Annotated in this window: 106 protein-coding genes and 6 pseudogenes (1 of these 112 running past the window's edge); 54 read left to right on the forward strand and 58 right to left on the reverse strand. The window is 72.9% G+C overall.

Features of this window, described 5'->3' with window-relative positions:
- The first annotated feature begins 24 nt into the window (after window positions 1-24).
- Both FB470_RS24850 and FB470_RS24855 read left to right on the forward strand, forming a co-directional pair.
- Window positions 25-393: a winged helix-turn-helix transcriptional regulator gene (locus FB470_RS24850; RefSeq protein ID WP_306995313.1), complete on the forward strand. Its 369-nt coding sequence runs from the start codon at window positions 25-27 to the stop codon at window positions 391-393.
- A gap of 216 nt (window positions 394-609) precedes the next feature.
- A complete protein-coding gene (locus FB470_RS24855) occupies window positions 610-2,319 on the forward strand; it encodes a BCCT family transporter (protein WP_306995315.1) in 1,710 nt (569 codons plus the stop codon).
- 51 nt (window positions 2,320-2,370) lie between these two features.
- Here the strand turns inward: FB470_RS24855 and FB470_RS24860 are convergent, their stop codons facing one another.
- The gene (locus tag FB470_RS24860; RefSeq protein ID WP_306995317.1) at window positions 2,371-3,222 is read right to left on the reverse strand and encodes an SGNH/GDSL hydrolase family protein; all 852 of its coding nucleotides are present in this window, start codon (window positions 3,220-3,222) and stop codon (window positions 2,371-2,373) included.
- A gap of 221 nt (window positions 3,223-3,443) precedes the next feature.
- Between FB470_RS24860 and FB470_RS24865 the strand changes: the two genes are divergently transcribed.
- The 5 genes from FB470_RS24865 (at window position 3,444) to FB470_RS24885 (ending at window position 6,844) form a co-directional block, all read left to right on the forward strand.
- Complete coding sequence (locus FB470_RS24865) at window positions 3,444-3,779, forward strand: VOC family protein (protein WP_306995319.1); 336 nt, start codon at window positions 3,444-3,446, stop codon at window positions 3,777-3,779.
- Window positions 3,780-4,074: 295 nt separating this feature from the next.
- Window positions 4,075-5,034: a hypothetical protein gene (locus FB470_RS24870; protein WP_306995321.1), complete on the forward strand. Its 960-nt coding sequence runs from the start codon at window positions 4,075-4,077 to the stop codon at window positions 5,032-5,034.
- Window positions 5,031-5,477, forward strand: coding sequence for an ABA4-like family protein (locus FB470_RS24875; protein ID WP_306995323.1), 447 nt, complete (start codon window positions 5,031-5,033; stop codon window positions 5,475-5,477). Before FB470_RS24870 ends, FB470_RS24875 begins: the two co-directional genes overlap by 4 nt.
- Before the next feature lie 12 nt (window positions 5,478-5,489).
- Window positions 5,490-6,245, forward strand: a complete 756-nt coding sequence (locus FB470_RS24880; protein WP_306995324.1) for a hypothetical protein — start codon at window positions 5,490-5,492, stop codon at window positions 6,243-6,245.
- Between the two features lie 11 nt (window positions 6,246-6,256).
- A complete protein-coding gene (locus FB470_RS24885; RefSeq protein ID WP_306995326.1) occupies window positions 6,257-6,844 on the forward strand; it encodes a GrpB family protein in 588 nt (195 codons plus the stop codon).
- On the opposite strand, the gene FB470_RS24890 is transcribed toward FB470_RS24885, so the two are convergent.
- The 3 genes from FB470_RS24890 to FB470_RS24900 all read right to left on the reverse strand — a co-directional run bounded on the left by FB470_RS24890 (window position 6,841) and on the right by FB470_RS24900 (window position 9,273).
- Window positions 6,841-7,761, reverse strand: coding sequence for a TIGR03620 family F420-dependent LLM class oxidoreductase (locus FB470_RS24890; protein ID WP_306995327.1), 921 nt, complete (start codon window positions 7,759-7,761; stop codon window positions 6,841-6,843). The two genes, FB470_RS24885 and FB470_RS24890, sit on opposite strands and share 4 nt — an antisense overlap.
- Before the next feature lie 168 nt (window positions 7,762-7,929).
- Complete coding sequence (locus FB470_RS24895) at window positions 7,930-8,262, reverse strand: ArsR/SmtB family transcription factor (RefSeq protein WP_306995328.1); 333 nt, start codon at window positions 8,260-8,262, stop codon at window positions 7,930-7,932.
- A gap of 36 nt (window positions 8,263-8,298) precedes the next feature.
- Window positions 8,299-9,273: a pirin family protein gene (locus FB470_RS24900; protein WP_306995329.1), complete on the reverse strand. Its 975-nt coding sequence runs from the start codon at window positions 9,271-9,273 to the stop codon at window positions 8,299-8,301.
- Between the two features lie 53 nt (window positions 9,274-9,326).
- On the opposite strand from FB470_RS24900, the gene FB470_RS24905 reads away from it, so the two are divergent.
- On the forward strand, window positions 9,327-9,644 hold the full coding sequence (locus tag FB470_RS24905) for a hypothetical protein (RefSeq protein WP_306995331.1): 318 nt from the start codon (window positions 9,327-9,329) through the stop codon (window positions 9,642-9,644).
- On the opposite strand, the gene FB470_RS24910 is transcribed toward FB470_RS24905, so the two are convergent.
- From FB470_RS24910 to FB470_RS24925, 4 genes are all read right to left on the reverse strand, one after another.
- Window positions 9,631-10,470: a carboxymuconolactone decarboxylase family protein gene (locus FB470_RS24910; RefSeq protein WP_306995332.1), complete on the reverse strand. Its 840-nt coding sequence runs from the start codon at window positions 10,468-10,470 to the stop codon at window positions 9,631-9,633. The two genes, FB470_RS24905 and FB470_RS24910, sit on opposite strands and share 14 nt — an antisense overlap.
- Window positions 10,467-11,690, reverse strand: coding sequence for an RNA polymerase sigma factor (locus tag FB470_RS24915; protein ID WP_306995333.1), 1,224 nt, complete (start codon window positions 11,688-11,690; stop codon window positions 10,467-10,469). The genes FB470_RS24910 and FB470_RS24915 overlap by 4 nt, the downstream gene beginning before the upstream one ends.
- Window positions 11,671-12,057 carry a YciI family protein gene (locus FB470_RS24920; RefSeq protein ID WP_306995335.1) on the reverse strand — a complete coding sequence of 129 codons (387 nt, stop codon included), beginning with the start codon at window positions 12,055-12,057 and terminating at the stop codon, window positions 11,671-11,673. Before FB470_RS24920 ends, FB470_RS24915 begins: the two co-directional genes overlap by 20 nt.
- A 240-nt stretch (window positions 12,058-12,297) precedes the next feature.
- Window positions 12,298-13,158 carry an SDR family NAD(P)-dependent oxidoreductase gene (locus FB470_RS24925; protein WP_306995337.1) on the reverse strand — a complete coding sequence of 287 codons (861 nt, stop codon included), beginning with the start codon at window positions 13,156-13,158 and terminating at the stop codon, window positions 12,298-12,300.
- A gap of 70 nt (window positions 13,159-13,228) precedes the next feature.
- Here FB470_RS24925 and FB470_RS24930 point away from each other — a divergent pair, with 70 nt between their 5' ends.
- Window positions 13,229-14,161 (forward strand): LysR family transcriptional regulator, encoded by a 933-nt coding sequence (locus FB470_RS24930; RefSeq protein WP_306995339.1) that lies wholly within the window; start codon window positions 13,229-13,231, stop codon window positions 14,159-14,161.
- Window positions 14,158-14,757: a class I SAM-dependent methyltransferase gene (locus tag FB470_RS24935; RefSeq protein WP_306995342.1), complete on the forward strand. Its 600-nt coding sequence runs from the start codon at window positions 14,158-14,160 to the stop codon at window positions 14,755-14,757. The genes FB470_RS24930 and FB470_RS24935 overlap by 4 nt, the downstream gene beginning before the upstream one ends.
- Window positions 14,758-15,473: 716 nt before the next feature.
- On the opposite strand, the gene FB470_RS24940 is transcribed toward FB470_RS24935, so the two are convergent.
- Window positions 15,474-16,403, reverse strand: coding sequence for an AraC family transcriptional regulator (locus tag FB470_RS24940; protein ID WP_306995344.1), 930 nt, complete (start codon window positions 16,401-16,403; stop codon window positions 15,474-15,476).
- Between the two features lie 137 nt (window positions 16,404-16,540).
- On the opposite strand from FB470_RS24940, the gene FB470_RS24945 reads away from it, so the two are divergent.
- Entirely contained in the window at window positions 16,541-17,755 is a 1,215-nt protein-coding gene (locus FB470_RS24945; RefSeq protein WP_306995346.1) for a cytochrome P450, read from the forward strand.
- Between the two features lies 1 nt (window position 17,756).
- Window positions 17,757-18,764, forward strand: coding sequence for a 2Fe-2S iron-sulfur cluster-binding protein (locus FB470_RS24950; protein ID WP_306995349.1), 1,008 nt, complete (start codon window positions 17,757-17,759; stop codon window positions 18,762-18,764).
- A gap of 4 nt (window positions 18,765-18,768) precedes the next feature.
- Here the strand turns inward: FB470_RS24950 and FB470_RS24955 are convergent, their stop codons facing one another.
- The 3 genes from FB470_RS24955 to FB470_RS24965 are packed head-to-tail and all read right to left on the reverse strand — an operon-like array spanning window position 18,769 to window position 20,860.
- Window positions 18,769-19,068 carry a DUF1905 domain-containing protein gene (locus tag FB470_RS24955; protein ID WP_306995350.1) on the reverse strand — a complete coding sequence of 100 codons (300 nt, stop codon included), beginning with the start codon at window positions 19,066-19,068 and terminating at the stop codon, window positions 18,769-18,771.
- A gap of 49 nt (window positions 19,069-19,117) precedes the next feature.
- Entirely contained in the window at window positions 19,118-19,453 is a 336-nt protein-coding gene (locus FB470_RS24960; RefSeq protein WP_306995352.1) for a TfoX/Sxy family protein, read from the reverse strand.
- 15 nt (window positions 19,454-19,468) lie between these two features.
- On the reverse strand, window positions 19,469-20,860 hold the full coding sequence (locus tag FB470_RS24965; protein ID WP_306995354.1) for an amino acid permease: 1,392 nt from the start codon (window positions 20,858-20,860) through the stop codon (window positions 19,469-19,471).
- A 144-nt stretch (window positions 20,861-21,004) separates the two neighbouring features.
- On the opposite strand from FB470_RS24965, the pseudogene FB470_RS36000 reads away from it, so the two are divergent.
- Window positions 21,005-21,172, forward strand: a pseudogene (locus FB470_RS36000) (IS481 family transposase); the annotation flags it as partial.
- A 226-nt stretch (window positions 21,173-21,398) separates the two neighbouring features.
- Here the strand turns inward: FB470_RS36000 and FB470_RS24970 are convergent.
- Window positions 21,399-22,136 (reverse strand): LysR substrate-binding domain-containing protein, encoded by a 738-nt coding sequence (locus FB470_RS24970; RefSeq protein WP_306995355.1) that lies wholly within the window; start codon window positions 22,134-22,136, stop codon window positions 21,399-21,401.
- 56 nt (window positions 22,137-22,192) lie between these two features.
- On the opposite strand from FB470_RS24970, the gene FB470_RS24975 reads away from it, so the two are divergent.
- Together FB470_RS24975 and FB470_RS24980 are read left to right on the forward strand one after the other, a co-directional pair.
- A complete protein-coding gene (locus FB470_RS24975) occupies window positions 22,193-22,564 on the forward strand; it encodes a DUF5997 family protein (protein ID WP_306995356.1) in 372 nt (123 codons plus the stop codon).
- A 93-nt stretch (window positions 22,565-22,657) separates the two neighbouring features.
- Window positions 22,658-23,533 (forward strand): LLM class flavin-dependent oxidoreductase, encoded by an 876-nt coding sequence (locus FB470_RS24980; RefSeq protein ID WP_306995358.1) that lies wholly within the window; start codon window positions 22,658-22,660, stop codon window positions 23,531-23,533.
- A 623-nt stretch (window positions 23,534-24,156) separates the two neighbouring features.
- Here the strand turns inward: FB470_RS24980 and FB470_RS24985 are convergent.
- Both FB470_RS24985 and FB470_RS24990 read right to left on the reverse strand, forming a co-directional pair.
- Window positions 24,157-25,377 (reverse strand): RNA polymerase sigma factor, encoded by a 1,221-nt coding sequence (locus FB470_RS24985; protein ID WP_306995359.1) that lies wholly within the window; start codon window positions 25,375-25,377, stop codon window positions 24,157-24,159.
- Window positions 25,374-25,790, reverse strand: a complete 417-nt coding sequence (locus FB470_RS24990; RefSeq protein ID WP_306999476.1) for a YciI family protein — start codon at window positions 25,788-25,790, stop codon at window positions 25,374-25,376. The genes FB470_RS24985 and FB470_RS24990 overlap by 4 nt, the downstream gene beginning before the upstream one ends.
- Window positions 25,791-26,099: 309 nt before the next feature.
- On the opposite strand from FB470_RS24990, the pseudogene FB470_RS24995 reads away from it, so the two are divergent.
- Window positions 26,100-26,234, forward strand: a pseudogene (locus tag FB470_RS24995) (DUF899 family protein); the annotation flags it as partial.
- 83 nt (window positions 26,235-26,317) lie between these two features.
- Here FB470_RS24995 and FB470_RS25000 read toward each other — a convergent pair.
- From FB470_RS25000 to FB470_RS25010, 3 genes are all read right to left on the reverse strand, one after another.
- A complete protein-coding gene (locus FB470_RS25000; protein WP_306995361.1) occupies window positions 26,318-27,679 on the reverse strand; it encodes an MFS transporter in 1,362 nt (453 codons plus the stop codon).
- On the reverse strand, window positions 27,676-28,227 hold the full coding sequence (locus tag FB470_RS25005) for an isochorismatase family protein (RefSeq protein ID WP_306995363.1): 552 nt from the start codon (window positions 28,225-28,227) through the stop codon (window positions 27,676-27,678). The genes FB470_RS25000 and FB470_RS25005 overlap by 4 nt, the downstream gene beginning before the upstream one ends.
- A gap of 68 nt (window positions 28,228-28,295) precedes the next feature.
- Complete coding sequence (locus tag FB470_RS25010; protein WP_306995365.1) at window positions 28,296-28,733, reverse strand: MarR family winged helix-turn-helix transcriptional regulator; 438 nt, start codon at window positions 28,731-28,733, stop codon at window positions 28,296-28,298.
- 193 nt (window positions 28,734-28,926) lie between these two features.
- On the opposite strand from FB470_RS25010, the gene FB470_RS25015 reads away from it, so the two are divergent.
- Both FB470_RS25015 and FB470_RS25020 read left to right on the forward strand, forming a co-directional pair.
- Entirely contained in the window at window positions 28,927-31,167 is a 2,241-nt protein-coding gene (locus FB470_RS25015; RefSeq protein WP_306995366.1) for a serine/threonine-protein kinase, read from the forward strand.
- Between the two features lie 104 nt (window positions 31,168-31,271).
- Window positions 31,272-31,538 (forward strand): hypothetical protein, encoded by a 267-nt coding sequence (locus tag FB470_RS25020; RefSeq protein WP_306995369.1) that lies wholly within the window; start codon window positions 31,272-31,274, stop codon window positions 31,536-31,538.
- A gap of 8 nt (window positions 31,539-31,546) precedes the next feature.
- On the opposite strand, the gene FB470_RS25025 is transcribed toward FB470_RS25020, so the two are convergent.
- Complete coding sequence (locus tag FB470_RS25025; protein WP_306995371.1) at window positions 31,547-33,046, reverse strand: NF041680 family putative transposase; 1,500 nt, start codon at window positions 33,044-33,046, stop codon at window positions 31,547-31,549.
- A gap of 199 nt (window positions 33,047-33,245) precedes the next feature.
- Between FB470_RS25025 and FB470_RS25030 the strand changes: the two are divergent.
- From FB470_RS25030 to FB470_RS25040, 3 genes and pseudogenes are all read left to right on the forward strand, one after another.
- Window positions 33,246-34,025 (forward strand): annotated as a pseudogene (locus FB470_RS25030) (IS481 family transposase); the annotation flags it as partial.
- A 246-nt stretch (window positions 34,026-34,271) separates the two neighbouring features.
- Window positions 34,272-35,390, forward strand: a complete 1,119-nt coding sequence (locus tag FB470_RS25035; RefSeq protein WP_306988316.1) for an IS110 family RNA-guided transposase — start codon at window positions 34,272-34,274, stop codon at window positions 35,388-35,390.
- Window positions 35,391-35,403: 13 nt separating this feature from the next.
- A pseudogene (locus tag FB470_RS25040) lies at window positions 35,404-35,589 on the forward strand (integrase core domain-containing protein); the annotation flags it as partial.
- Here the strand turns inward: FB470_RS25040 and FB470_RS25045 are convergent.
- A complete protein-coding gene (locus tag FB470_RS25045; RefSeq protein ID WP_306995373.1) occupies window positions 35,586-36,278 on the reverse strand; it encodes an IclR family transcriptional regulator in 693 nt (230 codons plus the stop codon). The pseudogene FB470_RS25040 and the gene FB470_RS25045 sit on opposite strands and share 4 nt — an antisense overlap.
- A gap of 151 nt (window positions 36,279-36,429) precedes the next feature.
- Between FB470_RS25045 and FB470_RS25050 the strand changes: the two genes are divergently transcribed.
- The gene (locus FB470_RS25050; RefSeq protein ID WP_370876559.1) at window positions 36,430-37,569 is read left to right on the forward strand and encodes a CaiB/BaiF CoA transferase family protein; all 1,140 of its coding nucleotides are present in this window, start codon (window positions 36,430-36,432) and stop codon (window positions 37,567-37,569) included.
- The gene (locus FB470_RS25055; RefSeq protein WP_306995375.1) at window positions 37,566-38,756 is read left to right on the forward strand and encodes an acyl-CoA dehydrogenase family protein; all 1,191 of its coding nucleotides are present in this window, start codon (window positions 37,566-37,568) and stop codon (window positions 38,754-38,756) included. Before FB470_RS25050 ends, FB470_RS25055 begins: the two co-directional genes overlap by 4 nt.
- Window positions 38,757-38,960: 204 nt before the next feature.
- On the opposite strand, the gene FB470_RS25060 is transcribed toward FB470_RS25055, so the two are convergent.
- Genes FB470_RS25060 through FB470_RS25070 form a run of 3 tightly spaced genes read right to left on the reverse strand, consistent with a single transcriptional unit; the run spans window position 38,961 to window position 41,405 of the window.
- Window positions 38,961-40,103, reverse strand: a complete 1,143-nt coding sequence (locus tag FB470_RS25060; RefSeq protein ID WP_306995377.1) for a thiolase C-terminal domain-containing protein — start codon at window positions 40,101-40,103, stop codon at window positions 38,961-38,963.
- Window positions 40,100-40,507 (reverse strand): Zn-ribbon domain-containing OB-fold protein, encoded by a 408-nt coding sequence (locus FB470_RS25065; protein ID WP_306995380.1) that lies wholly within the window; start codon window positions 40,505-40,507, stop codon window positions 40,100-40,102. Before FB470_RS25065 ends, FB470_RS25060 begins: the two co-directional genes overlap by 4 nt.
- Window positions 40,508-40,526: 19 nt before the next feature.
- Window positions 40,527-41,405 carry an SDR family NAD(P)-dependent oxidoreductase gene (locus FB470_RS25070; protein ID WP_306995382.1) on the reverse strand — a complete coding sequence of 293 codons (879 nt, stop codon included), beginning with the start codon at window positions 41,403-41,405 and terminating at the stop codon, window positions 40,527-40,529.
- Between the two features lie 194 nt (window positions 41,406-41,599).
- Here FB470_RS25070 and FB470_RS25075 point away from each other — a divergent pair, with 194 nt between their 5' ends.
- Both FB470_RS25075 and FB470_RS25080 read left to right on the forward strand, forming a co-directional pair.
- Window positions 41,600-42,451: a MaoC/PaaZ C-terminal domain-containing protein gene (locus FB470_RS25075; protein ID WP_306995384.1), complete on the forward strand. Its 852-nt coding sequence runs from the start codon at window positions 41,600-41,602 to the stop codon at window positions 42,449-42,451.
- 81 nt (window positions 42,452-42,532) lie between these two features.
- Window positions 42,533-43,852 carry an MFS transporter gene (locus FB470_RS25080; protein WP_306995385.1) on the forward strand — a complete coding sequence of 440 codons (1,320 nt, stop codon included), beginning with the start codon at window positions 42,533-42,535 and terminating at the stop codon, window positions 43,850-43,852.
- On the opposite strand, the gene FB470_RS25085 is transcribed toward FB470_RS25080, so the two are convergent.
- From FB470_RS25085 to FB470_RS25095, 3 genes are all read right to left on the reverse strand, one after another.
- Window positions 43,849-44,091 carry a hypothetical protein gene (locus FB470_RS25085; protein WP_306995386.1) on the reverse strand — a complete coding sequence of 81 codons (243 nt, stop codon included), beginning with the start codon at window positions 44,089-44,091 and terminating at the stop codon, window positions 43,849-43,851. The genes FB470_RS25080 and FB470_RS25085 overlap by 4 nt on opposite strands.
- Window positions 44,092-44,681: 590 nt before the next feature.
- A complete protein-coding gene (locus tag FB470_RS25090; protein ID WP_306995388.1) occupies window positions 44,682-46,163 on the reverse strand; it encodes an MFS transporter in 1,482 nt (493 codons plus the stop codon).
- Between the two features lie 130 nt (window positions 46,164-46,293).
- Window positions 46,294-46,902 (reverse strand): TetR/AcrR family transcriptional regulator, encoded by a 609-nt coding sequence (locus tag FB470_RS25095; protein WP_306995390.1) that lies wholly within the window; start codon window positions 46,900-46,902, stop codon window positions 46,294-46,296.
- Between the two features lie 143 nt (window positions 46,903-47,045).
- On the opposite strand from FB470_RS25095, the gene FB470_RS25100 reads away from it, so the two are divergent.
- Both FB470_RS25100 and FB470_RS25105 read left to right on the forward strand, forming a co-directional pair.
- Window positions 47,046-48,218, forward strand: coding sequence for an acyl-CoA dehydrogenase family protein (locus FB470_RS25100; RefSeq protein ID WP_306995392.1), 1,173 nt, complete (start codon window positions 47,046-47,048; stop codon window positions 48,216-48,218).
- Between the two features lie 4 nt (window positions 48,219-48,222).
- Window positions 48,223-50,319: an acetate--CoA ligase family protein gene (locus tag FB470_RS25105; protein WP_306995394.1), complete on the forward strand. Its 2,097-nt coding sequence runs from the start codon at window positions 48,223-48,225 to the stop codon at window positions 50,317-50,319.
- Between the two features lie 1,036 nt (window positions 50,320-51,355).
- Here FB470_RS25105 and FB470_RS25110 read toward each other — a convergent pair.
- Genes FB470_RS25110 through FB470_RS25120 form a run of 3 tightly spaced genes read right to left on the reverse strand, consistent with a single transcriptional unit; the run spans window position 51,356 to window position 54,156 of the window.
- Window positions 51,356-52,156, reverse strand: a complete 801-nt coding sequence (locus tag FB470_RS25110) for an HpcH/HpaI aldolase/citrate lyase family protein (RefSeq protein ID WP_306995396.1) — start codon at window positions 52,154-52,156, stop codon at window positions 51,356-51,358.
- Complete coding sequence (locus FB470_RS25115; RefSeq protein WP_306995398.1) at window positions 52,153-52,992, reverse strand: HTD2 family dehydratase; 840 nt, start codon at window positions 52,990-52,992, stop codon at window positions 52,153-52,155. Before FB470_RS25115 ends, FB470_RS25110 begins: the two co-directional genes overlap by 4 nt.
- Before the next feature lie 12 nt (window positions 52,993-53,004).
- Window positions 53,005-54,156 carry an acyl-CoA dehydrogenase family protein gene (locus tag FB470_RS25120; RefSeq protein WP_306995400.1) on the reverse strand — a complete coding sequence of 384 codons (1,152 nt, stop codon included), beginning with the start codon at window positions 54,154-54,156 and terminating at the stop codon, window positions 53,005-53,007.
- 61 nt (window positions 54,157-54,217) lie between these two features.
- Between FB470_RS25120 and FB470_RS25125 the strand changes: the two genes are divergently transcribed.
- Window positions 54,218-54,916 carry a GntR family transcriptional regulator gene (locus FB470_RS25125; protein WP_306995402.1) on the forward strand — a complete coding sequence of 233 codons (699 nt, stop codon included), beginning with the start codon at window positions 54,218-54,220 and terminating at the stop codon, window positions 54,914-54,916.
- A gap of 242 nt (window positions 54,917-55,158) precedes the next feature.
- Window positions 55,159-56,370, forward strand: a complete 1,212-nt coding sequence (locus FB470_RS25130; RefSeq protein WP_306995403.1) for a cytochrome P450 family protein — start codon at window positions 55,159-55,161, stop codon at window positions 56,368-56,370.
- Window positions 56,371-56,438: 68 nt separating this feature from the next.
- Here the strand turns inward: FB470_RS25130 and argG are convergent, their stop codons facing one another.
- Together argG and FB470_RS25140 are read right to left on the reverse strand one after the other, a co-directional pair.
- The gene (gene argG / locus FB470_RS25135) at window positions 56,439-57,893 is read right to left on the reverse strand and encodes an argininosuccinate synthase (RefSeq protein ID WP_306995404.1); all 1,455 of its coding nucleotides are present in this window, start codon (window positions 57,891-57,893) and stop codon (window positions 56,439-56,441) included.
- A gap of 86 nt (window positions 57,894-57,979) precedes the next feature.
- Window positions 57,980-59,434 (reverse strand): DHA2 family efflux MFS transporter permease subunit, encoded by a 1,455-nt coding sequence (locus FB470_RS25140; protein WP_306995405.1) that lies wholly within the window; start codon window positions 59,432-59,434, stop codon window positions 57,980-57,982.
- Between the two features lie 68 nt (window positions 59,435-59,502).
- Here FB470_RS25140 and FB470_RS25145 point away from each other — a divergent pair, with 68 nt between their 5' ends.
- Together FB470_RS25145 and FB470_RS25150 are read left to right on the forward strand one after the other, a co-directional pair.
- On the forward strand, window positions 59,503-60,213 hold the full coding sequence (locus FB470_RS25145; protein ID WP_306995407.1) for a lactate racemase domain-containing protein: 711 nt from the start codon (window positions 59,503-59,505) through the stop codon (window positions 60,211-60,213).
- Window positions 60,201-60,668 carry a hypothetical protein gene (locus tag FB470_RS25150; protein ID WP_306995409.1) on the forward strand — a complete coding sequence of 156 codons (468 nt, stop codon included), beginning with the start codon at window positions 60,201-60,203 and terminating at the stop codon, window positions 60,666-60,668. Before FB470_RS25145 ends, FB470_RS25150 begins: the two co-directional genes overlap by 13 nt.
- 311 nt (window positions 60,669-60,979) lie before the next feature.
- On the opposite strand, the pseudogene larC reads toward FB470_RS25150, so the two are convergent.
- From larC to FB470_RS25190, 7 genes and pseudogenes are all read right to left on the reverse strand, one after another.
- Window positions 60,980-62,113: pseudogene (gene larC, locus FB470_RS25160) on the reverse strand (nickel pincer cofactor biosynthesis protein LarC).
- A 72-nt stretch (window positions 62,114-62,185) separates the two neighbouring features.
- Entirely contained in the window at window positions 62,186-63,340 is a 1,155-nt protein-coding gene (locus FB470_RS25165) for a VWA domain-containing protein (protein WP_306995411.1), read from the reverse strand.
- On the reverse strand, window positions 63,337-65,532 hold the full coding sequence (locus tag FB470_RS25170) for a DUF5682 family protein (protein ID WP_306995414.1): 2,196 nt from the start codon (window positions 65,530-65,532) through the stop codon (window positions 63,337-63,339). The genes FB470_RS25165 and FB470_RS25170 overlap by 4 nt, the downstream gene beginning before the upstream one ends.
- The gene (locus FB470_RS25175) at window positions 65,529-66,608 is read right to left on the reverse strand and encodes an ATP-binding protein (RefSeq protein ID WP_306995415.1); all 1,080 of its coding nucleotides are present in this window, start codon (window positions 66,606-66,608) and stop codon (window positions 65,529-65,531) included. Before FB470_RS25175 ends, FB470_RS25170 begins: the two co-directional genes overlap by 4 nt.
- Window positions 66,605-68,014, reverse strand: coding sequence for a DUF5691 domain-containing protein (locus tag FB470_RS25180; RefSeq protein WP_306995417.1), 1,410 nt, complete (start codon window positions 68,012-68,014; stop codon window positions 66,605-66,607). The genes FB470_RS25175 and FB470_RS25180 overlap by 4 nt, the downstream gene beginning before the upstream one ends.
- A complete protein-coding gene (locus tag FB470_RS25185) occupies window positions 68,011-69,270 on the reverse strand; it encodes an SWIM zinc finger family protein (protein WP_306995419.1) in 1,260 nt (419 codons plus the stop codon). The genes FB470_RS25180 and FB470_RS25185 overlap by 4 nt, the downstream gene beginning before the upstream one ends.
- A 138-nt stretch (window positions 69,271-69,408) precedes the next feature.
- Window positions 69,409-70,026, reverse strand: a complete 618-nt coding sequence (locus FB470_RS25190; RefSeq protein WP_306995421.1) for an antibiotic biosynthesis monooxygenase — start codon at window positions 70,024-70,026, stop codon at window positions 69,409-69,411.
- Between the two features lie 134 nt (window positions 70,027-70,160).
- On the opposite strand from FB470_RS25190, the gene FB470_RS25195 reads away from it, so the two are divergent.
- From FB470_RS25195 to FB470_RS25215, 5 genes are all read left to right on the forward strand, one after another.
- The gene (locus tag FB470_RS25195) at window positions 70,161-71,468 is read left to right on the forward strand and encodes a sensor histidine kinase (protein WP_306995423.1); all 1,308 of its coding nucleotides are present in this window, start codon (window positions 70,161-70,163) and stop codon (window positions 71,466-71,468) included.
- Window positions 71,465-72,130, forward strand: a complete 666-nt coding sequence (locus tag FB470_RS25200; protein WP_306995424.1) for a response regulator — start codon at window positions 71,465-71,467, stop codon at window positions 72,128-72,130. The genes FB470_RS25195 and FB470_RS25200 overlap by 4 nt, the downstream gene beginning before the upstream one ends.
- A gap of 82 nt (window positions 72,131-72,212) precedes the next feature.
- The gene (locus FB470_RS25205) at window positions 72,213-73,097 is read left to right on the forward strand and encodes an ABC transporter ATP-binding protein (protein ID WP_306995426.1); all 885 of its coding nucleotides are present in this window, start codon (window positions 72,213-72,215) and stop codon (window positions 73,095-73,097) included.
- A complete protein-coding gene (locus FB470_RS25210) occupies window positions 73,097-74,209 on the forward strand; it encodes an ABC transporter permease (protein ID WP_306995428.1) in 1,113 nt (370 codons plus the stop codon). Before FB470_RS25205 ends, FB470_RS25210 begins: the two co-directional genes overlap by 1 nt.
- 53 nt (window positions 74,210-74,262) lie before the next feature.
- A complete protein-coding gene (locus tag FB470_RS25215; RefSeq protein ID WP_306995430.1) occupies window positions 74,263-74,877 on the forward strand; it encodes a TetR/AcrR family transcriptional regulator in 615 nt (204 codons plus the stop codon).
- Between the two features lie 4 nt (window positions 74,878-74,881).
- Here the strand turns inward: FB470_RS25215 and FB470_RS25220 are convergent, their stop codons facing one another.
- From FB470_RS25220 to FB470_RS25230, 3 genes are all read right to left on the reverse strand, one after another.
- Window positions 74,882-76,102 carry an FAD-dependent oxidoreductase gene (locus FB470_RS25220; protein ID WP_306995431.1) on the reverse strand — a complete coding sequence of 407 codons (1,221 nt, stop codon included), beginning with the start codon at window positions 76,100-76,102 and terminating at the stop codon, window positions 74,882-74,884.
- Window positions 76,103-76,196: 94 nt separating this feature from the next.
- Window positions 76,197-76,775 (reverse strand): hypothetical protein, encoded by a 579-nt coding sequence (locus FB470_RS25225; protein WP_306995433.1) that lies wholly within the window; start codon window positions 76,773-76,775, stop codon window positions 76,197-76,199.
- 49 nt (window positions 76,776-76,824) lie between these two features.
- Entirely contained in the window at window positions 76,825-77,415 is a 591-nt protein-coding gene (locus FB470_RS25230) for a class F sortase (protein WP_306995435.1), read from the reverse strand.
- Between the two features lie 134 nt (window positions 77,416-77,549).
- Between FB470_RS25230 and FB470_RS25235 the strand changes: the two genes are divergently transcribed.
- The 4 genes and pseudogenes from FB470_RS25235 (at window position 77,550) to FB470_RS25250 (ending at window position 80,137) form a co-directional block, all read left to right on the forward strand.
- Window positions 77,550-78,143 carry a TetR/AcrR family transcriptional regulator gene (locus FB470_RS25235; protein WP_306995436.1) on the forward strand — a complete coding sequence of 198 codons (594 nt, stop codon included), beginning with the start codon at window positions 77,550-77,552 and terminating at the stop codon, window positions 78,141-78,143.
- Window positions 78,140-79,304: pseudogene (locus tag FB470_RS25240) on the forward strand (GDSL-type esterase/lipase family protein). The gene FB470_RS25235 and the pseudogene FB470_RS25240 overlap by 4 nt, the downstream one beginning before the upstream one ends.
- A gap of 37 nt (window positions 79,305-79,341) precedes the next feature.
- Window positions 79,342-79,689, forward strand: a complete 348-nt coding sequence (locus FB470_RS25245; protein ID WP_306995437.1) for an MmcQ/YjbR family DNA-binding protein — start codon at window positions 79,342-79,344, stop codon at window positions 79,687-79,689.
- A 91-nt stretch (window positions 79,690-79,780) separates the two neighbouring features.
- Window positions 79,781-80,137 (forward strand): hypothetical protein, encoded by a 357-nt coding sequence (locus FB470_RS25250; protein WP_306995439.1) that lies wholly within the window; start codon window positions 79,781-79,783, stop codon window positions 80,135-80,137.
- A 60-nt stretch (window positions 80,138-80,197) separates the two neighbouring features.
- Here FB470_RS25250 and FB470_RS25255 read toward each other — a convergent pair whose 3' ends face one another.
- Entirely contained in the window at window positions 80,198-81,121 is a 924-nt protein-coding gene (locus tag FB470_RS25255) for a DUF5829 family protein (RefSeq protein WP_306995441.1), read from the reverse strand.
- Between the two features lie 105 nt (window positions 81,122-81,226).
- On the opposite strand from FB470_RS25255, the gene FB470_RS25260 reads away from it, so the two are divergent.
- Window positions 81,227-81,727, forward strand: a complete 501-nt coding sequence (locus FB470_RS25260) for an NUDIX hydrolase (protein WP_306995443.1) — start codon at window positions 81,227-81,229, stop codon at window positions 81,725-81,727.
- Window positions 81,728-81,830: 103 nt separating this feature from the next.
- Entirely contained in the window at window positions 81,831-83,057 is a 1,227-nt protein-coding gene (locus tag FB470_RS25265) for an acetyl-CoA C-acetyltransferase (protein ID WP_306995445.1), read from the forward strand.
- A gap of 4 nt (window positions 83,058-83,061) precedes the next feature.
- Here FB470_RS25265 and FB470_RS25270 read toward each other — a convergent pair whose 3' ends face one another.
- A complete protein-coding gene (locus FB470_RS25270; protein ID WP_306995447.1) occupies window positions 83,062-84,057 on the reverse strand; it encodes a pyridoxamine 5'-phosphate oxidase family protein in 996 nt (331 codons plus the stop codon).
- A 755-nt stretch (window positions 84,058-84,812) separates the two neighbouring features.
- Window positions 84,813-85,268, reverse strand: a complete 456-nt coding sequence (locus FB470_RS25275; protein ID WP_306995449.1) for a nitroreductase family deazaflavin-dependent oxidoreductase — start codon at window positions 85,266-85,268, stop codon at window positions 84,813-84,815.
- Between the two features lie 161 nt (window positions 85,269-85,429).
- On the opposite strand from FB470_RS25275, the gene FB470_RS25280 reads away from it, so the two are divergent.
- The 3 genes from FB470_RS25280 (at window position 85,430) to FB470_RS25290 (ending at window position 87,732) form a co-directional block, all read left to right on the forward strand.
- Complete coding sequence (locus FB470_RS25280) at window positions 85,430-86,302, forward strand: universal stress protein (RefSeq protein ID WP_306995450.1); 873 nt, start codon at window positions 85,430-85,432, stop codon at window positions 86,300-86,302.
- A complete protein-coding gene (locus FB470_RS25285) occupies window positions 86,299-87,255 on the forward strand; it encodes an Acg family FMN-binding oxidoreductase (RefSeq protein ID WP_306995452.1) in 957 nt (318 codons plus the stop codon). Before FB470_RS25280 ends, FB470_RS25285 begins: the two co-directional genes overlap by 4 nt.
- Window positions 87,256-87,333: 78 nt before the next feature.
- Window positions 87,334-87,732, forward strand: a complete 399-nt coding sequence (locus tag FB470_RS25290; RefSeq protein WP_306995455.1) for a spore germination protein GerW family protein — start codon at window positions 87,334-87,336, stop codon at window positions 87,730-87,732.
- Window positions 87,733-87,795: 63 nt separating this feature from the next.
- Here FB470_RS25290 and FB470_RS25295 read toward each other — a convergent pair whose 3' ends face one another.
- The 3 genes from FB470_RS25295 to FB470_RS25305 are packed head-to-tail and all read right to left on the reverse strand — an operon-like array spanning window position 87,796 to window position 91,824.
- A complete protein-coding gene (locus FB470_RS25295) occupies window positions 87,796-89,190 on the reverse strand; it encodes an MFS transporter (protein ID WP_306995456.1) in 1,395 nt (464 codons plus the stop codon).
- A gap of 37 nt (window positions 89,191-89,227) precedes the next feature.
- Complete coding sequence (gene tcuA / locus FB470_RS25300; protein ID WP_306995458.1) at window positions 89,228-90,682, reverse strand: FAD-dependent tricarballylate dehydrogenase TcuA; 1,455 nt, start codon at window positions 90,680-90,682, stop codon at window positions 89,228-89,230.
- A gap of 23 nt (window positions 90,683-90,705) precedes the next feature.
- Complete coding sequence (locus FB470_RS25305; RefSeq protein ID WP_306995460.1) at window positions 90,706-91,824, reverse strand: PrpF domain-containing protein; 1,119 nt, start codon at window positions 91,822-91,824, stop codon at window positions 90,706-90,708.
- Between the two features lie 82 nt (window positions 91,825-91,906).
- On the opposite strand from FB470_RS25305, the gene FB470_RS25310 reads away from it, so the two are divergent.
- Window positions 91,907-92,857: a LysR family transcriptional regulator gene (locus FB470_RS25310; protein ID WP_306995462.1), complete on the forward strand. Its 951-nt coding sequence runs from the start codon at window positions 91,907-91,909 to the stop codon at window positions 92,855-92,857.
- Between the two features lie 180 nt (window positions 92,858-93,037).
- On the forward strand, window positions 93,038-93,985 hold the full coding sequence (locus FB470_RS25315; protein WP_306995464.1) for an LLM class flavin-dependent oxidoreductase: 948 nt from the start codon (window positions 93,038-93,040) through the stop codon (window positions 93,983-93,985).
- A gap of 45 nt (window positions 93,986-94,030) precedes the next feature.
- On the opposite strand, the gene FB470_RS25320 is transcribed toward FB470_RS25315, so the two are convergent.
- From FB470_RS25320 to FB470_RS25355, 8 genes are all read right to left on the reverse strand, one after another.
- Complete coding sequence (locus FB470_RS25320) at window positions 94,031-94,711, reverse strand: hypothetical protein (RefSeq protein WP_306995466.1); 681 nt, start codon at window positions 94,709-94,711, stop codon at window positions 94,031-94,033.
- 183 nt (window positions 94,712-94,894) lie between these two features.
- Window positions 94,895-96,238, reverse strand: coding sequence for an amidase family protein (locus FB470_RS25325; protein ID WP_306995468.1), 1,344 nt, complete (start codon window positions 96,236-96,238; stop codon window positions 94,895-94,897).
- The gene (locus FB470_RS25330; protein ID WP_306995469.1) at window positions 96,238-97,722 is read right to left on the reverse strand and encodes an ABC transporter substrate-binding protein; all 1,485 of its coding nucleotides are present in this window, start codon (window positions 97,720-97,722) and stop codon (window positions 96,238-96,240) included. The genes FB470_RS25325 and FB470_RS25330 overlap by 1 nt, the downstream gene beginning before the upstream one ends.
- A gap of 3 nt (window positions 97,723-97,725) precedes the next feature.
- The gene (locus FB470_RS25335) at window positions 97,726-98,844 is read right to left on the reverse strand and encodes a branched-chain amino acid ABC transporter permease (protein WP_306995470.1); all 1,119 of its coding nucleotides are present in this window, start codon (window positions 98,842-98,844) and stop codon (window positions 97,726-97,728) included.
- Complete coding sequence (locus tag FB470_RS25340; protein ID WP_306995472.1) at window positions 98,844-99,878, reverse strand: branched-chain amino acid ABC transporter permease; 1,035 nt, start codon at window positions 99,876-99,878, stop codon at window positions 98,844-98,846. The genes FB470_RS25335 and FB470_RS25340 overlap by 1 nt, the downstream gene beginning before the upstream one ends.
- 28 nt (window positions 99,879-99,906) lie before the next feature.
- Window positions 99,907-100,665 carry an ABC transporter ATP-binding protein gene (locus tag FB470_RS25345; RefSeq protein ID WP_306995474.1) on the reverse strand — a complete coding sequence of 253 codons (759 nt, stop codon included), beginning with the start codon at window positions 100,663-100,665 and terminating at the stop codon, window positions 99,907-99,909.
- Entirely contained in the window at window positions 100,662-101,426 is a 765-nt protein-coding gene (locus FB470_RS25350) for an ABC transporter ATP-binding protein (RefSeq protein ID WP_306995476.1), read from the reverse strand. Before FB470_RS25350 ends, FB470_RS25345 begins: the two co-directional genes overlap by 4 nt.
- On the reverse strand, window positions 101,423-102,610 hold the full coding sequence (locus tag FB470_RS25355) for a CaiB/BaiF CoA transferase family protein (RefSeq protein ID WP_306995477.1): 1,188 nt from the start codon (window positions 102,608-102,610) through the stop codon (window positions 101,423-101,425). The genes FB470_RS25350 and FB470_RS25355 overlap by 4 nt, the downstream gene beginning before the upstream one ends.
- A 175-nt stretch (window positions 102,611-102,785) precedes the next feature.
- Between FB470_RS25355 and FB470_RS25360 the strand changes: the two genes are divergently transcribed.
- Complete coding sequence (locus FB470_RS25360; RefSeq protein ID WP_306995478.1) at window positions 102,786-103,520, forward strand: GntR family transcriptional regulator; 735 nt, start codon at window positions 102,786-102,788, stop codon at window positions 103,518-103,520.
- 58 nt (window positions 103,521-103,578) lie between these two features.
- The gene (locus FB470_RS25365; protein ID WP_306995480.1) at window positions 103,579-104,352 is read left to right on the forward strand and encodes an enoyl-CoA hydratase/isomerase family protein; all 774 of its coding nucleotides are present in this window, start codon (window positions 103,579-103,581) and stop codon (window positions 104,350-104,352) included.
- Between the two features lie 359 nt (window positions 104,353-104,711).
- Here FB470_RS25365 and FB470_RS25370 read toward each other — a convergent pair whose 3' ends face one another.
- The 3 genes from FB470_RS25370 to FB470_RS25380 are packed head-to-tail and all read right to left on the reverse strand — an operon-like array spanning window position 104,712 to window position 107,003.
- On the reverse strand, window positions 104,712-104,957 hold the full coding sequence (locus tag FB470_RS25370) for a lipoyl domain-containing protein (RefSeq protein WP_306995482.1): 246 nt from the start codon (window positions 104,955-104,957) through the stop codon (window positions 104,712-104,714).
- 16 nt (window positions 104,958-104,973) lie between these two features.
- Window positions 104,974-105,975: an alpha-ketoacid dehydrogenase subunit beta gene (locus FB470_RS25375; RefSeq protein WP_306995485.1), complete on the reverse strand. Its 1,002-nt coding sequence runs from the start codon at window positions 105,973-105,975 to the stop codon at window positions 104,974-104,976.
- Window positions 105,972-107,003, reverse strand: a complete 1,032-nt coding sequence (locus FB470_RS25380; protein WP_306995487.1) for a thiamine pyrophosphate-dependent dehydrogenase E1 component subunit alpha — start codon at window positions 107,001-107,003, stop codon at window positions 105,972-105,974. The genes FB470_RS25375 and FB470_RS25380 overlap by 4 nt, the downstream gene beginning before the upstream one ends.
- Window positions 107,004-107,161: 158 nt before the next feature.
- Between FB470_RS25380 and ribB the strand changes: the two genes are divergently transcribed.
- The 5 genes in view from ribB to FB470_RS25405 are tightly spaced (at most 19 nt apart) and all read left to right on the forward strand, a layout consistent with a single transcriptional unit that may run on beyond the window.
- Entirely contained in the window at window positions 107,162-108,394 is a 1,233-nt protein-coding gene (gene ribB / locus FB470_RS25385) for a 3,4-dihydroxy-2-butanone-4-phosphate synthase (protein WP_306995488.1), read from the forward strand.
- Window positions 108,391-108,897: a flavin reductase family protein gene (locus FB470_RS25390; protein ID WP_306995490.1), complete on the forward strand. Its 507-nt coding sequence runs from the start codon at window positions 108,391-108,393 to the stop codon at window positions 108,895-108,897. The genes ribB and FB470_RS25390 overlap by 4 nt, the downstream gene beginning before the upstream one ends.
- A gap of 19 nt (window positions 108,898-108,916) precedes the next feature.
- Window positions 108,917-110,017 carry an LLM class flavin-dependent oxidoreductase gene (locus FB470_RS25395; protein ID WP_306995492.1) on the forward strand — a complete coding sequence of 367 codons (1,101 nt, stop codon included), beginning with the start codon at window positions 108,917-108,919 and terminating at the stop codon, window positions 110,015-110,017.
- Window positions 110,014-110,901 carry an SMP-30/gluconolactonase/LRE family protein gene (locus FB470_RS25400; RefSeq protein ID WP_306995494.1) on the forward strand — a complete coding sequence of 296 codons (888 nt, stop codon included), beginning with the start codon at window positions 110,014-110,016 and terminating at the stop codon, window positions 110,899-110,901. The genes FB470_RS25395 and FB470_RS25400 overlap by 4 nt, the downstream gene beginning before the upstream one ends.
- On the forward strand, window positions 110,898-111,536 hold the 5' portion of the coding sequence (locus FB470_RS25405) for an LLM class flavin-dependent oxidoreductase (protein ID WP_306995496.1). It continues 447 nt past the right edge of the window; only the first 639 of its 1,086 coding nucleotides appear in the window; its start codon is at window positions 110,898-110,900; its stop codon lies off the right edge, out of view. Before FB470_RS25400 ends, FB470_RS25405 begins: the two co-directional genes overlap by 4 nt.

The following is a 111,536-nucleotide window of genomic DNA, read 5'->3' on the forward strand; positions in this document are numbered from 1 at the left end:
TTGGGGACAGGTGGTGAGCTCGAGGTGACCCCGTCGCCCCGCGGTGATCTGTTCGACCCGGACTGCCCGACGCGGCGGCTGCTGGACCGCATCGGCACGAAGTGGACGTCGATGGCGGTCAAGGTCCTCGCGGAGGCCGCGCCGGGCGAGGTGCGCTTCGCCGAGTTGCGGCGGCGGATGCCCGGCGTCTCGCCGAAGATGCTGTCCACGACCCTGCAGAACCTGCTCCGGGACGGCCTCGCCGAGCGCCGGGTCGAGCCGACGGTGCCGCCGCGAGTGCACTACCGGCTCACCGGGCTGGGCCTGTCGCTGGAGGCGGCGCTCGCCGTCGTCCGGGACTGGGCCGAGACGCACATGGCCGAAATCGACCGGGCCGCGGGGGAGAGGTCTTGAACGGCGTTCGGAGGGCGAATCGGGGCGGTTCGGGCGCCCACTGTGTCGAACTTGCCATTCCGCAGGTCGTCCGGCCAATGAGCACCCGGAAACGCGGCGTTGAGGTTGCCCATTTCCGCCCCATCCGTAACGGTAGGTCGACCAATGATTTAGGTTTGACCCGTTCGGGTTAACGCATCGGAAGGGAGGCCGCGCCCCTCGCGAAGGCGCGTGCGTATGTCTGCTGACTCTGAAGCCGAGGTCCGCGCAAGAGTTCCCGAGGAGACCGGTATCGCCGGGCACCTCCCGGACGAGCACGTGCCTCCGGTCGGTGACGCCGGCAAGCCGCCGCAGACCGATCGCACGGTCTTCGGGGTGGCCGCCGGGCTCGCGCTGGCCATCATCGTCTGGGGTATCGCCTCGCCGGGCAGCCTGGCGAACGTGGCCGACACCGTCCTCAACGACGCCGTGATCCCCTACGGCGGCTGGGCGTTCGTGCTCGCCGCGAGCGGGTTCGTGGTCTTCGTCGTCGGGCTGGCGGTCAGCCGCTACGGGCGCATCAAGCTGGGCCAGGACGGGGAGAAGCCGGAGTTCCGGACGTCGTCGTGGATCGCCATGATGTTCAGCGCCGGCATGGGCATCGGCCTGATGTTCTTCGGCGTGTACGAGCCGGTGTCGCACCTGGCCAGCCCGCCGCCGGGCACCGCCGCGCCCAACTCGGACGAGGCCGTGCACACCGCGATGGCCACGACGCTGTTCCACTGGACCGTGCACCCGTGGGCGATCTACGCCGTCGTCGGTCTCGCCATCGCCTACAGCACGTTCCGCCGTGGCCGCAGCCAGCTGATCAGCGCGGTGTTCGCCCCGCTGCTCGGCAGGCGCCGCAGCGAAGGCCCGCTGGGCAAGGCCATCGACGTGATGGCGATCTTCGCGACCCTGTTCGGGTCCGCCGCGTCGCTGGGCCTGGGCGCCCTGCAGGTCGGCGGCGGCATGGCCTCCGTCGGCTGGATCGACAACCCCGGCACCGGCCTCCTGGTCGGCATTATCGCGATCCTCACCGTCGCCTTCATCGCCTCGGCGGTGTCCGGCATCGCCAAGGGCATCCAGTGGCTGTCCAACATCAACATGGTGCTGGCCGCGCTGCTGGCGGTGTTCGTGCTGGTGGTCGGCCCGACCGTGCTGATCCTCAACCTCGTGCCGAGCGCGATCGGCGACTACTTCCGCGAGCTGGCCGAGATGTCCGGGCGCTCCGGCGTCACCGGCGGCCAGGAGATGCAGACGTGGCTGTCCGGGTGGACGGTCTTCTACTGGGCGTGGTGGATCTCCTGGACCCCGTTCGTCGGCATGTTCATCGCGCGCATCTCGCGCGGCCGCACGATCCGGCAGTTCGTCCTCGGCGTCATCGCGGTGCCGAGCGTGGTCAGCCTGGTGTGGTTCGCGATCTTCGGCGGCGCGGCGATCGAGAAGCAACGGTCCGGTGTGGACATCGCGGGTGCGGGCAGTTCGGAGTCCGCCACGTTCACGCTGCTGGAGCACATGCCGTGGTTCGTGCCGATGGCGATCCTGGTGATGATCCTGGTGTCGATCTTCTTCGTCTCCGGCGCGGACGCCGCGTCGGTGGTGATGGGCACGTTGTCGCAGAAGGGATCGGTCAACCCGCACCGCAACCCGGTGATCTTCTGGGGCGTGCTGACCGGTGCCGTGGCGGCGGTGATGCTGCTCGTCGGCGGCGAGGACGCGCTCACCGGGCTGCAGAACCTGACGATCCTGGTGGCGGTGCCGTTCGTCCTGATCATGATCGCCTTGTGCGTGGCGCTCTACCGCGACCTGCGCACCGATCCGCAGGTGATCCGGGAGCGCGAGATGCTGCGGTCGCTGTCGGAGATCCACGACGAGCGCACCGGTGAGGAGCGCAAGCACCGCCGCCTGCGCGCCCGCCGGACCTGATCGCGGAGCCGGCCACCCGGCCGTGGGGTCGCCCGGGTGGCCGGCTCTCGCTCAGCCGAGGTTCAGCGCGTCCATCGCCGCCGCGGCCATCGCGGCCTCGCCCCGGGCGTTGGGGTGCACCACGACGGGGTTGCCGCCCTGCAGGACGGGCTCGATCCACCGCACGTCCGGAGCCTGGCAGGCGTCGTGCCCCTCGGACGCCTCCGACAGGTCGACGTAGGTGACCCCGGTCGCCTCGGCCGCGCGCTCGACGGCGTCGTTCAGGGTGGTCTGCAGGCTGCGCAGGTAGGGGACGTCACCGGCGGCGACCGGCATCTTGTCGAAGCAGCCGCCCGTCGCGGGGAGGATCCACGGGTAGCCCAGGATCGCGACGTCGGCGTCCGGGGCCCTGTCCCGCACCGCGCGCAGCGCGCCGACCAGTGCCGGGTAGGTCTTGGTGCGGACGGTGTCCTCGAAGCTCGAGCCGTAGATGTCGCGGCACGGGCTGCCCTGGCCGAGGGTGAGGACGCCGGCGCTGCCGCAGGCGAGGATGGCGCTGATGAACACGCCGCTGTCGTTGCCGCCGATCGTCATCGTGACGACATCGGTGCCGGCGTCGAGCGCGTCCACCTGCGGCGGCACGCCGGGGTACTGGGCGGTGGTGAAGTGCCTGGTCTCGGCCGCGCCGCAGGTGACGTCCGTCAGGTGAGCGCCGGTCTCGGCGGCGATCAGGTGCGGGTAGTTGCGCGACGAGCGCAGGCACAGCGGTGAGGCGGCCGGATCCGCGGGCAGGACACCGGAGGCCGCGCTGTAGGAATCGCCCAGCGCCACGTAGTCCAGCGTCGCGGCGTTGGCGGCGGGAGCGGTCGCGAGGGCGGCGGTCGCGGTGGCGGCGGCGAAGGTGGCGGCGAGGCGGCGAGACATGCGGGCTCCCGGGCGTCGTTGGCGGGCTACCTACTGGCGAGTAGCCAGGGCTTGATGATGTTCGGGCATCCGCGAAACGCTTGTCAAGCCACCGGACGGGGCGCTCGTCGCCACGACCCTGCCCGCTCGCGCCGGACGCCGGACGGGTGCACGTCGCGATGGTGCTGTCCGGGGCCGTGGTGAACCGGCCGGTCGTGCCCTGACGCCCTACGCTCACGGGCATGGACCTCTTCGCCGGGATCGCGGTCAGCGACTACGCGGCCGCCCGCGAGTGGTACGAGCGCCTGCTCGGACCGATCGCGTTCCGGCCGAACGACGTCGAGGCGGTGTGGGAGCTGGCGCACCACCGCTACCTCTACATCGAGCGCCGGCCGGAGCACGCGGGCCACGCGCGGCACACGATCTTCGTCGACGACCTGGACGCGGTCGTCGGCGAGATCGCCGGGCGCGGCCTGGAGCCCGCGGCGCGGGAGACCTACGGCAACGGCGTCCGCAAGATCACCTACCGCGACGCCGACGGCAACGAGATCGGCTTCGGCGGGGCCCCCGTGGGGTGAGCCCCGCCGGAGGTCGCTTCAGGCCCGCGCGCACGAAGGCGGTCACGATGTGCCGCTGCGGCACCAGGTAGATCCCGGACGCCGGCAGGTGCGGCGGCCCGGCGGGAGCAGCCTCCACGGCGCGGCCGTCAGGCAACCCGGTCGTGGGGATGAACTTCTCGTCCACCTCCCTGATCACCTCCCTGATCACCGGCGAGAAAAACCGCTTCGCCGCCTGTGCTGTGGACGTTCTCAGGATGGATAGTGTAACTTCCCGTAGTGGATAGCAGAACTATCCGACTTGGGAGGAGTTCGCATGACTGCCCTGCTCGGCCGCGCCCCGGCCTGGCACCGTCCGATGATGTGGACCGCCGGGCTCATGGCCGCGATGGCCGTGGTCTCGCTCGGCGGGCTCGTGTTCGACGACCGTGTCCTGCTCGGCGCGCCCATCTGGCTCAAACCGTTCAAGTTCGCCGTCTCGATCGCCGCCTACTGCGTGACCTGGGCGTGGATGCTCAGCCAGCTCGACCGCGGCCGGCGGCTCGCCGACCGTGTGTCCACGGCGATCGTGGTGATCCTGCTCGTGGAGTACGCGATCATCGTGACCCAGGTGGTCCGCGGGCGGGCCAGCCACTTCAACGCCGCGACCCCGTTCGACGCGACGCTGTTCTCGATCATGGGCGCCTCGATCGCGGGGCTGTGGACCGCGACGCTGGTGCTCACGATCCTGGTGCTGCGCACGAGGATCGCCGATCCGGCGGCGCGGTGGGCGATCCGGCTGGGTGCGCTCGTCTCGCTGGCCGGGCTCGCGCTCGGCGGCCTCATGCTCGGCCCGACCGAGACCCAGGCCCGCTCCATGCGGGAGGGCACGTTCGAGGGGTTCGTCGGCGCGCACAGCGTCGGGGTGGCCGACGGCGGGCCGAGCATGCCGGTCACCGGCTGGAGCACCACCGGCGGCGACCTGCGCATCCCGCATTTCGTCGGCATGCACGCCCTGCAGGCGCTGCCGCTGTTCGCGCTGCTGCTCGGGGTGCTGGCCAGGAGGTTCAGCCGGGTGCGGTCCGAGCTGGTGCGCGCGCGGCTGGTGCTGGTCGCGGCGGCCGGGTACGCGGGTCTGGTGGCGCTGGTGACGTGGCAGGCCCTGCGCGGCCAGCCGCTGATCCACCCCGACGCCTCGACGGTGCTCGCGCTCGCCGGTCTCGTCGTCGCCGTGGCGGCGGGCACCTCCTGGTCCCTGGCCACCGAACCCCGCCGTCCGGAAGTGAGCGTGTCGTGAGCACGACGACCCTGTTCGACACCACCTTCGCCCTCGCGGCACCGTTCTGGGCGCTGATGATCTTCGCGCCCGGCTGGTCGGGCACGTGCCGGATCATCGGCTCGCCGTGGATCGTGGTCCCGCCGATGGCGATCTACACCGTGTTCGCGGCCGGTGAGTTCGGGACCCTGTGGTCGGTGGTGAGCAGCCCGGACCTCGAGGCCCTGCGGGCGTTCCTCGGCACGCCGGAGGGCGCGGCGGCGATCTGGGCGCACCTGATCGCGTTCGACCTGTTCGTGGGCCGGTGGATGTACCGGGACGCGCGGGAACGGGGCGTGCACCACGCGTTCCTGGCGCCGATCCTGGTGCTCACCATCCTGCTGTCGCCGTTCGGGGTGCTGGCCTACCTGGTGGTGCGCTCGGTCGCCCCGGCCAGGGCGGCGAGTCCGGCGTCCGCCGGGTGAGACCATCGGCGGGTGACCCGCGTGATCGCCGTCGACTGGTCCGGGCGGAACGGCCCGGACCAGCGGCGGGCGATCTGGGTGGCCGAGGTGGTCGCCGGGCGGTTGGTGCGCCTGGAGAACGGGCGTAGCCGCGACGAGGTCGTCGAGTGGCTGATCGGCCGCGCCGGGCCGGATCTGGTGGTGGGGATGGACTTCGCGTTCTCGCTGCCGGCCTGGTACCTGCGTGAGCGCGGGCTCACCGCGCGCGGGCTGTGGGCGGCGCTCGCCGACGAGGCGCTGACCGCGGCGATGCGGGCGCACGGCCTGTCACGGTGGTTGTCGGCGCCGGAGCCGCCGTTCTGGAGCACGCGCAAGGCGGTGCCGGCCGGTCGGGAGTTCCGGCGCACCGAGGAGGTCGTGCGGGCGGCCGGGTATCCCGCCAAGTCGGTCTTCCAGCTCGTCGGCGCGGGCCAGGTGGGGCGCGGTTCGCTGTACGGGATGCGCGCGTTGCACCGGCTCGCGGGCGCCGGGTTCCGGATCTGGCCGTTCGACCCGCCGCGGCCGCCGTTCGTCGCCGAGGTCTACCCGCGGATGTTCACCGGCCGGGTGGTCAAGAGCGACCCGGCCGTCCGCGCCGGCGCGGTGGCACGGATTCCCCGGCCGTGGCGGGACATCGCGGCGTCCACAGAGGACGCTTTCGATGCGGCGATGACCGCGCTGGGCATGGCGGGCGGGTCCGTCGAGGACTCACCCGGTGGCGAACTGGAGGGCTGGATCTGGGGCGCGTGAGAGGATGGCACGTGCCCACCAACGAGGAGATCACCCGGCACCACGAGCCCGACCCCGGCGAGAACCCGTGGGTGCACGGCCCGCCGCCCGCGGCGCCGGTGGTGATCGTGCCCTCCACGCCGGAGTGGCCGCGCCGCTACCGGTGCCTGGCCGCCGGGATCCGCGCCGCGCTCGGTGCGGCGGTGCTGGACCTCGAGCACGTCGGGTCCACCTCGGTCGAGGGGCTGGCCGCGAAGGACGTCATCGACATCGACCTCACCGTGGCCGATCCGCGCGACGAGGACGCCTACGTGCCGCCCCTCGAGGGGCTCGGGTACGTCCTGACGATCCGGGAGCCGTCCTTCCACCAGCACCGGTGCCTGACGCTCGCCGAGCCGCGGGTCAATCTGCACGTGTTCGGGCCGGGCTGCCCGGAAACCGTCCGGCACCGCCTGTTCCGCGACTGGCTGCGCACCCACCCCGAGGATCGCGACCGCTACGAGCGGGCCAAGCGCAGCGCGATCCCCGGCGGCGGGACCGTGATGGACTACAACGCCCGCAAGCAGGACGTGATCCGCGAGATCTACGACCGGCTCTTCCGCGCGGCCGGGATGCTCTAGCCGAGTGGTCCGCGCCTCCTCCGGTACTCCATCGCGGTTCCCTGATTCCCGACTTCGAGCGCCTCGCCGAGTTCGCGCCACTGCGGCATCGCCGAAGTGCCCGGCTCCACGCCGATGACCTGGATTGTCACGTGGTTCGCGCCCGCCACGAGGTGCTCGCGCAGCCGCTCGGTGATCCGCTCCGTCGTGCCCCAGAAGACGAGGTCGTCGACGATGCGGTCGCTGCCGCCGTGCGCGAGGTCGTCGTCGGTGTAGCCGAGCTTGTGGAACTTCGCGATGTTGTACGGCGAGGACAGGTAGGGCCGCAGGTGCTCGCGCGCGATCGCCCGGGCTGTGGCCGCGTCGGGCTCGAGCAGCACGGCGTGCTCGACGGCGAGGAACGCGTCCGGCCCGAGGATCTCCCGCGCCCGCGCGGTGTGCGCGACGTTGACCTTGTAGGTCTGCGCGCCCGCGGCGCGGTCGCGCGCCAGTTCGAGCATCTTCGGCCCGTACGCGGCCAGGATGCGCCGGATCGGGGTCGTGGGCGCGGGGTTGGGCGAACTCACCCGATCCAGCTCGTCCAGGTACCCGCGCATGGCCGCGAGCGGTGTGACGCCGGGGCGCGGGGTGCCGCCGAACCCGAGGCCGAGGACGTGCCGGCCGGGGTAGGCGTCGGCCAGCAGGGTCGCCGCGCCGTGCGTGGACGCGGCGGGGTGCGACCAGATCTGCGCGATCCCGTTGACGACGCGCATCCGCCGGGTGGCGGCGAGCAGGAGCCCGGCGTGCGTGAAGGCCTCGCGTCCGAGGAGTTCGGGGAACCAGACCGCGCGCCAGCCCCGGTCCTCGAGCTCCTGGACGGACTCGCGCATCCGCGCGGCCGGCTGGTGCTCGAAGTCGAAGGTGTAGATCCCGAAGGTGCCGAGGTCCTCGAAGCGCATACATCGAAGTATCGCAGAACCTCGATATGGCAGCCAAGGGTGGTACCGCCGGCCCGGCCCGTACCAGCTGCAGGCGCGCGCGAGGCGTTCCTCGCTGGCGCAGAGGGAGACCCCGCAGCCGCTACCTGCACCACCGCGCGGCGGAGCAGGACTGACGGCGGCGGGGCGTCAGAGCGTGCGCCCGAGCACCTCGACGAGGTCGGCGATCCGCTGCTCGTCCCGCCTGTAGTGCGTCCACTTGCCGACCCGGGTCGCCCGGACCAGGCCGGCCCGCTGCAGCTCGGCGAGGTAGGCCGACACCGTCGACTGCGCCAGCCCGGCCTTGGCCTGGATGTGGCTGACGCACACGCCGACCTCGGCCGGGTCCGCGATCGCCCGGTCCATCGGGAAGTGCCGCTCGGGTTCGCGCAACCACGCCAGCAGCTGCAGGCGCACCGGGTTCGACAGCGCCCGCAGCGCGCGGACGACGTCGGGATCCGGTGAGACCGCGGCTTCCGTCATGTCCCCAGGTTACCGACGTATCGAGGGACGTCGATGTCAGTGTGACGGGTTGCGGCGCGGCTTGATGCGGGTGTGCGGCAGCTCGGGTGCCGGCAGCCGGGACACGCGCCCGGTGTAGCCCTCGACCTGCCCGAACTGGTCGGACTGCGCCTGCCACGCCTCGCGGTAGGCGGCGATCTCGTCGTGGCTGCGGCCCACGAAGTTCCACCACATCAGGATCTCCTCGGCGAACGGCGTGCCGCCGAGCAGCAGCACCCGCGCCGGCCCGTCGCCGTCGTTGGCCAGCTCCAGGTGGTCGGCGCCGGGCGCGAGGTAGGCCAGCTCGCCGTTGCCGAGCGCGGTGCCTTCGACCGTCACGCTGCCGGTGTCCTGCAGCACCCCGTGTTCGAACGCCGGGTCGGCGTCGAGCGACACGCGCGCGCCGGGGTCGAGCGTGAGTTCGGCGCCGAGGAGCGGGGTGAACGCCGGCACCGGTGACGTGCTGCCGGCGAGGCTGCCGAGGAAGACGCGGACCGCCGCGCCGGGCAGCGTGACCAGCGGCGGCGCGTAGTGCCGGAAGTCGCGCCCCGTGTGGCGGTGCTCGTCGGGCAGCGCGATCCACAGCTGCACGCCGTGCAGGATCGTGGTGTCCGGCGTGGAGACCTCCGAGTGCGCGATACCGTGCCCGCCGGTCATGAGGTTGAGCTCACCGGGCCGGACGAGGCCGTGCGTGCCGAGGCTGTCCCGGTGCTCGATCACGCCGCTGAACAGCCAGCTCGCCGTCTGCAGTCCGGTGTGCGGGTGCGGCGCGACGTCCATCCCGCCGCTCACCGCGACGTCCTCGGGACCGTAGTGGTCGGCGAAGCACCACGCCCCGATCAGCGACCGCTGCCGCTGCGGCAGCGTGCGGCGGACACGCAGGGCGCGGGGACCGCCGAGGGGAACGTCCCGCGGGGTCAGCACGGTCACCCCGCGGGAGGAGGGCCGGTCCGCGCAGACCAGCTCGGCCGGGTTCGCCTCGACGTTGCTCATGCCGTCCATCCTGCCAGCGCGTAGCCGCGGGTGGCGGCGGGTAGGCCTGTGCGGTGAACGTTTCCGAAGCGAGCCGCGGCATCGACGCGATGCCGGACATCGTGCTCAACGCCGCCACCGATCCAGGGCAGGTCAAGGCGTGGCTGACCGACGTGGCCGGCGTGCGCCCGGAGGACGTGCGCTGCCGCGCCGACGGGTCACGCGTCGAGCTGGAGTGGTCCTCCAGCCGGGCCGAGCTGCGGGCCGAGGCCGCCGGTGCCGGCGCGAGCGCGGTGCACCTGCGCCTGACCGGCGACGCCGGGGCGGGCCCGGCCGGCGCGGCGCTGGACGCGCTGGCCACCCAGGTCGACCAGAACTTCAACCCCGGCTGACGGCCAGTGCCCGCAGGCCGGTGTCGAAGGTGTGCAGCGCGGCGCCCACGGCGGCCGCGGCGGTCATCTCGAAGATCTCGTCCTCGGTCGCCGGCAGACGGGTGATGTCGGCGTCGGTGATGCGGTACGAGGCGTCCCGGACCAGGGCCGTGTAGGTGCGCCACGGCTCGTCCAGGCCGGTGCCGGTGCCCGCCGCCCGGCGCAGCTCCGGCGACGTCACGGCCGCCGCCTCGAACACCGCGTGCCGCAGGTTCGTCACCGGATCGCCGTGGTCGGTCCGGTCGCCGCCGGCGAGGAGGAAGCCGGGGAAGGCGTAGCCGAACCGGTGCAGCGCGCGGGTGCCGGTGTGCACCTGGTCGCCGCGCAGTGTGAACCCGAACGCGTTGGCCAGCCGGTTCACGACGTTCCACACGAGGTCGACGTGCAGTGCCTCCCGCACGGCCGCCTCCGGCAGCTCCACCTCGGCCGTCTCGCCGGTCCGGGTCGCGTCGAGGAACGCCCGGATCGCGGCCACCTCGGGACGGCCGCGCCCGCCGGTATCGATCTCCCCGTGCCCGGCGATGCGGACCAGCTCGGTGTGGGAATCGGCGCAGAACGGGCACCGGTGGAACCGCGCGGTGGTCATCGCCAGGTACTCGCGCTCGGCCGGCGTCCAGAAGGACGGCCCGCGCATCGCCGGGACCGTGATCGCCAGCAGGGGCCGGGCGAAGAAGTCCGGCCGGTACAGCAGCGTCCGCACGATGTCCGGCGCGTCGCCCCGCCCGGTCACGGCGAGGAACAGCCGGGCGCGCGCACGGTGGCCGTTGTCGAGAATGGACAGTCTCATGAGGACTCCACATCGGTGAGCCGCCCGGACAGGTAGCGGCGGTCGGCGGGATGGGCGGCCAGGTCGAGCGCCCTGCGGTAGGACGCGGCGGCCTCGGCCCGGCGGCCGAGCCGGCGCAGCAGGTCCGCCCGCGTGGCGTGGAACAGGTGGTACCGGTCGAGCCCGTCGATGCGGTCGGCCAGGGCCAGGCCGGCCGACGGTCCCTCGGCCATGGAGACGGCGACCGCGTGGTTGAGCGCGACCACCGGCGACGGTGCGGTCCGCAGCAGTTCGGTGTACAGGGCGGCGATCCGCGGCCAGTCGGTCTCCGCGGCCGATGGTGCCTGGGCGTGCAGGGCCGCGATCGCCGCCTGCACCTGGTACGGCCCGGGGGCGCCGTGCCGCAGCGCGCGGTCCAGCACGCCCATCGCCTCGGCGATCTCGGCGCGGTCCCACCGGCCGCGGTCCTGGTCGGAAAGCAGGACCAGCTCGCCGTCGGGGGAGTGGCGCGTGCTGCTGCGCGAGTCGTGCAGCAGGAGCAGCGCGACCAGGCCCAGTGCCTCGGGTTCGTCGGGCATCAGGGCCGCGACCAGTTTCGCCAGCCGGATCGCCTCCTGCCGGAGCGGTGCGGAGTCTTCGGAGGTCGTGTACCCCTGGGTGAAGATCAGGTACACGACCGCCAGCACGCCGGTCAGCCGTTCCGGGAGCAGGTGGTCGGCGGGCACGGCGAGGCTGATCCCGGCGTCGCGGATCTTGCGCTTGGCCCGCACCAGTCGCTGCGCCATCGTCGGCTCCGGGACGAGGAACATCCGCGCGATCTGCGCGGCCGTCAACCCGGCCACGGCCTGCAGGGTGAGCGCGACGCGCGCCTCGGGGGCCAGCGCGGGGTGGCAGCAGGTGAAGACCAGGCTGAGCCGCTCGTCGCCCACGTCGAGCAGGCGGTTGTCGTCGAAGCCGGTCATCGCGGCCGCCCCGGGGTCCGCCTGGGCCTCCTTCGCCCGGCCCACCCGGTCCCGGCGCAGCCGGTCGACCACCCGGTTGCGGGCGGCGGTGAGCAGCCACGCGACAGGGTCGCCGGGCACCGTGCCGCGCCAGTGCCGCAACGCCAGGGCGCACGCGTCCTGCAGCGCGTCCTCGGCCAGCTCGAAGTCGCCGAGCACGCGCACGAGCGCCGCGAGCATCCGCGCCCGGTGCTCGCGGTAGACCTGCTCGACGGCCTGGTCAGCCGCCTGCTGCCGCATGCCCGGCCGGGGAGTTGTCGACGCCCGGTGCCCGCACCAGCGGCCGGACCTCGATGGTGCCGGTCTCGGCCATCGGGCACAGCGCAGCCAGCTCCAGCGCCTCGTCGAGGTCCCGGCAGTCCAGGACGTAGTAGCCGCCGAGGTGCTCGTGCGTCTCCACGAACGGGCCGTCCGTGATCAGGGTCCGGCCGTCCCGCACGCACACGGTGGTGGCGGTGTCCTCGCGGTGCAACGGGTCGCCGGCGACCAGCGCGCCGCGGCGGCGGCACTCGTCGGCGAACGCGTTCACCCTGGCCAGGGCCTCGGGAAAACCCGGATCGTCCGGCTCCGGCCGCTCGCAGTTGTAGATCATCAGCAGGTAGCGCATGTGTCCTCCCGGTCGCTCACCCCAGGATGACGAACGGGACACCCGGAACTCGACACCTTGCGGGGAATTTCCCCGCACCGCGTGCTCAGCGGGGGGTGTAGCTCAGGCAGTTCGCGGCGTGCGAGCCGGGTTGCGCGCCCCACCCGCACAGCCGGCCCTGGTCACAGCGGGCGCGAGAACCGTGGACCGGTGGCCCCGGAAATGATTCCCACCCTTCGGGCGATTGTCCTGAGACGGCGGTCAGGCCGACCGGGCCGGGTAGGGCGACCAGGGCAGCACTTCGCCGAACCGGACGAGTTCGCCGTAGTGTTCGGGTTTCACCGGCTCGGTGGCGAGGTCCAGCAGCGGGACGGCGGCGGTGGCCGGGGCGGCCGCGTCCCGGACGTCCCACCACAGCGCGGACGTCGGGGTGTTCATCATGCCCGGGCACACCGCGGCCAGCAGGATCCCGCGCGCCAGGTCGGCCTCGCGCCGCTGCCCGGCCAGTGCCCGGACGGCAGCCACCTGGCCGATCTTCGACGGGATGTTCACGAACCCCGGCCACGCGCCGGAACGGGCGCTGCCGTCGGCGACCGCGTCCCGCCAGGCGGTGACCTGCTCGTCCACCTCCTCGAGCGAGGTCAGGCCGTCGAAGTGGCGGTGCAGGACCGGCGCGAGGTGGTGCAGCCTGCCCAGCGAGCTGGCCACCACGAGGAGCCGGCCGTCGTCGCGCAGCAGGGGCGCGAACGCCCGCAGCAGGCGGGTGGTGCCGAAGTTGTTGACCTGCGTGTAGGCGCCGACGACGGCGCGCGGGTCGTCGTCGGGCCCGACGCGCATCACCGCGTTGCCGAACACGATGTCGACCCCGCCGTGCCGATCCCGCAGCCGGCCGGCGAACCGGCCGGCGGCAGCGGGATCGGCGACGTCGAACACCTCGCCGACGACCCGCGCCCCACCCGCCGGCACGGCTTCGGCGGCCCGGCGGACCCGCTCGGCGTCCCGGCCGGTCAGGTAGACGGTGTCCGCAGTGGACAGACGCTGCGCCAGTCCCTCGACCAGCGCCAGGCCCAGGCCCTGGGTGGCGCCGGTGACGACCGCGACTTTCGCTCCGCTGTTGCTCATGACTCCACGCTAGGAACGCCGGAGCCATCCGGGTAGCGAAAGTTCCGCAACGCGGGTATTCCTGTTCCTCATGGCCTTCACCGATGCCTCGCTCACCGCGTTGCGCGTCTTCCGCGAGGTCGCGGAGCGGGGCACGCTCACCGCCGCGGCCGCCGCGCTCGGCTACACGCAGTCGGCGGTGTCCCGGCAGATCGCGTCGCTGGAACGGGCCGCGGGCGCGCCCCTGCTGGAACGGCGCCACGACGGCGTGCGGCTCACCCCGGCCGGCCGGGTCGTGGTGCGCCGGGCGGCCGGTGTGATCGACCAGATCGACGCGACCGCGCGTGAGCTGGCCGGGCTGCCCGGCGAGGAGGGCACGGTCCGGCTCGGCTGGTTCGCCAGCGCCGGCGCCGCACTCGTGCCGCGGGCGCTCACGGCGTTGCGGCGCGCCCATCCGGCGATCACGGTGATCACGCGCGAGGGCAGCACCCCGGCGCTGGTGCGCGCGCTGCGGGCCGGCACGATCGACCTCGCACTCCTCGCGGCCGCGCCGCCGTTCCGCCCGCCGGACACCGAAACCCCCGCGCTGGTGCTGCGGACGCTGACCGAACGCAGCCTGCGTGTCGCCGTGCCCGCCGCGCACCCGCTGGCCCGCGGTGACTACGTCGACATCGCCGATCTGCACGGGCAGCGGTGGATCGCCGGCACCGGTGACGACCGGGTGATGGGGGTCTGGCCCGGGCTCGACGAACGCCCCGAGATCGCGCACACCGCGCGCGACTGGCTGGCGAAGCTGCACCTGGTGGCGGCCGGGTTCGGGATCACCACGGTGACGGAGTCACTGACCGGCGTGGTGCCGGCGGGGGTGCGGGTGCTGCCGGTGCGGGGCGGGCCGTCCGAACGGCGGCGGTTGTGGGTGGCGCGGATGCCGGGGCCGGCCGCGGACGCGGCCGAACGGGTGGCGCAGGCCCTGCGCGCGGCGGCGATCGACGGGCCGGGCGACCGGCCTACGCTGGGGGAATGAGCATGGCGCGTGATCTCGCCGCAACGCGGGCGTTCTTCGGCCCGCGGGCGGCGACGTGGGAGATCAAGTTCCCCGACGACGGGCCGCGCTACCGGCGTGCGGTGGCGGACTTGGCGCCGCCCGCCGGTGGTGCGGTCGCCGACATCGCGTGCGGAACCGGGCGTGCGCTGCCCGAGCTGCGGGCGGCGGTGGGTCCACAGGGGACGGTCATCGGGCTCGACGTGACACCCGAGATGCTCGGCGAGGCGCTGGCGCGCGGCCGGGGCGAGGCCGCGGCCCTGCTGCTGGGGGACGCGCTGCACCTGCCGTTCGCCGACGCGGTACTGGACGCGGTCTTCGCGGCCGGCCTGGTGGCGCACCTGCCCGACCCGGTCGCGGGGCTGCGGGAACTGGCCCGGGTGTGCCGCCCCGGCGGCCGGCTGGCGCTGTTCCACCCGATCGGCCGCGCGGCCCTCGCGCGCCGCCAGGGCCGCGCCCTGACGGACGACGACCTCCGCCGCGAGCCGAACATCCGCGCGGCGCTGGGAGCCGCGGGATGGCACCCCGAGCTGGTCGACGACGGTGCGGAGCGTTACCTGGTGCTCGCGAGCCGCTGACCCGGGCCGAGGCGGCGTGACCGGCGGCGGCCGCACCGGGCAGAGGTGCTCCGGCGGGTGGCCGCCCCCGGGGCACCGGAAGCGCTGGAGCCCGCCGCCACCGAGCCGCAGCCCGGCGCGGGCCTGACCCCTCGCGGGCCTGAGCCCTCGCGGGCAGGGCGCTACTGACCCCTCGCGGCCCAGTCCGGCGCACCGGCAGCTGGGCGTGTTGCCTGGTGGGCACGGCTCGGGCGTGCCGCTAGCCGGGCTCGGGCGCTGCGTCGGCCAATCCGGCGGGGCCGGCGTGCCTCCAGTTCCGGCGGCGCGCCCACCAGCCCGGCGGGGCCAGCGCGCTCCGGCCCGGCGGGGCCGGTGTGCCTCCAGCTCCGGCAGTGCGCCCCACCAGCCCGGCAGGGCCAGCGCGCCCCAGCCCGGCGGGGCCAGCGGTGCCCCGGCCCGGCGTGCGGCCGGTGTGCCTCCAGCTCCGGCAGTGCGCCCACCGGCCCAGCGGGGCCGGCGTGTCCCGGCGCGGAAGGGCCAGCACCCCGGCCCGGCGTGCGGCCAGCGCGCCCCGGACCGGCGGGGCCGGTGTGCCTCCAGCTCCGGCAGCGCGCCCACCAGCCCGGTTGGGCCGGTACGCCCCAGCCTGGCGGGGCCAGCACGCCCCGGCCCGGTTGGGCCGGTACGCCCCAGCCCGGCAGGGCCAGCCCCCGGCCCGGCGTGCGGCCGGCGGGGCTTCAGCGGCGGGCTTGCGCCGGCGTCACGCCGTACCGCCGCCGGTAGGCCGCCGCGAAGCGGCTGGCGCTCGAGAAACCCCAGCGGGCCGCCACGGCGCTGATCGTGTCGCCGGAGGCGGCCAGGTCCGCGTCCGCCCGCTGGAGGCGTACGCCGAGCAGGTATTCGGTCGGGCTGCAGCCCACCCACTGCCGGAACCCCTCCTGCAGGCGGCGCACGCTGGTGCCCGCCACCTCGGCCATGTCGGCCGCCGTCCAGGCCCGGGCCGGGTCGTCGTGCAACCGGTCCACCACGCGGGCGATCGCGCGCGGGCGCGGCACCGGCCCGGCCCCGGCCTCCGGGCACCCGGCCAGCAGGAAACTCGCCGCCAGCGCACCGGCCAGCTGCTCCCGCACCAGGTCACCGAGCAGATCCGGCTCGTGCAGGTTCGCCGCCAGCCCGCCGACCAGCTGCCGCCACGCCCGCCCCCGCCCGGCGGCCAGCTGCAGCTGGTCGGGCAGCTCACCGCGCAGCGTCACGCGGTCACCGCCCAGCACGCGCTCCGCCTCGCGGTCCAGCCACCCGCTGTCGAACTTCACCCCGAGCACGGTGCAGGTCGCGTCCCAGTGGCTGATCAGCGACGGCGTGTCGGAGCGGAACACCGTCGCCTGCCCGGACACCGACACCACCGTCCCGTGCCGGCCGCGGCTCTCCAGGTGCCCGGTGAGCGGCATGTTGATCTCGTACGCGCCCGGGTAGTCGCACGCGACCCGCACGTCGGCGCCCCACCCCACGTGCCCGACGAGCACCGGCCCGAGGTCGAGCGTGCGCAGCGTCAGGCGCGGCTCGCGGCCCCCGCCGAGCGGGTGCAGCTCGTGCGGGAAATACGCCTCCGCCACCCTCCGGGACGCCTGGTGCCAGTCCCGGGGCGGCGCACTACGCCGTGCGGGCATGGCCGGGAGGATACCAGAGACGCCGGTCGCCAACCGGCCGCGCGATCCGTGCCGACTCCGCGCGAAACGTGTCGCCGCGCAGGTCAGGGGCTCCTTAACCTCCCGGAACATCCGCACGACGACGTGGGAGGAACGCGATGACGACCACCGAGAAGACGTGGCTCGACGAGGTCACCATGACCCAGCTCGAACGGAACCCGTACGAGGTGTACGAGCGGCTGCGGGCCGAGGCGCCGCTGGCGTTCGTGCCGGTGCTGGGGTCCTACGTCGCCTCGACGGCCGAGGTCTGCCGCGAGGTGGCGACCAGCCCGGACTTCGAGGGCGTGATCACCCCGGCCGGCGGCCGGACCTTCGGGCACCCGGCGATCATCGGCGTCAACGGCGACGTGCACGCCGACCTGCGGTCGATGGTCGAGCCCGCACTGCAGCCCGCCGAGGTCGACCGCTGGATCGACGACCTGGTGCGCCCCATCGCCCGCCGCTACCTGGAGCGGTTCGAGAACGACGGCCACGCCGAGCTGGTCGCCCAGTACTGCGAGCCGGTCAGCGTCCGCGCGCTCGGCGACCTGCTGGGCCTGCACGACGTCGACTCCGACAAGCTGCGCGAGTGGTTCGCGAAGCTGAACCGCTCGTTCACCAACGCCGCGATGACCGAGGACGGCGAGTTCGCCAACCCCGAGGGCTTCGCCGAAGGGGACCAGGCCAAGGCCGAGATCCGCGCCATCGTCGACCCGCTCATCGACAAGTGGATCGAGCACCCCGACGACAGCGCCATCTCGCACTGGCTGCACGACGGCATGCCGCCCGGCCAGACCCGCGACCGCGAGTACATCTACCCCACGATCTACGTCTACCTGCTGGGCGCGATGCAGGAGCCCGGCCACGGCATGGCGTCCACGCTGGTCGGCCTGTTCAGCAGGCCCGAGCAGCTGGAGGAGGTCGTCGACGACCCGGCCCTGATCCCGCGGGCGATCTCGGAGGGGCTCCGGTGGACCTCGCCGATCTGGTCGGCCACCGCGCGGATCTCCACCAAGCCGGTCACGATCGCCGGTGTCGACCTTCCGGCCGGGACGCCGGTGATGCTGTCCTACGGCTCGGCCAACCACGACACCGGGACCTACGAGGCGCCCTCGACCTACGACCTGCACCGGCCGCCGCTGCCGCACCTGGCCTTCGGCGCCGGCAACCACGCGTGCGCGGGCATCTACTTCGCCAACCACGTCATGCGGATCGCGCTGGAGGAGCTGTTCGAGGCGATCCCGAACCTGGAGCGCGACACCCGCGAGGGTGTGGAGTTCTGGGGCTGGGGCTTCCGCGGGCCGACGACGCTGCACGTGACCTGGGAGGTCTGACATGGTCGCGGTGAGCACCGGTGGCCGGCGCGTCGAGTGCGAGCCCGGCCAGACCCTGCTCGAGGCGTTCCTGCGCGGCGGGGTGTGGATGCCCAACTCCTGCAACCAGGGCACCTGCGGCACCTGCAAGCTGCGGGTGCTCTCCGGCGAGGTCGACCACGGGGCCTCGCCGCTGGACACCCTCAGCGAACCGGAGCGCGCGGCGGGCCTGGCGCTGGCGTGCCAGGCCCGGCCCCTGGCCGACACCGAGGTGAGCAGCCCGGGTGACGCCGGGCGCAGCACCCACCCGTTGCGGGACTTCACGGCGACGGTGCTGGAGATCGCCGACATCGCGCGGGACACCCGGCGGGTGCTGCTCGGCCTGTCCGAGCCGCTGGCCTTCGACGCCGGGCAGTACGTCGAGCTCGTCGTGCCCGGCTCGGGTGCGCGGCGGCAGTATTCGCTGGCCAACACCGCCGACGAGGACAAGGTCCTGGAACTGCACGTGCGCCGTGTGCCGGGCGGTGTCGCGACCGACGGGTGGCTGTTCGACCGGCTCGCGGTCGGCGACCAGGTGTCGGCGTCCGGCCCGCTGGGCGATTTCCGCCTGCCGCCGGAGTCCGAGGACGACGGTGGCCCGATGGTCCTCATCGGTGGTGGTACGGGCCTGGCGCCGCTGGTCGGGCTCGCCCGGACCGCGCTGGCCCGGCACCCGTCCCGGGAAGTGCTGCTGTACCACGGCGTGCGCGGCGCGGCGGACCTGTACGACCTCGGCCGGTTCGCCGAGATCGCGGGGGAGCACCCGGGTTTCCGGTTCGTGCCGGTGCTCTCGCACGAGCCGGATCCGTTGTACCGCAGCGGTTTCCCGACCGACGCGTTCGTCGAGGACGTCGCCAGCGGGCGTGGCTGGTCGGGGTGGCTGTGCGGCCCGCCCGCGATGGTGGAGGCCGGGGTGAAGGCGTTCAAACGGCGGCGGATGGCGCCGCGGCAGATCCACCGGGAGAAGTTCACGCCCGCCGAGCCGGGGTGAGGCGTCACCGGAGCAGCTCGAGCCGGACGGTCGCGGTGTCGCCCTCGTCGAGGCCCTCGGCCGTCCGGACGGCGCGCTTGACCGGCAGCACGTAGCGGCCGCGGGCGCTGTCCGGGAAGATCGACGTGGTCCAGGTGCTCCCGGCGATGCCGGCGCGCACCCGGACCGAGCCGAACCCCCGGCGCGCGGGGCCGGTCCGGTCGCGGATCTCGTCGGACGCCTCGGCGGGCAGGGTGACGAAGGTCCAGGTGTCGGCGCGGCGGGCGTCCCACACCCACAGCTCGGCGTCGAAAACGTAGTCCACGGGCTCAGGATCGCACGGGCCACCGACAGTTCCGGGCCGCCGCCCTCGGTCACCGGGCCTTGGCCGGCAGGGACCGCGCGTACGACACGCCCCGCGCGACCCACTGTTCGAGCTGCCGCCGGGTACGGACCGCCGGGGCGTCGACCAGGAGCCACCCCGTCATCTCGCGCCCGCGCATCACCATCGGGTGCACGTGGTCACCGATCAGGGCGTCCCCGTCCGCCGGCTCGACCCGCACCAGCAACCCGCCCTGCGAGCTGGCCGCGACGGACATGTTGCCGTGCACCAGGAACGCCAGCCCGCCGAACATGGGCTTCTCGGTCATGCCGTCCTCACCGGCCAGCAGCTCCCGGACCCGCTCGGCCAGTTCGCGGTCGTAGGCCATGCCCGAGTATCACCCTCACCGGGTGCTTCGTTCCACCCGGTGCGGATCGGCGCCGCGCCGGACCAGCGGGTACAGCAGCAGGATCACCGCGAGGCTGACCACGCTGAGGTAGAGCTGCGAGCGCGCGTCCGCGACGAACAGCATGGAGACCACCACGGCGACCGTGCCGGCCAGGGTGAGCCAGCTCAGCCACGGGTAACCCCACATGCGCAGAGTCAGCCGCTCCGGGGCGGTCCGTTCGAGGGCGCGGCGCATCCGCAGCTGCGAGCCGGCGACGATCGCGTAGACGAACAGCGCCACCGCACCTGCCGAATTGATGATGAACGAGAAGATCGTGTCCGGCGCGACGTAGCTCATCACCACCGCCACGTAACCGACCACTGTGGACAGCAGGATCGCCTTCCACGGGACGCCGCGCCGGTTGACGTCGGCGATCCAGCGCGGCGCCCAGTGGTGGCGGCGCAGGGCGAAGAGCATGCGCGAGGCGGTGTAGAGGCCCGAGTTGAGCACCGACAGGGCCGCGGTGAGGACGACGACGCTGACGATCGTCTGCGCCGCCGGGATGCCGAAGCGGCCGAACGCCGCCGCGAACGGGCTGGTGTCGCTGGGCACCTCGCGCCACGGCGTGATCATCACGATCAGCGCGACCGAGCCGACGTAGAAGAGGATCACGCGCCACACCGTCGCGGCGGTCGCCTTGGCCACGGCCTTCGCGGGCTCGGCCGACTCGGCGGCGGCGATCGTCACGATCTCGGTACCGAAGTAGGAGAAGATCACGATGACCACGCCGTGCAGGACGGAAAACCCGCCGGTGGCGAAGAACCCGTCGCGCGCGATGTTGCCGACCGAGAACGACGCGCCCGGCCACAGCCCCAGCACGAACAGCACGCCGATCGCGAGGAAGACGACGATGGTGGCGACCTTGACGGAGGCCAGCCAGAACTCGGTCTCGCCGAACGAGCGGGCGGACGCGAGGTTGGTCGCGGTCAGCAGCAGCATCAGGACCAGCGAGAACACCCACTGCGGCACCTGCGGGACCCAGCCGACGAGGATCTTCGCGCCGGCGACCGCCTCGAACGCCACCACGCCGACCCAGAAGTACCAGTACAGCCACCCGATCGTGAACCCGGCCCACCCGCCGAGCGACTCCCGGGCGTACTCCATGAACGAGCCGAGCGCGGGTGAGGCGGTCGCCATCTCGCCGAGCATGCGCATGACCAGCACGACGAGCAGGCCGCCGAGTGCGTAGGACAGGACCGCCGCCGGTCCGACCGTGTGCACCACGGCGCCGCTGCCGATGAACAGGCTCGCGCCGATGATCCCGCCGAGGGCGATCATGCGCACGTGCCGCTGCCGGAGGGTGGGGCGCAGGTTCGCACCGCGCCCGTGTTCGGTGGTCTGGCCCATTCTCACGATCTTGACAGGGAAACGGTGAATGAGGAACCGGATTGGGCCGGGTGGGGCAGTGCGCTGCGCCGGGTGGCGGTCCCGCGGTCGGGCGGTTCGGGGCGGCGCCCGGCGTGAGCGCGACCGCGCCGGGGGATGTGCACGATGCCTGCCTCCACGGTGCACCGCGTGCTGGTGCGCCACGGGATGCCCAAGCCGGCCTGGCCGGGTCGTCCCGCCGGCGAGCCGATCTGCCGCTCCGAGCGGGACCGGCCCGGCGAGTTGGTGCACGTCGATGTGGAGAAACTTGGACGGCTGCGCGAGGGCGGCGGGTGGTGGGCCTGGCCTGCCGCCGCTCTCGCGCCTTCCGCGCCGCGGCCACCGAGATTCGGTGCCGCTCAACGCTTCACCCCGCGCCTACCGACCCCGAACCAACGGCAAAGCCGAACGCTTCAACCGCACCCCGGCCGAAGAATGGGCGCACGCCCAACCTTTCCACCACGACAACCACCACCGTGCCCACACCAGCCGCGTCGACGACCTCGCTGGGCGCTACACCCTAGCGGCGGCGTGGCTTGCCCCGCTTGCCGCCCCGCTGGCCCGAGCCGCGCTGGCCCGAGCCCCGCTGGCGCGACGGTTCGCGTTCCTCGGCCGGGCGCTTGGCCTTCGACTGCTTCGGCGCCGGCGGGCGGCCGCGCGTGCTGTTCACGGTGCGGCCGCGCACGATGCCGATGAAGTGCTCCATCAGGTCGGTCGTCTCGTCCTCGGGCCAGGACAGCGCCACCCGCGACTGCGGGGCGTCCACCAGTGGCCGGTAGGTCAGGTCGCGCCGGTGGTGCAGCCGCGCCAGCGACTGCGGAACGACCAGCACACCCACACCCGCCGCGACCAGTTCGATCGCCTCGCCCGTCGTGGCGGGGCGGTGGAGCGCCGGCCGGCCCGGGGGCTGTGCCCAGTCCAGGGTGTCGTCGAGCGGGTGCAGCACGACCTCGTCCGCCAGGTCCCCGGCCGTCACCTCGTCGGCGGCGGCCACCAGGTGGTCCTTGGGAACCACGACGACGGTCGTCTCCGTGTACAGCGGGATGGCGTGCAGGCCCTCGCGGTCCGTCGGCAGGCGCAGCAGGACCGCGTCGGCGTGCCGGTCGCGCGCCAGGCCGGCCGCCGCCGCGGCGGAGACCTGCACCAGGCGCAGCGGAACCCCGGGTGTGCGCTCCTCCCAGATGCGCACCCACTTGCCCGGCGTCACCCCCGGGACGTAGCCGAGCGTGAACGAGGGCGCTGCGTCCGGCTCTGTCACCAGCCCAGGTTACCGGCCGTGACCGGCGCGCCCGCACGCTCGATACCCTGGACGCCATGACGTCGCGAAAGACCCCCCAGACGATGAAGCCGGCGACGGCGGCGAAGAAGCTGGGCGTGTACCTCGGAGCCACCCCCGCGGAGTTCCAGGAGGGTGTCGTCTCCCGCGACGAGCTCAACGCCCTGCAGGCCGACCCGCCCGAGTGGCTGCGCGAGCTGCGCCGCAACGGCCCGCACCCCCGCCCGGTCGTCGCCGCGAAGCTGGGCGTGTCCATCGGCGGGCTCGCCCGTGGCGGCATCACCGACCCGCTCACCACCGAGCAGATCAACGCGATCAAGGCCGACAACCCGGAGTGGCTCCAGCGTGAACGCGCCACGCACGCCGAGGTGCGCAAGGAAGCGGCGCGGCAGAAGAACCAGCAGGGGTGACCCGGGCGGCGTGAGCCCGCTTGCCAAGCGGAACACTGCTCCGTATCGTTAACGGAGCAATGTTCCGCTTGTTTCGCGCGCCAAGGAGCACCCATGTCGCAGACACCCCGGTTCGGGATCATGACCGCACCCATGCAGGTCGGCTACCAGGACATCCTGCGGGTCTGGCGGGAGGCGGACACGGTCCCGGAGATCGAGCACGCGTGGCTGTTCGACCACCTCCTGCCCATCGCCGGGCCGGTGGACGGGCCGATCCACGAGGGCTGGACCCTGCTGTCGGCCCTGGCGGCGAGCACGAGGCGGCTGCGGCTCGGTCTGCTCGTCACCAGCAACCGGTTCCGCCCGCCCGCGATGCTCGCCAAGATCGCGACGACCGTCGACGTCGTGTCCGGCGGGCGGCTCGACTTCGGCATCGGCGTCGGCTCGCGGCCGAGCCACCCGCTGGCCCGGCGCGAGTACGAGGCGCACGGCCTGGCGTACGAGGACGCCGGCGACGCCGTGGCGCGGTTCGCCGAGGCGTGTGTGGTGATCCGTCGCTTGTGGACGGAGGACGAGCCGTTCGACTTCCACGGCGAGCACGTCCGGCTCACCGGGGCGTTCGGCAACCCGAAGCCGGTGCAGCGCCCCCACCCGCCGATCGTGATCGGCGGCCGCTCGTCCGCGACGCTGCGGGTGGTCGCCGAGCACGCCGACGTGTGGAACATCCCGGGCGGCGGCGACATCGAGGACGTCGTCAGCCGCAGCGCGCTGCTGGACCGCTACTGCGGTGAGATCGGGCGCGACCCCGGCGAGATCACCCGGTCGATCTTCCTGCCCGTGTCCTACGAGCAGCCCGGCGAGACCCGCGGCGCGATCAAGGAAGCGCTGGACGCCGGCTTCACGCACCTCGTGCTGGGGCTGACGCCGCCCTACCCCGAGCGGGTCGCGCAGTGGGTGGCGGACGAGCTGATCACGCGCACGCGAGCCTGACCGGCGGCGGTGGTGTTGCTCGGCTCGATTCGCGCGGCGACGGCGGGTGGATCAGGCGGGAGCCGCGGCGCGCGGCGGCCGCGGGTGGATCGCGCGGCGCGCTGCGGGCACGGAACGCACGGCCCGCGGCGGCGCGGCACGCGGGAGCGGGGGGCGGCGCGGGCTCGGCGGCGACGTGCGGCAGCGGGCGCACGGCACGTCGGTCCCGAACCGCCGCGGATGGTCTCGGGTGTGCCGACCGTGGGCCTGGTCGGCTGGCGGTGGCGCTCGGCTCGATGCGCACGGCGACGGCAGGTGGATCGCGCGGTGCGCTCCGGGCACGGAACGCACGGCCTGCTTCGGCGGGGCGCGCGGCGGCCGCGGGAGCGGCGGCGGGGGAGCTGCGGCGCGGGCTCGGCCGCGACGTGCGGCAACGGGCGCACGGCACGTCGGTTCTGCGCCGCTGTGGATGGTCTTGGATGTGCTGACCGCGGGCCTGACCGGCGGGCGGTGGCGCTGCTCGGCACGATGCCCACGGCGACCGCGGAGGGTGGATCGCGCGGGCGTGTGTGGGAGCTGCTGCGTCCGCGGAAGCTGCGTGCGCAGCCGCGAGTCGCGACGTGCGGCAGCGGGCGCATGGCACGTCAGTCCTGCTCCGCCGCGCGGCGGTGCAGGTAGCGCTGCTGCGCGAGGTTCGACGTGCGCTCGGCGGCGGCGAGGAACGCCTCGCGCGCCGCGACGGGGTCTCCGGTCTGCTCCAGCAGGTGCCCGCGCACCGAATGCCACCGGTGATCGCCGGCCAGGGCGTCGGCCAGCGGGTCGAGGCAGCGCAGCCCCGCGGACGGCCCGTGCACCATCGCGACCGCGACCGCGTGGTTCAGCCGTACCACCGGGTTGTCCTGGATCCGCAGCAGAACCCCGTACAGGGCGAGGATCTGCGGCCAGTCCGTGCTCGCCGCGTCGGGCGCCTCGTCGTGGACCGCGGCGATCGCCGCCTGCAGCTGGTACGGGCCGGGCCGGCGGCCCGGCAGGACTTCGCTCAGCAGAGCCACCCCTTCCGCGATCTGCGAGCGCAGCCACCGTCCGCGGTCCTGCTCGGCCATCGGGATCAGCTCACCGCCCGGCCCGGTGCGGGCGGGCCGCCGGGCATCGGTCAGCAGCATCAGCGCCAGCAGTCCCGCGACCTCACCGTCGCCGGGCAGCAGCCGCCGCAGCAGGCGCGTCAGGCGGATCGCCTCGGCAGCGAGTTCGACCCGCTGCAGGCTGGACCCGGTGGTGCCGGCGTAGCCTTCGTTGAAGATCAGGTACAGCACGTGCAGAACCGCGGCGAGACGCCCGGCGCGTTCCGCCTCCGCCGGCAGCCGGAACCGGATCCCGCTCTCGCCGATCCGGCGCTTGGCGCGGGTGATCCGCCGCGTCATCGTCGCCTCCGGGACGAGGAACGCGCGCGCGATCTCGGCGGTGGTCAACCCGGCCACGGCCCGCAGCGTGAGCGCGATCTGCGACGCGGGGGACAGGGCGGGGTGGCAGCACAGGAAGAGCAGCACCAGGGTGTCGTCCCCGTCGGGCGGCCGGTCCGCCGCGGGCGCGAGCCAGTCACCCGGCAGGATCCGCTGAGCGACGGTGTCCTCGCGGCGCCGCCTGGCCTGTTCGGCGCGCAGCAGATCGGTGAGCTTGTTCGCCGCGACGCGCACCAGCCAGCCGCGCGGGTGCTCAGGCACCTCCCGCCACTGCGTCGCCGCCGCGAGCAGCGCCTCCTGCACGGCGTCCTCGGCGAGGTCGAAGTGCCCGTACCGGCGCACCACCGCGCCCAGGACCTGCGGCGCGAGCGTGCGCAGCAGGTCCTCGACGCCGGTGGCGGTCACAGGTCCGCGTCCGCCTCGGGCGGCCCCGCGATGGGCCGGATGTCGACGTACCAGTCGTGGTCCAGCACCGCACCCTCCGGGTGCGGCGTGTCGGCGAGCCGGGCGGCGATCTCGGTGGCCCGGTCGAAGTCCGCGCAGTCGACGATCGTGTACCCGGCGAGCACCTCCTGCGTCTCCGGGTAGGGGCCGTCGGTGACCACGGGCGCGCCGTCGCGCAGCTGGACCCGGCGCGTGTGGGCCGGCGCGTCCAGCCCTCTGGCCTCGACGAACTCGCCCGAGGCGACCAGCTCCTCGTTCCATTTCGTCATGAACTCGTGCAGCGCGGCCAGGTCCTCCGGCGACCAGGCCGGGGTGCCGGTGTCCCGGCCGACCAGCATGTCGTACTCCCGCTGCGACCCGTACATCATGATCATGTACTTCACGGTGTCTCCTCTCCGCCCGGCGCCGTGGTGGCGCCCCCGCAGAGGGACATCGGCACCGTCACGGGATTCCGGACATCACCGGCGAACCCAGTATCCTCGCTCGCCCTTGACGCAACCCATCGGTTGCACGCCCGCGAAGGTGTGGGTTTCCGGCAGGACCTGCGGATCGAACGCGCGGAGGAGCCGCGCGTGTTCGCCTTCACCTGACGCCGCGGCGGTCGCCGAACAGGTCGTCGTCGCGCTGGGGTCCTGGCCGCGCTCGCCCGCGCCCGGGACGCGATGGCCACCCGGCGGCGGCGCATGCCGTGGGTCGCCGTGGAGCCCGCCCACGCCTGCGTCGGCTGTTCACTGGTCGCCGACCAGGTCGCGCACGTCGCCCAGCTCAACGCCCGCGACACCACCCTGGTGTTCGCCTCGCGCGCGCCACAACCCGGCACCAACGCGTTCATCCGGGACGGCGACCGCGAGCTACCTCGACATCACTGTGAATGGTGGCACTGGCACGACGATCACCCCGCTCAGCCGCGGGCTCGAGCCGGGATTCCCTTGTCCAGCGCCGTCATCAGCAGCACGACCACGCCGATCCCGACGGTCACCGCGGCCACCTCGTGCAGTCCGGCGTCGGTGGCCGCGGTGCCGAACGCCAGTCCGATCAGGCTGGACGAGAAGATCGCGCCGAAGTAGGCGAACGTCCGGAACAGTCCCGCGGCGACCGCCACGTCCGCCGCCGGTGCCTGGACGTAGAGGGCCGCCTGGTTGGCGAACCCGCCGAACCCGTTCGCCAGCCCGAACAGCACCGTCATCCCGATCAGCAGCACCACCGGCGAGGTGTGGGTGATGGTGAACATCAGCGCGCCGGTCAGCAGCATCGCCACACCGGCCAGCAGCAGCGGCCACCGCACCCAGCCGCGCAGCGACACCACCCGCGCAACGACGATGCTCGCTCCGGACAGCGGCAGCATGATCAGCCCGACCTGGGACGCGGTGTGGTGCGCGGCCTGTTCCATCCACTGGCTCGTCCCGTACAGGGCGGTGTAGTTGCCGAGCCAGACGATCGCCGACCGCAGGTAGGTCCGCGCCAGCGGGCCGTTGCGCCCGAGCATCCGCACGTCGATCAACGGCTGCGGGGCGCGCCGTTCCCAGGCCACCAGTGCCAGCCCGAGCACGACGGCCACCGGCGGGAGCCACCACGCCGGTGACCGCAGGCCCGACAGGAACACGAGCACGGCGACGATCGTGCCGGCGAACAGGACGATGCCGGGAACGTCCAGCGTGGTCAGCAGCGATCCCTGCCGCAGCCGAGGTTCGTCGCGGTCGACCCCGAGGAAGGTGCACACCAGTGCGATCACGGCGAGCGGCACGTTGACGAAGAAGATGGCGCGCCAGCCGAAGGTGCCGGTGAGCAGTCCGCCCAGGGGCAGGCCGACCACGGCGGTGACCTGGCCGGCGATGGACAGGCTGCCGAGCACCCGGCTCGGCACCCCGGTCCGCAACCGGTCGGCGCGAGCGCGGATGAGCGCCATCGCCGTCGGGTAGGCGGCGGAGGTACCGATCCCGATGAGCGCCCGCGACAGCAGGAGCACCCCGAACACCGGCGCGGTCGCGCCGATCACCCCGGCGGCCACCAGCACGACCAGCCCGGCGGCGAACACGCGCCGCGCACCGAAAACGGTGGCCAGCTTGCCCATCGTGGGCTGGGCGACCGCGCTGCACAGGTACAGCACGGAGATCAGCGACGCGGTCGTGGCCGGTCCCTTGTGGAAATCCGCGCCGATGCCGACCAGGCCGGTCGCGATCGTCGAGGTGTTGATGGGGTTGAGCGACGACCCCAGCAGCAGGGGACTGGTGAACCGCCACCCGAACCCCTCGCGCCCGCTCATGCCCGCAACACGGCGAGGACATCCTCGGTGGTCCCGGTCTCGGCGATGCGCGGGAAGACCCGGGTGACGCTGTACTCGTGCCGGTCCGGGTCGGAGTCGGTCATCGCGTCGACCGGCAGGGTGACGTGGAAGCCGAGGTCGTAGGCGTCCCGCGCGGTGGACTCGACGCCCGCGCCGGTCGCGACACCCGTGACGACCACCTGGGTGACGCCGCGCTCGCGCAGCGACTCGGCGAGGCCGGTGCCGTGGAAGGCGCTGACGCAATGCTTGGTGACGAGCAGGTCGCCCGGCCGCGGGTCGAGTTCGGGGATCAGGTCGGTCCAGCCGTCCGGGAAGGTGCGGGCGGCCGGCCCGGCGTCGGTGCGGCCGGACGGCGTCCCGGCGACGTTGACGAGCACGACAGGCAGGTCGCGCTCGCGGAATCCGGCCAGCAGGGCGGTCGTGCGCTCGACGACGTCGTCCACGTGCGCCACGGGACGCGACACGATGCCCTGCTGCAGGTCGATGACGACGAGGGCGGTGCGCGGGTCGAGGGCGGTGACGGGCATGGGGTGTCCTTCGGGGGAGAACGGCGCGTGGCGTCGGCGCCGCGGCCGCAGGGCGGGTGCGGTGGCAGTCAGGCCCGCTGGACCAGACGCTTGATCAATTCGACGCTCCGGGCGAGCGTGACGATCTCCTCGTCGGTGAGGTGGTCGTCGATGGCCCGGGACAGCCAGTCCTCCCGGGCGCGGCGCCCGGTGCGGAAGTCCTCGAGTGCGGTGTCGGAGATGCTGAGCAGGGTCTTGCGGCCGTCGGAGGGGTCCGCGGCGGCGGTGACGAGACCGGCCGCCTGGAGCACGTGGACGATCTTGGCCATGGACTGCGGGCGCATCCCTTCGGCGCGGGCGAGGGCGGTCGCCGTCGCCGGGCCCTCCCGCTCAAGCCGGAGCAGGACCGACGTCTGCGACTTGGTGAGGTCGTTGCCCGGCGCGTGCTCCCGCAGCCGGCGGATCAGGTTGCCCAGGGCCACCCGGAGTTCGCCGGCCAGGAGTGCGATGTCGGGCTTCTCGCTCACGCCTCGACGGTACCGAATGGACAGCTAACTGCACAACTGGCTGTCTATTGTGGCGGAGCCGGCGAGCAGGTGGTCGCCCCGGGCCCCCACGGCGAGGGTGTCGCCACCATGGTCACGAAAACGCGGATTCGGTGGCGCCGCCGCGCGCTTCGTGCTCTGATACGCCGAGCCGTGACCGGGGAGGGGTGGCGTCGTGAACCAGTGGCGGGTGCCGGGCTACAGCGAGGTCGAGGTGCTCGGGACCGGGGGCTTCGGCCGGGTGGTGCTGGCCAAGCACGAGGCCACCGGGCAGCTGGTCGCCATCAAGTACCTGCTGGCCGAGTTCCTCGGCGATCCGGGGATCGTCGCGAACTTCCGCCGGGAGGCGCTGTTGCTGCACGGGGTCCGCAGCCCGCACGTGGCCCAGGTGCACGACTTCGTCGAGCGGCCCGAGGGTGCCGCGCTGGTCATGGAGGCCGTGCCCGGGGTGTCGCTGCGCGTGCTGCTGGCCGCGGAGAAGAAGCTGGCGCCCGAGTCGGCGCTGGCGATCCTCAAGGGCTCGCTGCTCGGGCTCGCGGCGGCGCACGCGGTCGGGGTCGTCCACCGCGACTACAAGCCCGGCAACGTGCTGGTGTCGCAGGCCGGCGAGTCCAAGCTCGTCGACTTCGGGCTGGCCACACTGGACGGACAGGCCGGGCTCGCCGCCGGGTCACCGTCCTACATGGCCCCCGAGCAGTGGTCCGGACTGCCCGGCCTGCCCGCCACCGACGTCTACGCCGCCACCTGCGTGTTCTTCCAGTGCATCACCGGGCACAAGCCGTTCGACGCCGGGACCACGGAGGAGCTGCGCGCCCTGCACCAGGCGGCACCGGTCCCGCTCGGCGCGGTGCCCGAGCCGGTGCGCCCCCTCGTCGCGCGCGGCATGGCGAAGGACCCCGCCCAGCGCCCGCCCACCGCGGACGCCTTCGTCGCCGAACTGGAAGCCACCGCCCGCGCCGTCTACGGCCCGGACTGGGAGAGCCGCGGCTGGAAGCGCCTCGCGGCACCGGTCGCGGCCCTGACGGCCCTGACCCCGCTCGCGCTGCTGGCCACGGCCGGGACCGCGGCCGCCCCGGTGGCGGCGGTCGCCTCCGCGCCGGCCGGGGCGGGCATCGCCGCCGCCACCATCGGCAAGGTCGTGGTCGGGGTGCTGGTGACCGCGCTGGTCGCCGTCGGCGGGTTCCTCGTCTACCAGCAGTTCGACGACGACCCGCCCCGTCAGGCCGCGCTGAGCGTCGACCTGACCAGCACCACGGGCCGTGACCCCGCCCTGCCCATCACCTACGACCTGCAGTACCCGCGGGTGTCCGGGCACGCGGACCCGGCGGCGGAGCAGCGCATCAACGCCGCGCTGCGGGCGCCGGTGGACGAGCGGCTGGATTCGGTGCGCCGGGCACTGGCCGATCCCGAGGCCGTGGCCAGGGTGCGCAGCCAGGGGGAGACCATCGGCGTCCGGACCACCGCGACCATCATGCTGCGGACGGAGACGTTGCTTTCGGTGCGCTACGACCACGCGCTGGACTCGGACTACCTGTCCCATTCGAGCTGGCGGTTCCCGGAGGGCCTGAACGTGGACCTGGGCAGCGGCCGGGTCCTGGGTCCGGCGGACATCTTCCGGGGCGATGTCCTCACGGCGAGCGGGATGGCTGCGCTCACCGAACGGTTGGTGACGCATTCGGCGCGCGGGTTCTGCCACCTCGCGGAAGTCGGTGGCCCCGGTCCGCTGGCGTCGATCGACAGCGCGGAGACCGCGGCCGGCGGCGATCACGTGCCCGTCGCGGACGTGGTGTTCACGCCGGCGGGGATGGATTTCCTGGTCCGGTACGCCGACCTGGGCTGTACGGAGGCGGACGGCCAGGAGACGATCACCCTGCCCTACCAGGAGATCGAGGATCTGCTGAGTCCCTCGATGCTGACCATGCTGGGCCGGCCGGCTTCCTCGTCGTCGGCGGCCCCGTCGTCGGCGGCGTCCTCCTCGGCCGCGCTGGACGGGAAGGTCTACACCAACGCGCGGTTCGGCTTCAGCCTGCAGGTCCCGGAGGACTACCAGCGGCGCCCCTACGCACCGTCCGGCGGCGACGGCATGGAGTTCACCGACTCCCCGCTCGGCGCGACGATGACGGTGTGGGGCGAGAACAACACGGCGGGACTGTCCACAGCGGACGCCCTGGCCGCGGCTATCCGGGCGGTGCAGGCGCAGGGCGGGCAGGTGACGGCGCAGCGCGTGGAAGGCGAGCAGTACACCATCAGCGGCTACACCGGCGACCGCATCTTCTACGAGCGGGGTTTCGTCGGCCGGGGTTCACGAGCCACCCTGCATTGGGACTACCCGAGGGTGAACAAGGAAGAACTGGACGCGGCCGTGAGCCGGACGGTGAAGACGCTCGAGCCCGGCGACCTGAGCCGGCCGCACTAGGGAGTGCCCGCAATGGGATTCGCGTAGGCGGAACCGGGCGACGGAAACATCTTGGCCAAGTACGGCTAGGGCGTGTCTGACAAAAGATTCGGCTGGTTGTTCGGATGCGGCTGGTCGTGTCGCGGTTTCCATTGCTTTCGGATGCGCGGGATGTGCCGGCGGTGTTCGGTCCGTGGCAGATGATCCGGACCTCGCCCGACCGGGTCCGCGGCGACACGGCCTACTCATCACCAGCGATCCGGGGACATCTGCGCGCGCGGCATCACCGCGGTGATCCCCCGAGCCAGCTGACCAGGCCAGGCACCGCAAACGCCGCGGTCGTCCTGCATGCCGTGATCAGCTGGATCAAGGCATTGTCAGACACGCCCTAGCTTGAGTTTTAACCGGGTCGGCGGGGTCGTGGGTTGCTCGATTTGGTGTTCTTGCGGTGTTTCGGCTTTGGTTTGTTCGTGCTGGTGAAGGTGTGGACGTCGTGGCGTGAGGCGGGTCGTTGGTTGGGTGTTCCGGCTGGACGTCCAGGGCCTGGCCGCGAGGGTTTCGGGACGCCGGCGGGGCAGGCGAGTTGTGGACGTAGGTTCCGAAACCCCCGGCGGACCCTGGCCGGGGTGAGCCGCCTGGCTTGTCGGGGTTTCTCCCAAGGACGGCGCAGGTCCGCTGTGAGGTCACGGGCGAGGCGCAGCTGGGTGTAGGCGGTCAGCTGCAGCCAGGTCCAGCGGTCGGCCGCCTCGGGTGAGCGAAGTTTTGGGGTGGTCCAGCCGAGGGTTTGCTTGAGCATGCGGAAGGTGTGCTCGATGTCGAACCGGCGCAGGAACGCCTGCCAGGCCAGATCAACCTCGGTGGCGTCCAGGCCGATGCGGGAGTGCCAAAGCCACACCGGTTTCGGGATCGCCCCGGAGGGCAGCCGGTGGACTTCGAGCCGGATCACGGTGCCCTCGATGATCGGCAGAGTGCCGTCGTGGCCGGCCCAGGCGATGCGGTGGGTCAGCCGTGGGTGCAGCCGATCCCACGCCCGGACCAGCGCGGGACCATAGAGCCGGGTCGTGGTTTCGGTGACGACGTCGGGATGCCCCCAGGTGGCCGGGTCGCCGAAAGCGAACTCGTCCCCGTGGCGACGGGGTCTGCCCAGCGTGCCGGGCGGCTGCGGCGGGACCGGGCGATGCAGGACCCGATCAGTGCGCATCCGCACCAGCACGGTGATCGGAAGATCGGCCAGCACGTGAGCCAGCCGGGGGCCGTCGTAGCCGGCATCGGCGACCAGCAGGATGTCCGGGTCTCCCGGCCGCCAGTGCCCGGCCGCGACCAGACGGTCCACCACGCCGCGGATCTGCCGGGCGGTCACGCTCGCGGCGTTGTCGCCCGGCGCGAGCCGGACCGCGTCCAGCGGCGCGGTCCACGAACCGCGCCCTGATTCCAGCGCGACGACGACGGAGTAGGGCCAGCCCGGCACCATCATGTGCTGGTCTTTGCCGCGGCCGTAGGTGTGACACAGGATCCGTTGCGGGCAGGTGTGCGCTTCCGGACGCAACCAGCAGGTCACATCTACCGCCAGCACCAGCCGCCCGTCCGCGGCCCGCGGGATCGGCGCCGCGCTCAGCGCGGTCTGCAACCGCGGCACGTCCATACTGCCGCGCGCGAGTGCGGCATACCCACTGCCATACCCTCGGCGATGCTCGCCCGCCAGGGACAACTCCGCGACCGACCGTACCGGCCCATCAGCACACAACACCGCGTCGGCCAGCTCGAACAACGCGTCCGCCCGCCGGTTCAAAGACTCATACACCCGCCGCCGGAACCTCGACAGCTCCCCATTGGCACGCCTGTTACTGGCATCAGGCAAACTGATCACCGCAGCCCTTGATCGATCTTCCAACTGTCGCAAGAAGGAATGATCGACCAAGGGCTGCGTTCATGATCAACAGGGGTAGGCAAGACCACCCGAAGGTTAAAACTCAAGCTAGCTGTGCTGTTCGGGGACGTTGGTGATGGGCTGACACGCTGAGGATGATCTTGATGTGGGTGAGGACCTCCGGGTTCGGTGTGGATTGCGACATCTGCACCCGAACACCAGGAGGTCCTCGATGGTCCACCGTAACGCGCTCTTGACTCCGACGGGTCGGCTGCGGCTGGCCCGGTGTGTCGTGGAGCAGGGGTGGTCGCTGCGGCGGGCAGCGGAGCGGTTCCAGGTCTCCCACACCACCGTGGCCCGCTGGGTGGGGCGTTATCGCGAGCACGGGGCGGCGGGCATGGTCGATCGGTCCAGCCGCCCGCACCACAGCCCGGGCCGTACCTCGCCGGAGGTGGAAGCGCAGGTGGTGGCGCTGCGCACCGAGCACCGGATCGGGCCGCTGCGGATCGCCACCCGCGTCCCGGTGGCCGCTTCCACGGTGTACCAGATCCTGCGCCGGCACGGCCTGCCGCCGCTGGCCGCGTGTGATCGGGCCACCGGCGAGTCGATCCGTCGTTACGAACGCGACCGTCCGGGCGAGTTGGTCCACGTCGATGTCAAGAAGCTGGGCCGCATCCCCGACGGCGGCGGTCACAAGATGCTGGGCCGTCCCGCCAGTCGCGCGAATCAGGTACGCGCCCGCGGCGGCACCTACCTGTTCCTGCACACCGCGCTCGACGACCACTCCCGCCTGGCCTACACCGAAACCCTGCCCGACGAGAAAGCCGTCACCTGCGCGGCGTTCCTGCGCCGTGCCTACGCCTGGTTCGCCCAGCACGGCATCACCATCGAACGCGTCCTGACCGACAACGCCATGGCCTACCGCAAAACCACCTGGCAGCAGGTCTGCGCCGAACTGGGGATCCAACGCCGCTTCACCCGCCCATGGCGACCCCAAACCAACGGCAAGGTCTGTGAAGACTTAGCTCGGTGCTGCACCGGATCGGTCTGACCCTGGTCAAGGTATGACCTATCGATAGTGGTGGTGTCCTGCGTTCGATTTGTCGGCCGGCTCCGGTGCAGCACTGTGGTGCGCACCGGCCAGGCGGAGCTGACCTGATAGGAGCTTGGGCTAGAAGCCCCCGTCGCAGACTTGTCGCCCCGCCCGGCCGGTTCGCTCCATCCGTGAGATCAGCCCTAACGGAGGAGCACATCCAGCATGACAACCCAGATGGCTATAGAGCCAGCAGCTGGTGCCGTGATCGGCGGCGTCGATACCCACAAGAACACTCACTACGCGGCGGCGGTCGATGACCACGGCCGCCTGTTGGGTCATCGGGAGTTCCCCGCCAATGACCGCGGCTACGCCGACCTTCTGGCATGGGTTCAGGAACACGGCGAGGTAGGCGCGATCGGGGTCGAGAGCACCGGATCTTTCGGCGCCACGCTGACTCGGTTCCTTACCGCCCGGGAGATTCGCGTGGTCGAGGTCAACCGGCCCAACAGACTGGCACGGCACATGGACGGCAAGTCCGATCGGCTCGATGCCGAGCAGATCGCCCGGGCTGTCCTCGGCCAGACTTCGACGGCCACCCCGAAAGCCAAGTCCGGCCTGGTCGAGGTCATCCGGACCCTTCGGGTGACTCGTTCCAGCGCAGTCAAGGCACGCACCAGCGCATTCAACACACTGTGGGGCGTCATGATCGGGTCACCCTCTCCGTTGCGCGACGAACTTGTCGTGCTGAGCAAGAAGACGCTGGTCAACCGATGCCTGCGGCTGCGGCCGGAGACGGAGGACCTGCTCGGCCTGGCAACAACCCCAGGCCGGCTATTGATGGCCGGAGTCAAGGCCACCCTACGGGGCCTGGCACGCCGCTGGAAGCAACTCGATGATGAGATCAAGGCCCTCAACAAGCAGATCGGGGCCCTGGTCCACGCAGCGGCACCCGAACTGGTCGAACTGCACGGTGTCGGCGTCGAGATCGCGGGCCAGTTCCTCGTCACCGCAGGCGACAACCCCGAACGCATCCGCAACGAAGCCGCCTTCGCCAAGCTCTGCGGTGTCGCGCCCCAGCCGGCCAGCAGCGGACGCACCACCGGCCGACACCGACTCAGCCGCGGCGGCGACCGCGCCGCAAACAGTGCCCTCTACATCGTCACGATCGTCCGGATGCGTCGCCACCAACCGACCCGCCACTACGTCGAGCGGCGCACCGCCGAAGGCCTGCGCAAACGCGAGATCATCCGCTGCCTGAAGCGCTACATCGCCCGGGAAATCTATGCCAACCTTCCCCGACCATCCACGGCCTCCGTCACACCCCCTCCGACAGCGGCTTGACGAACATAGGAGCATCGAACGCTTCCACCGCACCCTGCTCGAGGAATGGGCCTACCACCAGCCCTACACCTCAGAAACCCACCGCCAAACAGCCTTCCCCGACTGGCTGCACTGGTACAACTACCACCGACCCCACACCGGCATCGACGGCCACACCCCAGCCAGCCGCGGCACCAACCTCACCAAACAACACACCTAGCGCGCTTCCCGCGCCGCCCACTCGCGTCGCCGGCGGGTCAGCACCTCGACCAGCTCACTCCGCCGTCGCGCGACCTCGTCGTAACTGCCCATGACCCCCACCGCGGCCACGGTCTTGCCCCCCTCGACCACGGCGACCGACACCCCGTCGGCTTCGGTCGACGCACCGGGCGCGGCCACGAGACCGTCCCGCTGGATCTGCGCCAGATCGGCCAGGAACCGGTCCACGCGGTCCGTCTCGTCCGGCGGCAGCGCACTGATCTGCGCCCACAGGTCCCGCTTGTCCATCCCGGCCAGCAGCACCCAGCCGGTCGACGTCCGGATCAGCGAGCGCCGGACGAACCCCTCCGCGAGGTAGGCGTACCGCGGATCGGACGAGGCGTAGTCGACGTAGTAGAGGTCGCTGCCGACCACGATGGCGAGCACGGCGGTCATGCCCGTCTCGTCGTGCAGGGCCACCAGGTCCTCGTGCGTGACCGTGGTGACGGTGGGACGGCCGGCGAGCCGGGTGAGCAGGAACGGTGCCGGCCCCAGGGTGTAGCGGCGGTCGCGCTCGTCCAGGTAACCGGTCGCGACGAGCCCGTTGACCAGGCCCTGGATGGAGCTCAGGGGCGCGTCGAGCTCGCGGGCGAACTCGGTCAGCGTCGTCCCGTGGGTCGAGCGGGCTGCCAGGTCGAGGATCGTCGCCACCCGGTCGATCATCCGGTGGCGGGGCCTCGGGCGGCCATGCGGCGTGGGGTGCGTCGGCACGGCGTCGCTGCTTTCTTGATCGGTTGCGTTCACGGAACCCTACACCGGGGCGGGTTGCGTAAATACGTAGGTTACTGCCAGACTGCGTAACATGAACATGCCGCTGGACGGCGTCGTCGTCGCCGACTTCAGCCGGGTGCTGGCCGGCCCGCTGGCGTCGATGACGCTGGCCGACCTCGGCGCCACCGTGATCAAGGTGGAACGGCCCGGCTCGGGGGACGACACCCGCAGCTGGGGCCCGCCGTGGACGGCCAACTCCAGTGCGTACTTCGAGTGCGCGAACCGGTCGAAGCGCTCGGTGGTCCTCGATCTCGACGACGACGCGGACCTCGCGCTGGCCCGTGAACTGGCCCGCCGCGCCGACGTCCTGGTGGAGAACTTCCGCGACGGCGCCCTGGCGCGCCGGGGTCTGGACTACGCGTCCGTCCGCGCCGTCAACCCGGGGGTCGTCTACTGCTCGGTGACCGGGTTCGGCAGCCGGGGAGGCGCGCCCCTGCCCGGCTACGACTTCCTCGTGCAGGCCACGGGAGGCCTGATGAGCATCACCGGCGAGGCCGACGGCGAACCGGCGAAGGTCGGTGTGGCCGTGGTCGACGTGCTGACCGCCAAGGACGCCACGATCGGGATCCTCGCCGCGCTGCGGGCCCGCGAGGCGACCGGGCGCGGGCAGCGGATCGAGGTCAACCTGCTGTCCAGCCTGCTCGGGTCGCTGGCCAATCAGGCCTCCGCCTATCTCGCGACGGGCCGGGCGCCCCGCCGGATGGGCAACCGGCACCCGTCGGTCGCGCCGTACGAAACGCTGCGGTGCAAGGACGACGTGCTGGCCCTGGCCTGCGGCAACGACCGGCAGTTCCAGCGGCTGGCCGACGTGCTCGGCGACCCGGGCCTGGCCGCCGACGGCCGGTTCGCGACCAACGAGGCGCGCGTTCTCAACCGTCCGGCGCTGCGGTCCGCGCTCGAAGACCTGCTGGCCCAGGACACCGCCGGCGCGTGGAGCGCGCGTCTGACCGCGGCCGGGGTGCCCGCGGGCGAGGTCGGCGACCTCGGCGACGGCCTGCGCCTGGCGGACTCGCTCGGCCTGGAGCCGACCGTCCCGGTCGGGGACGCGCCGCATCAGGTCCGGCACCCGGTGACCTATTCGGACACCCCGGTCACCCGCTACACCGCCCCGCCCCGCCTGGGGCAACACAGTGACGAGATCCGCCGCTGGCTCGAAGAGGAGACACGATGAGCACCACCACGAAGCTGCCGCCGCTCGACCCGCGCGACCCCGCCGGGATCAACGACCTGCTGTCCAGCGACGAGAAGGACATCGCCGCCGCGGTCCGCCGCCTGTGCGAGGAGCGGGTCGACCCGTTCGTCGCCGGGTGGTTCGAGGAGGGCCGGATCACCGACATCCGCGGCCTGGCGAAGGAACTGGGCTCGCTCGGGGTGCTCGGGATGCACCTGGAGGGCTACGGGTGCGCCGGGATGTCCGCCACCCAGTACGGTCTTGCGTGCCTGGAGCTCGAGGCGTCCGACTCCGGTCTGCGGTCGCTGGTGTCGGTGCAGGGGTCGCTGGCGATGTTCGCGATCTGGCGGTGGGGCTCGGAGGAGCAGAAGCAGCAGTGGTTGCCTCCGATGGCCGCCGGCGAGGCGATCGGCTGCTTCGGGCTGACCGAGCCGGACATCGGGTCGGACCCGGGCAGCATGCGCACGCGGGCGCGCCGCGACGGGGCGGACTGGGTGCTCGACGGCCGCAAGATGTGGATCACCAACGGCAGCGTCGCCGACGTCGCGGTGGTGTGGGCGCAGACGGACGAGGGTGTGCGCGGGTTCGTGGTTCCCACGGACACGCCGGGTTTCTCGGCGCCGGAGATCAAGCACAAGCTGTCGCTGCGGGCATCGGTGACGAGCGAGCTGGTTCTGGACGGCGTGCGGCTGCCCGCGGACGCGGTGCTGCCCGAGGTGACCGGGCTGAAGGGCCCGCTGAGCTGCCTGAACGAGGCGCGGTTCGGGATCGTGTGGGGCGCGATGGGTGCGGCGCGGTCGTGCCTGCACGCGGCGCTGTCCTACGCGGGCGAACGCACCCAGTTCGGCAAGCCGATCGCCGGTTTCCAGCTGACGCAGCAGAAACTCGTCGACATGACGCTGGAGTACACCAAGGGCGTGCTGCTGGCGTTGCACCTGGGGCGCCGGAAGGACGCGGGGGCGCTCCGGCCGGAGCAGGTGAGCCTCGGCAAGCTCAACAACGTGCGCGAGGCGCTGGACATCTGCCGCGCGGCGCGGACGATCCTGGGCGCCAACGGGATTTCGCTGGAGTACCCGGTGATCCGGCACATGAACAACTTGGAGTCCGTGCTGACCTACGAGGGCACCGTCGAGATGCACACGCTGGTCGTCGGCCAGGCGATCACCGGCCACGCCGCCTTCCGGTGACCGGATCCGGCCGGCCCGTGGGACGCTTCGCGTGCCGTACGGGCCGGCCCGGGTCGTCGCGGGTCCCTTGGGATCGTGACCGGCAGCGGTAGCCCTCCACGATGGACTCGCGAGCGTGCCGGCCGCGGTGGCGCCCGCCGGTGTGTCCTCCTTCCAGTTGTGGGCGCCCCGGATCCGCCGTTCTCCTACTTCCGCCCCGACGCCCTAGGTGTGGTTGCTCAGCACCAGCGTGCCCGCCGCCATGAACATGCCTCCGTTGCCCAGCGCCACGCTCACCTCCACGCCCGGCACCTGCGCCGCCGCCTGGCCGCGCAGCTGCCGCACCGATTCCTGCACCAGGAACATCCCGTACATGCCCGTGTGGGTGTAGGACAGGCCACCGCCGTTGGTGTTGAGCGGCAGCTCGCCCCCGGGGGCGGTCCGGCCCTCCGCGATGAACGCCCCGGCCTCGCCCCGAGGGAGGAACCCCATGTCCTCCAGGCCGTAGACGGGGACGTGCGCGAACGCGTCGTAGATCATCAGGTGGTCGACGTCGCCGTGGGTGATGCCGGCCTCGGCGAACGCGTCGGCGCTCGAGCGGCGGAACGCGGCCGACGTGGTGAAGTCCGCCATCTGCGAGATCAGCGGCGACTCGAACGTCTCCCCGGTGCCCAGGATGTGCACCGGCGGCTGGGGCAGGTCCCGCGCCCGCTCGGCGGAGGTGATCACCAGCGCCCCGCCGCCGTCGGTGACCAGGCAGCACTCCAGCAGGTGCAGCGGGTAGGAGATCATCCGCGACGCCAGCACGTCCTCCACCGTGATCGGGTCCCGGTAACGGGCCCGCGGGTTGCGCGCCGCCCACTGGCGCTGCGCGACGGCCACCGACGCCAGCTGCTCGGCGGTCAGCCCGAACTCCTTCATGTACCGCAGCAGGGGGATGGTGAACATGCTCGGCGGGCCGGTCACCCCGTAGGGCACCTCGAACTGGCCGTTGGGGCTGGACGCCGGGAACGCACCGCGCGCCGCGCCGACCCGGGACTTGCCCGACTCGCCATGGGTCACCAGCACCGTGGTCGCGTGCCCGGCGCGGATCGCCTCGACCGCGTGCCGCACGTGCAGCAGGAACGACGTCCCGCCGACGCCGGTGCCGTCGATCCACCGCGGCTGGATGCCCAGCGCGTGCGCCACCGTGACCGGGCCCGGCGCCGACACGCTCGCGATCCCGTCGATGTCGGACATGCGCAACCCGGCGTCGGCCACGGCGTTGCGCGCCCCTTCGACGTGCAGGCGGATCGTGGAGTGCCCGGGCAGGACCCCGATCTCGTCGGTCTCGGCCGCCCCGCAGACCACCACGTCGCCGCGCGTCATGCCGGCACCTCCGTCCCGACCGGGGTGAACTGGGGGATGGTCACGTCGCCGCGCTGCTCGAAGGTGACCCGCAGGTCCATGTCGAGCACCAGGTTGCCGGGCGTGTTCTCGACACCGACGATGTTGGTCATCATCCGCGGCCCCTCCGCCAGCTGCACCACCGCGATCGCGTAGGGCGCCTCGAACCCGGGCGCCGGGCGGTGCGTGATCGTGTACGAGTACAGCGTCGCCCGTCCACTGGTGGTGAACCATTCCAGCGCGTCCGACGCGCAGAACGGGCAGCACGGGCGCGGGTAGAAGAACGGGCGGCCGCAGTCCAGGCAGCGCTGGATGCGCAGCTCGCCCCGCGCGGCGGCGTCGAAGAACGGCTGGGTTTCGGGCGTGGGCACCGGAACCGGTTTCATGTCGCTCCTTTGTAGAGGGTCAGCGGCCGAGCAGCGGACCGAACGCCTGCTCGATCCGTGTCGCCAGCGTGTCGGGGTCCCACGGTCCGGTGCCGAAGATCCGGCTGACCGGTTCCGGGTTGTTGTAGAGCGCCACCTGGTACCCGGCGGCGTGCAGGATCCGCCCGGTGATCCAGCCGGACGCGGTGCCGGCGAGGTAACCGACGAGCGGCGCGACGTTGTCCGGCGAATGCTCGTCGGCAGCGGGGGAGCGGCGCCGCTCGCCGGGGATGGAGTCGGTCATCCGGGTGGCGGCGCCGGGGGAGACGGCGTTGACCGTGACGCCGTAGCGGGCCAGCGCGCGGGCGCTGGAGTAGGTCAGCCCGACGATGCCCATCTTCGCCGCGGCGTAGTTCGGCTGGCCGGGCGCTCCGTGCAGGCCGGAGACCGAGGTGAAGTTGATGATCCGGTTCTGCGCGTCGCCGTCGCCGAGCGAGCGCCAGTGCGCCGACGCGAACCGGGTGGTGTTGAACGTGCCCTTGAGGTGGACCCGGATCACGTCGTCCCACTCGCGCTCGGTCATGTTGAAGATCATCCGGTCGCGCAGGATGCCGGCGACGTTCACCAGCACGTCCAGCCGGCCGAACTCGGCGATCGCCGTGCCGATCAGCTTCTCCGCCGCCGCGTGGTCGGAGACGTCGGAGGTGTCCGCGACCGCCTTCCCGCCGGCCGCGGTGATCTCCTCGGCGACCGTGGCGGCGGGGCCGGTGTCGGTGCCGGACCCGTCCAGTTGGGTGCCGAGGTCGTTGACCACCACGTGCGCGCCGTCGCCGGCCAGCAGCCGGGCGACCGACGCGCCGATCCCCCTGCCCGCTCCGGTCACGATCGCGACCCGTCCGTCCAGGCGTCCCATGCCCATCCCGCCTTCCACCGCAGGTTTTAGAACTCGGTTCTGGAATTACTTTCGGCGCGGCGGGAGTGCCTGTCAAGAGGCTTGACACCGGGTGGCGGGGATCCTGTAATAGACGAACCGAATTCTAATATTCGTGTCTGGTCCACAGGGTCGTGAGACATCCCGGAGCGGCAACGGCGCCGCAGCGAGGAGGAAGGCACGTGCCACTCAACCACGACGTGATCGGCCTGGAGTCGCCACCGGCCGAGAAGAGCTGGACCAGCAGGGACACGCTGCTGTACGCGCTCGGCGTCGGCGCGGGCCAGGATGATCCGGCCGGCGAGCTCGAGTTCACCACGGAGAACACCGCCGGGGTCGGGCAGCGAGTGCTGCCCACCTTCGCGGTCCTCGCCGCCCAGGCGCCGGCGCGCCGGGACCTCGGCGACTTCGACCGGGCCATGCTGGTCCACGCGGAGCAGGCCTTCGAACTGCACCGGCCGTTGCCCCCGGCCGGCACCGCACGGGTCACCACCACGGTGACCGGCATCCACGACAAGGGGTCCGGCGCGCTCGTGGTCACCGAGGCACGCGCGGTGGACCCGGCCACGTCGGAAACGCTCGTCACCTCGCGCAGCTCCGTGTTCATCCGCGGCGAGGGCGGCTTCGGCGGCAGCCGCGGCCCGGCCACCGAGTGGAAGGAGCCGGCACGTCCGCCGGACCACCGCGTGACCTACCGGACCCGGCCGGACCAGGCGCTGCTCTACCGGCTGTCCGGCGACCGCAACCCGTTGCACTCCGACCCCGCCTTCGCCGCCAGGGCCGGGTTCGCCCGCCCGATCCTGCACGGCCTGTGCACCTACGGCGTGACCGGCCGGGCGCTGCTGCACACCCTCGCCGGGTCGGACCCGGCCCGGTTCGCCGCGATGTCCGGGCGGTTCAGCGCACCGGTGTTCCCCGGCGAGTCGCTCACGGTGTCGATGTGGGCCGACGGCGAGAACGTCGCGTTCCGCACCACCAAGGACGACGGCACCGTGGTGATCGACCGCGGTACCGCCACGATCCGGCTCGGCTGATACCCGATCGCACGTACCCGGCCCGGGACACCCGCGCCGGCGATGACGCACGCGTTTTTCTCCACCCAGGGAAGGTGACCCATGAGGTTGTTGCCGATACGTGAGCTGACCGAGTATCCGACGGGCGCCCGCCGGATGCGGATCCTGACGATGGCGGTGCTCGCGATCCTGATCGGGTCGTACGAGGCGCAGATCGCCCCGGTGGTCCCGTTGCTGCTCAAGGACCTGCACATGTCGCTGGCCACCTACGGGCTGGTGTCGGCGGCCGGGGTGCTGGCGGGGGCGATAGCCTCCGCGATCGGCGGCAGGCTCACCGACCACGTGGGGCGGGTGCGCCTGCTGGTGCCGTTGATGTTCGCCACCGCGGTGTGCTGCTTCCTGATGGTGACGGTGCATTCGCCGACGCAGCTGCTGCTGGTGCGGATCATCCTGTCTATTGTGGACGGCATGGCGATGGCGGGCACCGCGCCGCTGGTGCGGGACTTCTCGCCGCGGATGGGGCGTGCGCAGGCGTTCGGGTTCTGGACCTGGGGCCCGGTGGGTGCGAACTTCCTGGCCGCCGCCGTCGCCAGCGCGACGCTGCCGGTGTTCGACGACAACTGGCGCTCCCAGTTCGTGATCATGGGCGCGTTCTCGCTGGTGATCTCGATCGTGATCATGTTCAACATCGCCGACCTGTCACCGGAGCTGCGGGCGCGCATCCAGCAGACCGAGCAGCAGGCGGTGCGGATCGGCCGGGACGGGCCGGCGCGGGCGCGGGAGTTGTTCCGGCACCGCAACATCTGGGCCCACGTCGTCGGCATCTCGTTGTGGCTGGTCATCTACATGACGCTGTCGTTGTTCGGGCAGACGATGCTGGCGGCGGCCTTCGACCTGAACGCGTCCACCGCGTCGGGCATCATGTCCGCGTTCTGGGTGCTGAATCTGCTGACGCTCGTCGTGATCGGGCGCGTGTCGGATCGGCTGCAGCTGCGCAAGCCGATCTGCGTCGCGGGGTCCGTGGTGGCCGTGCTGGTGACCGGGTACCTGATCCTGCTCATGGGCGATCCGGGTGTGTCGCACGTGCACCTGATGATCACCGGCGCCCTGCTCGGCGGCGCGCTCGGTGTGGCGTACGGCCCGTGGATGGCGAACTACTCGGAGGACGCGGAGGACGTCGACCCGCGCCTGCAGGGCAGCGCCTGGGGCCTGTACGGGGCGCTGTCGAAGATCATGGCGGTGGTCGTGCTGTTCGTGATCCCGCACCTGGTGGAAGCGGCCGGGTGGCGCACGTGGCTCGCCATCGCCGCGTTCTGCCTGCTGCTGTTCGTCCCCGCGGTGTTCGCGTTCCACGGCCCGTGGCGGGCGCACCGCGGCCGCACCCCGGTGACCACCTCGCCGCTGGAACGCACCGCGAACTAGCGGGGCAGGAGCCCGCCGGGGTCGGCCTTGCCGGCCCCGGCACTCGTGCTGAGCAGGATGTCCTCCAGCGAGAACGTGCGCACCAGCGCACCTGGTGGAGGATCTTGAGCCGGCGCGCGGATCTCGGCGAGCTGTTCGTCCGGCCGGTGGCCGGTCAGGTACCGGGAGATCGCCGCGCGCGCCGGAAGATCGAGCGGCCGCCGCGGACGCGGCGGGGTTGATCGCAGGGGGCTGGACACGAAACCCGGAATCGAGCCGCCTGATCACCCCATCGGCCGCTCCCGTGGCGAGCCCACCACCAAGATCCACCGTCTAGTCGAGGGGAACGGCCGCGCACCGGTCACCCTGCTGAGCACGGACTCGCCCCGACCGGGTGCGCCGAGAAAAGGCTTACTCCTCCCGCGCCCATCCGCACCCACCTCCGCGGGCGGGGAATCCGCGCGGTCATCCCCGAGCCGGCCGACCGAGCCGGACACCGGAAACGCCGCGGTTCCCGCGGCGGAGGGCCGCCCGCCTCCGACGGCCAGGACTACTGCGGCCGCAACGTCATCGAACGCAGCTTCAACCAGCTCAAACAACGGCGAGGAATCGCCACCCGGTTCGACAAACCCGCCACCGTCCACCGAGCAGCCGTCCTCCTCCACGACGTCATCACCCGGACAAACGCTTTGTCCGACACGCTCCAGGCGTGCGGAGGCGGTTGCGCTCCTCGTCCGTCATCGTGACGGCCTCGGAGAGCGGCCGTGGAGCCGGAACAACTCGGCGCCGAGGGCGTTGCGCCGGGCGTCCTTGCGCGCGGCCCGTGCCTTCGGCGTGATCGCGGCGTCGGTCAGCTCACCGTGGACCGGTCCGCGGTGAGCCGTCGTGGCCGGGCCGCCGCGCTCCGGCGGCCGGTCAGGGACACCAGCACCGCCACCACGGAGATCGCCGTCATCACGCCGAGCGTGATCCGGTACCCGGTGACCAGCAGACCGACCTGATCCGGGTGCAGGTGGGACAGCGTGCCCGCGAACACCGACGGCCGCACGGCCGCCGGGAGCGGGCCGGTGACCAGCGTGAGCGCCAGCGCCGTGCTCATCACCACGCCGGTGTTCTGGACCATCAGGCGCATGGCATTGACGATGCCGACCCGGTGCGGCGGCAGCTCGTCGAGCAGCGCCGTCGTGTTGGCCGGCATGAACATCCCGGATCCCGCCCCGAGCAGCACCAGCGCCACGCACACCGGCGCGTAGGAACCGTCCGCGGACAGGAACACCAGCAGCACCGCCAGGCCGACCGTGCCGGTGAGGCTGCCCAGCGCCGCGACGGCACGCGCGGACATCCGGGCGTGCAACGGCCCCGCGCACGCCGAGGCGATCATCGCGGCGACGGACAGCGGCAGCACCTTCAGCCCGGCCGACACCGGGTCCGCGCCGTGCACCGCCTGGTAGAACAGCGCGACGAGCAGCACCACGGCCATCCTCGCGACCGTGTTGAGGAACGACGCGAGCAGGCCGAGCGTGAACACGCGGTCGGTGAACAGCCGCACGTCGACCACCGGGTGCGGGCTCCGCCGCTCCACCACCGCGAACACCGGCACGAGCACGGCGAACAACGCCACCCCGGTCAGCACGACCGGATCCGTCCAGCCCCGGTCACCGGCCTGGGACAGGCCGAACAGCAGCCCGCCGAGCGAGATCAGCACCAGCACGTTGCCCGGCACGTCGATGCCGCGGTCCTGGCCCGTCCCGCTGGACCGGCGCAGGGTCACCGCGCCCCACGCCAGGCACACCAGGCCCAGCGGCACGTTGAACCAGAACACCCACTGCCACCCGAACCGGTGCGTCAGGAACCCGCCCAGCGTCGGGCCGATCAGCTGCGCGACGGAGAACGAGGCGATGTAGACGCCCATGCCGCGGCCGAGGTGACCGCGGGGGAACGCGTCGGTCAGGATCGCGGCGCTGTTCGTCAGCAGCATCGCGCCGCCCGCGGCCTGCACCACCCGCAGTCCCACCAGCCACCACGCGCCGGGGGAGAACCCCAGCAGCAGGCTGGCTCCGGTGTAGGTGGCCAGCCCGCACAGGTAGAGCGTCCGCCGCCCGAACAGGTCCGCGAGCCGTCCGAACACCACCATCAGCACGGTGTTGGCGAGCATGAACGACAGCAGCATCCAGCTCGCCGCCGCGGTGCCGGCCCCGAAGTGCCGGACCACCTCGGGCAGCGCCACGTTCAGCGAGCTGCTGCCCAGCGCGGTGAGGATGCTCGCCATGCTCACCACGGACAGCGCCCGCCACGCGTAGCGGAGCTGCTCCCGATCGGCCGGCTCGGACATGGATGTGCCTCCCGAGGGCTAATCCTAGAATCTCATTCGATCCTAGGCAGCCCGCGCCGCCGCGCACTCCCGCAAACGGGTTGATCGGGGAGGGGAATTCACCCCGAACCGGTCCTTTTCGGACGACGGGTCACAGGTCGAGCGGGTTGAGCCGCCGGATGAGCGCGATCGCCGCGTCGGCGATCCGGTTGGCCTCGCGCTTGGACGACGACGTCGCGACCTCGCGGCCCGCCTCGCCGATGACGCTGGTCAGCACGGCGACGGTGAGCCGGTCGACCGAGCTGGTGCCCTTGCCGAGCAGCACCGCGTTCTGCCGGACCCACTCCCGGCCGCGCGTGCGGCGCACCAGCTCGAACCCGGGCGGACCGTCGCCGTCCATGAACATCCGGGACAGGTCGCGGCGCTGCCACGAACCCTCCAGGAAGGCCCGCGCGCCCACGATGAACAGCTCGAGCGGGTCCTCCTCGCCGCCGGCCCGCGCCTTCGCGACCGCGGCCGCCGCCGCGTGCTCGTGCGCCGACTGGTGGTCCTCCCACAGGGCCAGGAACAGCTCGGTCTTACCGCCGAAGTGGTGGTAGAGGCTGCCCACGCTGGACTCGGCGCGGCGCACCACCTCGGCGATGCTGGCTTCGGCGAACCCCTGCTCGCAGAACACTTCGCGGGCAGCGTTGAGCATCACCCGCCGCGTCTCCGCGGTGCGGCTCCACTGCCAGGCGTTGCCGCTCGACTTGCGTGGCATACGCGCCTCCTCGCTGTCCGCCACGATGATAGCCACGTCGCGGCGGGAGTTCCCGGCACGCTCTTGACACGGTGGTTCGCGGCCCGGATGCTGAGTTGATTCCTAGAGTTCGGTTCTAGAAAGTCCCCGAGAGGATTTCGCCGATGGTCGACTTCTCGCTCTCCACCGAAGAACGACAGATCCGGGACACCGTGCGCACGTTCGTCAACCGCGAGGTGGTCCCGCTGGAACCGGAGGTACTGCGCAACGAGCGCGCCGGGCGGCCCGGCCTGGAGGCCGACGTGCTCAAGGAGTTGCGCGACAAGGCCCGCGCGGCCGGCTTCTGGGGCGTCAACACGCCCGAGGAGTACGGCGGGATGAACCTGGGCGCGGTGATGGCCGCGATCGTGGCGATGGAGACCGGGCGCACGTTCGTCCCGTTCAGCTTCGGCGGCACCGCCGACAACATCCTGTACTTCGCCAACGACGAGCAGAAGCAGCGCTACCTCATCCCGACGATCGAAGGCGAACGCCGGTCCTGCTTCGCGATCACCGAGCCCGGCGCCGGGTCGGACGCGCGCAACATCCGCACCCGCGCGGTGCGCGACGGCGGCGACTGGGTGATCAACGGCGAGAAGGTGTTCATCACCGGCGGCAACGAGGCCGACTTCGTCATGGTGTTCGCGGTGACCGACCCGGACAAGGGCGCCAACGGCGGCGTCACCTGCTTCCTCGCCGACCGCGACATGGGCTGGAAGTCCGAGCCGATCCCCACGATGGGGCAGTGGGGGCCGGCGTCCCTGGTGTTCGACAACGTGCGGGTGCCGGCGGAGAACGTGCTCGGTGAGGTCGGCCACGGGTTCGACCTGGCGATGCGCTGGATCGGGCAGGGCCGCTACCTCATCCCCGCCCGCGCGATCGGCGCTGCCGAGCGGATGCTGAAGATGGCGATCGACTACGCGAACATCCGGCACTCGATGGGGCACCCGATCGCCGAGTACCAGGCGATCCAGTGGCAGATCGCGGACTCGCAGGTGGAGATCGAGGCCACCAAGTGGCTCACGCTGTACGCGGCGTGGCGGGTCGAACAGGGCCTGGACGCGCGTCACGCGTCGTCGATCGCCAAGCTCAACGGCGCGCTGATGGCCAACCAGGTCGTCGACCGGGTGCTGCAGATCCACGGCGGCATGGGCTACACGAAGGAACTGCCGATCGAACGGTGGTACCGGGAGCTGCGGCTGTTGCGTATCTTCGAGGGCACCGACGAGATCCAGCGCCGGACCATCGCGCGGAACCTGCTCAAGGGGCACGTGCGGCTCGGCGGGATCGGGGAGTGACCGGATGACCTTGTCCCTGCGCGAGCTGTTCCGTCCCCACTCCATCGCGCTGGTCGGCGCCACCGACAAGTCCGGGTGGTCGCTGTCCACGTTCCAGAACCTGCGCGACCACCGGTTCGCGGGGAAGGTGTATCTGGTCAACCCGCGCACGGAGGTGGTGCACGGCGAGACGGCCTACCGCAGCCTGTCCGACATCGGGCAGCCCGTCGACCTGGCCTACGTCATGGTGCCCACCCCCGCGGTGCTGTCGGTGCTGCGGGAGGGTGCCGGGCTCGGTATCCGGAACTACGTCGTGCTCACCGCGGGGTTCGGCGAGACCGGGCCGGAGGGCAAGCGGCTCGAGGACGAGATCGTGGCGTTCGCGACCGAGCACGGACTGACCGTGCTCGGCCCGAACGGCAACGGCTACATCAACGCCGCCGGCGCCACCACGCCGTACGGTCTGCCGATTCCCGCGCCGCTGCTGTCCGGGCCGGTGGGGGTCGTGCTGCAGAGCGGGGCGCTGGCCAGTTCGGTGCTGTCGTTCGCGCAGGCGCGCAACGTCGGGCTGAGCCTGCTCACGTCGATGGGCAACGAGGCGATGGTCTCGGTGACCGACGTGATGTCCTACCTCGTGGACGATCCGGACACCTCCGTGATCGCGTTGTTCCTGGAGTCCGTCCGGCATCCCGAGGAGTTCGCACGGGTGTGCCGGCGGGCGGCCCGCGCGGGGAAACCGGTGGTGGCGCTGAAGATCGGGACCAGTGCGCTGGCCTCGCACACCGCCCAGGCGCACACCGGGGCGCTGGTGGGCGACGACCGGGTGATCGACGCGGCGTTCCGGCGCTTCGGAGTGGTCCGGGTGCACTCACTGGAGGACCTGATCATCACCGCGGGTCTTCTCGCGTCGGTGGGCCGGGTCGGCGGGCGGCGGCTCGGTGTGGTGACGCCGTCGGGTGGTGCGTCGGAGATCATCGCCGACCGGGCCGAGCAGGAGGGGCTGGAGCTGCCGGCGTTCGCACCGGAGACGGTGCACCGGCTGAAGGCGATCGTGCCGGAGTTCGCGACCGTGCAGAACCCGATGGACGTCACCGGGTACGTGGTGGTGGACCGGACGTTGCTGGGGCGGGCGCTGGAGGTGGTGGCCGAGGACCCGGGCATCGACGCGGTGCTGCTGCTCAACGACCTGCCGCGGGTGCAGCCGGCGGATCCGTCGGTGACGCTGCAGATCGCGGGCGCGACGGCCGACCGCATCCGTCGGGCGCCGGTGCCGGTGATGGTGGTGAGCAACGTGCTCGCGGACATCACGGAGTTCGGCCGGTACGTGCAGGCGCAGACGGGTTTTCCGTACGTGGCGGGCGGCATCGAACACGGCATGGCGGCGATCGGCAACGCGGTCCGCTGGTCGGAGACGGTGACGGCGGCCGGCGCGGAGCCGGAGCCGGTGGGCGCCGCCGTGCCGGTGGACGTGGAGCCGGGCGAGTTGTGGGCCGAGCACCGGGCGGCGGCCTTCCTGGCTTCGCACGGGGTTCCGGTGGTGCCGGCCGAGCAGGTGGCGGACGAGGCGTCGGCGGTCGCGGCGGCGGAGCGGTTCGGCTACCCGGTGGTGCTCAAGGCCGCGGCGGAGGGGCTGGGGCACAAGAGCGACATCGGCGGGGTGCGGCTGGGACTGTCCGGGCCGGCGGACGTGCGGACGGCGTACCGCGAGGTGACCGCGGCGCTGTCGGCCCGCGGGCTGACCGGGGCGGCGCTGGTGCAGCCGCAGCGGCAGGGCGGGGTGGAGCTGCTGGTCGGCGTGGTGCGCGACGCGGCGTGGGGTCTGACGATGGCGATCGGCCTGGGTGGGGTGTGGGTGGAGGTGCTGGGGGACAGCGCGCTCCGGCTGCTGCCGGTCACGCCCGCGGACGTGCGGGAGGCGCTGGCGGAGCTCCGCGGACACGGCCTGCTCACCGGCGCGCGGGGCACGGAGCCGGCCGACCTCGAACGGCTGTCGGAGGTCGTCGCCGGGATCGGCACGCTGGCCCTGTCCCTCGGCGACCGGCTGGCCGCGCTGGAGATCAACCCGTTGCTGGTGCGGGGAGCGGAGGTGGAGGCACTGGACGCCCTGATCACCTGGACCTGAGGCGGTAGGCGCCGTGGTGGAGTCGCAGCGCGGGCGTGGCGTGGGTTCCGTGTCGTCGCCGTCGAGGCGGCCGGGTGGTCACGCCACGGCGGGAGGCCCGTGGGGTGACCAGGGTCGGTTCCCGCGCCCGCCGGGCGGGCTGGCGCGGGCGGCCCGAGCCCGCGTCGCCTGCCGGCCGCCCCCGGCGGCCCTGCCCGCCCAGATCCGGGGCCGGGTTGGCGGCGGGGATTGAGCCGGCTTGCCTGCCCTCCGGTCCGGGGTGGGGCCGCCCGCCTACCCAGATCCGGTGGCCGGGCGCTCAGCGGTGTGGGTCGAGCCGGGCTTGCCTGCCCTCCGGTCCGGGGTGGGGCCGCCCGCCCGCCCAGATCCGGTGGCCGGCCCCGAGACGCGGCGGGGTCTGGCCGGAGCTGTCCCCACCCGCAGTTCCGGTGCCGGGAGCGGGGGCCGACCTCCCACGAACCGGACCTCCCTCGCCCCAGACACCCGGCGACGCCACGCGAGGTGCGGTGCGGCCTCCCGAGACCTCACGAGCCTCCCGGCGGCCGGCAACGCGAGGCGAGGCGCGACGTCACCAGACCTCCCCCGCCCCCGATCCCCAGCCCGCCTTTGGTCGCCGACCAGGCGTGTCAAGGTACTCTTTCCCGCCTTGACACGCCTGCTCGGCGACCGAAAACACTCCACCCGGAGGGGGCGGGGGAGGTCGGCACCCAAGGCGACCGTTCGGCGCCGTGAGGCGCCTTCTTTTCAGCGCGTGAGCGCGGCTTTAAAGATCAAAAGATGTCCTCGCCGGACGGGCAGGCTCCGGGATGACCGGGGAGCGTTGTCGGCTCACCTCATGCAGTGGGTCGCTGGGTGGTCATCCCGTCGCCTGCATTGAGGCCTATCACTGTGAGCCAGGCCCGCACGCTTGTGTTCTTCGGCCGCCGGTGAGGGAGCAGGGTGCGGGCCTGGCTCACAGTGATGTGACGGCCTCAGGCGACGGGATGACCACCCAGCTCTCTTTGGGGCACGGGCGCCGGCGCGCTTTTCCGGCGGACTACACCCGTGCCAGGATCGCCTGCGCGCGCAGGAGCACGGGACGGTCCACCATCTGACCCTTGTGGACAGCCACGGAACCGTCGGTCACCGCGGCCAGTACTTCCCGCGCCCACGCCACGTCGGCGTCGCTCGGGGTGAACGCTTCGGTCACTGCCGCCACCTGGCGCGGGTGGATGCACAGCTTGCCCGTGAACCCCAGTTCGACCGCGTGCGCGAGGTCGGCCCGCAGCACGTCCTCATCGTCCACAGTGGTCGTCACCCCGTCGATCGGCGCGCCGCACCCGGCCGCCGCGGCGGCGAGCACCACCGCGGACCGCGCGTGCCGCAACGCTTCCAGTGAACGGTGGTCGACACCGAGCTGCGCCGCCAGATCGACACTGCCGAACGCCGGGCGCACCACCGCGTCCGCCGAGCACACCTCGACCGCCCCGGCCACGCCGAGCGCCGTTTCGATCAACGGGATCACCCCGGTGCCCGTGGGCAGACGCCGGGCGATCGCGTCCAGGCTCGCCCGGCTCTCGGCCTTCGGCACCATCACGGCCAGGGCACGGCCGGCGACCGCGTCGAGGTCGTCGTCGAACCACGGCGTGCCCGCGCCGTTGATCCGCACCACCGCGTGGTTCCCGTCGTCCAGCCACGCCCGGACGTGATCACGCGCGGCGACCTTGCTGTCCTCACCGACCGCGTCCTCCAGGTCGAGCACCACCGCGTCGCACCCCGACGCCGCGGCCTTCGCGAACCGGTCCGGCCGGTGACCCGGCACGAACAGGAAACTCCGTCCACTCGCGACACCGCTCATCGCTCGCTCCGCAGGGTTCCGGTCGCGGTCTGACGCCCGTGGACGTCGCGGACCGCGGTGGTGGTCTCGTCCTCCGCCTTGACCGCCCTGGCCACCAGGCCCTGGTGGTCGAACAGCGGCGACACCAGCCGGTAGGAGAACACCTGGTCACCGCCGCACCCCGTGGCGCGCGCGGCCTCCGCCATGGCGAGCGCCTGCAGCGGCCCGTGCGTCAGCAGCCCGGGATACCCCTCGACGTCGCGCGCGTAGTCACGGTCGTAGTGGATCCGGTGGGCGTTGTAGGTCAGCGCGGAGAACCGGAACAGCAGCGTCGGCGACACGTCCAGCGCCCACTCGCCAGGTCCGGCCGGCACCACCGGCGCCTCCTCCGCGGTCGTGGCGATCGTGGAGGTCTCCGGCCGGTACACGACGTCCTGCCGCTCCTCGACGACGACCTGCCCGGCCTGCTCGACCAGGTGCTCGACCGCGACGAACGTCAACGGCCCCGACCGTCCCTGCTTCTCCTGCACCGACCGCACCCGCGTGCGCCGCGTTGCGGGCTCACCGCACCGCAGCGCACCCCGGGTCCGCACCTCACCGCCCGCCCACATCCGGCGGCGGCCCGGACCGGGCGGCGCGGGCACGCAGTTGCGGATCGGGTGCCCGTCCGGGCCGAGGTCGGCCTGCGCCGGGCGTTCCAGCAAGTAGAACCAGTGCCACAGCAGGGGCAGGCCCTCGCCGCGGTCGAGGTCCGGCACCGGGACGTCGAGCAGGGCGCCGAGTGCCTGCGCGGGCCCGGGGAGCAGGATTTCGGTGCGCTCGACGACCTCACCGGCGGACGGCTGGGGTTGCGACATGACCTTCCTTCGTCAGATGCGGTGGCGGTTGATGAGCTGGCGGGCGATGACGTTGCGCTGGATCTCGTTGGTGCCCTCGCCCACGATCATCAGGGGCGCGTCGCGGAAGTAGCGTTCGACGTCGAATTCGGTGGAGTAGCCGTAGCCGCCGTGGATGCGCACCGCGTCGAGCGCGATCTCCATGGCGGTTTCGGAGGCGAACAGCTTCGCCATGCCGCATTCGAGGTCGGCGCGCTCACCGGAGTCGTAGCGGCGGGCGGCGTGGTGGACCAGCTGGCGCGCGGCCTCGAGCTTGGTGGCCATGTCGGCGAGGTAGTTGCCGATCGACTGGTGCTGCCAGATCGGCTTGCCGAACGTCTCGCGTTGCTGGGCGTAACGCAGGGAGTCCTCCAGTGCGGCCCGACCCACGCCCAGAGCCCGGGAGGCGACCTGGATGCGGCCGATCTCCAGGCCGCGCATCATCTGCGCGAACCCCTGTCCCTCCACCCCGCCCAGCACCGCGGACGCGGGCACGCGCACGTCGTCGAAGGACAGCTCGCAGCTCTCGACGCCCTTGTAGCCGAGCTTGGGCAGATCGCGGGACACCGAGAAGCCGGGGCCTTTTTCCACCAGCAGCACGCTGATGCCCTTGTGCGGCGGATCGGCCTCGGGGTCGGTCTTGCACAGCAGCGCCACCAGATCCGAGCGGCGCGCGTTGGTGATCCACGTCTTCGACCCGTTGACCACATAGGACTCGCCGTCACGGCGGGCCCGGGTGCGCAACGCCTGCAGGTCCGATCCGCCCCCGGGTTCGGTCAGCGCCATCGTGGCCCGCAACGAACCGGTGGCCATGCGGGGCAGGTACCGGTCCTGCTGCTCGCGCGTGCCGTAGGTGACCAGGAGCTTGGCGACCACGGTGTGCCCGCCCATCGCGCCGGCCAGGCTCATCCAGCCGCGCGCGAGTTCCTCGGTGACGGCCGAGTAGCACGGGGCGGATACCGCCGCCTCGCCCCACGGCTCGGGGATCGCCAGCCCGAAGATACCCATCCGCTTCATCGCCTCGATGAGCTCTTCCGGATAGGTGTTCGCGTGTTCCAGCTCCTGCGCCACGGGCTTGACCTCGCGGTCGACCCATTCGGCGACCAGCGCGACGATCGCGGCCTCGTCCTCGCTCAGCCCGTCCATCGAGTGTCCTCTCCTCGCAGTGCTTACTCTATTCTATAGAATCAGGGGAGGGGAGGTGGGCATGAGCACAGCAGAGCGCCGCGCGAGCGGCCCGCGTCGCACGTCGTTCGACACCAAGCAGCAGCTCAGCGAGAAGGTGGCCGCCTACATCCGCGAGGGCATCATGGTCGGCCAGTTCCGCGCGGGCGAGTACATCCGCACCGAACGGCTCGCCGAGGAGCTCGGGGTCAGCCCCACCCCGGTGCGGGAGGCGCTGATGCTGCTGGGCAGCGAGGGCTCGGTGCGGTGGGAGCCGCGGCGCGGGTACCGGGTCGTGCCGCTGACCACGCAGGACGTGAGCGACCTGTTCCGGGTGCAGGCCTTCATCGCGGGCGAGCTGGCCGCGCGCGCCGCCACCGAGCTCAGCGACGCGGACCTGGACCGGCTGGAGGAGACCCAGGCCGAGCTGGAACGGGCCGAGCGTGAGGGTGACCTGGACCTGGTCGAGACGCTGAACTACCGGATCCACCGCACGATCAACAAGGCTTCGGGCTCCGCGCGCCTGGCGGTGCTGCTCGGCATCACGGTCAGCTACGTGCCGCTGGGGTATTTCGCCTCGATCGAGGGGTGGTCGTCGGCGTCGGTCCACGACCACAGCCCGATCTTCCAGGCGCTGCGGGCCCGCGACCCGGACGGCGCCCGCAAGGCGATGACGGCGCACATCGAGCACGTCGGCGGCCGTCTCGTGGACCACCTGCGCAAGCGCGAAGTCCTCAGCTGAGCGTTCCGGGGAGCGATCCGGATGTCCTCGGGCGCGTAGACCGGCGGGCCGCGCCAGTGCCGTCACCCGCTCCGCGGTGGCCGCCGTCCGCCGGCCGGTGGCACTTCCCTCTCACCGGGCACCGTTGCGCTGTTCCCCCGCTTGGTGCAAGGACTTTCCCGAACGGCGGATTGCGCGGTCGGTGTTCAGTGGGGGTGTCCGCGCCCGGGAAACGGGCGCACGGTGCCGAAGGGGCGCATGCGATGACCGTCAGCCTTCCCGCCTTTCCCGCCGCCGCGGAAAGACCGCTCGACACCTGCATCCGGCTCCGGGAGATCGCCCCGGTGGTCGAAGCGGAGTTCCCCGGCGGTGTGCCGGCCTACCTCGCGCTGACGCACACAGCGGTCCGCGAAATCCTCGCCGGCGACAACAAGGCGTTCGCGCGTGACCCGAAGCACTGGCCCGCCCTGTACGACGGATCCATCCCGGAGGACTGGCCACTGCGCAGCATCGTCCAGGGCGATCACCTCTCCACCAAGGACGGCGCGGACCACCGGCGCCTGCGCGGGCTGATCGGCAAGGCGTTCACCCCCGCCCGGGTGCTCGACCTCGAGCCGCGGATCCAGCAGCTCGTCGACGAACTGCTGGACGGGGTCGAGGCCGCCGGCGACGGGGTCGACCTCGTGCCCGAGTTCACCGAGGTGCTGCCGATGGCCGTGATCTGCGAGCTGTTCGGCGTCGCCGAGCCGGACCGGATGCGGTTGCGGAAGTGGACCGCCACGCTGCTGGCCCACACCACGCCGGCGGAGGAGGCGTTCGCGACGCAGAACGCGCTCATGTCCTACTTGCGCGAGCTGGTGGAGCGCAAGCAGGCCGAACCGGGCGACGACCTCACCACGAGCCTGGTCCAGGCCCGCGACGAGGGTGACAAACTCACCACCGACGAACTGGTCGGCGTGCTGTGGCTGATGCTGATCGCCGGCCACGAGACCACCGTCCACCTGATCGGCAACGCCGTGATCGCACTGTCCCAGCACCCCGCTCAACTCGAGCTCGCCCGGAACGAGGACCGGTGGGCCGATGTCGTCGAGGAGACGGTGCGCTACCGCCATTCGGTCATGATGACGAGCTTCCGCTTCACCGTGGAGGACGTGACCATCGCGGGCGTCGACATCCCCAAGGGCAACGCGGTGGGTGTGGTCTACCAGGCGTGCGGCCTGGACCCGGAGGCCTACGGCGACACCGCGGGGGAGTTCGACATCACCCGCCGGCAGGGCGCGAACCTCGGGTTCGGCCACGGCCCGCGGTACTGCATCGGCGCCCCGCTCGCGCGCCTGGAGGGCAGGGTGGCGCTGTCCACCCTCTACCGGCGGCTGCCGGGCCTGCGGCTGGCGATCGACCCGGACGACATCCCGTATTCGCCGTCGTTCTTCACGATCGGCCCGCTGTCGATCCCGGTGAACCTCGGCCGGTAGTCCGGGGCCGGACGCACGACGGCGGCGGCGCGGGCGTTTCCGCCCGGCGCCGCCGCCGTGTCGCGGGGTCAGTCCGTACCGGACTCGATCGCCGCGTGGTCGAGGAGTTCGGCCGCCTCGGCGGCGGTGCCCCGGGAGGCGATGGCCTCGGCGCCGCCCTCGGTCATGGCGCCGATGAGGCCGGTGGACGCGGCCTGGGCGGCGCCGACCAGCGTCGGCTGGGTGGGCGTGGTGCCCACCATGCCCAGACCCGCGTACTGCTCCAGGCGGGCGCGGGAGTCGGCGATGTCGAGGTTGCGCATGGTCAGCTGGCCGATCCGGTCGACCGGCCCGAACGCCGAGTCCTCCGTGCGCTCCATCGACAGCTTGTCCGGGTGGTAGCTGAACGCCGGCCCGGTCGTGTCGAGGATCGAGTAGTCCTCGCCGCGGCGCAGCCGCAGCGTGACCTCGCCGGTGACGGCCGTGCCGACCCAGCGCTGCAGCGACTCGCGCAGCATCAGCGACTGCGGGTCCAGCCACCGGCCCTCGTACATCAGGCGGCCCAGGCGGCGGCCCTCGGCGTGGTAGCTGGCGATGGTGTCCTCGTTGTGGATGGCGTTGAGCAGGCGCTCGTAGGCGGCGTGCAGCAGCGCCATGCCCGGGGCCTCGTAGATGCCACGGCTCTTGGCCTCGATGATCCGGTTCTCGATCTGGTCGGACATGCCCAGGCCGTGCCGTCCGCCGATGGCGTTGGCCTCCAGCACCAGGTCGACGGCGGTGGGGAACTCCTTGCCGTTGATCCGCACCGGGCGGCCCTGCTCGAAACCGATCGTGACGTCCTCGGTCGGGATCTCCACCTCGGGGTCCCAGAAGCGGACGCCCATGATCGGCTCGACCAGCTCGATGCCGGCGTCGAGGTGTTCGAGCGCCTTGGCCTCGTGCGTGGCGCCCCAGATGTTGGCGTCGGTGGAGTAGGCCTTCTCCTTGCTCGCGCGGTAGGGCAGGTCGCGGGCGGTCAGCCACTCCGACATCTCGGTGCGGCCGCCCAGTTCGGTCACGAACTCGGCGTCCAGCCACGGCTTGTAGATCCGCAGCGCCGGGTTGGCGAGCAGGCCGTAGCGGTAGAAGCGCTCGATGTCGTTGCCCTTGAAGGTGGAGCCGTCGCCCCAGATCTGGACGTCGTCCTCGAGCATCGCGCGCACCAGCAGCGTGCCGGTGACGGCGCGCCCCAGCGGCGTGGTGTTGAAGTAGACGCGGCCGCCGGAGCGGATGTGGAACGCGCCGCAGGCCAGGGCGGCCAGCCCCTCCTCGACGAGCGCCTCACGGCAGTCGACGAGCCGCGCGATCTCCGCGCCGTAGGCCGAGGCGCGGCCGGGCACCGAGTCGATGTCGGGCTCGTCGTACTGCCCGATGTCGGCGGTGTAGGCGCAGGGGACCGCGCCCTTCTCGCGCATCCACGCGACCGCTACCGAGGTATCGAGACCACCGGAGAAAGCGATCCCGACACGTTCGCCGACAGGCAGGGAAGTGAGCACCTTGGACACGGGAGACAGTATATGCATGGCAGTGCATGATCATGCAAACCGGGCCGCCGTGTTCCGGCCCACGTCACTGTTTCCGGCGCCGCCGGTCACCCTGCGTCATCGACGGCACGGGCTCGGTGCGGCGCCGCACCGGCGGGCGCCTTGCGGACGAACAGCGAGGTCAGCAGGGCGAGCAGCCCCACCACGCCGGCGACGACGAACGCGGTGCGCAGCCCTCCGGCGTCCGGGATCCCGCTCGCGGTGCCGAGGGTCGTCACGCTGACGAACACCGCCGTGCCGAAGGCCCCGGCCACCTGCTGGAGCGTGGCGAGGATGGCGCTGCCGTGCGAGTAGAGGTGATCGGGCAGCACGGCCAGCGCCGACGTCATCAGCGGGGTCATCATGAACCCGAGCCCGGCCATCAGCAGGACGTGGAAGGCGATCACCGCGGCCAGCGCCGACTCCGGGCCGAGCGTGGTGAACAGCCACAGCGACGCCGCCATGGCCGCCGCCCCCGGGATCACCAGCGGGCGGGCGCCGAAGCGGTCGAACAGCGCCCCGACCGGCCGTCCGAGCAGCCCGAGGACCAGACCGCCGGGCAGGACGGCGAGACCGCTGACGAAGGTGGTCGTGTGCAGCACCGTCTGCAGGTACAGCGGCAGCATGATGGAGGCGACACCGAGCAGGCAGACGAACAGCAGTGCGGTCAGCGCCAGTGCCACGACGAACCCGCGGTCGGTGAACGGCCGCAGGTCCAGCAGGGCCCGGTCGTCGCGCTGCAGGCGCAGCTGGCGCCAGGTGAACACCGCGAGCGCGGCGACGCCGACGACGATCGGCACCCACGGCGGCACGAGGTGGTGCCCGCCGGACTCGCCGATCGAGGCCAGGCCGAAGAGCACGCCGCCGAACCCGAGTGCGGACAACACCACCGACGGCACGTCCAGCGGCACCGCGCGCGGGTTGCCCTCGAGCCGGAACCACACCGCGCCGACGGTGAGCGCGGCGACCGCGAGCGGCAGCACGATCCAGAACATCCAGCGCCAGCCCAGGCCGGACAGCACGGCGCCACCGATGGTCGGGCCGATCGCGGGAGCGACCGCGATGACGATCGTGATGGTGCCCATCGTCGCGCCCCGCCTGGCGGGCGCCACCAGGCGCATCACCGAGGTCATCAGCAGTGGCAGCATCACCGCGGTGCCGCACGCCTGCACCACGCGGCCGACGAGCAGCACCGCGAAACCGGGCGCCAGGCCGCTGATCGCGGTGCCGAGGCTGAACAGCGTGAGCGAGGCGAGGAAGACCTGGCGCAGCGTGAACCGTTCCAGCAGGAACCCCGTCGTCGGGATGACCACGGCCATGGTCAGCAGGAAGCCGCTGGTCAGCCACTGGACGGTGGTGGTGGAGACCTGGAGGTCGACGGTCAGGTCGCGCAGCGCGACGCTGAGGATCGTCTCGTTGAGGATCATGACGAACGCCGACACGACCAGCACGCCGATCAGCAGACCGGCTCGCGGCGGGGCCTCCGGGGCGGCGTCGGCCGGCGCGGTCGTGGGGGCGGGCATGCGAATACCTCACAAAGTGGTGGGCGGGGTCGCGGCACCGGCGCCGCTGGAGCGGCCGGGACACGGCCGTGACCTCTGTATACGGTGCGAACGTCGCCGATGTCCACCACATTTCGCTCATCGGTCGCGAAGGGGACTTTCGCGCGGTCGCCGTTGGGACACCCGGTTGCCGCGAGTTGTCCCGGCGGTTTGCCCGGCGGCGGTGGTCTGCCCGAACCACCACGCACACGCTCCGCCCCCGCACATCCGGCATCTGCTCGGCGACGAACGCGGACGCCGCCCGGAGCTGCCCGCTGCCGCTGCTGCTGTCGGCCCTGCACGAGCAGCTGACCGGGCGGGCGAGCCGGGTGACCGTCGTGGTCGCGCTGGGCACGCACGCCGCGATGGACCAGGCGCGGCTGACGGCGTGGCTCGGCTGTCCGGCCGGCGCAATCGGCGAGCGGTACCCCGGCGTGGAGGTGCGCAACCACGAGTGGTGGGACCCGACGACCTTCGTGACGGTCGGGCACATCGCGGCGGAGCGGATCGGCGAGCTGTCCGGCGGGCCGCTGCGGCGGGGCGTGGACGTGCGGGTGAACCGGGCGGTGGTCGAGCACGACGTGACCATCATCGTCGGCCCGGTGCTCCCGCACGAGGTGGCCGGGTTCTCCGGCGGCAACGAGTACCTGTTCCCGGGGCTGTCGGGTCCCGAGGTCATCGACGTGTCGCACTGGCTGGGCGCGCTCATCACCAGCCGCGACATCATCGGCAGCGCGGCACCACGCCGGTGCGCGCGCTGATCGACGAGGCGGCGGCGCTGGTGCCGGGGGAGCGGCACGCGCTGTGCGTGGTGGTTCGGCCGGGCGGGACCACGTTGCACAGCCTGGTGTTCGGTGATCCGGTCCCGGCCTGGGCGGCGGCCGCGGTGTCGGCGGAGGTGCACGTGCGGTACCTCGACGCGCCGGTGCGGCGGGTGCTGTCGCTGATCCCGCCCAGGTACGACGACATGTGGACCGCCGCGAAGGGGTTCTACAAGGTCGAACCGGTCACCGCGGACGGCGGGCGGGTGGTGGTCCACGCGCCGGGCATCTCGGCGATGCACCCGGAGATCGAGGAGATCGGCTACCACACGCGGGACTACTTCACGAAGCAGTGGGCGAGGTTCGACCACCTGCACTGGGGGTGCTGGCCCACTCGACGCACCTGCGCGGTGCGGGAACCTGTTCCGAGCACGACGGCGAGCGGTGCCGCGTGACGGTCACGCTCGCGACGGGGATCCCGCAGGAGCGCGTGCGCGCGGTGAACCTGGACTACCTGGACCCGGCCGAGGTCGACCCGGCGGTCTGGGAGCCGACCCGGACACCCTGGTGGTCCCCGACGCGGGCGAGGTGCTCTACCGCCTGCGCGAGCCGGGTACGGCGCTGATCGCGGCGCCGCCGGGCGCGCCGGCCGGTGGGGGCGAGGTGCCGTCGTGGCCGCGTGAGCGGAGGCTGATCGCCCGCACGGCGGGGCGCCCTCACCGTGGGGGACGCGGATCGCAGGCCCGGCCGGCCACCAGCCGCGGGATCAGTCCGGCAGGGGGCCGCCGCTGAGGAGGCCGCGTGCCACGGCCGCCGCGGTGGCCTCGTCGAGCACCGCGCGTACCGGCCGGCCCGACGAGCGGGCCAGTGCCGCGGCGTCCTCGAACTCCGGCGTCGCCTGGACGATCCGGCCGCCGCGGTGCGCCACCTTGATCCGCACGGTGCCACCGGCCGCCGGGACGTCGAACCAGGTGCGCGCCAGCGCGGACTTGGTCACCGCGATCCGCCGGAAGCCGATCGTGCTCGTCTCGGTCAGCAGGACCTCCGCGACCTCGTCCACCCGAGCGGCGGGCACCAGCACGGGCACGGTGTGGGCCGGCCCTTCTTCATCAGGGTCGGCGTCAGCCACGCGTCCGCCGCACCGCGGGAGAGCAGCACACCCGGCCACACCCGCGGATCCAGATCGTCCACATCGGCCTCGAGCACGACCTCGTCCGTCGCGTCCGCCTCCCCGGCGGAACCGATCGCCACGCGCACCACGTTGACCCGCCCCGGGAAGTCCTTCGTCCCCGCGCCGCACCCCGAGGTCTCCACGCGCATCGCGGGCAGTGGCCCGCACTCCGCGGCCAGCTCGGTCACCAGGGCCATGCCCGTCGGCGTCGCCAGCTCGCCGTCACCTCCGGCGCGGACCCGCCACCCCCGCGCCATCGGCAGCACCGCGGGCACCGGCACGGGCATCTCCCCGTGCGCGGGCCGCACCGTGCCCGACCCGACCGCGACCGGGCTCGCCACGATCCGCTCCACGCCCAGGTGGTTCAGCGCCGCGCAGTACCCGACGACGTCGGCGATCGCGTCCAGCACAGCCACCTCGTGGAAGTGCACGGCGTCCACGCTCGTGCCGTGGACGCCCGCCTCCGCCTCCGCCAGCCGGGCGAACACGCGCACCGCGTCGTCCCGCACCGCCCGGCAGCGGAGCCGCCGCCGGCATCTCCCGGATCGCGGCCCAGTGCCGGTGCGGCGGATCGTTCACGAGCGCGACCGGATCGGCCTTCACCGCGCGCATCCCGCCGCGCACCACCTCCGCCACGTCCACCCGGACCGCGCCGGGTACCACCGCGTCGACCGCCCGCTGCACCACGGCCACCGGCGCCCCCGCGTCGAGCAGCGCCCCGAGCACCATGTCCCCGGCCACGCCCGCCGACACGTCCGACCAGGCCGGCACCGTCACGCGGCCCAACCTACCGGCGCAGGATCACTCCGCGGTGGGCGCGGCGACCGGGATGTCGTTCGTGGCGGCCCAGGTGGCGATGTCCTGCCGCTCGATCGCCGCGGCCATCAGGTCCGGGAACACCTCCGGCGTGCACGCGAACGCCGGGATGCCCAGCGCGGCCAGAGCGGCCGCGGTGTCGTGGTCGTAGGCCGGGGCGCCGTCGTCGCTCAGCGCCAGCAGACAGATCACCTGCACCCCGTCGGCCCGCAGCGCCTGCGCCCGCCGCAGCATCTCCTCCTCGTCGCCGCCCTCGAACAGGTCGCTGATCAGCACGAGCACCGTGTCCCGCGGCGAGTCGATCCGGCTCTGGCAGTACGCCAGCGCCGCGTTGATGTCCGTACCGCCCCCCAGCTGCACCCCGAACAGCAGCTCCACCGGATCGGACACCGAGTCCGTCAGGTCGGCGACCGCGGTGTCGAACGCGATGACCTGCGTGCGCAGCGACCGGATCGACGCCAGGACCGCGCCGAACACGCTCGCGTACACCACGGAAGCCGCCATCGACCCGCTCTGGTCCAGGCACAGCACGATCCGCCTGCTCACGCTCGGCAGGCGGCGGCCGAACCCGACGAGCCGTTCCGGCACCACCGTGCGCTGGTCCGGCTGGTAGTGCTTGAGGTTCGCCAGGATAGTGCGGTTCCAGTCGATGTCGCTGTGCCGCGGCCGGCGCGTGCGGTGGGCGCGGTGCAGCGCGCCGGCGACGGCCTGGCGGGTCGGCTGGGCGAGCCGCTTCTCCAGGTCCTCCACCACCCGCCGGACCACCGCCCGCGCGGTGTCCCGCGACCGCTCCGGGATGGCCCGGTTGAGCGACAGCAGCGTGCCGACCAGGTGCACGTCCGGCTGCACCGACTCCAGCAGTTCCGGTTCCAGCAGCAGTTCGCGCAGGCCGAGGCGGTCGATCGCGTCGCGCTGCATGACCTGCACGACCGAACTGGGGAAGTAGCCGCGGATGTCGCCCAGCCACCGCGCGACCCGCGGCGACGAACCGGCCAGGCCCCCGCGCCGGTCCTCGCCCTTGTCGTACAACGCGGCCAGTGTCGCGTCCCGCTTGGCGTCCACACCGGACAGTGTCGTGCCGGTGCCGTCGGCGTCCCCGCCGCCGAGGATCATCCGCCAGCGGCGCAACCGCTCGCTCATCGCAACAGCTCCAGGATCCGGGGCACCACGAGCGACGCGCGTTCGTGGTCCAGCGTCACATCGGCCGCGCGCGGCCCGGCGGCGCCGTCGCCGCGGTCGAGGCGGGCGACCCGCTGCCCGATGTCGCGCCGCTCGGCGGCGGGGAACTCCGCGAACGTCCGCCGCAGCAGCGGGAGCAGGCGGTCGAACACCTCCCCGTCCACCCCGGTGGCCCACCGGTCGACGATCTCCAGCAGCTCCGGCTCGTGCACCAGCAACGCGGCCTCGCCGGACAGGAAACCCTCCAGCCAGCCCGCCGATCCGGTCGTGTCCGCGGCCGGCGACAACTGGCGGGACAGCCGTCCGGCCGCGTCGGCCACGTCCAGCAACCCCGCGTCGAGCAGCAGCCGCACCGCGCGGCCCGCGATGAGCCCGGGCACGCCCGTCCGGTCGGCGACCGACCGCAGCGCGCCGTACCAGACCTCGCGCAGCCCGGCCTGGTCGAGCAGGCCGATGCCGCGCTGCACGCCGTCGAGGAGCCGTCGCACGTCCCGGCCCGCGTCCTCGTCCAGGCCGGCGCAGGCGCCGGGCAGGCCGACCGCGATGCGGGTGACGACACCGGTCAGCACCCGCTGCACCAGTTCGGTGTCGGCGCGGCGCACGTTGCCGTAGCGGCGGACCCGGGCCATCGGCTCGACCGCGGCCATCAGCCGGGTGATGTCGTGCTGCCGGGCCGCCCGCTCGTCGAGCGCGGCGAGCACCGCGGCCAGCGCCGCGGGCAGGTCGGCGGTCAGCGTGTGCTCGACCAGCTCGCTCAGCTCGGCGATGTCGGCCCCGGCGGCGCGCTGGGTGACGACCGCGGTGGCGGCCGAGGAGATCGTGGTGCCGTAGCCGCTGGCTTCGATGAGCGCGACCTCCAGCTCCGGCCGCCACTCCAGCGTCCACGACTCGCGGAACGTGCCGCGGGTGCGGGCGGTCTCCGCCGGTTCACCCCACGGCACGTCGAGCAGCAGCAGCCGGTGCAGGAGCTTGCTGCGTTCCCGGTGCGAGGGCGTGCGCAGGTCCAGGTCGAGCTGCTGCTCGGCCGCGCTCTGCTTGAGCCGCAGCCGTTTCCGGGTCGCGGCGAGGTCCATCGCCAGCGGCACCCGTGGCGTGTCGCGGGGAACGCGGCCGAGGATGTCGCCGACCAGCAAGCGGCGCGCGATCAGCCGCATCGGCACGTCCGAACCGCCGCACAGCACGGCCCGGCAGGCCTCGAGCACCTCGGCCAGCCCCGGGTGCGGGCGGTCGCGCAGCACGGCGAGCGTGTCGGCGAGGCGGACCGCTTCGATCACCGCCGCCGGTGACACGTCGTGCTGCTCGCCGCGCAGCAGCTGCGCCACCCGGACCAGCCAGCGTCCCACCACCTCGTCCGGCGTGGTGAACAGGTGGTGGTACCAGCCGGGCGAGGAGATCCCGGCGCCGTAGCCGCTCATCCGCGCGAGCCGCGAGGAGGTCCAGGGCACCCAGGTCGCCGCGACCTTGGTGGTGGGCAGGCCCTTGAGCAGCCGGTTGTCCGCGGCCTGGGTCGGGAACGCCGAGGGCACCAGGACCGGGGCGTGCCACGCGCCGCACACCACGGCGATCGTGGCGGCGTCCCCGCGCAGCACTGACCGCAGCACCCGCCGCATCGCGGCCTCGCGCCGTTGCGTGCCCAGGTCGGGCACGTGCCCTTCGCGGAGCGCGGCCATCGCGTCGCGCACGGCGTCGAAGACGTCGAGACCGTGGTAGCGCAGCTCGACCGCGTCCTCCCACCAGCGTTCCGGGTCGTCGTACCCGGCGGCCTCGGCGAGCGTGGCGATGGGGTCCAGCGGCGGCTCGGCGTCCGGGCCGCCGTGTTCGGCGTCGTCGCGGGCCGCGAGGGCGACGGTGGCGGGCAGGTCGAGGAACCGGACCTCGCGCTCGTGCTCCAGCGCCCAGCGCAGAGCCACCCACTCCGGGGAGAACACGGCCATCGGGTAGAACGCGGCGGTGGCCGGTTCGGCGACCGCGTACACCAGCCCGGCGACCGGCGGCCGCATCCCCGCCGCGGCGGCCAGCGGCGCGACCGCGTCCAGTTCCGGCGGGCCCTCGATGAGCACGACCTCCGGGTCGAGGTGGGCGAGCGCGGTCGCCACGGCGCGGGCGGAACCCGGGCCGTGGTGGCGGATGCCCAGGACGTGGACCCGGCTCACACCAGTTCCCGGCACGCGCGGTAGAGGTCCGACCAGGGCTTGCGCTCGCGGACCACGGTCTCCAGGTACTCCTGCCAGACGATCCGGTCCTGCACCGGGTCCTTGACCACCGCGCCGTGCAGGCCGGCCGCCACGTCGTCGGCCCGCACCACACCGTCGCCGAAGTGCGTGGCCAGCGCGATGCCGTTGGTCACCACGGAGATCGCTTCGGCGGTGGACAGGCTGCCGGACGGCGACTTGATCTTCGTGCGTCCGTCGCCGGTCACCCCGTCCCGCAGCTCGCGGAACACCGTCACCACCCGGCGGATCTCGTCGACGTCCTCCGCGGCGGCCGGCAGCCGCAGGGACTCGCCCAGCTGCCGCACCCGCAACCGGACGATCGCCACTTCTGACTCGGTGTCGCCGGGCAGCGGCAGCACCACGACGTTGAACCGGCGCTTGAGCGCGGCGGAGAGGTCGTTGACGCCGCGGTCGCGGTCGTTCGCGGTGGCGATCACGTTGAACCCGGGCCTGGCCTGGACCTCGCTGTCCAGCTCGGGGATCGGCAGCGTCTTCTCGCTGAGGATCGTGATCAGCGCGTCCTGCACGTCCGAGGGGATGCGGGTCAGTTCCTCGATCCGCGCGATGCCGCCGGTCTCCATCGCGCGCAGCACGGGGCTGGCGACCATGGCCTTCGGCGACGGGCCTTCGGCGAGCAGGCGGGCGTAGTTCCAGCCGTAGCGGATGGACTCCTCGGCCGTACCGGAGGTGCCCTGCACCAGCTGCGTCGAATCGCCGGAGATCGCGGCGGCCAGGTGCTCGGACAGCCAGGTCTTCGCCGTGCCCGGCACGCCCAGCAGGAGCAGCGCGCGGTCGGTGGCCAGCGTCGCGATGGCGACCTCGACCAGCCGCCGCGACCCGAGGTACTTCGGCGTGATCGGCGTGCCGTCCGGGGCCTCGCCGCCCAGGACGTAGGTCGCGACCGCCCACGGCGACAGCTTCCAGTGCGGCGGACGTGGCCGGTCGTCGGACTTCGCGAGCGCGGTCAGCTCGTCGGCGTGCTGCTGTTCGGCGTGTGCTCTCAGCACGTCGGTCATTCGAACTCCTGCAGGATGGTCGAGCGGATGGTCAGCGCGTGGGCGATGCCGCGCAAGGTGCGGGCGGTCGCCTTCTGGTCCTTGGCGGGGGCGAGCAGCCACGCTTCGAGGGCCGGCAGCGCGGCGGGGTGCAGGTGTTCGGCCAGCGCCCGCGCGGCGAGCCGCAGGACGGCGTCGGCCTTGCCGGCGCGCAGCCGTTCGACGATGCCGGCGGAGAACCCGGGTGGCCACGGGCCCGGCGCGGCGGCGAGCAGGGCGCCGAAGCGGGCGTCGAGCTTGCGCTGCCGGCTCAGGACCTCGGCGGCGGCCTCCGGGGTGAGCGCGGCGACCAGCTCCGGGGTGGGCTGGTGGCGGGCGAGCGCGGCCAGCCAGTCCGGGTTCCGCTGGCGCAGCGCGGCTTTCGTCCAGCCGAGGAGCACGTCGCGGTCCGCGGTGCCGACGAGCCCGATGTCCCAGGTGCACAGCGGGGTCGCGGCCAGTAGCCGGATGAGCCGGGACGCGCCGCGGCCCAGGCCGGGCTCGCGGTGGTCGGTCAGGCCGTCGCGGCGGGCCGCGGCGTCGGGTTCGCCGGGCAGCTCGAACGTGCCGTCCGGCCTGCTCAGCGCGCGGGCCCGGGCGGCCATCCGGCGCGCGCGGGCCGAGCCGGGCAGGCGGTCGAGCAGTGCGGCGGCGGCCGCCCGGACGGTCGCCGCCCGGTCGTCGAGGGCCTGTTCGAGCAGCGGTTCGTCGTCGCCGCACAGTCCGGTGTGGAGGGTGTCGAGGAACGCCGCGCGGGTGGCCGCCTGCTCCTGGGACCAGGTCTGTTCGACCAGGGCGCGGGCCCGTGCCGGGTCGGTCGCGCGCAGGTCGGCGAGCAGGGCCAGCCGCTCGGCGCGGGTCCCCGTCGTGAACCTCTCGGCCACCTCCTCCGGGCGGAGCGCCTTCGCCCAGTGCCACGCCGGGTTGTGCTGGGCGAGCCAGGTGCCGCGCGGGCCGATGACCTCCTTCACCAGCGGCCGGCTCGCGCTGTCGAGCGTGCCGAACCGGAGCAGCTCCGGCAGCAGCCGGTGGGGCGGGCGGCGGCCGGTGTCGCGCGCGGCGGTGAGCCAGTCCACGGTGAGCGGTTCGGTGCCGACCTCCAGGCGGATGCCCCGGGTGAGCAGCAGTTCCAGGATCTGCGCCGCGGCCGCCGTGCACTCCGGGCGGTCGTCGGGGTCCGCGGGCGCGGGCGGGGTGCCGCGCCAGGTGGGCGGGGTCCAGCCGGCGCGCCGGTAGCCGGCGGCGAGGGCGGCCGCGGCCAGGAGCGCGGCTTCGGGCGTGTCCGCCTCCAGCTGATCGGCGCCTTCGACGGCGAGGTCGCCGAGGCGGAAGGGGCGGCGGCCGGTGCCCACGAGCGCCGCGCCGAGCAGGTCCTCCCAGGCGTTCACACCGCCACCAGCCGGTCGCCGACCACGACGCTGAGGGGGTGCAGGCGCTCGTCGATCCACTCGCCGAACACCGCGGCCGGGTGGCCGCCGGAGGCGGCGAGCAGCTGCCAGATGTCCGTGCCCGGCGCCAGGGTCAGCGCCGCGCCGTCGCGGTCGACGAGCAGCGGCGGATCACCGGGGACGACCGTCATCGCGTCCAGGGCCAGCGGGATCCGGCGCAGCCACGGGTTGCCGGCCAGCCAGCGGGCGGCCTGTCCCAGTGCGGTGCGGACGTCGGTGGCGTGCGGCAGGCCCGCGCCCTGGGTGACTTTGTGCTCGTCACCGGTGAGCAGCGCCCGCCGCGGCTGCCCGCCGGGGTAGCGGGCGATCTCACCGTCCACAACGGACCCGAGGACGTGCGCCACCTTGAGCGCCTGGCCCGCCGCCGCGAAGTCCAGCAGCACCACGGTCTCGCCGGTTCGCTCGCCGTGCAGCCACGTGCGCTGGGACAGCAGGCGCTCGTCCTCGTCCCGGCTCAGGCCGACGACCTGCCACCGGTCGGCCACCCGGTCACCGATCTCGTCGCGGCGGCGCGGCCAGCCCAGCACCGTCCGCAGGTCGCCCAGTGCGGCCTCGTCCAGCTCCGCGCGGCGCCGCCAGGCCCGAACCGCCAGGTACCAGCGGCCCAGCTCGCCGAGCAGGTGCGGCGCCCAGTCGGGGCGGGCCAGCACCTCGCTGCCCGCCGCGCGGACCCGGTCGGCGAGCCCGGGCAGCTGCGCGTCGACCAGGCGGGCGGCGGCGGTGTCCCAGAACCCCGGCGGCTGGCGGCGCGCGGTGGCCAGGCCCTGCCGGACGAGGTCGTGCAGCCACAGCTCGAAGTCGTCGATGCCGGCCGACATGAGCGCTTCCCGCTCGGCCAGCCGCCTGGCCTGCGCCTCGGGATCGGGCGCGGCGCGCGTGGCGGTGGGGGTGGCGCCCCGCCCGGCCCAGGCGGCGGCGAACGGCTCGGCCTGGTCGAGGTCGGCGACCGAGCCGTCGTTGGCCGCCCACATCAGCAGCAGCGCCAGACCGTGCTTGCAGGGCACCTTGCGGCTGGGGCAGGTGCAGCGGAAGGCGGGCTCGGTGAGGTCGACGGTCACCTGGTAGGGCGCGCGGGCGCTGCCCTGGCACTTGCCCCAGACGAGCGTCGCGGTGCTGCCGAGGTCCGACCACGTGCGCGGGCCGGCGAGCCCGCGGGCGGCCCTGGCGGACCCGGCGTCGGGCGCGAGCGCCAGCACGCGGGCCACCGTCCACCGCGATCCCAAACCTCGTGCCCCTTCCCGTGCCGCCGGTGACCAGCCTATCCGGCCCCCGGCCGGCCGCCCTCGCTCCCGGCGCCCGGCGGCCCTCGCGGCGGGGACCGCCGGGGCCGGTGGTCAGGCCATCTCAGGAGCGCGCAGGTGGGCCAGCGCGAGCTCGAACTCGGCCACCTCGAGGATCTCCAGCCCGGCCTCCGACGCGGCCTGGGAACGCAGCGCGTCCGCCCGGTTGCGGGTCGCGGCCATCGTCTCGGGGCTCGCGTACGTCACCGACGACACCGCGATCCCGCCCTCGCGGTCGAGCATCAGGCTCGCGCTGCAGAAGCCGTCCAGCCGCGACAGCTCGGGCAGCAGGCCCAGCCGGTAGGTGTCCAGGGCTCGCTCCAGCTGGTCGAAGCGGGTCCAGGTCACCCGGCAGCACGCGCCGTCCGGGGCGGGGTGCTCGCGGTGCAGCACCGCGATCTCCCACTCGTCGACCTGGGCCCGGTTGCCGCCCATCACCTCCGCCGCGTGGTCCCGGATCGGCCGGACCCGCTCGGCGCTGGCGGCCATCGCCTCCGCCGACTCCCACGAGCTGGTGGCGATGCAGCGCCCGGAACCGCGGTCGACCAGTACCGACAACCCGACGCACCCGGGCATGGTCAGCAGTTCCGGCATCACCTCGTCCCGCAGGTGCGCGACTCCGGCGTCGATGGTGTCCAGATGGGCCTGCACCGTGGTGGAACGCGCGTACACGCCTCCCACCCCCTCTCCGGTCGAGGCGGCGTCCCGGCGGCGCCGCCGGTCGCCCTACACCTTGCGCCGCCGGGGAAGCGGCCGCAACCGGACTTCACGTGGCCCCGTTCGGGACGGGCGTTACGGTGAAGCGCATGGAGCAGGAACCGGACTGGGGGCGGTGGCAGCGGCCCGCTCCGACGCCACGGCAGCAGCGGCACGACGTGGCGCTCATGCTCCTCGTCCTGCTCGTCGCGGCCGGGATGACGCTGCTGATCACCAGCATCGGCACGGTCGCGATCGGGTCGGCCCCCTCGTTGACCGAGCAGCTGGCCTGGACCGCGGGCCTCACCGTGCCGCTGGCGCTGCGGCGCCGGTTCCCGCTGGTCGTGCTGGCGGTCGTCGGCGCGCTGTTCATCGCGGCCCAGATGCGGCAGATCGGCGACGGGTTCATGCCCTCGGTCGTGCTGTTCCTGGCCATCTACAGCGCGGGTGCGTGGGCCCGCCACCGGGCACGGGCGCGGTGGGCGCGCGTCGCGGTGATCGTGGCGATGTTCGCCTGGCTGGGCATCGGGCTCGTGCGGTACGCGGTCGCGCCCGGGCACCCGCCGAACGCGGCCGGGCCGCTGGACCCGCTGGTGGCGACCGTGCTCTACCAGATCGTGTTCAACCTGATGTTCTTCCTGTCGGCCTACTTCTTCGGCGACCTGGCGTGGCGGTCGGCCCGCGGGCGGGCCGAGCTCACGCGCCGCGCCGAGCAATTGCGGGCCTCGCAGGAGCAGAACGCGCGCGGCGCGATCGTCGCCGAGCGCGTGCGGATCGCCCGCGACCTGCACGACGTCGTCGCCCACCACGTGTCGGTGATGGGCATCCAGGCCTCCGCCGCCCGGCGGGTGCTCGACCGGGACCGCGAGCTGGCCGGCTCGGCCCTGCGCACCGTCGAGGACACCGCGCGCACCGCGATCAGCGAGCTGCGGGGGCTGCTCGGCGTGCTGCGCGCCGAGCCGGACGCCGAGGGGCGGCCGGATGCCGGGCACCAGGCCTCTCCGGGGCTGGCGCAGCTGCCCGCCCTGGCCGCGGCCACCCGGTCCGCGGGCCTGGACGTGCACTACGGCGAGTACGGCGATCCCCGGCCGGTGCCGGACAGCGTCGCGATGACCGCCTACCGCATCGCCCAGGAGGCGTTGACGAACGTGGTCAAGCACTCCGGCGCGCGCTCGGCGCAGCTGCGGGTCCGGTTCCTGGAAGCCGGCCTGGAGATCGAGGTCTCCGACGACGGTCGCGGCTGCGGGGGCGACTCGACGCCGGCGGGGTTCGGCCTGCGCGGCATGCGGGAGCGGGTCGCCGTGCACGGCGGCGAGCTCGAGGCCGGGCCCCGCCGCGACGGCGGTTTCCTGGTGCGCGCGAGCCTGCCGGCACCGCGACCGGCCACTTCGGACAGTGCGGAGCTGCCGGTCCCATGACCCCGTTGCGTGTGGTGCTCGCCGACGACCAGGACCTCGTGCGCGCCGGCTTCCGCGTCATCCTCGGGACGGAGGAGGGCATCGAGGTCGTCGGCGAGGCCCGGGACGGCATCGAGGCCGTCGAGGTCGCCGGGCGGGAGAAGCCCGACGTCGTCCTCATGGACGTGCAGATGCCCCGGCTCGACGGGCTGGAGGCGACCCGCCGCATCCTCGGCGACGATCCCGCGGCCTCGGCGGTGCGGGTGGTCATCCTGACCACGTTCGACCGGGAGGACTACCTGTTCGAGGCGCTGCGGGCCGGGGCGAGCGGGTTCCTGCTCAAGAACGCCTCACCGGAGGACCTCGTGGAGTCCGTGCGGATCGTCGCCCGCGGCGACGCGCTGCTCTCACCGGAGGTGACGCGGCGGGTGATCGCCCGGTTCACCACGCCGGCCACGCCGGCGGGCCGCCGCCCCCCGTCCCTCACCGACCGCGAGTTCGAGGTGCTGGTCCTGATGGCCCGCGGCGCGAGCAACGCCGAGATCGCCGCCGAGCTGTACCTCGGGGAGACGACGGTGAAGACGCACGTGTCGCGGATCCTGCGCAAGCTGGACCTGCGCGACCGCACCCACGCGGTGGTCTTCGCCTATGAACAGGGCATCGTCGCGCCCGGCCTCGCCTGACGCGGGTCCTCCGGCAGGAGGACCCCGCGCATCGGTCCGTGGCCGGACGCGACGGCGCGCCCGCGCGCCTAGCGTTCCCGGCATGTTGACGGTGACCTCACTCAGCCGGAGCTTCGGCGATCACCGCGTGCTCGACGACGTGTCCTTCACGGTGCGTCCCGGCCGCATGACCGGCTTCCTCGGCGCCAACGGGTCCGGCAAGACCACCACCATGCGGATCATCCTCGGTGTCCTGGCCGCGCACGGCGGCACGGTCAGCTGGCACGGCCGCGAGATGACCCCCGCCCAGCGCCGCCGGTTCGGCTACATGCCCGAGGAACGCGGCCTCTACCCGAAGATGAAGGTGGCCGAGCAGATCAGGTGGATGGGCCGGCTGCACGGCCTCGACGACGTCACGGCGCGCGCCGCCACCCGGCGCCTGCTCGACCGGCTGGAACTCACCGACCGCGCCGGTGACCGCCTCGAGGAGCTGTCCCTGGGCAACCAGCAGCGTGCCCAGGTGGCCGCCGCGCTGGTGCACGACCCGATGATGCTCGTCCTCGACGAGCCGTTCTCCGGTCTGGATCCGCTGGCCGTCGACATCGTGCTCGACGTCCTGCGCGAACGCGCCGCGGCCGGTGTGCCGGTGTTGTTCTCCAGCCACCAGCTCTCGCTCGTCGAGCGGCTCTGCGACGACGTGGTGATCATCTCCGGCGGCTCGATCTCGGCGAGCGGGACCCGCGAAGAACTGCGCGCCCGCTACGGGACCACCCGGTTCGAGCTGGTCGTCGGCGCCGACGCCGGCTGGGTGCGCGACGAGCCGGGGATCCGGGTGCTCAGCGTCGACGGCCCGCGGGCGGTGTTCGAGCCCGTCGAGGGGGCGGGCGGCGGGCGCCGGGTGCTGGAGACGGCGCTGCGGCGCGGCGAGGTGCGTGGCTTCGTGCCCGTCGTGCCGTCGCTCGAGGAGATCTTCAAGGAGGCCGTGTGATGACCACGACGACACCGTCCCGGGTGGACGGCCGGCCCGCCGCCGCGGGCACGTCGTTCTGGGCGGCGACCCGTCTGGTCGCCGAGCGCGAGGTCCGGTCCTTCCTGCGCACCAAGGGGTTCTGGATCGGGCTGGCGGTGGTCGTGGCCGGCCTGTTCGCGGCCGGGGTGCTGCCCTCGGTGCTCGCCGGGGGACCGCCCGCGGTCGCCGCCGTCGGGCCGCAGGCCGCCCGGGCCGTCGCCGGGACGGACCTGGACGTGCGCCAGGTCGGCGACCTCGAGTCCGCCCGCGAGCTCGTGCGGTCCGAGGAGGTGGACGCGGCGATCGTGTCCGCGCCGGAGGGGATCCGGGTGCTGGCGCTGTCCGACCCGCCGACCGGCGTCGTGGCCGCCCTGAGCGTCGCGCCGCCGGTGGACCTGCTCGAGCCCGGCGACGTCGGACCGGGGGAGCGGCAGCTGGTGATCCTGGTGTTCGCGCTGGTTTTCCTGATGGTCGGGATGAGCGGTGCGGCCATCGCCCAGAGCACCGTGACCGAGAAGCAGACCCGGATCGTGGAGATCCTCGTCGTCACCGTCCCGGTGCGCGCGCTGCTCGCCGGGAAGGTGCTCGGGCACACGCTGCTGACCGTCGGGCAGGTCGTGGTGATCGCCGTCGCCGCACCGGTCGCGCTCTCCCTCGGCGGGCAGTCGGCGCTGCTCGGCGTGGTGGCGCCGGCGCTCGGCTGGTACGTGCCGTTCGTGTGCGCGGGCTTCGTGCTGCTGGCCGGGATGTGGGCGGTCGCCGGGTCGGTGGTGAGCAGGCAGGAGGACCTCGGCTCCAGCATGGGGCTGGTGATGATGCTCGTCCTCGGCCCGTACTTCGCGGTGATGCTCCTGGCGGACAACGCCTCCGTGCTCGCCGTGCTGTCCTACGTGCCGTTCTCCGCCGCCGTCGCGATGCCGGTGCGGATGTTCACCGGCGACGCCCAGGCCTGGGAGGCGCTGCTGTCGCTCGGGCTGCTCGCGGCGACGGTGGTGCTGATCGTGCTGCTCGCCGGGCGGCTCTATTCGGGCGCGTTGCTGCAGACCGGTGGCCGGGTGGCGCTGGCCAAGGCCTGGCGCGGCACCGAGTGATCCCGGTCCCCGGATAGCATCAGGGGACCGGGACACCGGATCGAGGAGGGCTGATGGCGGCGGGCCGCACCGGCGGGAAGCCGACGTTCACCGAGCAGGCGCGCCGCCGTCAGCTGATCGAGGCCACCATCGAGGTGATCTCGGCGCGCGGCTACGGCGGCGCGTCCCTGTCCGCGATCGCCGAGCACGCCGGCGTCTCCAAGGCCGCGGTGCTCTACCACTTCGGCTCGAAGGACGACCTGGCCGAGGCGACGCTCGCGCACGTCTTCGACCGGTTCGGCGAGCACGTGGGCCAGCGGGTGGCGGAGGCGTCCGGTGCGCGCGCCCGGCTGGTCGCCTACGTCCGCGGCATGGTCGGCTACCAGCACCGCCACCGCACGCACGTCCGCCTGATCACCGAGGTGCTGCTGGACGACCGCGGCGGCACCCGGTTCCGGCAGCCCGGCCAGCACGACCGCAACCAGCGGTGGCAGATGCTCGCCGGTCTCCTCGCCGCGGGCCAGGCGGAGGGCGTGTTCCGGGACTTCGACACGAAGACGACCGCGCTGGCCATCGGCGGCGCGATCGACGGCGTCGTGTCGCAGTGGCTCGCCGACCCCGGTCTCGACCTCGACGCGGCCGCCGGGGACCTGGAGGCGTTCGTGCTGGCCGCGGTGGAGGCCCGCTGAGGGGTCAGCGCCGGGCGAACCGGGGAGCGTGCTCCGGCCGCAGCCCGACCCCGCCGAGGTAGGCGGTGAGCCCGCGCAGCGCGGGCACCCTGTCCACGGCCCGCAACAGCGGCGGGACGCCGTCCAAAGTGGCCTCCAAGGCCGGCCGCAGCAGCGTTTCGTGCTCGCCGTGCTGCTGGGCCTGGCTCGCCACCACCGGGAGGCGGCGGCGCCGCTGGACCCGCGCGAGGTGCGCGGTCCGCAGGGTGCCCCGGCGCAGCGGCCCGGCCAGGATGCGCGCGGCGGCGACCGCGTCCTGAACCGCCAGGTTGACACCCACCCCGCCGACCGGGGACATCGCGTGCGCGGCGTCCCCGATGCACAGCAACCCCGGCCGGTACCAGCGGCGCAGGCGGGTGACGCGGACGTTCAGCAGCTTCACGTCGTCCCAGCTCGAGACCGCCGCGAGCCGGTCGGGCGGCCAGCCGAACAGGTCGGAGAGGTCACGACGGAACGCGTCCAGCCCGCGTGCCCGCAGCTCGGCGTCGCGTCCCTTCGGGATGAGGTAGGAGGTCTGGTAGTAGTCGCCGCGGTCCATCGTGACGGCGGCCAGCCCGCGTGTGAAGCGCCCGAACACCCGGCCGTCCTTGACCTCGTCGGCCGGGCCGGCGGGGATCCGGACCTGCCAGACGTCCATCGGCGCCGGCAGTTCGCGAACCGGGAGACCGGCGGCTTCGCGGACCACCGAGCTCCGGCCGTCGCAGCCGAGGACGAGCGTCGCCGTGATGGTGCCCTCCGTGCCGTCGGCCGACCGGCAGCGCACCCCGGTCACCCGCTCGCCGTCCCGGGTCAGGCCCAGGACCTCGGTGCACCGGCGCAGCGTGAACGTCGGTTCGGTGCCGGCTTCGTCCGCCAGCAGGTCGAGGAAGTCGCCCTGGGGCACCATCGCGATGTAGCGGTGGCGGCCGGGCAGGCGCCGGAAGTCGGCGGCGGTGATCACGTGGTCGCCGATCTGCATGCGCATCTCTTGCAGAACGCCGCGCGGCAGGGCGGCGAAGCGCTCGCCCAGCCCCAGCTCGTCCAGCAGCCGCAGGGTGGACGGGTGCACCGTGTCGCCGCGGAAGTCCCGCAGGAAGTCGGCGTGCTTCTCCAGCACCGTCACGCGCAACCCGGCCCGCGCGAACAACAGGCCGGCCACCATCCCCGCGGGACCACCGCCCGCGACGCACACATCGACACTGTCCATGCCCCGACTCTAACCGATCGGTCAGGACTCTGTCCGATGGGTCAGTCGCCGGTGCCCGCAGCCGTGCGGGGTCGCGTACCGGTACGTGCCGGCGTCAGGCCGAGGTCGTGCCGTCCCCGGTCTCCGGGGCACCCTTCGGCCGGACCTTCACCTGCGGTGCGCCGCCGCCGGTGGACGGCGGTGGCTGTACACACTGGACGGACGCGGCGTGCGACGCGGACGGGGCCGTCGTGGCGGACGAAGCCGGCGGCTCGCCCGGCGTCGTGGACGTCGTCGGCGGGGCCGGGCGCGTCGTGGACGGTTTCGACGGCGCGGGCGCGGTGCAGGAGATCGAGAATTCGACGGTGACGGTCCCGTTCCCGGCCGGCCCGGCGCTGCCCGAGCAGGTGAACGTGGCGCGGTACCGGCCGGGCTTGCCCGCCGCTTTCCCGGACCCGGTGTAGTTGTCGGTGGTGCGGCTCAGCGACACCGGCGCGGTGAGGCCGGCGGAGGTCACGGCGCCGGCGTTGCCGGCGCAGTAGGCGGTGAAGGTCAGCGTCTGCCCCGGCGTCACCGCCGTGGGGCTGACCTGGAGCGTCGGCGGCGGCGCGGTCGCACTCGCGGTCGCCAGGCCGAACATGCTCGTGCCGAGTGCGAGCGCACCGGCGCCGGCGAGGATCCGTGTTCTGTGCATGGTGAACTCCCTTTCCGGAGTGTTTTCCCCAGTTCCCGCCGTGCCGGTGTCAGCGCAGCACGGCGAAGACGATGATGTTGTCGCGGTAGCTGTGCGCGGCGTGGTCGAAGGAGCCGCCGCAGGTGATCAGCCGCAGTTCCGGTCCGGCGGTGTCGCCGTAGACGGCGTCGGACGGGAAGGTGTCCTTGTCGATCTGCTCGATGCGGCTCACGGCGAACCGCACGGCCGAACCGTCCTTTCGCGACACCGTGATCTCGTCGCCCGGCGCCAGTTCGCGCAGGCGGTAGAAGATGCCCTTCTGCTTGTTCCCGTCGACGTGGCCGAGGATCACCGCCGGGCCCACCTCGCCGGGCGACGGGCCGAAGCGGTACCAGCCGGCCTGCAGCGGCTGCGCCACCGGCGGCACCTCGATGGTCTGGTCCGGGTTCAGTCCCAGCGGGACGAGCGTGGAGTGCGCGCCGATCCGGGGGATGTCGACGGCTTCGGGCTCGGCCGCCGGGGCCGGCTGCGCGGACGACGTGACGGGTGCGGCCGGGGGCTCGGTCGCTTGCTGCGGCGCGCCGGCGCATCCCGCCAGCAGGCCGAGCAGCACGGCCAGCCACCACATCCGATGACCGCGCCGTCGCCGTCGTGCGTCCATGGCCGCCCCCAAAGCGAAGTCGTGTGCTTCCTAGTCGTCCGGGGGGCGGGTCCGGTTGCCGGCCGACACCGAAGCGTGACCTACTCACATGTTAGTTAGTTGCCTAAAGGGATTAGGAAAAGTATGGTGGCGTTATGGCGCGAATGGGGCTGACGGCCGAGCGCCTGACGCGGGCGGGAGCGGAGCTGGCCGACGAGGTGGGCTTCGACGCGGTGACCGTCTCGGCGCTGGCCCGGCGGTTCGACGTCAAGGTCGCCAGCCTCTATTCGCACGTCAAGAGCTCGGCGGACCTGCGGACGCGGATCGCCCTGCTCGCGCTGGACGAGCTCGCCGACCGGGCCGCGGATGCCCTGGCCGGGCGGGCCGGCAAGGAGGCCCTGATCGCCTTCGCCAACGTCCACCGCGACTACGCCCGCGAGCACCCCGGCCGGTACGCGGCGGCCCGGCTCCGGCTCGACCCGGAGACCGCGGCGGCCGGCGCCGGTGTCCGGCATGCCCAGCTGACCCGCGCGATCCTGCGCGGTTACGACCTCGACGGGGACGAGGCGACCCACGCGGTGCGGTTGCTGGGCAGCGTCTTCCACGGATTCGTCGGCCTCGAACTGGCCGGCGGGTTCGACCACAGCGAGCCCGGCGCGCCGGAGTCGTGGACGCGGATCCTGGAGGTCCTCGACGCCACGCTGCGGAACTGGCCGGCCTCGAGACCTGCCGAGGGGACACCACGGTGATCACCACGCCCATCACCACCGACCTGGTGCGCGGCGCGGCGGAACTCGAGCGCACCGCGCACGGACTGCTGCCGCATCGCCTGCCCGCCTGGGCGCGGGCCCAGTGCGCGGACGCTCAGCTCGCGCTGGCCGAGTCGCAGCCCTCCGGTGTCCGGCTCGCCTTGCGGACCCGGGCCACCGTCGTCGAGCTGGACGCGGTGCGCACCCGGCGGATCTACGCCGGGTGCCCCGCCCCGCCCGGAGGGGGTGTACGACCTGCTCGTCGACGGCAGGCTCACCGGCCGGGCGAGCGTCACCGGCGGCAACGCGGTGGTCGTCGACCTGGCCACCGGTCGTGCCGAGCACCGCCCCGGCCCGGCCGGCACCATCCGCTTCGACGGCCTGCCCGGCGCCGTCAAGGACGTCGAGATCTGGTTGCCGCACAACGAAACCACCGAGCTCGTCGCGTTGCGCACCGACGCCCCGGTGGAACCCGCGCCCGCCCGGGACAGGGTGTGGCTGCACCACGGCAGCTCGATCAGCCAGGGATCCGACGCCGCGAGCCCGTCCACCACGTGGCCCGCGGTCGCCGCCGCGCTGGGCGGTGTGGACCTGGTCAACCTGGGTCTGTCCGGAAGTGCCCTGCTCGATCCGTTCACCGCGCGCACGATGCGGGACACGCCGGCCGGCCTGATCAGCGTCAAGATCGGCATCAACCTGGTCAACAGCGACGTGATGCGGCTGCGCGGCTTCGCACCGGCGGTGCACGGGTTCCTCGACACCGTGCGCGAGGGTCACCCGGACACCCCGCTGGTGGTCGTCTCGCCCATCCTCTGTCCCGTCCACGAGGACACCCCGGGCCCGGGCGCGTTCGACTTCGCCGCGCTGCGGGCGGGGGAGCTGCGGTTCCGGGCCACCGGCGATCCGGCCGAGTGGGCCGCCGGGAAGCTCACGCTGCGGGGGATCCGGGAGGAGCTGGCGCGGATCGTGGCGCAGCGCGCGGCCGCCGACCCGAACCTGCACCACCTCGACGGCCGCGAACTCTACGGCGAGGCCGACTTCGCCGAACGCCCGCTGCCGGACGCACTGCACCCGGACGCGGCCACGCACCGCCGGATGGGGGAACGCTTCAGCAAGTTCGCCTTCGCCGGAGGCGGTCCGTTCGCGTCCGGAACCGTCTGACCCCGCCTCTACGATGGGCGCCGGAAGAGGGGGTGCAGTGGGCGTTCGGGTCGAGGAGTTCCAGCGCATCGTCGGTGCGCTGGCCGAGGTGCAGCGCGGGCGCGGCAACGGGTACACGACGTTCAGCGTGCGGGGCAAACGGTTCGGCTACTACTGGCCGCGCACGCGGACGGTCGGGCTGAAACAGCTGCTGTCCGAGCAGCAGGCGCTGGTCGCCGAGCGGCCGGACGTCTTCGAGGAGCAGTTCACCGCGGGCGGGTTCGGCTGGGTGGTGGTCTACCTGTCCGGCATCGAGGCCGACGAGCTGTCCGAACTGGTCTACGAAGCGTGGCGGCTGTCCGCGCCCGACGACCTCGTCGCGGCGCAGCCCATCCCGCCCCGGTGACGCGACCTCGCGGATTTTCCGATTGGGGTGTCGATGTGGCGCCTCCTGGCTCGACGTCTCGGTAACAGCGGCCGAGTAGGAGGAACCAGCGATGACCACCACCACCTTGCTGACCCGGATCGCGCTGGCCGACGCCCTCGCGGCCGAGGACCACGCGGAGGACGGGGGCTTCCTGGACCCCCTGGACCGGATCACCTGCCCGGTGCACCGCCGGTGGCTGCACCAGTGCTGCCACAGCGACCTGCACGTCGGCCGCGTCAGCGGGCACCGCTGGTGCCGTCCCTGCGGGCGCGCACTGGAGGTCGCGGTCGACGAGGTGCTCCGCACGGTCACCCTGCACTGCCCGAAGTGCGGTCGCGGCGCCCGCACCCGCGCCGACGCCCAGCTCGTCGCGGCGTGCGAGGCCAGTCTCGTGGCGTCGGCCCGGTCCGCACGGCGCGCGGCCTGACCCCCCGCACGAGAAACGGGGCCTGACCGGGTGTCGCCGGTCAGGCCCCGTTCTCGTTGACTACGCGGTACCGGTGAAGGTCCAGACCGCCGTGGCGCCCGGGCCCGCGACGAGGCTGGACCGGCCGATCTGCTCGACGTGCCGCGGCACGCTCCGGTTCAGCGTGAACACGACCTGCTTGAGACCCGCCTGCTCGCGGGGCACGTTGTCGTAGCGGACGGTGGTGCCGCCTCCTGAGGCGATCACGCTGCCGTCGGACAGGGTGGTCAGCTGGAACCCGCCCGCCTTCAACAGCGGCACGGTGGCGGCGAGGTCGGTCGAGGTGACACCGATGCGGATCGCGGCCACGTCGCGCATGAGGTGGTTCTGGTAGTCGTCGGGCAGGTAACGCTCGCGGCTGACGTCACCCTCGTAGCTCGCGGGCTCGGTGGCGCTGCGCGGGTCGGCGAAGTACTCCGGCAGGTACTCCATCGCCCAGCCGTCGAACGCCTGGTAGCTGCTCACCGCGCGGGTCGTGTCGAACCACGGCACCGGAACGCCGTCGCCGAAGTCGCGGGTCTGGCGGTAGTCGACCGGCGTGACGCCCTGGTCGGTCAGCCGCTGCCGCACCGTCGCCAGGTCGCCCGCGTGCTCGGTGGACAGGCCCATGCCCGCCGCGCCGAACTCGCCGTCGGATCCGGGCAGGTCGCCCACGGCGAACAGTTCGAGGTAGGTTTCGCGGCCCTTGAGGTAGCGGCCCTTCCAGGTCATGCCGCCGCCGGTCGTGGTGCGCACCTCGAAGCTCGCGAAGTCGCGCAGGTAGGCGGAGTTCTCGATCGCGTCGGCGGTCTGTCTGTCGAGCACGTCGTAGGCGTGGTTGTAGTAGAGGATCTGCGGCGGGCGGCCGCTTTCGTCGGCTTGCGCCACCCCACCGGGCAGGACGGCCCCGGTGACGGTGACGGCGAGGGCGGTGATCAGTCGGCGCAGGTTCCGGTGCGAGATCATGCGCGCAAGTGAATCCTCGTCGGTCAAGCGGTGTGGCCGACGGATCTCCGCGTTGCCGGGTAACGGGACGTCCCGGGCGGCCGATCCAGAGCAGGAGGACTGCCCGTGCGTGACTACACCTACTGCCCCCGGTGCCGGCACGAACTGACCGAGATCACCGCCGAACCCGCCAACCCCCACGTCCGCTGCGCCCGGTGCGGCTTCACGAAGTGGGACAACCCGCTGCCCTCGACGATCGGCGTCCTGGTGGACGGGTCCAGCGTGCTGCTGCTCCGCCGCGCGCACCCGCCGCGCGCGGGGAGCTGGGATGCCGTCGGCGGGTTCCTCAACCCGGGCGAAAGCGCCGAGGACTGCCTGCGCCGCGAGGCGCGTGAGGAGATCGGCTGCGGAATCGAGCTCGGCCGGTTCCTCGGGACCTTCCCGTCGGTGTACGGGGAGAGCGGCCTGCGGACCCTCGGCATCGCCTTCAGCTGCCGCCTCGCGGGCGGGGAGATCCGGCTGTCCGGCGAGAACGACTCGTTCGGCTGGTTCCGGGGTGACGACCTGCCGGAACTCGCCTTCGGCGATGTCGCCGCGGCGGTCGCGTCCTGGTTCGCGGCCCGCTGAGACGGACGTCGTCTCAATCGGGTGCGCAGGGGGTATTGGACAAGGGCGCGGAGGTGGTGCGAGGGTCGGCGGTAGCCGTCTGCACGAGTGGAAGGGACAACGGATGCCGGATCAGCCCGTCGATGTCGTGATCTGCGAGCCGCTGCGCACGCCGATCGGCCGGTTCGGGGGTGCGCTGGCCGGTCAGACGCCCGCGTCGCTCGCCGCGCACGTGCTGTCCGCCGTCGTCGAACGCACCGGTGTCGACCCGGCGCGCATCGACGAGGTGATCCTCGGTCACGCCTACCCGACGTCGGAGGCGCCCGCCATCGGCCGCGTCGCCGCCCTCGACGCGGGCCTGCCCGACACCGTGACCGGCATCCAGATCGACCGCCGCTGCGGCTCCGGCCTGCAGGCCGTCCTCGACGCGGCGATGCAGATCCGCAGTGGCTTCAGCGACATCGTGCTCGCCGGCGGCGCCGAGGTCATGAGCGCCGCGCCGTACTACACCCACGAGGGCCGCTGGGGGATCAAGGGCCCCGGCCTGCAGCTGCACGATTCGCTCGCGCGCGGGCGGGCCACCGCGGGCGGCGTGAACCACCCGGTGCCCGGCGGGATGATCGAAACCGCGGAGAACCTGCGCCGCGAGTACCGGATCTCGCGCGAGGACCAGGACGCGCTCGCCCTGCGGTCCCAGCAGCGCGCCGCCCGCGCGATCGAGGGCGGGCTGTTCAAGGACGAGATCGTGCCCGTCACGGTCAAGACCCGCAAGGGCGAGACCGTCGTCGACGCCGACGAGCACCCGCGCCCGGACACCACCGCCGAAGGCCTGGCGAAGCTGAAGCCGGTGATGGCCCGCACCGACCCCGAGGTCACCGTCACCGCGGGCAACGCCAGCGGCCAGAACGACGCGGCCGCCGCGTGCCTGGTCACCAGCCGCGCCACCGCCGAGGCGCTGGGGCTGCGGCCGCTGGTGCGGCTGGTGTCCTTCGCCCACGCCGGGGTGCCGGCCGAGACGATGGGCATCGGCCCGGTGCCCGCCACGAAGGCCGCGCTGGACAAGGCCGGCCTGTCGCTGGGCGAGCTCGACCTGATCGAACTCAACGAAGCCTTCGCCGCGCAGGTGCTGGCCTGCACGCGTGCCCTCGGACTCGGCGAGGACGACCACGAGCGCATCAACGTCAACGGCTCCGGCGTGTCCCTGGGCCACCCGGTCGGCGCCACCGGCGCGCGCATCCTGGCCACGCTGGCCCGCGAGATGACCCGCCGGCAGGCGCGCTACGGCCTGGAGACGATGTGCATCGGGGGCGGTCAGGGGCTCGCGGCGATCTTCGAACGCGTGGACGGCTGACCGGTCAGCGCAGGTCGTCGAACGACGGCGGGGCCTGGTCCCGCCGCCCGGCTTCGGTGGCCAGCCGCGTCCGCAGCCGGCGTCCGGTGCGCAGCATCCCGATCGCGTTGCGCAGGGGGTTGCGGGGGATACCCCAGTCGTGCAGGGCGTGGTCCACGGTGAGGTGGACCTCGTCGCCGTGCACCGCGCAGGTGCCGGCCAGGCCGATGTTCTCCTGGCCGTCGAAGACCTCCGCGTGCGAGTGGAAGGTCATAAACGCCGGGCCGTCCGCGATCGGCACCCCCGCGGGCGGGGTGAGGCGGAAGCCGTCGGCCGTCCGTTCGGCGGCGCGCACCCGCAGCGGCAGGGGCCAGCCGTCGGCCGTCACCGTGGTCAGCACGGGCAGCCCGAGCCGGTCGATCGCGCCCTCGGTGCGCTTGCGCCAGTCCGACCCGCGGTCGGTGTTCCACGATCCGGCGCCGCGGCCGTGCGGCGGCGGGTCCGACGGCGGGACGGCCAGCTTCGTCGTCGGTTCCCACACCTCGGGCGGCCGGGCCAGGTCGCCCGCCCACCACAGCACCCGCACCGGGGTGACCTCGATCCAGATCCGCGTCCAGTAGAACGCCATGCGGCGCAACGCCGCCTCCGGAGTCCGGCGGAACACCTCCGGGAAGCGTTGCGCCCACACCGCGAGGTAGCGGGCGCTGTTGGTCCTCAGGTCGGCGTCGCGCACGGTGGCCAGACCCTGCACGACGAACGTCGCCGGACTGTCCAAACCGGACCCGAGCGGATGGCTGAACGACAGCGCCACGCGCGGGTTGCGCCGGGCCCGTTCGGCCTTGAGCGGGTAGGTGAGGCCGGTGGAGACGTCGATGGTCTCGCGCTCCTCGCCGCGATAGGGCGTCACCGGCCAGGTCACCGGGGTGCCGGCGCGGGTCAGGGACGCGTACTCGGTCGTGACGTAGGCCGTGGCCTGGTCGAGGATCGCCGGCCAGGACAGGCCGGTGGCTTCGGTGGTCATGGGCACCCTCCGGGCTCGTCCGTCCGGGCTCGTTCCGGGGAAGTCGCGCCCGCGGCCGGCGCTGTTACCGGGAGCGTGTGCCGATGGCGTGTGTCGCTGCGTGTGCCGATGAATGGTCCGTTCATGCCTGCGTGAGTGGCACGTTGGCCCGGTCGCCGCTGGCGCCTGTGTTCGAGGGCCGGTGGTGGGGCGATGAATGGTCCGTTCATGCCTGCGTGAGTGGCACGTTCGCTCGGTCGCCGGTGGCGCCTGTGCTCGGGGGCCGGCGGTGACGCGATGAATGGCGCGTTCACGCCCGCGCGAGTGGCACATTGGCCCGGCCGCCGCTGGCGCCTGTGTTCGAGGGCCGGCGGTGACGCGATGAATGGCGCGTTCACACCCGCGCGACTGGCACATCGGCTCGGCCGCCGCTGGCGCCTGTGTTCGAGGGCCGGTGGTGGGGCGATGAATGGTCCGTTCGCCGGTGGAGCCTGTGCTCGGGGGCCGGTGGTGGCGCGATGAATGGTCCGTTCATGCCCGCGCGACTGGCACGTTCGCTCGGCCGCCACTGGCGCCTGCACTCGGGGGCAGGTGGTGACGCGATGAATGGCCCATTCACGCCCGCGCGAGCGGCACATTGGTTCGGTCGCCACTGGCGCCCACGCTCCGGGGCCGGCGGCGAAGCGATGAATGGGCCCATTCACACCCACGCGACTGGCACATCGGCTCGGCCGCCACCGACGCCAGCACTCGAGCGCCCGCGGTGAAGCGGTCCCTCACCGCGGGGTGAGCCGGATGACCGGGTACACCCGGCCGCTCTTGCGCTGGTACTTCGCGTAGCGCGGCTGGGCGGTGGTGACCAGCCGCCAGGCCCGATCGCGGTCGGCGCCCTCGAGGTGTCGCGGCGTCACCGGGATGGTGCCGCGGCCGGGCAGCTCGATCGCCACCCGGTCCGGGTGCGCGGTCAGGTTGTGGTGCCAGTCCGGATTCCGGTTCCCGCCACCGGAGGCGACGAGCAGCCAGGCGTCCTCGCCGTCGGCGAACCACGAGATCGGGGTTTCCCGCGGCTGCCCGCTCCGGCGGCCCACCGTGTGCAGGATCAGCAGGTCCATACCCATCCACCGGCCGCCCTTGCGCCGGATCCGCCTGGTCGTCCGGATGTTGACCCGCCGCTGGAACCACAGCGACAGGGACCCGGTCGGCTTGCGCTTGCGTGGTCGCTGGTCGCTCATCGTCCTGCCTCCGGTCGCCGAAGTCGTCCGGAACCCACGCTAGGCGCGCACCGTGCCGGGTGCTTCTCGATTCCTGACCCGGTTCGCTGGGGCCGGAAGTCCCACCCAGTGGTGACCATGGCCCGCAGCCGCCGGGGCCCGGTTTTCCTAGCGTCGGTGTCATGAGCGAGGGACAGAACGCGATCGTCGTCGGCGTCGACGGCTCCGAGGACTCCCTGCGCGCCGTGGGCTGGGCCGCCCGCGTCGCCCGGACGCGCCGCGAACCCCTGCACGTCGTGCACGCGTTCGCGCCACTGACCGGACTGGGCAACGCCGGGTTGCCGGTGTTGCGGGAGGCCTACGACGCGCTGGTGCAGGTCGCGCGCGGCGAGCTGGCCAAGGCGGTGCGGGCGGCCGGCGAGGGCGTCGCGGTCACCTCGGAGATGCCGAACGACCCCCCGGTGCCGGCGCTCGTCGAGCGGTCCCGGCGCGCCCGGATGCTCGTCCTCGGGGCCTCCGGCGCCGGCGGCTTCAGCGGGATGCTGGCCGGCTCGACCACCGTGGCCGTGTCGGCGCACGCGGTGTGCCCGGTCGCGGTGATCCGCGGGCGCGACACCGCCGAGGGACCGGTCGCGGTCGGCGTGGACGGCAGCGCCGCGGCGGAGCGCGCACTGGAGATCGCGTTCGAGGAGGCCTGCTGGCGCGGCGTGCCGCTGGTGGCGGTGCACTCGTGGCTGGACACCGACTTCGGCGGCTACCCCGGCACCGTCCCGTTCCTCGCCGACTGGGACGACATCGAGCGCGACGAGCAGCGGCTGCTGGCCGAGCAGCTGGCCGGCTGGCAGGAGAAGTACCCCGACGTGCAGGTCGAGCGGGTCGTCGTGCGCGACCGGCCCCGCCACCAGCTGCTGAGCTGGAGCACCCGCGCGCAGCTCGTCGTGGCCGGCACCCGCGGACGCGGCGGGTTCGCCGGGCTCCTGCTCGGCTCCACCAGCCAGGCCCTGATCCACCACGCCCAGTGCCCGGTGCTGATCACCCCGGCGGTGCGGCCGTGACCGCCGACCTGGGCACGCTCGTCGGGCAGGCCCTGGGCGCCGCCGTCCGGGCCCCGTCGCCCCACAACACGCAGCCGTGGCGGTTCGAGATCGCCCGCGACCGGGTGGACGTGCTGCTCGACCCGGCGCGGGTACTCGCGGTCGCCGACCCGGACGGCCGGGAAGCCCGGCTGGCCTGCGGTGCCGCCGCGCTCAACCTCGTGCTCAGCCTGCGGGCCGGCGGCCGGAAGGTGAGCACCACCGTGCTGCCCGATCCGAATCGGACGGACCTGCTGGTCTCGGTGCGGATCACCGGCCCCGCCGAGCCGGACGCGACCGAGCTGGACCTGGCCGCCCACATCGCGCGGCGGCACACCAACCGCCGCCCGTTCACCGAGCGCGGTGTGCCCGCGCGGGCGCGGCAGCACCTGGTGGCCGCGGCCGCGGAGGAGGGCGCGAAGCTGCACCTGGTGGACGACTGGGCCCGCTACGACGCGATCGCCGGCCTGGTGCGCACCGCCGACCGGGTCCAGTCCACCGACGAGCGGTTCACCGCCGAGACCCGGCACTGGACCGGGCGGGCACCCGGCGCGCCGGAGGGCGTGCCCGCGGCCGCCGCCGGACCGCCCGCCAGCCTCGAGCCGGCGTTGACGTTGCGCCACTACGCCGGCGAGGCGCAGCTCCCGGAGCGCGAGTACGAGCAGCAGCCCCTGATCGCGGCGGTCCTGACGCCGACGGACAGCCCGGCGCAGCAGATCCGGGCCGGGTTCGCGGTGCAGCGGGTGCTGCTCACCGCCACGCGGCTCGGGCTGAGCGCGTCGTTCCTGTCCCAGCCGCTGGAGGTGGCGTCCACGCGGGAGGCGCTGCGCCGCCTGTTCCGCGACGACGGCGAACCGCACGCGCTGCTGCGCATCGGGTACGGGTTCGCCACCCCGCACGCCTCGCGCCGGCCGGTGTCCGAGGTGACCGGCTGAGGACCATCGGCCCTGTCGCCGGGCGGCCGGCTCGCGACAGGCTGCCCGTGGGAGCGAACGCGAGCACTGGGAGGACCCATGAAGATCGACCAGCTCATCGAGCGGGCGAAGAACTCCGTCGGCGCCGAGATCGTCTACACCGCGCCCTACGAGAAGGGCGACGTCACGGTGATCGCCGCGGCGAGCGTCGCCAGTGGGGCCGGTGGTGGTGACGGTGTGGACAAGCAGGGCCAGCACGGGGAGGGCGGCGGCTTCGGCATGGCCGCGCGGCCGACGGGCGCCTACGTCATCAAGGACGGCAAGGTCCGGTGGGAGCCGGCCGTCGACGTGAACCGGCTCCTGACCGTCGTCGGCGCGGTCGTGGGCGCGGCGTTGTTCTTCGCGGCGCGGATCGTGAAGATCCGCAGCAAGGCACCGGCGACGCCGGCGGGACCGCCCTGGGCCCGCGCCGTCATCTCCTCACGCCGGCGAAGCTGAGCAGCCGGACCACCGGTCCGGGCGGGGTGCTCTCGCCGGGCCCCGCCCGGACCGGGAGGGCCGTCAGCGCGTGAGGTCCGCTCCGGACGGTCGCCGGGCCGGCGCCGCCGTGTCCGCCACGTCCGCCGTGTCGGGGGCCTCCGTCAGGTTCTCCAGGTTGCGCATCCCGGTGCGGGGGCCGAACACGCCGACCGTCACCGCGACCACCAGCCAGCACGCTCCGATGTAGACGAACACCGGCCGGTACCCGAAGGCACCGAACACGGCGGCCACGATCAGCGGCCCCGCGATGTTGCTCAGCCGCCCCAGCCCGTACACCAGACCGTTGCCCGAGTTGCGCAGCTCGGTCGGGAACAGTTCGGGCGTGTAGGCGTACAGCAGTGCCGCGAAGGTCTGGATCAGCGCGTTGACGCAGAACCCGAACGCGACGATCGCCACCGCGTTGAACGTGAGCCCGTACAGGACGCCGCACACGGCCACGCCGGCCGCGACCACGACGATGGGCAGCTTGCGCCCGAAGCGGTCGGAGACCACCCATGCCAGCAGCGCGCCCGGCACCGCGCCCAGCGTGGTCAACGCCGAGAACGTCAGGCTGTGCACGAGGCTGAACCCGTGCTCGGCCAGCAGCGTGGGCACCCACGACACGAACCCGTAGAACCCGAGGGTCTGGAACACCCACGCCACGGCCAGCATCAGTGTGCGCCGCCCGAGCCGTCCGGACAGCAGCGCGCGGTAGGACACCCGCGCCGGCTCCGGGGCCTCCCGCACCACCGGCTCGGGAAGCGGCCCGTACTGCCGTTCCAGCCGGGCGACGACGGCGTCGGCCTGCTCGGCCCGGCCGTGCCGGAGCAGCCATCGCGGACTTTCCGGCAGCCGCACGATCAGCGGTAGCGCGACCAGCCCGAGCGCGCCGAACACGAACACCAGCCGCCACGTGCCGGTCCCCAGCGGGATCACCCCCCGCGCGGTGAACGACATGACCGGGATCCCCAGCAGGCCGATGGCCATCACGCCGGCCTGCATCCGGCCGCGGTGGGCGGCGGGCATCGTCTCCGAGAGGTAGGTCGTGGCGGCGACCGTCATCGCGGACAGCCCCACCCCGGTCAGCAGGCGCGCCGCCGCCAGCGTGGGCACGGTGGAGGCGAGCGCGTTGAGCAGCGAACACACCGAGAACGTCGTCACCGAGATCAGCAGCGCCCACCGGCGCCCGACCCGGTCGGCGAACCGGCCCCCGGCCACGGCGCCGAGGAACATGCCGAGGAACGACGCCGAGGTCACGAACGCGACGTCGCCGACCGTCAGGTGCAGGTGCTTCTCCAGCGCAGGCGCGGCGTAGGCGAAGGTGTTGAGGTCGCCGAACTCGAACACGAACGCCACCGCGAGCGCGTAGAGCACCCTCCGGTGGAACCGGCCGACGGGCAGCCGGTCGAGCCGTGCGGCCAGCTGGGCTGAGGTCATGGGACCGTCCTCCTTGACGGGTGGGGGAAGGGTGTCGTCAGGCCGCGGCGGTGCGGCCGGCCCGGCGGCCGAAGACCGCGCCCGCGGTCAGGCCCGATCCGCCGGGGTAGTTGAAGAAGAACAGGCCGCCGACGAGTTCCCCGGCCGCGAACAGACCGGGGATCGCCCGCCCGGCGGTGTCCAGAACGGCGCCGGTGGGGTCGATGCGGACGCCGCCGAAGGTGAAGGTGATGCCGCAGGTGACCGGGAACGCGACGTACGGGGGGCTGTCCAGGCGCTGCGCCCAGTTCGACTTGACGGGCCGGACGCCGTCGGTGTGCTTGCCGTCCTTGACCGCGGGGTTGAACCGCTCGCCGCTCACCGACCGGTTGAACTCCTCGACCGTGCGCACGAACCGGGTCTCGTCGATGCCGAGTTCCTTGGCGAGCCCCTCGAGCGTGTCCGACTCCACCCGCGTGACGCCGGGTGCCTGGTACTCCTCCGGCCGCAGCAGGTCCAGCACCTTCGCGTCGAAGACCTGCGCCGCGCGGCTGCCCGGCTGCCGCAGGATCTCCGCGCCGTACTTGGCGTAGGTGTAGTTGCGGAAGTCGGCGCCCTCGTCGACGAAGCGCTCGCCGTTGGCGTTGACCACGATGCCGAAGGGGTACCCACCGCGGGTGAGCTGGTTGGTCAGGTCCCGGTCGCCGGTCGGGCGGGCACCGGAGTCCCAGGCCACCGAGTGGCAGCCGCTGAAGTGGCCGCACGGCTGGGCGCCCGCCGCCAGTGCCATCGTGATCCCGTCCCCGGTGTTGTAGGGCGTGCCGCGCACGAGCGCGAGGTCCCAGCCCGGACCGAGGTAGGCCGAGCGCATCGCGGGGTTGGCTTCGAAACCGCCACTGGTCAGCACCACGCCGCGGGCCTCGACGTGCTCCCCGCCCGCCAGCCGCACACCCCGGACCTCGCCGCCGGCGGTGGTCAGCAGCCCCGTCACGTGCGCCCCGAAGCGCACCGTGATGCCGTGCCGTTCCGCGGCGGCCAGGTGGTCGGCGATCATGCCCTTGCCGCCGCCGACGGTGCCGACGGCCAGGCCGCCCCAGAACCGGAACCGGCCGTCGACCTCGTAGGCCTGCCGGTGGAACATCAGCTCGAACCGCAGGCCCAGCTCGTGCAGCCAGCTCATGGTCGCCCGCGATTCGCCCACCAGGATCTCCGACAACTCCGGGTCGGCGCGGCCGTCGGTCACGCGGCGCAGGTCGCCGAGGAACTCCTCAGCCGGGTACGGATCGAGGTCGACGCGGTCGGTGGCGGGCGGTTCCACGAACGCGGCGACGTCGTCAAGTCCGTCGTGGACGGTGCGCATGGCGCCGGCGGTGAAGTAGCTGTTGCCGCCGGCCCACTCCCGCGGCGCCTTCTCCAGCAGCAGCACGCGCGCGCCGTGCTCACGCGCGGACTGCGCGGCGCAGAACCCGGCGTTGCCACCGCCGACGACGATGACGTCCCAGTTGTCGCTCATGTGCGTTCCTCACTTCTCGGGATTCAGGCTGGTTCCGGCACCCGGGCCGGTTCGGGGACCGAGATCTCCGCGACGGCGATGCGCCGGGCGGCGCGCCGCAGGCGCACGCCCCGCAGGACACCGTCGGGGTCCCACTCGGTCCCGACAGCGACGACACCGGCGGGGGTGCCGAGCCGGAGCACGGTGGGCACCCGTCCGCCGAGGAGCCGGGAGACGACCCCGCCGGGCACACCGGCGGCCGCGGCGACGGCGACCGCGGACGTGAGACCGATCGCCGGGTGCGGGGCGAGCATCGACAGCATCCGGACCGCGAGGTCGAATTCGCCGGGCCCGACCGGGGTGCCGTCGGTGGTGACGTAGCCGGCGGGCGGCCCGACCACGCCGGTCTTGGGAACGGCGTGGTCGACCGGGCTGCCGGGCGTGGCGAGACCCATGCGCAGCGCGGCTTCGCGGCGCAGCCGGACCAGCTCGGGTACCGCGCGCGTCAGGTCTTCGACCGGCTCGCCGCCGGTGAGACCGAGCGCGGCCGCGTCGATGAGGGCTGCCGGTGCCCCGGCGTCGACGAGGGTGGCCGGCGCCGGCAGCGTGTCGACCGGGTGGCCGGTCGGCAGCAGCGAACCGGTGGTGCCGCCCGCCGGATCGAGGAAGGCGAGCTCGACGCCGACGCCACCGCCCACAGCGCCCGGCACCCGGGCCGTGCCGGACTCGGGCACGGCGGCACCGGGGGTGTCGACCGTGGCCGCCAGCACCGAGCCGGTGTTGGTGTTGCGCATCCGGACCGTGGTCCGGCCGGGGGTCACCGGCACCAGGCCGGTGAGCAGGGCGTACAGCCCGATCGCGGTGGCGCAGTTGCCGCAGTTGCTGCCCCACTCGACGCGGCGCGCGCCGATGCCGACCTGTGCGAAGTCGTAGTCGACGTCGATCCCGGGGACGGCCGACCGGCGCACGATCGCCGCCTTCGACGTCGTCGACGTCGCACCGCCGACCCCGTCCAGCTGGCGCGGGTCACCGGCGCCGAACGCCGCGACGAGCAGCGTGCCGACGTCGCCGCCGGCCGGGATCACCGAGGCCACGGCCTCGTCGTCGAAGATCCAGCACTTGCTGGTGCCGCCCCGCATCCAGGTTCCCCGGAGGTATCGCATGGCCTTGACGATGCCCCGCACGAGCCTTGAGTACAATTTCCGAAATCTTCAACCCGCCTAAGCAGAAGTGAAGGCTGGTCGCATGAGCCTTGACGTCCGGCGCCTGCTGCTTCTCGCCCAGGTGGCCCGCCAGGGCTCCATCACCGGTGCCGCCGCCGCGCTGACCTACACGCCCTCGGCGGTGTCGCAGCAGATCAGCCGGCTCGAAGCGGAGGCCGGACAGCCGCTGCTCGACCGCCACGCGCGCGGCATCACCCTGACCGAGGCGGGGGAGGCGCTGGTGACCCACGCCGAACGCATCGACCGGGAACTGCGCGCCGCCCGCACCGAGCTCGACGAGCTGGCGGGCCTGCGCGCCGGATCGCTGCGCATCGGCACGTTCCCCACGGTGGCCGCGTCCTTCCTGCCGCTCGCGGTCCGCGAGTTCCGCGGCCGGTACCCGGCGGTGGCCCTGGCCGTCCACAGCGCGCGCAACGCCGGGCTGATCGAGCTGCTCGACAGCCGTGAGGTGGAGCTGTCGTTGCTGTGGGACTACGAGTGGCGCCGCCTGTCCGAGCCCGGCCTCGAGGTCACCCACCTGCTCGACGACCCGACCACGCTGGTCGTGTCGAAGGCGCACCGGCTCGCCGGCCGCGGCTCCACCACGTTCGCCGAACTGGCCGGCGAGCAGTGGATCGTCCGCGACGACCACCCGGTGGCCGAGGTGCTGACCCGCAGCTGCCACGCCGCCGGTTTCGAACCCTCGATCGCCTACCGGGCGCACGACTACCAGGAGGCCCAGGCGATGGCCGCGGTGGGACTGGGGGTCGTTCTCGCGCCACGCCTGGCGCTGGCCGGTCTCCGCGACGACGTGACCACCGTGGCGCTCGGCTCGTCGGCGCCCGTGCGCCGCATCCTCCTCGGGCGAGCGAGCCACCACCGCCCCACCCCGGCCGCGGCCGCTCTGCGGCAGGTGTTCCTGGAGACAGCCGCGGCGCTGCGCGACGCCGGGGACGAACTCGATCGGCTGGTCCGCCGTGCGGCGCTGCCGTGACACACGGACCGGCAACCGCCGCGCGGCGGCTGACGGTCGCGGCTCCCGTGTGGACACTGCAGCCCGTCGGCGCGTTCAGCACCGCCGCGCCTTCCCGGGGAGCAGGATGGGTCAGGCGGCGCCGGTGTCCACACCGGACCGGGTGGAGCCGGTCGTCCGCGCCTGGAGGAGGGTGATGTCGTGTCCGGGAATCGCAGGGCCGACGCCGGCGTGATGCTGCCGCGCGATCTGCCGGCCGAGCAGATCGCGCCGTTCGCCCGCCGCGCCGAGGAACTCGGGTTCGACGAGCTGTGGGTGGTGGAGGACCTGGGTTTCCACGGCGGGATCGCGCAGGCGGCGACCGTGCTCGCGGTGACCGGGCGGATCCGGGTCGGCATCGGGATCCTGCCGGTGGGTGCGCGCAACGTCGCGTTCACCGCGATGGAACTGGCGACGCTCGCGCGACTGCACCCCGGCCGGCTCGTCGCCGGGATCGGGCACGGGATGCCGGACTGGATGCGGCAGGTGGGTGCGTGGCCGGCGAGCCCGCTGACGCTGTTCGGCGAGTACGCCCGCGCGCTCACGGCGTTGCTGCGCGGCGAGCGGGTGCGGGTTGCGGGCCGCTACGTGCGGCTCGCCGATGTCGGGCTGGCGCCGGCGCCCGCCCCGGTGCCGGTGCTGGCCGGGGTGCGGGGCCCCAGGTCGCTGGCGGTCGCCGGGGAGACGCTGGACGGCGTGATCCTGGCCGAGCCGGCGGCGGTGGAGTACATCGCCGCCGCGCGCTCGGCGCTGCCCGGCATCGCGCGCGTGGTGGCGTTCGAACTCGCCGCGGTGCACCGGGATCCCGGCGTGGCGCGGTCGCTGGTCCGGCCCCTGCTGGCGGGGGTGGCCGATCCCGGGCTGTCGGCGCACCTCGAGCCGCTGCCGTTCGCCGGGCAGGTGCGCCGGTTGCGGGCCCGATGCCCGGCCGGGGAGTTCGCGCGGGCACTCCCGGACAGCTGGGTCGACGCCCTGACACTGGCCGGCACGGCCCCCGAGGTGCGCGCACGGTTGGCCGGGCTCACCGACGCGGGTGCGAGCGCGGTGGTGATGATCCCGCTGGGCCCGGACCGGCTCGCGGCGCTCACGGACCTGGCCGCCGCGCTGTGAGGCACGGTGGCGGGTGCGCCGCCGCAGGTGAGCCGCCCGCGGCCGCTAGCGCCGCCAGGTGATGGCTCGCGAGGCCGCCTGCTCGTAGGGCTCGTCGGTGTAGGCGAGGGACGTGATGGGGTCCGAGGGTTCGCCGAAGTAGAGCTGGCACTGCTCGTAAACGGCGCCCGGCGTGGAGAAGTCCTTCGGGGCGGCCGAGGCGCTGTCGCAGCCGGTGACGTCCGCCCGGGCGCCGCCGAGGAGCGCGCCGGGCCAGCCGCCGCTGCGGGTGGTCGCGCTCAGCGTCGGCGCCAGCACGTCGGTGAAGTTCGTGCCGTCGAGGTCCACCATCTTCGTCCGCACGAAGAAGAACGTCTTCCCGCGCAGCTTCGCCTTGTCCCCGTCGGTCAACGGCAGGTAGTCGATGTCCTCGTCGGACGCCGGCGCGCTGTCCACGGTGACGGTGATGCCGAGCAGGCCCTTGTCGTAGTAGCTGTAGAACGGCACGACGGCCTGCTGCCCGAACTTCAGCTTCGTGCCCGGCTTGGTCGTCCGGTCCGACAGTTCGAGCGTCGGTGTCACCGTCAGGTACGGCTTCGACGGTGTCGTGCTGACCGCGGCCCCGGGCGCGGACGACGGGGTCGGGGCCGCGAGCCCTGGTGTTCCGGGCGCGGAGGTGCTGCTGCACCCCGCGGCCACCGCCGCTATCGCGCACACCAGCGACAGGTTTCCGATCCAGCTACGCACGCCGCGCTCCGAATGCTCCTGCGCGCGGACCCCCGCAGCCGCCACGCGCTCATCGCCGGCCTCTCGCCGGCTCGCCGAGGATCATGCCGGACCCCGCACGCGCGACCACCACCGGGGCATCCCCGGACGACGACGGCACGCCCGGCCCCCGCTCCGGTCGGCGCAGGCGGCCAGGGCCCGGCATTACCTTCCCGGAGCTCCCACACCGGCCACGACGTCCGCCGCCAGTTCCGCGAACCGGATCGCCCTGCGGTCGGCGCCGTGCGGGGCGACGATCTGCAACCCGACCGGCAGGCCGTCGTCGCTCAAGCCCGCCGGCATCACCACCGACGGCAACCCGAGCACGCTGATCAGCCCGCACCAGCCGATGGTGCTCATGTGCGGCCGCGCCTCCCCGTCGATCGTCACGCTCCGGGTGCCGATGTCGCCGTCCAGGTCGTGCGCGAAGGCCGGCATCGCGGTCACCGGGCACAGCAGCACGTCGTACGCCGAGAACCACCGCGCCCACGCCGACCTCAGCCGCGCCCGGTCCTCGGCGCGGGCGAGCCAACCGCGGTGCGACGCGGTCGCGGGGGGAACGCCGTCCTCGGGCAGGTTGTAGGCCACCGCGGCCAGCACCATGTCCAGGTGCAGTTGCCAGATGTCCGCGAACGCGCCCGGCGCGCCGGCGGGGGAGAGCCGCACACCCGCCGATTCGAGCGCGTCCAGCGCGGCCGCCAGCACCGCCCGCGTCCGGCCGCCCACCCGGCACGCCGGGTCGTCCACCCACACCGCCGCCCGTAACCCGGACAGCGACCCGGGGACAGCGCCGCCGGAAGACCCGGTGAGCACGTCGAGCACGAGCCCGAGATCGGCCGGACTCCGGCAGATCGGCCCCAGCACGTTGCCGTCCGGCGGCACCGCGCCCGCGCCGACGTGGTCCACGTACCCCTCACCCGGCACCAGACCGACCGACGGCTTGAGCCCCCACACCCCGCAGAAGTGCGCGGGAATCCGGATCGAGCCGGCGATGTCGGAGGCCAGGTCGAACGCGCACAGCCCGTCCGCGACGGCTGCCGCGCTCCCGCCCGACGACCCGCCCGGCGTGCGCGCGGGGTCCCACGGGTTGCGTGTCACGCCGAAGACGTCGTTGTAGGTCTGGATGTCGCCGCACCACTGCGGCACGTTCGTCTTGCCGAGCACGACCGCCCCGGCCGCGCGCAACCGCGCGACGGCCGGGGCGTCGGCGTCCGGCACGAAACCCGCCAGCTCCGGGGAGCCGCACGTGGTGCGCAGGCCGGCCGTCGCGATCGCGTCCTTGACCGTGACCGGCACGCCGTGCAGGGGGCCGCGACGGGCTCCCCGCACGGTCTCCGCGTCGAGCGCGGCCGCCTCGGCCAGCGCCCGCGAGTCGTCCACGGTCACCACCGCGTTCAGCTCCGACGCGGCGATCCGGTCGAGGTAGTACCGCACCAGCTCGCGACTGGACACGGAACGCTCGGCGACCGCCCGCGCCAGCTCGCGAGCACCGGCCTCGGCGGGGTCCATCAGCCCTGTGCCTTCGGCCAGTTGCCGAGCTTGCCGCCGTTGTCGATCAGCGGACCGGCGCCCTCGAAGTGCCCGGTCGAGGCCGGCGTCGCGCCCGTGTAGGTGTACATCCGCCCGGCCTCGAACGGGTAGGCGTCCTCGACCCCGCTGACCCGCCCCTTGACGCCCTCGACCATGAGCGGGTAGGTCGAGTCGTAGGAGTGCACGGCGATGTTGATGTTCGCGCGGTTCAGGCCGCCCTTCATGGTGGACGCGTCCTGCAGCGCCTGCACGATGTACCAGGCCCAGAACCAGCCGTTGGCGATCTGCGCGTTCTTCGGGTCGAGCCCGGCGGCCGACACCGTGTCGGTGTAGAGCTTCGCGAACCCGGTGTTGGGGTTGTCCGGGTCGCTCGGCGCGTAGTAGTAGCGCACGACGTTGGTGCCGTTGCCGGTCAGCCCCTGCTTGCCCAGCGGCGCGTAGGTCGTCTGGATCTGGGCGCACGGCTGGGCCGCGACCACGACCGGCTTCCAGGGGCTCTTCTCGATGGCGCCGATGGCCTGCGTGCAGAACGTGCCCGCCTCGGCCAGGACGACGACGTCGGCCCGCGACGCGGCCGCGCTGGTGACCTCGTTGTCCACATTGGGCGCGGTGACGTCGTTGGTCTGCTCGTCGACGATCGTGATGCCCGGCGTCGCCGCGACCGCGCGTTTGAACCCGTTGATGTAGGCGTGCCCGAGCGCGTTGCCGATGGAGATGGTGGCGACCTTCGCGCCCTGCGGGAACCGCTCCTTGATCCAGGACGCCCAGATGCCGCTCTCGTTGTAGTAGTCCAGCCCGAACCCGGTGGTCCACGGGTGGTGCTGCGGGTCGCCGAACTCGTTGTCGGAGGCGGCGACCATGAACTGCCCGGTGCAGGTCTGGTTCATGTAGTCGATCAGGTTGAGGTTGTTGGGCGAACCCAGCACGGCGAAGCTCGCCGCGTAGGCACCGGACTGCGCCGCGGCCTCCACGTTGTTGCGGGTCTGGTCCGGCTGGTACTGGTCGTCCTTGACGTCGATGCTGACCCGGCGGCCCTGCACGCCGCCGTGCGAGTTGACGTAGTCGAAGTAGGTCTTGATGCCGTCGCTGATCGCGCCGTAGGCGGCCAGCGGCCCGGAGTGCGGCATGCTGGTGAACAGCTTGATCTCACCGGCGGTGATACCGGCGTTGTTGTCCCACGTGGCGGGGCACGAGCCGAGGTCGAGGCTGAAGCCGCCCGGTCCGGTGTAGACACAGGTGCCTTCGGCCGAGCGGCCCCAGTTCTTGCTGTCCGGGTTGGGGGTGGGCACGGTGCCGTCGTTCGGCGCGGCCGCGGGCGCCGCGGGTGCGGTGGCCGAGGTGCCGCACTTCTTGTCGGCGGCGGCCTGCCTGCTCGCCTCGTGCGAGCACGCGGTCGCGGTGCCGCCGACGACGATGGCGATGACCAGTGGCGCGAGGCGTCGTTGCCAAGGTGACCGGGTCATGGTTCACGCCCTTTCCAGGGTCGGTTGATCGGACCGGTCGGTCACCGGGAACCGGTGGGCCTCCCAGCCGCGCGGGGGACGGGGGACGATCTCGAGGACCCGGCGGCGCAGCTTGCCGAGGCCGTCGACCACGCCGCCCGGTAACAGGAACACGAACGCGATGAGCAGGGCGCCGGAGGCGATGCCGACGATCTGCCCGCCGTCGGGACGGCCGCCGAGCAGGTCGAGCGACTCCGCCCAGTCGGCCATGTAGGTGCGCAGGACCACGAAGATCACGGCGCCGGGGATCGCGCCGAGGATCGAGCCGCTGCCCCCGGCGATCAGCGCGACCAGCAGGAAGATGGACAGGTACAGGTCGAACCGCGAGTCCGACACCGCGGGCACCTGGATGACCAGCAGTGATCCGGCCACACCCGCGAACGCGGCGCTGACCGCGAACGCGAAGATCTTCACCCGCGCCACCCGGATGCCCGACGCGGCCGCGCTCAGTGGCGCGTCGCGCACCGCGTGCATCGCCCGGCCGACCCGCCCGCGCACGATGTTGGCCGCGACGAGGAACATCAGCCCGGCGACCGCGAGCACGGCGTAGTAGTGGTCGGTCGCCGGTCCGGTCACGGTGTAGGGGTCGACGAAGAACCAGTCCGGTGCGGCCATCTCGTGCGGTGCGAACTTGCCGTTGGGGCCCCCGGTGAAGCTCGGGAACTTGTCGACCAGCACCGGGAACAGGGCGGCGACGGCGAGTGTGACGGTCGCCAGGTAGAGCCCGCGGATGCGCAGCGCCGGGACACCGACGAGCGCCCCGGCGAGCAGGCAGATCACGACGCTGACCGGGATCGTCGCGAGGTAGGGCCAGTTGTGGTCGGCCACCAGGATGATGGTGGTGTAGGCGCCGAGGCCGACGAAGGCGCTGTGGCCGAGGGAGATCTGCCCGCAGTGCCCGGTCAGCAGCCCGAGGCCGAGGATCGCGACGCTGTAGGCGACCATCTGCGTGAGCGTCTCGATCTGCGACACGTCACCGATCACCAGCGGCAGCACGACCAGCAGCGCGGCGCCGATCGCGGCGGTGCCCCAGCGCAGCGAGCGGTGCGCGCGGCTGCCTTCCTCGATCGTGACGGCGGCCATCACACACGCTCCTGACTCCGGCGACCCAGCAGGCCGGCGGGTTTGAACTGCAGGACGGCGACGATCACGAAGAACGCGCACCCCAGGCCGAACTGTCCGCCCAGGGCGGGGATGTAGCCGGTGAGCAGCGCGATCGACAGGCCGACCACCACGCCACCGACGAGCGCGCCGGCGATGCTGTCCAGTCCGCCGAGCGTGGCCGCGGCGAACGCGTAGACCAGAACCTTGTCCATGAACGTCGGGTCGAGGTAGGTGGTGGGCGCGGCCAGGCAGCCGGCCAGAGTGCCCACGGCGGCGGCGAGGGCCCAGCTGCTCTGCACCGTCCGTCCGATGTGGATCCCGAGCAGCCGGGACGGCTCCACCCCGGCCGCCACGCACCGGAAGGCCAGCCCCAGCCGGGTCCGCGCCAGCGTCAGCTGCAGCACGACCACGACCGCGACCACGACGAGCGCGGTGCCCAGGCTCGTGTAGTACAGCCGCGCACCGCCGATCGCGATGAAGTCCTCCCCGCCGGTGGGGAACAGGGTGGGGAACCCGCGCGGGTCGAAGCCCCAGATCAGCGCGGCCAGCGCGTTGAGCGCCAGGTAGAGGGCCAGGGTGACGATCGTGATCGCCAGGTGGTTGCCGGGGTCGAACGGGCGGATGAGCACCCGCTCGATCCCGGCGGCGGCCGCCGCGGACACCACCATGGCGAGCAGGATCGCCACCACCAGCGGCACGGCCCACCGGTCGGCCGCGGTGAAGGCCAGGTAGGTGCCGACCATGCCCATCGCGCCCTGCGCGAAGTTGATGACACCCGTGGCCTTGAAGACCAGGACGAGCGCGAGCGCCACCATCCCGTAGACGATGCCGTTCATCGCGCCGTCGATGACGCGCTGGAAGTAGAGCGTGAACCCGCCGTCGGCGATGGCGTAGACCGAGAACGCGGCGAGCAGGGCGACGACGACGCCGAGACCGCGCGTGGCGGAACGGCGGCGGCCTGCGGCGAGGACGTCGCCGTCCCGGGACCGTGGACCGGTGATGGGGATCGCCACGGGAGCACCCTCCTTCGGGTGTGGTGGGTCAGTAACCGAGGTAGGCGCGCCGCACGGACTCGTCGTCGTGCAGGCGCCCGGCGGGGCCGGCGAGCGCGACCGCGCCCGCCTCCAGGACGTAACCGCGCTGCGCCATGTCCAGCGCCAGCGCCGCGTTCTGCTCGACGATCACCATCGCCACGGCCCGCTCGGCGCATACGCGGGCGAGGACGTCGAACAGCTGACGCACGACGATCGGGGCGAGACCGAGCGAGGGCTCGTCGAGCAGCAGCAGCCGGGGCTTGCTCATCAGCGCCCGCGCGATGGCCAGCATCTGCTGCTCGCCGCCGCTGAGGCTGCCCGCCGACGTCGACCGCCGCCGCGCCAGCCGGGGGAACACGTCGTACCAGTAGGCGATGTCGGCCTTGACCTGCTTGTCGCGGCGGACGTACCCGCCGGCGCGGAGGTTGTCCTCGACGCTGAGATCGGCGAGCGTGCCGCGGCCCTGCGGGACCATCGACACCCCGCGCCGGACCACGTCGTAGGTGGACCGGCCGCTGATCGCCTCGCCCGCGAACCGCAGGGTACCTTCGGTGCGGACCAGGCGGCAGATCGACCGCAGCAGCGTGGTCTTGCCCGCGCCGTTCGCGCCAAGCACGACGACGACCTCGCCGTCGGCGACGGTGAGATCCACGCCGTGCAGGCACTCGACGGCCCCGTAGAACGCCCGCACCCCGCGCAGTTCCAGCAGGCTGTCCTGCCCGTGCGTCCGGATCGTGCCGCCCGCCTCGGCGGCCTGCGCGGTCACACCGGGGTCCCGAGGTAGGCCTCGACGAGCTCCGCGGAGTCGCGCAGCTCGGCCGGGGTGCCGGACACCAGGTCCCGGCCGAAGTCGAGCGCGAAGACGTAGTCGGACAGGCCCATCACGAACTGCATGTGGTGCTCCACCAGCAGGAGGGTGATACCGCGCTCGTCTCGCAACCGCCGCAGCAGCTCGCCGAGCTCGCGCACGTCGCCGTGCGTCAGGCCGCCGGCGGGTTCGTCGAGCAGCAGCAGGCGGGGCTCGTTGACCAGCGCCCGCGCCAGCTCGACGCGCTTGAGGGTGCCGAAGGGCAGCCCGGTGCACTCGCGGGCGGCGACGTCGGCGATGTCGAAGTAGTCCAGCATCGCGTACGCGCGGGCCCGCAGCTCGCGGTCCTCCTTCGCACCAGGCCAGCCGAGCACCGACGAGGCGAAGCCGGTGCGGCCGCGGGCGTGCCGGCCGACCATGACGTTGTCCAGCACGGTCATCCCCGGCCACAGCGCCAGGTTCTGGAACGTGCGGGCGATGCCGAGACCGGCCAGGTCGGCCGGGTGCGCGGCGAGCAGGTCACGTCCGGCGAAGCGGATCTCGCCGGACGCGGGCCGCACCAGGCGGCTGATCGCGTTGAACGCCGTGGTCTTGCCGGCACCGTTCGGTCCGATGAGGGCGCAGATCTGTCCTTCGTGGACTTCCAGCGAGACGCCGTCGAGCGCGGTCACCCCGCCGAACCGGACGGTGACGTGGTCGAGGGTGAGCAGCGCGGTCATACCACACCGTCCGCGTGCAACCGGGCGAGGCGTTCCGCGGACGCGCCGGCCAGTGCGGTGAGCACCGCGTCGGTGTCGGCGCCGAGCGCGGGACCGGTGCGCTCGACCTCGCCGGGCGTGCGCGAGAACTTCGGGACGACGCCGTTCATGGGCAGATCCGCACCGTGGCCGGTGCTCCGCCACAGGATCATGTCCCGCGCGGCGAAGTGCGGGTCGGTGAGGATCGACGCGGCGGTGTTGATCCGGCCGACCGGCACGCCGTGCCGCCGCAGCTCCTCGATCAGGTCGTCGCTCTTGCGCGTCGCGGTCCAGGCGGAGATGAGCGCGTCCAGCTCCGCCATGCGGGCGCCGCGCGCCTGGTGCGTCGCGTAGCGCGGGTCTCGCGCCAGTTCGGGCCGTCCCATCGCCCCGGCGAGACGGGCGAACACCGTGTCGGCGTTGGCCGCGATGACCACCTGCGCGCCGTCCGCCGTGGGGTACACATTGGACGGTGCGACGCCGGGCAGGACACTTCCGCTGCGGGTGCGCAGCACGCCGCCGGCGTGGTAGTCGGCGAGGATCGACTCCATCAGCGCGAACACCGACTCGTAGATGGCGACGTCCACCTCCTGGCCGAGCCCGCTTCGGCCGCGTTCGGTCAGCGCGGCCAGCGTGCCGATCACCGCGAACAGCGAGGCCAGCGAGTCGCCGAGGCTGATACCGGTGCGGGCGGGCGTGTCGCCGGGGGAACCGGTGGTGTGCCGGATCCCGCCGACGGCTTCGGCGACGCTGCCGAAACCGGCCTCACCGGAGTTGGGCCCGGTCTGGCCGAAGCCGGACACGTGGACCACGACGATGCCGGGGTTGGCCGCGCGCAGGGCCGGGTAGTCCAGGCCCCACCTGGCCATCGTGCCGGGGCGGAAGTTCTCCACGACGACGTCGCAGGACGCGGCGAGGTCGCGGACCACCTCCTGCCCGCGTGCGTCGCGCAGGTCGACGGTCACGGACTTCTTGTTGCGCCCGATGGCGGGCCACCACAGTGACTCGCCGTCCTTGGTGATCCCCCAGCGGCGCATGGGATCGCCGGTGCGGGGCGGTTCGACCTTGATGACCTCGGCGCCGTAGTCGGCCAGCAGCTGGCCGGCGAACGGCCCGGCGATGAAGCTGCCGAGCTCCAGGACTCTGATTCCGTGCAGTGGACCCAACGGTGCGCCACCTCTCGAATCGCTAGTGGACACATATTGCACACAATCCGGAGAGCGGGACAAGGCTCCGTCAACACATTCGTAGATTTTCGTGTCCGAATCGTGTGCTGGGACCGCGCGGGGTCACGCTGCGCGTACTCTCTACTCCCGAGCGAGACGACGGGGCGGGAAGATCATGGGCAGCAGCAGCGAAACCGGGCGGGGCAACGACGTGATCGCCGGCGCCTACGGCGGTGGGCCGATGCCGGAGCCGGGCATGGCGGGCCCCGTGCTCGCCTACACCTCGATCCGCGCGTGGATCGTGGAAGGCCGGCTGCGTCCGGGCGACCGGCTCATCGAACAGCGCATCGCCGCCGAGTTGAAGCTGTCCCGCACGCCGGTGCGCGAGGCGGTGCGGATGCTCGCCGCGGACGGCCTGGTGGTGACCGAACGCAACCGCGGCGCGGTGGTGCGAACCCTGCAGCGGCAGGACATCCTCGACCTCTACGAACTGCGCGCCCGCCTGGAGTCCTACGCGAGCGAGCTCGCCGCGACCCGTGCCACCGAGGACGACCTGGGTGCGATCGACGAGGGGATCCGCGACTTCGGCCGCGCGATGCGCCGGCGCGACCTCGGTCACCTGGACCGCACCCGGCTGATCGGCGAGGCGAACCGGCGCGTGCACGCCGCGATCATCGCCGCCAGCAGGCACACCCGGCTCGCGCACCTGCTCAGCAGCGCGGTCGACGCGCCGCTGGTGTTCGAGGCGCTGCGGGAGTTCAGCAATCGCCAGCTCGAGCGGTCCAACCTGTTCCACCAGCTGATCCGCGACACGATAGCCCGGGGCGAGCCGGTGCGCGCCGCGCAGCTCATGCACGAGCACATCATGCTCGGCCGCGACCAGATCCTGGCCGACCTCGACGCCGAGTAGCGCTTCCCTTCTCGTCGCTGATTGCATACAATCGGCCGTCGCGACGATGGAGCCGGAGGTGCCCGTGCTCGCTCAGGACGACTACACGCGAATCCACATCGAGGTCGCGGACGGCGTCGCCACCCTCACCCTCGACCGCCCAGAGCACGGCAACGCCGTCGACGACGCGATGCACTCCGAGCTCACGACCGTGTTCGCCCGCGCACGGGCCGACCCGCGCGTGCGGGTCGTGGTGCTCACCGGCGCCGGGACGACGTTCTGCCGCGGCGGCGACAGCAGTCCGTCCCGCACGTTCACCACCCGCACCGGCCTCACCCCGGTCCAGGAGGCCAGGCTGATCGTGGAAACGTTGCTGGACCTGGAAAAGCCCGTGATCGCGGCGGTGACCGGGGACGCCCTCGGGCTCGGCGCGATCCTGGCGACCCTCGCCGACGTCGCGTTCGTCGCCCCGTCGGCCCGTCTCGGTGACCGGCACGTGCCCGGCGGTGTCACGGCCGGCAACGGCAGCGCGGCGCTGTGGCCGCTCATCGTCGGCGTCAACCGCGCCAAGTACCTGCTGATGAACGGCGAGGTCCTCACCGCCGCGCAGGCGGTCGGCCTCGGTCTGGCCCACGAGCTCGCCCGGGACCCCCTGACCGCGGCGCGGGAACTCGCCGCACGGTGGGCGCAGCTGCCGCCATTCGCCCTGCAGAGCACGAAATCGGTCATCAACGTCCACCTCAAGGAAGCCGCGGGCCGGGCGCTCGCGTACGGACTGGCGCTGGAGGAACAAGCGATGGCGGGCCCGGAGTTCGCCGCCGCGCTCACCCGCCGCCGCACGAACTCCGCCTGAACGAAGGGGTTTTCCCATGCTCAACTTCACCGGGCGGGTCGCGATCGTGACGGGGGCACGGCCTCGGCCGTCGGCACGCGCTCGACCTCGCCCGCCGCGGCGCGCGGGTGGCGGTCAGGCTATTGTGGACCGTGCGCCGGCCGAGTTCGGCCGGGTGGACGTGCTGATCGACAACGCGCACCAACGAGTTCGCCGACGTGGCGTACGACGGCGTGCCGCCCTCGCTGCGCGTCCACCTGCTGCTGCTTGGCTGGTTTTCCGGGACCAGGGCGGCGGCCGGGTGGTGAACCCGACCTCCGCCGCCGGGGGTGTGGTGCCGACGCAGGGCCCGGCCGCCTGGGGGAGGCGGCCGGGCCCGGTCAGGCGGGCGATTCGATGACGCACAGCAGGTCGCGCACCTCGATCACGTCCCCGCTCTCGCCCCGCAGGTCGCGCACCACCCCGGCGTGCGGGGCGACGATCATCTGCCGTGCCTTCTCCGCCTCGATCTCGACCAGGTCGGCGTTCTCCGCGACCCGCTCGCCCTCCTCGACGTACCAGTCGATGATCTCGGCGTCGCTCATCCCCATCGACAGTTGCGGCAACCGCACCTCGTGACGTGTCATGTCGTGCTCCTCGAAGTCATCCGGCGAGCGCGCGGCGCACCGCGGCGATCACCTTGTCCTGGGTGGGGTAGATCTGCTTCTCCAGCGCCGGGCTGAACGGCACGTGGACGTCGTCGGTGGTGACGCGGACGACGGGTCCGCGCAGGTCGGTGAAACAGTCCTCGGCGACGCGCGCCGCGATCTCGCTGGCGGCGCTGCAGGTCCGGTTCGCCGGGTCCACCACGACGCAGCGGCCGGTGCGGCTGACCGATTCGAGGATCGTCGGCCAGTCCATCGGGACCAGTGTGCGCGGGTCGATGACCTCGACGCTGATGCCCTCGCCCGCCAGTGCACGTGCCGCCTCCACCGCGAGGTAGCAGCCCAGGCCGATGCCGATGACCGTCACGTCGGTCCCGGTCTGCCGCACCGCCGCCGAGCCCAGTGGCACCAGGTGGTCGCCGGCCTCCGGGAGCGGACCGCGTCCCTTGCGGCCCCACAGGTTCGCGTCCTCGAAGCACAGCACCGGGTTGTCGTCGCGGATCGCGGACTTGAGCAGGCCGAGCAGGTCCGGCGCGGTGGACGGCAGGATGATCTTCAGGCCGGGCACGTTCATGAACATCGGGTACGGCCGGTCGGCGTGGTGGCCCGCCGTGCCGCCGTGGTAGTACAGCGCCGCGCGCACGACGACGGGCAGCGTCGCCTGGCCGCCGAACATGTACCGCGCCTTGGCCAGCTGCGACACGAACTGGTCCATCGCGCCGAACACGAAGCTGGCCACCGTCAGGTCGACGACCGGGCGCAGCCCGGCCATCGCCGCACCCGCCGCGACGCCGATCGAGCCGGCCTCGGCCAGCGGCAGGTCCCGCACCCGGGACGGGCCGAAGGTCTCCAGGGCACCCGCGGCCGCGCCGAACACGTTGGCGCGCAGGTCCTGTCCCATGAGGACCACGCGCTCGTCGCGCGTCATCTCCTCGGTCTGGGCGCGGTTGATCGCCTGCAGGAAGCCGAGCTGCTTCGCCCTGGTGGTCGTGGCGGTCACGCGGTCACCTCCGACGGTGCGTAGAGATCGGTGTAGGCCGCTTCCGGCGGCGGCAGGGGCGACTCGCGCGCGAACTCCACGGCAGCGTCTACTTCGGACTGCACCGCGTCGCGCAGGGCACGCAGCTCGTCCTCGCCCGCCGCCCCCCAGCCCAGCAACCGGTGGTGGAACAGGGTGATCGGGTCGACGGTGTCGAACCAGCTGTCCACGGTCGCCTGGTCGCGGTAGGGCTGCGGGACGACGAGCCCGTAGGCGTGCTCGTGGAACCGGTAGGTCTTGGCCTCCACCAGGCTCGGCCCGTCACCGGCTCGCGCGCGGGCCACCGCGTCCCGCGTGGCGCGGTAGACGTCGAGTACGTCCTGGCCGTCGACGACCACGCCCGGCATGGAGTACCCGGCGGCCCGCGTCGCGATGTCGGGGACCGAGATCGATTCGCTCGCCCGGACGCTGACCGCGTAGCCGTTGTTCTCGCAGAAGTAGATCACCGGCAGCTTCCAGATCGCGGCGATGTTCATCGACTCGTGCAGCACGCCCTCGTTCGCCGCGCCGTCGCCGAAGAAGCACAGCGCGACCTGATCGCTGCCGCGCACCTGGGCCGCGAGGCCGGCTCCGGTGGCCACCGGGATCGCGGATCCGACGATGCCGGACTCGCCGAGGCTGCCCACCGAGAAGTCGGCGAGGTGCATGCTGCCGCCCTTCCCGCCGCAGACGCCCGTCGCCTTGCCGAGCAGTTCGGCCATCAGCGCGCCGAGCCCGGCGCCCTTGGCGATCGGGTGCCCGTGCGAGCGGTGGTTGCCGGTCATGTAGTCCGCGGTCGTGGTCGCCACGCACGCGCCGACCACCGCGGCCTCCTGCCCGATGGACAGGTGCACCATGGCGGGCAGTTCGCCGGCGTGGAACAGGGCGATGGTGGCTTCCTCGAACAGGCGGACGCGCAGCATCCGCCGCATCATCTCGAGTGCGAGGGTGTGGCCGTCCGGGCCGGCGAACTCGTCCGGCAGGGCCGCGGGATCGGTGCCTTCAGTCATGCGGGAGACCCCTGTCGTCGTTGACCTGACTGCGAAAGCGCATCGTCAATCTATGTTCCGGCTCCCGCGGAAGGCAATAGTCAACGTAAACGTTGACGCAGGAGCGGCTGCGGGCTACCGTCGTTGTCAACGCCAGCGATGACGCAAGGGAGCGGCGGATGACAGGCAAGCTGCACGACGCGCTCGACGCACTGGCCCGGGGTGGGTTCGTCGTGGTGACGGACGCGGCGGACCGGGAGAACGAGGCCGATCTCGTCCTCGCCGCCGCGCGCATGACGCCGGAGAAGATGGCCTTCCTGCTGCGGCACTGCTCGGGGATCGTGTGCGTGCCGATGACCGGGGACCGCGCCGACGCGCTCGGGCTGCCGCTGATGGTCCCGGACAACACCGAACGGCACCACACGGCCTTCACCGTGAGCGTCGACGTGCTCGAACGCACCACCACCGGGGTGTCGGCCGGTGACCGCACCGCCACCGCCCGCGCACTGGCCGACCCGGCCGCCCGCCCCGGCGACTTCTCCCGCCCCGGCCACATGTTCCCGCTGCGGGCGCACCCGGACGGCGTACTCGGGCGGACCGGGCACACCGAGGCCGCCGTCGACCTCGGCCGGCTGGCCGGGCTCGACCCGGTCATGGTGATCTGCGAACTCACCCGTCCCGACGGCGAGATGGTCCGCGGTGCGGACGTGCGCGAGTTCGCGCGCCGCCACGACCTCCCCCTCGTCGGCATCCAGGACGTGATCGACGCCCGCCGCGACGGCGAGGAGACGCCGGCCGTCCCGCTGCCCACGCCGTACGGCGAGTTCACCGGGCGGGTCGTGCGCACCCGACCGGACGGCGGCGAGCACCTGGTGCTCTCGCTCGGCGACCTCTCCGGCGACGAGCCGGTGCTGGTGCGGGTGCACTCCGAATGCGCCACCGGGGACCTGTTCGGGTCGCTGCGCTGCGACTGCGGCGAGCAGCTGCGGGCGGGACTGGCGGTGATCGCCGAAGCCGGGCGCGGGGTGCTGGTCTACGAGCGGGGGCACGAAGGACGGGGCATCGGGCTGACCGACAAGTTCCGGGCCTACGCCCTGCAGGACCGGGGCGCCGACACGGTGGACGCCAACCTCCGGCTCGGCCACCCGGCCGACGCGCGGGACTTCGCCCCCGCCGCGCGGGTCCTGGTCCGGCTGGGCCTGCGCGCGGTCACGCTGCTGACCAACAACCCGGACAAGGTCGGGGCGCTGCGCGCGGCCGGCCTGCGGGTCACGCCCCGTCCGCTGCGCACGGTGCCCGCTCCGCAGAACGTCCGGTACCTGCACACCAAACAGACCCGGCTCGGGCACGACCTGGCGCTCGGCGACGACCTCGCGCCCACCGGCACCGGTGACGGGCGGCAGACGTGGTGACCGGGACGCGCGAGGTGACCCCGGACCGGTTCCGGGACGTCATGCGGCACGTGCCCACCGGGGTCGCGGTCGTGTCGGCGCTGGGCCCGGACGGCCCGGCCGGCCTGGCCGTCGGCTCGTTCGTGTCGGTGTCGCTGGATCCGCCCCTGGTCGGGTTCTTCGTCGCCCGCACGTCCACCACGTGGCCGCGGATCGAGCCGATCGGGCGCTTCTGCGTCAACGTCCTGGGCGAGGACGGCGAGCACGTCTCCCGGGCCTTCGCGGTGTCCGGCGGCGACAAGTTCGCCGGCGTCGGGTGGCGCCGCTCGCCGATGGGCTCCCCGGTGCTCGACGGCGCGCTCGCGTGGTTCGACTGCACCCTGCACTCGGTCAGCCAGGCCGGTGACCACGTGTTCGTCCTCGCCTCCGTCCACGACCTGTCGGTGCGCCCCGCCGGGCGCCCGCTGATCTTCTGCCACGGCACCTACCAGCGGCTGGGGTCCCGCCCCGGTCCGCGAACCTGAGGGAAAGGCCTGAACCTCGATGCGAGTCGGATACACGACCATCTTCCAGGGCGGTGGCGACCCCGCCGACGACCAGCGCGTCTACCGCGACGAGCTGCGGCTGTGCGAGCTGGCGGAGCCGCTGGGCTTCGAGATGCTCTGGGGCGTGGAGCACCACTTCACGTCGTACACGATGTGCCCGGACCCGGTGCAGTTCCTGTCCTACATGGCCGGGCGCACGAAGAACATCCTGCTCGGCTCGGGCGCGGTGATCCTGCCCTGGCACGACCCGGTGCGGGTGGCCGAACAGGTCACCATGCTCGACCTGATGTCCGGTGGCCGGTTCCTGTTCGGCATGGGACGCGGACTCGGGCGCATCGAGTTCGAAGGGCTGCGCATCCCGATGGACGAGTCGCGCGCCCGGTTCGTCGAATCGGCCGAGATCGTGCTGCGCGCCCTGGAGACCGGGGTGCTGGAGGCCGACGGCAAGTACTACCGGATCCCGCGACGCGACCTGCGTCCCCGGCCGGTGAAGTCCTTCCGCGACCGGCTCTACGCCGCCGCGGTGTCACCCGAGTCGGTGCGGATCATGGCCGACGTCGGCGCCGGCATCCTCATCAACCCCCAGAAGGACTGGGAGGAGGTGTCGGAGGACATGCGCCAGTACCGGGAGCAGTTCCGCGAGCTGAAGGGCACCGAGGCGCCCGCGCCGATGGTGACCGGCTGGGTGTGCTGCGACAAGGACCCGGTCAAGGCCCGTGACATGGCGCAGCAGTACATCGGCGGCTACTACGAGTCGGTGATGTCGCACTACGAGCTGGGCGGCCGGCACTTCGAAAACACCCAGGGCTACGAGTACTACCGGCGGCTGGCGTCGTTCATCCAGAACAAGGGGTCCGACCGGGTCGTCGACAACTTCATCGAGCTGCAGATCTACGGCACGCCCGAGCAGTGCTACGAACGGATCGTCGACATCCGGTCCAAAGTGGGCAACGACGGGTTCAACGCGGTGTGCTCGTTCTCCGGCATGACCTACGAGATGGCCGAGGCCAACATGCGGCTGTTCGCGAGCGAGGTCATGCCCCGCGTCAAGGAGCTGCCGCCGGTGGACTTCGCCGCGCTCGAGGCGGCGGCGTCGTGACGCCCGCACCGGTGGTCGTCGCGGACGGGTTGCGGTTCCCGGAAGGTCCCAGCTACCTGGGCGGCGGCGCGCTCGCCGTGGTCGAGATGAAGGGCGAGGCGGTCAGCCGCGTCGCGCCGGACGGCACCGTCACCACCCTCGGCGACTGCGGCGGAGGGCCGAACGGCAGTGCGCTCGGCGCCTCCGGCGAGGTGTACGTGGCGAACAACGGCGGACTGTCCGTGGCGGGCAACGGGTACTGGCACGCGCCGCGCCAGTTCGACGGGCGCGTCCAGCGGGTCGACCCGGACGGCACGGTGACCACCGTCGGTGGCGAGCTGCCCGGCCCGGCGCCCCACCGGCCCAACGACCTGTGCTTCGGTCCCGACGGCACGCTCTACGTGACCGACAGCGCCAACTGGGAGGACCTGCGCAACATCCGGCCCGGTCGCGTCGTCGCGATCGGACCCGACGGCAGCCGGCTGGGCGCCGTCGAGGTGCCCGCGATGCCCAACGGGGTCGCCTTCGGACCCGACGGCCGCCTCCACCTGACCCAGTCGCTGACCCGCAAGGTGCTGGCCTTCGAGGTCGCCGGCGGCACCTTCGGCGAGCCCGGGGCCGTGGCCGAACTGCCCACCGGGTCACCGGACGGGCTCTGCTTCGACGGCGACGGCACGCTCTACGTCTGCGGCAGCATCGGCAACGCGATCTTCGTCTACGCCGGCGGCGAGCTGAAGGAGACCATCGAGACCGGGGAAGGCACCCAGCCCACCAACTGCTGCGTCGGCGACGACGGCCGCCTGTACGTGACGTTCTCGCTCTCCGGGCACCTGGTCGCCTTCGACCTCGGCCTCACCCCCTGGACGCCGCACACCGGCTCCATCACCGCACGGGAGGACTCGTGAAGCTCGCCCTCATCTACGAGCTGCCGGTACCGCGGCCGTGGGGCCCGGACAGCGCGCACACGGCGTTCGAAAACGCGCTGCAGGAGATCGAGCTGGCCGACCGGCTCGGGTTCCACAGCGTGTGGACCGTCGAGCACCACTTCCTGGACGAGTACTCGTTCTCCTCGGCCCCGGGCGTGTTCTACGGCGCCGTGGCCGCCCGCACCCAGAACATCCGCATCGGGCACGGAGTCCGGCTGCTGCCCTTCCCGTACAACCACCCCGTCCGCGCCGCCGAAGCCGCCGCCACCGTCGATGTGCTGTCGAAGGGGCGCCTGGAGTTCGGCACCGGCCGGTCGGGCACGCGCATCGAGATCGAGGGGTTCGGCATCAGCCCGCCCGACACGCGGCCGATGTGGGAGGAGGCCCTGGAGGTCATCGTCGGCGCCTGGACCGAAGAGGAGTTCAGCTGGGACGGCAAGTTCTTCAAGCTGCCGCCCCGCGGGGTCGTGCCCAAGCCCTACCAGCAGCCGCACCCGCCGATCTGGGGCGCGACCTCCAGCGCCGAAAGCCACGAACTCGTGGGCCGCAAGGGCCTCGGGCTGCTGTCGTTCTCCGTGGCCATCCCGCCGGAGGCGCTCACCAAGCGCATCGGC

Origin of the sequence: Amycolatopsis thermophila (assembly GCF_030814215.1) — a bacterium.
GTDB classification, from domain to species: Bacteria; Actinomycetota; Actinomycetes; order Mycobacteriales; family Pseudonocardiaceae; genus Amycolatopsis_E; species Amycolatopsis_E thermophila.

What these genes read in the sequence shown, in the direction of transcription:
- FB470_RS25080 (WP_306995385.1), top strand. Translation starts at nt 42,533, where the DNA reads ATGAGGTTGTTGCCGATACGTGAGCTGACCGAGTATCCGACGGGCGCC.
- FB470_RS25225 (WP_306995433.1), bottom strand. Translation starts at nt 76,775, where the DNA reads ATGCACAGAACACGGATCCTCGCCGGCGCCGGTGCGCTCGCACTCGGC.
- FB470_RS25350 (WP_306995476.1), bottom strand. Translation starts at nt 101,426, where the DNA reads ATGACCGCGCTGCTCACCCTCGACCACGTCACCGTCCGGTTCGGCGGG.
- FB470_RS25195 (WP_306995423.1), top strand. Translation starts at nt 70,161, where the DNA reads ATGGAGCAGGAACCGGACTGGGGGCGGTGGCAGCGGCCCGCTCCGACG.
- FB470_RS25380 (WP_306995487.1), bottom strand. Translation starts at nt 107,003, where the DNA reads ATGACTGAAGGCACCGATCCCGCGGCCCTGCCGGACGAGTTCGCCGGC.
- FB470_RS25395 (WP_306995492.1), top strand. Translation starts at nt 108,917, where the DNA reads ATGCGAGTCGGATACACGACCATCTTCCAGGGCGGTGGCGACCCCGCC.
- FB470_RS25200 (WP_306995424.1), top strand. Translation starts at nt 71,465, where the DNA reads ATGACCCCGTTGCGTGTGGTGCTCGCCGACGACCAGGACCTCGTGCGC.
- FB470_RS25115 (WP_306995398.1), bottom strand. Translation starts at nt 52,992, where the DNA reads ATGTCGCAACCCCAGCCGTCCGCCGGTGAGGTCGTCGAGCGCACCGAA.
- FB470_RS25360 (WP_306995478.1), top strand. Translation starts at nt 102,786, where the DNA reads ATGGGCAGCAGCAGCGAAACCGGGCGGGGCAACGACGTGATCGCCGGC.
- FB470_RS25140 (WP_306995405.1), bottom strand. Translation starts at nt 59,434, where the DNA reads ATGCCCGCCCCCACGACCGCGCCGGCCGACGCCGCCCCGGAGGCCCCG.
- FB470_RS25090 (WP_306995388.1), bottom strand. Translation starts at nt 46,163, where the DNA reads ATGTCCGAGCCGGCCGATCGGGAGCAGCTCCGCTACGCGTGGCGGGCG.
- FB470_RS25210 (WP_306995428.1), top strand. Translation starts at nt 73,097, where the DNA reads ATGACCACGACGACACCGTCCCGGGTGGACGGCCGGCCCGCCGCCGCG.
- FB470_RS25335 (WP_306995470.1), bottom strand. Translation starts at nt 98,844, where the DNA reads ATGGCCGCCGTCACGATCGAGGAAGGCAGCCGCGCGCACCGCTCGCTG.
- FB470_RS25070 (WP_306995382.1), bottom strand. Translation starts at nt 41,405, where the DNA reads ATGGGCATGGGACGCCTGGACGGACGGGTCGCGATCGTGACCGGAGCG.
- FB470_RS24980 (WP_306995358.1), top strand. Translation starts at nt 22,658, where the DNA reads ATGTCGCAGACACCCCGGTTCGGGATCATGACCGCACCCATGCAGGTC.
- FB470_RS24935 (WP_306995342.1), top strand. Translation starts at nt 14,158, where the DNA reads ATGAGCATGGCGCGTGATCTCGCCGCAACGCGGGCGTTCTTCGGCCCG.
- FB470_RS24990 (WP_306999476.1), bottom strand. Translation starts at nt 25,790, where the DNA reads ATGATCATGATGTACGGGTCGCAGCGGGAGTACGACATGCTGGTCGGC.
- FB470_RS25165 (WP_306995411.1), bottom strand. Translation starts at nt 63,340, where the DNA reads ATGAGCGAGCGGTTGCGCCGCTGGCGGATGATCCTCGGCGGCGGGGAC.
- FB470_RS24910 (WP_306995332.1), bottom strand. Translation starts at nt 10,470, where the DNA reads ATGAGACTGTCCATTCTCGACAACGGCCACCGTGCGCGCGCCCGGCTG.
- FB470_RS24900 (WP_306995329.1), bottom strand. Translation starts at nt 9,273, where the DNA reads ATGAGCAACGTCGAGGCGAACCCGGCCGAGCTGGTCTGCGCGGACCGG.
- FB470_RS25000 (WP_306995361.1), bottom strand. Translation starts at nt 27,679, where the DNA reads ATGAGCGGGCGCGAGGGGTTCGGGTGGCGGTTCACCAGTCCCCTGCTG.
- tcuA (WP_306995458.1), bottom strand. Translation starts at nt 90,682, where the DNA reads ATGAGCGACAACTGGGACGTCATCGTCGTCGGCGGTGGCAACGCCGGG.
- FB470_RS25295 (WP_306995456.1), bottom strand. Translation starts at nt 89,190, where the DNA reads ATGACCTCAGCCCAGCTGGCCGCACGGCTCGACCGGCTGCCCGTCGGC.
- FB470_RS24960 (WP_306995352.1), bottom strand. Translation starts at nt 19,453, where the DNA reads ATGGCCTACGACCGCGAACTGGCCGAGCGGGTCCGGGAGCTGCTGGCC.
- FB470_RS25220 (WP_306995431.1), bottom strand. Translation starts at nt 76,102, where the DNA reads ATGGACAGTGTCGATGTGTGCGTCGCGGGCGGTGGTCCCGCGGGGATG.
- FB470_RS25205 (WP_306995426.1), top strand. Translation starts at nt 72,213, where the DNA reads ATGTTGACGGTGACCTCACTCAGCCGGAGCTTCGGCGATCACCGCGTG.
- FB470_RS25130 (WP_306995403.1), top strand. Translation starts at nt 55,159, where the DNA reads ATGACCGTCAGCCTTCCCGCCTTTCCCGCCGCCGCGGAAAGACCGCTC.
- FB470_RS24945 (WP_306995346.1), top strand. Translation starts at nt 16,541, where the DNA reads ATGACGACCACCGAGAAGACGTGGCTCGACGAGGTCACCATGACCCAG.
- FB470_RS24890 (WP_306995327.1), bottom strand. Translation starts at nt 7,761, where the DNA reads ATGCGCTTCGAGGACCTCGGCACCTTCGGGATCTACACCTTCGACTTC.
- FB470_RS25370 (WP_306995482.1), bottom strand. Translation starts at nt 104,957, where the DNA reads ATGACACGTCACGAGGTGCGGTTGCCGCAACTGTCGATGGGGATGAGC.
- FB470_RS25275 (WP_306995449.1), bottom strand. Translation starts at nt 85,268, where the DNA reads ATGAGCGACCAGCGACCACGCAAGCGCAAGCCGACCGGGTCCCTGTCG.
- FB470_RS24950 (WP_306995349.1), top strand. Translation starts at nt 17,757, where the DNA reads ATGGTCGCGGTGAGCACCGGTGGCCGGCGCGTCGAGTGCGAGCCCGGC.
- FB470_RS25280 (WP_306995450.1), top strand. Translation starts at nt 85,430, where the DNA reads ATGAGCGAGGGACAGAACGCGATCGTCGTCGGCGTCGACGGCTCCGAG.
- FB470_RS25095 (WP_306995390.1), bottom strand. Translation starts at nt 46,902, where the DNA reads ATGCCACGCAAGTCGAGCGGCAACGCCTGGCAGTGGAGCCGCACCGCG.
- FB470_RS25060 (WP_306995377.1), bottom strand. Translation starts at nt 40,103, where the DNA reads ATGACGCGCGGCGACGTGGTGGTCTGCGGGGCGGCCGAGACCGACGAG.
- FB470_RS25035 (WP_306988316.1), top strand. Translation starts at nt 34,272, where the DNA reads ATGACAACCCAGATGGCTATAGAGCCAGCAGCTGGTGCCGTGATCGGC.
- FB470_RS24975 (WP_306995356.1), top strand. Translation starts at nt 22,193, where the DNA reads ATGACGTCGCGAAAGACCCCCCAGACGATGAAGCCGGCGACGGCGGCG.
- FB470_RS24920 (WP_306995335.1), bottom strand. Translation starts at nt 12,057, where the DNA reads ATGCGCTACCTGCTGATGATCTACAACTGCGAGCGGCCGGAGCCGGAC.
- FB470_RS24860 (WP_306995317.1), bottom strand. Translation starts at nt 3,222, where the DNA reads ATGTCTCGCCGCCTCGCCGCCACCTTCGCCGCCGCCACCGCGACCGCC.
- FB470_RS25005 (WP_306995363.1), bottom strand. Translation starts at nt 28,227, where the DNA reads ATGCCCGTCACCGCCCTCGACCCGCGCACCGCCCTCGTCGTCATCGAC.
- FB470_RS25105 (WP_306995394.1), top strand. Translation starts at nt 48,223, where the DNA reads ATGACCTTGTCCCTGCGCGAGCTGTTCCGTCCCCACTCCATCGCGCTG.
- FB470_RS25055 (WP_306995375.1), top strand. Translation starts at nt 37,566, where the DNA reads ATGAGCACCACCACGAAGCTGCCGCCGCTCGACCCGCGCGACCCCGCC.
- FB470_RS24895 (WP_306995328.1), bottom strand. Translation starts at nt 8,262, where the DNA reads ATGACGGAAGCCGCGGTCTCACCGGATCCCGACGTCGTCCGCGCGCTG.
- FB470_RS25125 (WP_306995402.1), top strand. Translation starts at nt 54,218, where the DNA reads ATGAGCACAGCAGAGCGCCGCGCGAGCGGCCCGCGTCGCACGTCGTTC.
- ribB (WP_306995488.1), top strand. Translation starts at nt 107,162, where the DNA reads ATGACAGGCAAGCTGCACGACGCGCTCGACGCACTGGCCCGGGGTGGG.
- FB470_RS24930 (WP_306995339.1), top strand. Translation starts at nt 13,229, where the DNA reads ATGGCCTTCACCGATGCCTCGCTCACCGCGTTGCGCGTCTTCCGCGAG.
- FB470_RS25110 (WP_306995396.1), bottom strand. Translation starts at nt 52,156, where the DNA reads ATGAGCGGTGTCGCGAGTGGACGGAGTTTCCTGTTCGTGCCGGGTCAC.
- FB470_RS24940 (WP_306995344.1), bottom strand. Translation starts at nt 16,403, where the DNA reads ATGCCCGCACGGCGTAGTGCGCCGCCCCGGGACTGGCACCAGGCGTCC.
- FB470_RS25325 (WP_306995468.1), bottom strand. Translation starts at nt 96,238, where the DNA reads ATGGACCCCGCCGAGGCCGGTGCTCGCGAGCTGGCGCGGGCGGTCGCC.
- FB470_RS25100 (WP_306995392.1), top strand. Translation starts at nt 47,046, where the DNA reads ATGGTCGACTTCTCGCTCTCCACCGAAGAACGACAGATCCGGGACACC.
- FB470_RS25020 (WP_306995369.1), top strand. Translation starts at nt 31,272, where the DNA reads ATGCGGCTGGTCGTGTCGCGGTTTCCATTGCTTTCGGATGCGCGGGAT.
- FB470_RS24870 (WP_306995321.1), top strand. Translation starts at nt 4,075, where the DNA reads ATGACTGCCCTGCTCGGCCGCGCCCCGGCCTGGCACCGTCCGATGATG.
- FB470_RS25215 (WP_306995430.1), top strand. Translation starts at nt 74,263, where the DNA reads ATGGCGGCGGGCCGCACCGGCGGGAAGCCGACGTTCACCGAGCAGGCG.
- FB470_RS24915 (WP_306995333.1), bottom strand. Translation starts at nt 11,690, where the DNA reads ATGCGGCAGCAGGCGGCTGACCAGGCCGTCGAGCAGGTCTACCGCGAG.
- FB470_RS24865 (WP_306995319.1), top strand. Translation starts at nt 3,444, where the DNA reads ATGGACCTCTTCGCCGGGATCGCGGTCAGCGACTACGCGGCCGCCCGC.
- FB470_RS24965 (WP_306995354.1), bottom strand. Translation starts at nt 20,860, where the DNA reads ATGGGCCAGACCACCGAACACGGGCGCGGTGCGAACCTGCGCCCCACC.
- FB470_RS25310 (WP_306995462.1), top strand. Translation starts at nt 91,907, where the DNA reads ATGAGCCTTGACGTCCGGCGCCTGCTGCTTCTCGCCCAGGTGGCCCGC.
- FB470_RS25175 (WP_306995415.1), bottom strand. Translation starts at nt 66,608, where the DNA reads ATGACCGACGTGCTGAGAGCACACGCCGAACAGCAGCACGCCGACGAG.
- FB470_RS25050 (WP_370876559.1), top strand. Translation starts at nt 36,430, where the DNA reads ATGAACATGCCGCTGGACGGCGTCGTCGTCGCCGACTTCAGCCGGGTG.
- FB470_RS25270 (WP_306995447.1), bottom strand. Translation starts at nt 84,057, where the DNA reads ATGACCACCGAAGCCACCGGCCTGTCCTGGCCGGCGATCCTCGACCAG.
- FB470_RS24855 (WP_306995315.1), top strand. Translation starts at nt 610, where the DNA reads ATGTCTGCTGACTCTGAAGCCGAGGTCCGCGCAAGAGTTCCCGAGGAG.
- FB470_RS25290 (WP_306995455.1), top strand. Translation starts at nt 87,334, where the DNA reads ATGAAGATCGACCAGCTCATCGAGCGGGCGAAGAACTCCGTCGGCGCC.
- FB470_RS25235 (WP_306995436.1), top strand. Translation starts at nt 77,550, where the DNA reads ATGGCGCGAATGGGGCTGACGGCCGAGCGCCTGACGCGGGCGGGAGCG.
- FB470_RS25265 (WP_306995445.1), top strand. Translation starts at nt 81,831, where the DNA reads ATGCCGGATCAGCCCGTCGATGTCGTGATCTGCGAGCCGCTGCGCACG.
- FB470_RS25255 (WP_306995441.1), bottom strand. Translation starts at nt 81,121, where the DNA reads ATGATCTCGCACCGGAACCTGCGCCGACTGATCACCGCCCTCGCCGTC.
- FB470_RS25250 (WP_306995439.1), top strand. Translation starts at nt 79,781, where the DNA reads ATGACCACCACCACCTTGCTGACCCGGATCGCGCTGGCCGACGCCCTC.
- FB470_RS25065 (WP_306995380.1), bottom strand. Translation starts at nt 40,507, where the DNA reads ATGAAACCGGTTCCGGTGCCCACGCCCGAAACCCAGCCGTTCTTCGAC.
- FB470_RS25230 (WP_306995435.1), bottom strand. Translation starts at nt 77,415, where the DNA reads ATGGACGCACGACGGCGACGGCGCGGTCATCGGATGTGGTGGCTGGCC.
- FB470_RS24925 (WP_306995337.1), bottom strand. Translation starts at nt 13,158, where the DNA reads ATGAGCAACAGCGGAGCGAAAGTCGCGGTCGTCACCGGCGCCACCCAG.
- FB470_RS25305 (WP_306995460.1), bottom strand. Translation starts at nt 91,824, where the DNA reads ATGCGATACCTCCGGGGAACCTGGATGCGGGGCGGCACCAGCAAGTGC.
- FB470_RS25330 (WP_306995469.1), bottom strand. Translation starts at nt 97,722, where the DNA reads ATGACCCGGTCACCTTGGCAACGACGCCTCGCGCCACTGGTCATCGCC.
- FB470_RS25120 (WP_306995400.1), bottom strand. Translation starts at nt 54,156, where the DNA reads ATGGACGGGCTGAGCGAGGACGAGGCCGCGATCGTCGCGCTGGTCGCC.